General features: G+C 57.4%; 83 protein-coding genes and 2 tRNA genes. 46 read left to right on the top strand and 39 right to left on the bottom strand.

From position 1 onward, the window contains the following. A partial coding sequence (locus FKM97_RS17480; RefSeq protein ID WP_170240975.1) for an EamA family transporter occupies positions 1 to 433 on the bottom strand: 433 nt, incomplete at its 3' end. A gap of 565 nt (positions 434 to 998) precedes the next feature. After that, entirely contained in the window at positions 999 to 1220 is a 222-nt protein-coding gene (locus FKM97_RS17470) for a DUF1488 family protein (RefSeq protein ID WP_170240973.1), read from the bottom strand. 201 nt (positions 1221 to 1421) lie between these two features. On the opposite strand from FKM97_RS17470, the gene FKM97_RS17465 reads away from it, so the two are divergent. After that, positions 1422 to 3452, top strand: coding sequence for a hybrid sensor histidine kinase/response regulator (locus tag FKM97_RS17465; RefSeq protein WP_281290115.1), 2031 nt, complete (start codon positions 1422 to 1424; stop codon positions 3450 to 3452). Positions 3453 to 3468: 16 nt separating this feature from the next. Here the strand turns inward: FKM97_RS17465 and FKM97_RS17460 are convergent, their stop codons facing one another. From FKM97_RS17460 to FKM97_RS17455, 3 genes are all read right to left on the bottom strand, one after another. Then, complete coding sequence (locus FKM97_RS17460; protein ID WP_246105128.1) at positions 3469 to 4563, bottom strand: NAD(P)/FAD-dependent oxidoreductase; 1095 nt, start codon at positions 4561 to 4563, stop codon at positions 3469 to 3471. A gap of 100 nt (positions 4564 to 4663) precedes the next feature. Next, entirely contained in the window at positions 4664 to 4864 is a 201-nt protein-coding gene (locus FKM97_RS26570; protein WP_205015130.1) for a hypothetical protein, read from the bottom strand. Between the two features lie 314 nt (positions 4865 to 5178). After that, a complete protein-coding gene (locus tag FKM97_RS17455) occupies positions 5179 to 6351 on the bottom strand; it encodes a histidine kinase dimerization/phosphoacceptor domain -containing protein (protein ID WP_144293703.1) in 1173 nt (390 codons plus the stop codon). A gap of 379 nt (positions 6352 to 6730) precedes the next feature. Here FKM97_RS17455 and FKM97_RS17450 point away from each other — a divergent pair, with 379 nt between their 5' ends. The 5 genes from FKM97_RS17450 (at position 6731) to glf (ending at position 12827) form a co-directional block, all read left to right on the top strand. Then, positions 6731 to 7249, top strand: a complete 519-nt coding sequence (locus FKM97_RS17450; RefSeq protein ID WP_144293702.1) for a ferritin-like domain-containing protein — start codon at positions 6731 to 6733, stop codon at positions 7247 to 7249. Between the two features lie 118 nt (positions 7250 to 7367). Further along, on the top strand, positions 7368 to 8531 hold the full coding sequence (locus FKM97_RS17445; protein WP_246105127.1) for a beta-glucosidase: 1164 nt from the start codon (positions 7368 to 7370) through the stop codon (positions 8529 to 8531). A 69-nt stretch (positions 8532 to 8600) separates the two neighbouring features. After that, a complete protein-coding gene (locus FKM97_RS17440) occupies positions 8601 to 10364 on the top strand; it encodes an ABC transporter ATP-binding protein (RefSeq protein WP_144293701.1) in 1764 nt (587 codons plus the stop codon). Positions 10365 to 10486: 122 nt separating this feature from the next. After that, positions 10487 to 11698 (top strand): glycosyltransferase family 1 protein, encoded by a 1212-nt coding sequence (locus FKM97_RS17435; RefSeq protein ID WP_144293700.1) that lies wholly within the window; start codon positions 10487 to 10489, stop codon positions 11696 to 11698. Then, on the top strand, positions 11691 to 12827 hold the full coding sequence (glf, locus tag FKM97_RS17430; RefSeq protein ID WP_144293699.1) for a UDP-galactopyranose mutase: 1137 nt from the start codon (positions 11691 to 11693) through the stop codon (positions 12825 to 12827). The genes FKM97_RS17435 and glf overlap by 8 nt, the downstream gene beginning before the upstream one ends. Positions 12828 to 13049: 222 nt before the next feature. Here the strand turns inward: glf and FKM97_RS17425 are convergent, their stop codons facing one another. The 4 genes from FKM97_RS17425 to FKM97_RS17410 all read right to left on the bottom strand — a co-directional run bounded on the left by FKM97_RS17425 (position 13050) and on the right by FKM97_RS17410 (position 15325). Then, positions 13050 to 14294 carry a tyrosine-type recombinase/integrase gene (locus FKM97_RS17425; RefSeq protein WP_144293698.1) on the bottom strand — a complete coding sequence of 415 codons (1245 nt, stop codon included), beginning with the start codon at positions 14292 to 14294 and terminating at the stop codon, positions 13050 to 13052. Between the two features lie 143 nt (positions 14295 to 14437). Continuing rightward, positions 14438 to 14527, bottom strand: a tRNA-Ser gene (locus FKM97_RS17420). Between the two features lie 67 nt (positions 14528 to 14594). Further along, positions 14595 to 14960, bottom strand: coding sequence for a hypothetical protein (locus tag FKM97_RS17415; RefSeq protein WP_144293697.1), 366 nt, complete (start codon positions 14958 to 14960; stop codon positions 14595 to 14597). Between the two features lie 113 nt (positions 14961 to 15073). Next, positions 15074 to 15325 carry a chemotaxis protein gene (locus tag FKM97_RS17410; RefSeq protein ID WP_144293696.1) on the bottom strand — a complete coding sequence of 84 codons (252 nt, stop codon included), beginning with the start codon at positions 15323 to 15325 and terminating at the stop codon, positions 15074 to 15076. A gap of 239 nt (positions 15326 to 15564) precedes the next feature. On the opposite strand from FKM97_RS17410, the gene FKM97_RS17405 reads away from it, so the two are divergent. From FKM97_RS17405 to FKM97_RS17390, 4 genes are all read left to right on the top strand, one after another. Next, positions 15565 to 16989: a circularly permuted type 2 ATP-grasp protein gene (locus FKM97_RS17405; protein ID WP_144293695.1), complete on the top strand. Its 1425-nt coding sequence runs from the start codon at positions 15565 to 15567 to the stop codon at positions 16987 to 16989. Between the two features lie 18 nt (positions 16990 to 17007). Further along, a complete protein-coding gene (locus FKM97_RS17400) occupies positions 17008 to 17949 on the top strand; it encodes an alpha-E domain-containing protein (protein ID WP_144293694.1) in 942 nt (313 codons plus the stop codon). Positions 17950 to 17979: 30 nt separating this feature from the next. Beyond that, positions 17980 to 18807 carry a transglutaminase family protein gene (locus FKM97_RS17395; protein ID WP_144293693.1) on the top strand — a complete coding sequence of 276 codons (828 nt, stop codon included), beginning with the start codon at positions 17980 to 17982 and terminating at the stop codon, positions 18805 to 18807. A gap of 99 nt (positions 18808 to 18906) precedes the next feature. After that, the gene (locus FKM97_RS17390) at positions 18907 to 19671 is read left to right on the top strand and encodes a proteasome-type protease (protein ID WP_144293734.1); all 765 of its coding nucleotides are present in this window, start codon (positions 18907 to 18909) and stop codon (positions 19669 to 19671) included. A 33-nt stretch (positions 19672 to 19704) separates the two neighbouring features. On the opposite strand, the gene FKM97_RS17385 is transcribed toward FKM97_RS17390, so the two are convergent. From FKM97_RS17385 to FKM97_RS17375, 3 genes are all read right to left on the bottom strand, one after another. After that, positions 19705 to 22095, bottom strand: a complete 2391-nt coding sequence (locus tag FKM97_RS17385) for a phosphoketolase family protein (RefSeq protein ID WP_144293692.1) — start codon at positions 22093 to 22095, stop codon at positions 19705 to 19707. Positions 22096 to 22165: 70 nt separating this feature from the next. Further along, positions 22166 to 23335 carry an acetate/propionate family kinase gene (locus FKM97_RS17380; RefSeq protein WP_144293691.1) on the bottom strand — a complete coding sequence of 390 codons (1170 nt, stop codon included), beginning with the start codon at positions 23333 to 23335 and terminating at the stop codon, positions 22166 to 22168. Between the two features lie 209 nt (positions 23336 to 23544). After that, entirely contained in the window at positions 23545 to 23799 is a 255-nt protein-coding gene (locus tag FKM97_RS17375; protein ID WP_144293690.1) for a GlsB/YeaQ/YmgE family stress response membrane protein, read from the bottom strand. Positions 23800 to 23947: 148 nt separating this feature from the next. Here FKM97_RS17375 and FKM97_RS17370 point away from each other — a divergent pair, with 148 nt between their 5' ends. The 3 genes from FKM97_RS17370 (at position 23948) to FKM97_RS17360 (ending at position 27681) form a co-directional block, all read left to right on the top strand. Then, positions 23948 to 24415, top strand: a complete 468-nt coding sequence (locus tag FKM97_RS17370; RefSeq protein WP_144293689.1) for a YidB family protein — start codon at positions 23948 to 23950, stop codon at positions 24413 to 24415. Between the two features lie 92 nt (positions 24416 to 24507). Then, positions 24508 to 25539 carry an LLM class flavin-dependent oxidoreductase gene (locus FKM97_RS17365; RefSeq protein ID WP_144293688.1) on the top strand — a complete coding sequence of 344 codons (1032 nt, stop codon included), beginning with the start codon at positions 24508 to 24510 and terminating at the stop codon, positions 25537 to 25539. An 84-nt stretch (positions 25540 to 25623) separates the two neighbouring features. After that, complete coding sequence (locus tag FKM97_RS17360) at positions 25624 to 27681, top strand: oxidoreductase (RefSeq protein WP_144293687.1); 2058 nt, start codon at positions 25624 to 25626, stop codon at positions 27679 to 27681. A gap of 13 nt (positions 27682 to 27694) precedes the next feature. On the opposite strand, the gene FKM97_RS17355 is transcribed toward FKM97_RS17360, so the two are convergent. Next, positions 27695 to 28087 (bottom strand): hypothetical protein, encoded by a 393-nt coding sequence (locus tag FKM97_RS17355; RefSeq protein WP_144293686.1) that lies wholly within the window; start codon positions 28085 to 28087, stop codon positions 27695 to 27697. 341 nt (positions 28088 to 28428) lie between these two features. Here FKM97_RS17355 and FKM97_RS17350 point away from each other — a divergent pair, with 341 nt between their 5' ends. Both FKM97_RS17350 and FKM97_RS17345 read left to right on the top strand, forming a co-directional pair. Further along, positions 28429 to 28638, top strand: a complete 210-nt coding sequence (locus tag FKM97_RS17350) for a cold-shock protein (RefSeq protein WP_144293685.1) — start codon at positions 28429 to 28431, stop codon at positions 28636 to 28638. Between the two features lie 178 nt (positions 28639 to 28816). Beyond that, positions 28817 to 29023, top strand: coding sequence for a hypothetical protein (locus tag FKM97_RS17345; RefSeq protein ID WP_144293684.1), 207 nt, complete (start codon positions 28817 to 28819; stop codon positions 29021 to 29023). An 80-nt stretch (positions 29024 to 29103) separates the two neighbouring features. Here the strand turns inward: FKM97_RS17345 and FKM97_RS17340 are convergent, their stop codons facing one another. The 4 genes from FKM97_RS17340 to FKM97_RS17330 all read right to left on the bottom strand — a co-directional run bounded on the left by FKM97_RS17340 (position 29104) and on the right by FKM97_RS17330 (position 31311). After that, positions 29104 to 29292: a hypothetical protein gene (locus FKM97_RS17340; RefSeq protein WP_144293683.1), complete on the bottom strand. Its 189-nt coding sequence runs from the start codon at positions 29290 to 29292 to the stop codon at positions 29104 to 29106. A 105-nt stretch (positions 29293 to 29397) separates the two neighbouring features. Next, positions 29398 to 29532 carry a hypothetical protein gene (locus FKM97_RS26975; protein WP_281290114.1) on the bottom strand — a complete coding sequence of 45 codons (135 nt, stop codon included), beginning with the start codon at positions 29530 to 29532 and terminating at the stop codon, positions 29398 to 29400. Positions 29533 to 29567: 35 nt separating this feature from the next. After that, entirely contained in the window at positions 29568 to 29756 is a 189-nt protein-coding gene (locus FKM97_RS17335; protein WP_144293682.1) for a hypothetical protein, read from the bottom strand. Positions 29757 to 30054: 298 nt separating this feature from the next. Beyond that, positions 30055 to 31311 carry a DUF2254 domain-containing protein gene (locus tag FKM97_RS17330; RefSeq protein WP_144293681.1) on the bottom strand — a complete coding sequence of 419 codons (1257 nt, stop codon included), beginning with the start codon at positions 31309 to 31311 and terminating at the stop codon, positions 30055 to 30057. Positions 31312 to 31540: 229 nt separating this feature from the next. On the opposite strand from FKM97_RS17330, the gene FKM97_RS17325 reads away from it, so the two are divergent. The 7 genes from FKM97_RS17325 to FKM97_RS17300 all read left to right on the top strand — a co-directional run bounded on the left by FKM97_RS17325 (position 31541) and on the right by FKM97_RS17300 (position 37112). Continuing rightward, positions 31541 to 31936 (top strand): rhodanese-like domain-containing protein, encoded by a 396-nt coding sequence (locus FKM97_RS17325; protein WP_144293680.1) that lies wholly within the window; start codon positions 31541 to 31543, stop codon positions 31934 to 31936. A 378-nt stretch (positions 31937 to 32314) separates the two neighbouring features. Continuing rightward, complete coding sequence (locus FKM97_RS17320; protein ID WP_144293679.1) at positions 32315 to 33601, top strand: site-specific integrase; 1287 nt, start codon at positions 32315 to 32317, stop codon at positions 33599 to 33601. Beyond that, the gene (locus FKM97_RS17315) at positions 33598 to 34080 is read left to right on the top strand and encodes a hypothetical protein (protein ID WP_144293678.1); all 483 of its coding nucleotides are present in this window, start codon (positions 33598 to 33600) and stop codon (positions 34078 to 34080) included. The genes FKM97_RS17320 and FKM97_RS17315 overlap by 4 nt, the downstream gene beginning before the upstream one ends. Before the next feature lie 93 nt (positions 34081 to 34173). After that, the gene (locus FKM97_RS17310) at positions 34174 to 34380 is read left to right on the top strand and encodes a helix-turn-helix domain-containing protein (protein WP_144293677.1); all 207 of its coding nucleotides are present in this window, start codon (positions 34174 to 34176) and stop codon (positions 34378 to 34380) included. 3 nt (positions 34381 to 34383) lie between these two features. Beyond that, positions 34384 to 34854, top strand: coding sequence for a hypothetical protein (locus FKM97_RS17305; protein WP_144293676.1), 471 nt, complete (start codon positions 34384 to 34386; stop codon positions 34852 to 34854). Between the two features lie 15 nt (positions 34855 to 34869). Beyond that, the gene (locus FKM97_RS26370) at positions 34870 to 35676 is read left to right on the top strand and encodes a hypothetical protein (RefSeq protein WP_170240972.1); all 807 of its coding nucleotides are present in this window, start codon (positions 34870 to 34872) and stop codon (positions 35674 to 35676) included. Positions 35677 to 35693: 17 nt separating this feature from the next. Beyond that, positions 35694 to 37112, top strand: a complete 1419-nt coding sequence (locus FKM97_RS17300) for a virulence-associated E family protein (RefSeq protein ID WP_170240971.1) — start codon at positions 35694 to 35696, stop codon at positions 37110 to 37112. A gap of 219 nt (positions 37113 to 37331) precedes the next feature. On the opposite strand, the gene FKM97_RS17295 is transcribed toward FKM97_RS17300, so the two are convergent. Then, a complete protein-coding gene (locus FKM97_RS17295; protein ID WP_144293674.1) occupies positions 37332 to 37928 on the bottom strand; it encodes a hypothetical protein in 597 nt (198 codons plus the stop codon). Positions 37929 to 38175: 247 nt separating this feature from the next. Here FKM97_RS17295 and FKM97_RS17290 point away from each other — a divergent pair, with 247 nt between their 5' ends. From FKM97_RS17290 to FKM97_RS27070, 4 genes are all read left to right on the top strand, one after another. Next, a complete protein-coding gene (locus FKM97_RS17290; protein ID WP_144293673.1) occupies positions 38176 to 38667 on the top strand; it encodes a hypothetical protein in 492 nt (163 codons plus the stop codon). Between the two features lie 115 nt (positions 38668 to 38782). Continuing rightward, positions 38783 to 39298: a hypothetical protein gene (locus FKM97_RS17285; RefSeq protein WP_144293672.1), complete on the top strand. Its 516-nt coding sequence runs from the start codon at positions 38783 to 38785 to the stop codon at positions 39296 to 39298. After that, entirely contained in the window at positions 39295 to 39558 is a 264-nt protein-coding gene (locus FKM97_RS17280; RefSeq protein ID WP_144293671.1) for a hypothetical protein, read from the top strand. The genes FKM97_RS17285 and FKM97_RS17280 overlap by 4 nt, the downstream gene beginning before the upstream one ends. Further along, positions 39558 to 39884 carry a hypothetical protein gene (locus FKM97_RS27070; protein WP_144293670.1) on the top strand — a complete coding sequence of 109 codons (327 nt, stop codon included), beginning with the start codon at positions 39558 to 39560 and terminating at the stop codon, positions 39882 to 39884. The genes FKM97_RS17280 and FKM97_RS27070 overlap by 1 nt, the downstream gene beginning before the upstream one ends. On the opposite strand, the gene FKM97_RS26565 is transcribed toward FKM97_RS27070, so the two are convergent. Beyond that, positions 39803 to 40114 carry a hypothetical protein gene (locus FKM97_RS26565; RefSeq protein WP_205015128.1) on the bottom strand — a complete coding sequence of 104 codons (312 nt, stop codon included), beginning with the start codon at positions 40112 to 40114 and terminating at the stop codon, positions 39803 to 39805. The genes FKM97_RS27070 and FKM97_RS26565 overlap by 82 nt on opposite strands. Here FKM97_RS26565 and FKM97_RS17270 point away from each other — a divergent pair. The 5 genes from FKM97_RS17270 (at position 39995) to FKM97_RS27240 (ending at position 44495) form a co-directional block, all read left to right on the top strand. Further along, complete coding sequence (locus FKM97_RS17270; RefSeq protein WP_342783562.1) at positions 39995 to 41803, top strand: prohead protease/major capsid protein fusion protein; 1809 nt, start codon at positions 39995 to 39997, stop codon at positions 41801 to 41803. The two genes, FKM97_RS26565 and FKM97_RS17270, sit on opposite strands and share 120 nt — an antisense overlap. A gap of 36 nt (positions 41804 to 41839) precedes the next feature. Next, positions 41840 to 42169 (top strand): DUF2190 family protein, encoded by a 330-nt coding sequence (locus tag FKM97_RS17265; RefSeq protein WP_144293668.1) that lies wholly within the window; start codon positions 41840 to 41842, stop codon positions 42167 to 42169. Positions 42170 to 42180: 11 nt separating this feature from the next. Beyond that, positions 42181 to 43869 (top strand): tape measure protein, encoded by a 1689-nt coding sequence (locus FKM97_RS17260; RefSeq protein ID WP_144293667.1) that lies wholly within the window; start codon positions 42181 to 42183, stop codon positions 43867 to 43869. A gap of 78 nt (positions 43870 to 43947) precedes the next feature. Next, positions 43948 to 44301 (top strand): hypothetical protein, encoded by a 354-nt coding sequence (locus FKM97_RS17255; protein ID WP_144293666.1) that lies wholly within the window; start codon positions 43948 to 43950, stop codon positions 44299 to 44301. A 23-nt stretch (positions 44302 to 44324) separates the two neighbouring features. Next, a complete protein-coding gene (locus tag FKM97_RS27240; RefSeq protein WP_144293665.1) occupies positions 44325 to 44495 on the top strand; it encodes a GcrA family cell cycle regulator in 171 nt (56 codons plus the stop codon). A gap of 88 nt (positions 44496 to 44583) precedes the next feature. Here FKM97_RS27240 and FKM97_RS17245 read toward each other — a convergent pair. Both FKM97_RS17245 and FKM97_RS17240 read right to left on the bottom strand, forming a co-directional pair. Beyond that, positions 44584 to 44659: transfer RNA gene (locus tag FKM97_RS17245), tRNA-Lys, on the bottom strand. 93 nt (positions 44660 to 44752) lie between these two features. Then, positions 44753 to 45304 carry an SPOR domain-containing protein gene (locus FKM97_RS17240; protein ID WP_170240969.1) on the bottom strand — a complete coding sequence of 184 codons (552 nt, stop codon included), beginning with the start codon at positions 45302 to 45304 and terminating at the stop codon, positions 44753 to 44755. Between the two features lie 240 nt (positions 45305 to 45544). Here FKM97_RS17240 and glmU point away from each other — a divergent pair, with 240 nt between their 5' ends. Together glmU and glmS are read left to right on the top strand one after the other, a co-directional pair. Continuing rightward, positions 45545 to 46918 (top strand): bifunctional UDP-N-acetylglucosamine diphosphorylase/glucosamine-1-phosphate N-acetyltransferase GlmU, encoded by a 1374-nt coding sequence (gene glmU, locus FKM97_RS17235; RefSeq protein WP_144293663.1) that lies wholly within the window; start codon positions 45545 to 45547, stop codon positions 46916 to 46918. 11 nt (positions 46919 to 46929) lie between these two features. Beyond that, a complete protein-coding gene (gene glmS, locus FKM97_RS17230; RefSeq protein ID WP_144293662.1) occupies positions 46930 to 48756 on the top strand; it encodes a glutamine--fructose-6-phosphate transaminase (isomerizing) in 1827 nt (608 codons plus the stop codon). Between the two features lie 39 nt (positions 48757 to 48795). Here glmS and FKM97_RS17225 read toward each other — a convergent pair whose 3' ends face one another. The 4 genes from FKM97_RS17225 to FKM97_RS17210 are packed head-to-tail and all read right to left on the bottom strand — an operon-like array spanning position 48796 to position 52604. Continuing rightward, entirely contained in the window at positions 48796 to 50070 is a 1275-nt protein-coding gene (locus FKM97_RS17225; protein WP_144293661.1) for a branched-chain amino acid ABC transporter permease, read from the bottom strand. Then, on the bottom strand, positions 50067 to 51068 hold the full coding sequence (locus FKM97_RS17220) for a branched-chain amino acid ABC transporter permease (RefSeq protein WP_144293660.1): 1002 nt from the start codon (positions 51066 to 51068) through the stop codon (positions 50067 to 50069). Before FKM97_RS17220 ends, FKM97_RS17225 begins: the two co-directional genes overlap by 4 nt. Positions 51069 to 51114: 46 nt before the next feature. Continuing rightward, complete coding sequence (locus FKM97_RS17215; protein ID WP_144293659.1) at positions 51115 to 51819, bottom strand: ABC transporter ATP-binding protein; 705 nt, start codon at positions 51817 to 51819, stop codon at positions 51115 to 51117. Beyond that, positions 51816 to 52604: an ABC transporter ATP-binding protein gene (locus FKM97_RS17210; protein WP_144293658.1), complete on the bottom strand. Its 789-nt coding sequence runs from the start codon at positions 52602 to 52604 to the stop codon at positions 51816 to 51818. The genes FKM97_RS17215 and FKM97_RS17210 overlap by 4 nt, the downstream gene beginning before the upstream one ends. A gap of 324 nt (positions 52605 to 52928) precedes the next feature. Between FKM97_RS17210 and FKM97_RS17205 the strand changes: the two genes are divergently transcribed. From FKM97_RS17205 to FKM97_RS17195, 3 genes are all read left to right on the top strand, one after another. After that, positions 52929 to 54140 carry an efflux RND transporter periplasmic adaptor subunit gene (locus FKM97_RS17205; RefSeq protein WP_144293657.1) on the top strand — a complete coding sequence of 404 codons (1212 nt, stop codon included), beginning with the start codon at positions 52929 to 52931 and terminating at the stop codon, positions 54138 to 54140. A gap of 1 nt (position 54141) precedes the next feature. Further along, on the top strand, positions 54142 to 57249 hold the full coding sequence (locus tag FKM97_RS17200; protein ID WP_144293656.1) for a multidrug efflux RND transporter permease subunit: 3108 nt from the start codon (positions 54142 to 54144) through the stop codon (positions 57247 to 57249). 93 nt (positions 57250 to 57342) lie between these two features. Next, the gene (locus FKM97_RS17195) at positions 57343 to 57723 is read left to right on the top strand and encodes a hypothetical protein (protein ID WP_144293655.1); all 381 of its coding nucleotides are present in this window, start codon (positions 57343 to 57345) and stop codon (positions 57721 to 57723) included. A gap of 53 nt (positions 57724 to 57776) precedes the next feature. Here FKM97_RS17195 and FKM97_RS17190 read toward each other — a convergent pair whose 3' ends face one another. From FKM97_RS17190 to FKM97_RS17175, 4 genes are all read right to left on the bottom strand, one after another. Then, positions 57777 to 58421, bottom strand: a complete 645-nt coding sequence (locus FKM97_RS17190; RefSeq protein WP_170240968.1) for a TetR family transcriptional regulator C-terminal domain-containing protein — start codon at positions 58419 to 58421, stop codon at positions 57777 to 57779. A 220-nt stretch (positions 58422 to 58641) separates the two neighbouring features. Next, entirely contained in the window at positions 58642 to 61665 is a 3024-nt protein-coding gene (locus FKM97_RS17185) for a peptidoglycan-binding domain-containing protein (protein ID WP_144293653.1), read from the bottom strand. Between the two features lie 155 nt (positions 61666 to 61820). After that, entirely contained in the window at positions 61821 to 62330 is a 510-nt protein-coding gene (locus FKM97_RS17180) for a CinA family protein (RefSeq protein WP_144293652.1), read from the bottom strand. A gap of 8 nt (positions 62331 to 62338) precedes the next feature. Beyond that, positions 62339 to 63457, bottom strand: coding sequence for a bifunctional 2-C-methyl-D-erythritol 4-phosphate cytidylyltransferase/2-C-methyl-D-erythritol 2,4-cyclodiphosphate synthase (locus FKM97_RS17175; protein ID WP_246105137.1), 1119 nt, complete (start codon positions 63455 to 63457; stop codon positions 62339 to 62341). On the opposite strand from FKM97_RS17175, the gene FKM97_RS26750 reads away from it, so the two are divergent. The 9 genes from FKM97_RS26750 to hflX all read left to right on the top strand — a co-directional run bounded on the left by FKM97_RS26750 (position 63386) and on the right by hflX (position 74550). Next, entirely contained in the window at positions 63386 to 63550 is a 165-nt protein-coding gene (locus FKM97_RS26750; RefSeq protein WP_246105139.1) for a hypothetical protein, read from the top strand. The two genes, FKM97_RS17175 and FKM97_RS26750, sit on opposite strands and share 72 nt — an antisense overlap. 97 nt (positions 63551 to 63647) lie before the next feature. Beyond that, a complete protein-coding gene (gene dusB / locus FKM97_RS17170; protein WP_144293650.1) occupies positions 63648 to 64658 on the top strand; it encodes a tRNA dihydrouridine synthase DusB in 1011 nt (336 codons plus the stop codon). Next, entirely contained in the window at positions 64658 to 65782 is a 1125-nt protein-coding gene (locus FKM97_RS17165; protein ID WP_144293649.1) for a two-component system sensor histidine kinase NtrB, read from the top strand. The genes dusB and FKM97_RS17165 overlap by 1 nt, the downstream gene beginning before the upstream one ends. A gap of 4 nt (positions 65783 to 65786) precedes the next feature. Further along, positions 65787 to 67235, top strand: a complete 1449-nt coding sequence (gene ntrC, locus FKM97_RS17160; protein WP_144293648.1) for a nitrogen regulation protein NR(I) — start codon at positions 65787 to 65789, stop codon at positions 67233 to 67235. A gap of 358 nt (positions 67236 to 67593) precedes the next feature. Beyond that, positions 67594 to 69891: a sensor histidine kinase NtrY-like gene (locus FKM97_RS17155; protein WP_170240967.1), complete on the top strand. Its 2298-nt coding sequence runs from the start codon at positions 67594 to 67596 to the stop codon at positions 69889 to 69891. Continuing rightward, on the top strand, positions 69892 to 71280 hold the full coding sequence (gene ntrX, locus FKM97_RS17150) for a nitrogen assimilation response regulator NtrX (protein ID WP_144293646.1): 1389 nt from the start codon (positions 69892 to 69894) through the stop codon (positions 71278 to 71280). Between the two features lie 68 nt (positions 71281 to 71348). After that, positions 71349 to 72728, top strand: coding sequence for a Trk system potassium transporter TrkA (trkA, locus tag FKM97_RS17145; RefSeq protein WP_144293645.1), 1380 nt, complete (start codon positions 71349 to 71351; stop codon positions 72726 to 72728). 177 nt (positions 72729 to 72905) lie between these two features. Further along, the gene (gene hfq, locus FKM97_RS17140; RefSeq protein WP_144293644.1) at positions 72906 to 73154 is read left to right on the top strand and encodes an RNA chaperone Hfq; all 249 of its coding nucleotides are present in this window, start codon (positions 72906 to 72908) and stop codon (positions 73152 to 73154) included. Positions 73155 to 73161: 7 nt separating this feature from the next. Then, the gene (gene hflX, locus FKM97_RS17135) at positions 73162 to 74550 is read left to right on the top strand and encodes a GTPase HflX (protein ID WP_144293733.1); all 1389 of its coding nucleotides are present in this window, start codon (positions 73162 to 73164) and stop codon (positions 74548 to 74550) included. Here the strand turns inward: hflX and mazG are convergent, their stop codons facing one another. From mazG to FKM97_RS17090, 9 genes are all read right to left on the bottom strand, one after another. Beyond that, entirely contained in the window at positions 74551 to 75360 is an 810-nt protein-coding gene (gene mazG, locus FKM97_RS17130; RefSeq protein ID WP_144293732.1) for a nucleoside triphosphate pyrophosphohydrolase, read from the bottom strand. It lies immediately after the preceding gene. 44 nt (positions 75361 to 75404) lie between these two features. After that, positions 75405 to 76217, bottom strand: a complete 813-nt coding sequence (locus FKM97_RS17125; RefSeq protein ID WP_144293643.1) for an MBL fold metallo-hydrolase — start codon at positions 76215 to 76217, stop codon at positions 75405 to 75407. Continuing rightward, on the bottom strand, positions 76214 to 77008 hold the full coding sequence (locus FKM97_RS17120) for a TatD family hydrolase (RefSeq protein WP_144293642.1): 795 nt from the start codon (positions 77006 to 77008) through the stop codon (positions 76214 to 76216). Before FKM97_RS17120 ends, FKM97_RS17125 begins: the two co-directional genes overlap by 4 nt. After that, positions 77005 to 78558 (bottom strand): methionine--tRNA ligase, encoded by a 1554-nt coding sequence (gene metG, locus FKM97_RS17115; RefSeq protein ID WP_144293641.1) that lies wholly within the window; start codon positions 78556 to 78558, stop codon positions 77005 to 77007. The genes FKM97_RS17120 and metG overlap by 4 nt, the downstream gene beginning before the upstream one ends. A gap of 9 nt (positions 78559 to 78567) precedes the next feature. Further along, positions 78568 to 79650: a DNA polymerase III subunit delta' gene (locus tag FKM97_RS17110; RefSeq protein WP_144293640.1), complete on the bottom strand. Its 1083-nt coding sequence runs from the start codon at positions 79648 to 79650 to the stop codon at positions 78568 to 78570. 12 nt (positions 79651 to 79662) lie between these two features. After that, positions 79663 to 80295, bottom strand: coding sequence for a dTMP kinase (gene tmk, locus FKM97_RS17105; protein WP_144293639.1), 633 nt, complete (start codon positions 80293 to 80295; stop codon positions 79663 to 79665). A gap of 10 nt (positions 80296 to 80305) precedes the next feature. Beyond that, complete coding sequence (locus tag FKM97_RS17100; protein ID WP_144293638.1) at positions 80306 to 81505, bottom strand: D-alanyl-D-alanine carboxypeptidase family protein; 1200 nt, start codon at positions 81503 to 81505, stop codon at positions 80306 to 80308. A gap of 147 nt (positions 81506 to 81652) precedes the next feature. Beyond that, positions 81653 to 82729, bottom strand: coding sequence for a septal ring lytic transglycosylase RlpA family protein (locus FKM97_RS17095; protein ID WP_144293637.1), 1077 nt, complete (start codon positions 82727 to 82729; stop codon positions 81653 to 81655). A 137-nt stretch (positions 82730 to 82866) separates the two neighbouring features. After that, positions 82867 to 83685: a tetratricopeptide repeat protein gene (locus FKM97_RS17090; RefSeq protein ID WP_144293636.1), complete on the bottom strand. Its 819-nt coding sequence runs from the start codon at positions 83683 to 83685 to the stop codon at positions 82867 to 82869. 118 nt (positions 83686 to 83803) lie between these two features. On the opposite strand from FKM97_RS17090, the gene FKM97_RS17085 reads away from it, so the two are divergent. Next, on the top strand, positions 83804 to 85477 hold the full coding sequence (locus FKM97_RS17085) for a long-chain-fatty-acid--CoA ligase (RefSeq protein ID WP_246105126.1): 1674 nt from the start codon (positions 83804 to 83806) through the stop codon (positions 85475 to 85477). 79 nt (positions 85478 to 85556) lie between these two features. Here the strand turns inward: FKM97_RS17085 and FKM97_RS17080 are convergent, their stop codons facing one another. Continuing rightward, positions 85557 to 86240: a Crp/Fnr family transcriptional regulator gene (locus FKM97_RS17080; protein ID WP_144293635.1), complete on the bottom strand. Its 684-nt coding sequence runs from the start codon at positions 86238 to 86240 to the stop codon at positions 85557 to 85559. Positions 86241 to 86248: the final 8 nt, after the last annotated feature.

The following is an 86248-nucleotide window of genomic DNA, read 5'->3' as shown; positions in this document are numbered from 1 at the left end:
CTGGCGTCATCCGCACGCTGGAAAACCGCCGCGTGATCACTGTTGCGGAGGAAAAGGCGACGGCAATCAGGAGAGCCAGCCCGTCGCCGGCCTGCATCAGGAGAATGTTGGCGACGCTGGTGTAACCGAGCGCCACCACAAAGGAGATAGAGGCGATGGCGAAGCAAAGCGCCACACCGACCCCTGGAAAGCCCATGGTGCGAAACAGCCGCATGGTCCCGGCGGCGCCGTCGCGCCACAGCATGAATCCCAGCAGGAAAACTGAGGCAAAGAAGGATCGCCAAGCCACAGTCGTCCAAGGGTCTGAGATCTCAAGCCCGCGCGCGATGGCTCCCCCAAAACTCCAGACCAGTGCTGCGCCGAAGACCAGCAGCAGCCCCTGCCTGGCCGCAGCAGCCCGTTGCGGGTCGGAGGCAGGTATTGCGGCTTGGATTGCGGTTTCCGTTGGGATGGGAGATCCATACTCAGGGCAGATGATTTCGCTCAAACTAGGGGCTATTCGCCCCTAAAAGCTAGGCCTTTAACCTCACCGCTCGAAGTATCGGACCTCGTAGGCTTCTTCACCAGCCACCCTGCTACGGTCCTGCTGTCCTCGCTTGCTCTTGTCGTCGTCAGCCATGCACATAGAGCACCACCTTGTCCGAGGGCTTCCGACCCCGCGCGAATAGCGGCAGGAGGAGAAGTGCCCCAGTTGCAAACCACATGATCACCTGCCGCACGTGTTCAGGAGACCCGCTGTGTCACATCGTCCTTCCCCGCTATCTGGAGCGGTACCAAGTCAGCATGCCGTAAGCTTATCAGCGCCTCGATCAGCCTAGAAGGGGTTTTAACAGGATGCCTGGCAGCAGAATCGCGAAGTGCAGCGGGCGCTGCTTCTACCGATAGGAATACAGATGCTAAGCAACTCGACTCTCTGGCCTCCTGCTCTGCACCTCAAATTCTCGCGAATTCGGACGCGTGAAGGAGACCTGAGGAGTAGGCAGGAATCCTGCTAAGTCTTAGTGATCCCAGCCTAGTGACACATCATCGGCATCCACGACGATCGTGCCGCCTGACTGCTGCAGCCCTGACCGGAACTTTGCAACGGCAGCAGCTTCGATCGCCGCCCGATGCTGCGCGAAGGCGGTAAGCCAATCGAGAAGCGCATGGGGACTCTGAAGCTTTGACAACGCTTCGGCTGTGACCGAACAGGTTACATTGCCCTTTGAACTCAGCATCATGAATCTTACTCCGAACGGATTTGTGACGCCCGGCAGCCCTGATGATCGCAACGGCATTGTCTCCCCCCTCAGTCTAGGAAGAGATTGCTAGATTTCTTCATCTCCGCGCAACATCTTCAGATGTGGTGGCACAGGGGATGCTTCATGCCGATAGCGACTACGAGGTTCGGCAACTTCGGATCCTCTAATGGAGTTTCCCTCATGGCTTATTCAGTTGCCTGCGGTAAAGCTCAGATGAGGTTGCCTGAATTGCGGGGATGCATGCCTACCAAGAGAATTGAAGATTTGGACACCGCTCGTCGGCTCCAGCTCCTCGTCGACAGCGTCGTCGACTACGCCATCTATATGATTTCACTCGATGGCAACGTCGTGAGTTGGAACTCCGGTGCGATGCGGCTGAAAGGCTATCAGGCGGCAGAGATCATCGGTCGACCCTATTCCAGTTTCTTCACCCCAGAAGATCAAGAACAGCAGGTGCCTCAGCGAGCCTTAGAGGCTGCAAGAAAGGTCGGGAGGTTCGAAGCCGAGGGATGGCGGATCCGGAAGGATGGAGCTCGGTTCTGGGCGCTGGCGGTGATTGACGCCGTGCGTGATGAAAGTGGCGAGCTCATTGGCTTCGCCAAGGTCACACGCGACATGACGGAGCGGGAAGAGGCGCGGCGGCGGCTGGTCGATAGTGAGGCGCAATACAGGCAGCTTGTCGGAGCCGTAATCGATTACGCGATTTTCCAAATTGATCCTTCTGGGCAGATCGTCACCTGGAACCAAGGCGCCCAGAGGATCAAGGGCTATTCCCCTGAGGAAATCATTGGCCAGCACTTCAGCTGCTTTTACAGCGATGACGACCAAGCTGCTGGGCTTCCAACTAAAGCCCTTGAGAGTGCCTCCCGAGAGGGGCGTTACGAGGCTGAAGGCTGGAGAGTTCGCAAGGACGGCACCAAGTTCTGGGCCCTCGTCGTCCTGGACCGCATCACCAGTGAGGCTGGCGAGCTCATCGGGTTTGCCAAAATTACCCGCGATATAACCGAGCGAATGGAAGCACAGAAGTTGCTGAGGGCGACAGAGGAACGGCTCGCCGTCTCTCAGAAGATGGAGGCCGTCGGTCAGCTCAGCGGGGGCATTGCACACGACTTCAACAATCTGTTGATGATTGTTTTTGGCAACCTCGAGACAGCGCAGCGAAAAGCACGCGGTGTCTCGGATTCGAACCTCGATAGAGCCATCAGTAATGCGATGCGCGGTGCTCAGCGCGCGGCAGCCTTAACAAGCAGGCTTCTTGCCTTCTCCCGCCGTCAAGCGCTTGATCCAAAGCCACTCGATGTAAATCGCTTCCTCACAGGCACGGCTGACTTTCTTCAGCGTTCCTTGGGGGAAATGATAGACATGGAGGTCGTTGGTTCCGCTGGGCTGTGGCGCATCGAGGCGGATGTCAGCCATCTGGAATCAGCGTTGGTAAACCTTGCAATCAACGCCCGTGACGCAATGCCTGGCGGCGGAAAGATCACAATCGAAGCCACCAACGTCTTTGCTGATGAAAGCTATTGTCGTGCCAATCCGGAAGTCTCTCCGGGTCAGTTTGTCCTCATCTGCGTAAGTGATACAGGCTCCGGCATGACACCAGAGGTCGCCGACCGCGTCTTCGAACCCTTCTTCACGACCAAGGAAGTGGGTCAGGGAACAGGATTAGGGCTCAGCCAAGTCTATGGGTTCGTGAAGCAGTCGGGTGGGCACGTAAAAATCTACAGCGAGGTGGATCAGGGAACGACAGTTAAGATCTATTTTCCGAGATACTCTCCCGCAGCGGAAATGGAAGAGGAAGTCCCCGCCGAGGCCGTTGCTGACGCGGAGAAGGGAGAAGTCATTCTTTTGGTGGAAGATGATCCAGACTTACGTTCTTATCTCATGGAGGTGCTGCTCACCCTCGGCTACCAGGTGATCGCAAAACCAGATGGCCAGAGCGCGCTCGCAGTCCTGGAACAGACCTCTCGGCGTATTGATCTCTTGCTGACCGACGTGGTGATGCCCGGCATGAACGGGCGTGAGCTTGCCAAACGAGCTGCAGAACTCCGGCCAGCGCTGCGAATCCTCTACATGACGGGTTATTCCCGGAACGCAGTCGTCCACCACGGTCGACTTGATGAGGGAGTTCATCTCCTGCAGAAGCCGGTTACCCAAAGTCAATTAGCTACGAAAATCCGCACGTTGCTCGATCAGCAAGCTGGAACGGGTTGAGGGGCACCGATCACGTTCAAATTTCCGCATCGGAAGCGCGTAAGAGTTGGCGCTCATGGCAGAGATCATTGCGGATCGAGGTGGCAGCCATGGCGGCCTGACCTGTCGCGCCGCAGATTTGGTCAAGGCCGTAGACCACATCCCCAGCTGCATAGAGACCCGGTAGCGAACTCCGTTGTTGCTTATCCACCAAGATGCATCCGTCAGCAGACATGTTGACCCCAAGCTCCCTCGCGAGCGAAGACCTGATCTTGGTGCCGAGTGCAGGGTAAAGGCTGTCGAATGTGGCGGTGCCGGTCGGGACAGTTAATTCGATCTCGCGACCGAGCAGATGTATGGTTAGACAAGGCCCAGGGACCAAAGCAATGGAGCAAAGGTTTAAACGCTCTTGCTGGTCTGCAGAGATCTCATGATCTCGTTGGGCACTGATCAAGGTTACAGAGCTGGTGTAGCTCCGCAAAAACATAGCTTCGCTGAAGGCGCGCTCTCCGGTTCCGAGGACCGCGACCCGCTTATCCGTTATCTCAAACCCGTCGCAGACTGGGCAGTAGCGGAGTAGTCCGCGGGCGAGACCCTGTGCATGAACCTCCTCGCTAAGGGCCGGTCGGACATTCTCTACCCCCGTCGCCAAAAGCACGGTGCGGCTCCGCAAAAGCGTCGAGCTGCTGCATTCCGCGTCGAAGCATCCATTTTGTCGCGCCAGGCCCACCACCTCGTCCTGTCTTATTACCGCACCATATTTTCGCGCTTGCTGCCTTAGTCGGTTAAGCAACTCTTTTCCGGAGACACCGTCGGGAAATCCCGGATAATTGTGTGTGATGGGAATCCAGCTGGCACGACTTTCGCCGTGATCCAGGACAAGTGCAGACAGATGATACCGCGCCAGATAGAGCGCTGCGGTTAGCCCTGCGGGGCCTCCGCCAATGACCAAACAGTCCAAGAGATCCTCTCGCATTGAATGGGACCTGTAGATGATGATGAGACCGAACCGTGAAGGCGGCGAACTGTTCCGAAAAAGGGGTGCGGGAGAGAGGATCATATAAACGGAGCCGAAGGTGGTGGTCGAGGTCGAGTATCGATTGTGACCACATCCCACCAGCGCCTGCGGCATCCGGCTTCAAGAGCGTGCGGGAGGATATAGAGTTTCGCGCTTATCGACAGTTCACGTTTTGGCCTGCGGCCACCTGAAGGCGCGGCGACCAATCAAAAGATTAGAAACCGACAGCGTATGCTGACAAAGGCCCGAGAGCCATGATGGTTGCGACGGCAAAGCCAGCATAGTCAATCGGGACCAGAACAGGGGAACCTGGCTTGAACACGTATTCGCTGTGGACACCGGCGGACGTTTCCGCAAATTCATTCTCGGACAAAGCGGCTGCGCGGCGAGACACATGGACGGCTGGTCGGTTCACGAGATTGCTCCTCTTGCATGCTTTCCAAATTCGAGAAATGCGTGCCGGCAAGACCCCATGGACAATGATGGAGACGGCCTTGCCGGCCGGCGCCGATGCGGGTGAGCGCCACTGGAGAATTCGCCATGAGCCGGCAAGGTTTCAAAATCGACTCGAGTCGAGACTAAGTTAAGCTGCACTTCATTTGCATGCATCTCTTAAGGTGTTGGCACTGGAGGGCTGAGGGTTTGGTCGATCCGGAGAAAGTGGGGCTTGAGCCCACCCGATCATTCGTTAGCCAGCATCAACGTGCGGACTTAGTCTAATGAAGGGGGTTACAAAGCTACTGGGAAGCTCACCTTGCAGCCAGTGCCCTTCGACAGGTCCAATCGCTCTACCACGCCCGAGAGTTGGCGAGCGAATGCTTCTATAAGGGTGAGCCCTAAGCCCCCCTCTCGAGGGTCCTTCATCCCTTTGCCGTTGTCTTCCACAGTCACGACAGCATCACCAGTCCGCTGGTCTAGGAGGAATGACACTCGAATGACGCCGGCCTCTCCTTCATCAAAGGCGTACTTGAATGCGTTGGTTACCAGTTCATTTACGATGAGGCCGGCAGGTACGGCCTTGTCTAACGGCATAGGCGCAGGGTCAGCAGACACCTCCAGAACCACATTATCAAGGCGGGGATCAATGTTTGCGCAGAGGGAGCGAAGATAACTGCCAAAATCGACATGGCTCATTTCCTTCCCAAAGGAGAGCTGATCATGAGCGATTGCAATTGCATGAACTCGATGCATCACGCTTGAGAAGTCGTCCCGGCTCTTCTGCGAGTCAGCATTCCGTCTCAGGAGGGAGAGGAAGGCGATAATCGTCTGTAGATTGTTCTTCGTTCGGTGCTGCAACTCCGTCACGAGCGTTTTGGACAACTCTCGTTCCTTGGACCGCTCCTGGGAGAGAATGACCAATCTTTGTTCCGACTCGTAACGAGCGAGAGCCGCCCCAATCATGTTAGCGAAAGTGGTCATGAAGGTTACGTCAGCCTCATCGAAGGCTCGTGGCTCTTCCGCATCGACCTCCAGCAAACCCCAGTTGTTGCCATCGATCATGACGGGAACATTGAGGAGCGAGACGATGCCGTGCTCCACCAAGAGTTTCGAACTGCGGAACTCTTGGTCATTAGGAAGATCCCTCACTTCAACAGGAGCTGCAGTCTGAATAGAACGCCCGGCAGGTGTCGCGCTGTCCGTTGAGAGAGTTGCGGTTCCTACTACACCGGGCTTCCATCCCACGCCTGCAACCAACAACAGGTCACCTTGATCGCGACGATATTGCAGGACCTTCGTGTGTTTTATATGAGTGACCCGAGAGATCTGACCGCAGGCGTGTTGAAGGAAGCGACTTGGCTCCATTGCTGTTGATGCGACCTTGCTGAAGGACGCCAAGGCCCTTTGAAATTCCAACAGGCGCGACAGTGATCCGTTTGAAGGCCGTTTGCTTTTCTCTGGCATCACACGTCACCTCCACCATCTCAAGTTCCTGCACTTAAACCTTGGCGGGCGTGAAAGGTTCTGCCCTGCTGATCGGGAACAGGCAGAAAAAGCAACCTGTTGCAGGCAGAATTGTTGGTGCGGAACCGGACCAATGTGAGGGTCCTTCGATTGCCGGTTTCGCGGACGGCGTTTGCCCCGGGGGATAAGGAGACGGCTATTATTATGTTAAAATGGCTGTTGTGCTCAAGGCGGTCTCCTTCCTTGAGAACGGAACGAATAAACCTTCTCCACCGTGGTTTTCAGCTGCGCCAATTTACGTGAAGAGGTCAGGTGACCCCGATCTGGAACGGGACACATGGAGTCTTGTTTGCCTGGAAACAGACCAAAGGAGAATTCCATGCCCAATGCTAGTGACACGACACGCGACATATTTCTGATCGGCCTTCACAACGCTCATGCCCTTGAGAGCGAAGCGATTTCCCTGATGAGCCGGCAGATCGAGCGATTGGAAAACTATCCGGAAATGTCCCAGAGGCTCCAGCAACATTTGCAGGAGACAGAAATCCAACTTCAGCGCCTCGACGAGATCCTGAACAGCCTCGGCGACAGTGCCTCGACACTGAAGGACACGACCTCGAAGATCATGGCCAATGTGAGCGCGATCGGCCACAGCCTGGCTGGTGATGAGATCCTCAAGAACACCTTTGCCAACTACGCCTTCGAGAATTTTGAGGCAGCGAGCTACAAATCTTTGATCACCATGGCAGAAGCCGGTGGGTTCCAGAAGGCCATTCCTGCCCTCAAGGAAACGCTGGAGGAGGAACTTGCCATGGCCGCGTGGATCGATGCCCATATCGCCGACACCACCAACCGTTTCCTCACGCTCAAACAAGGAGGTGAGCAGGCCAAGCGGTGATCGTGCACTCTGCACTGCCGCACCATTTTCCGTCGACCTTCCTCGGCATCAACAGTCGAGGAAGGGACGCAGCCTGACTTCGGGCATCTTCAGCGAGGTCTTGCTTAAGGAACGGATCGTGGACGATATACACAAATGCGACCGCCGACTCGGGCCCTTCAAGAGCTTTTTCTGGGGCGGGTTCGAATGCTCCTCTCATCGGCGGTCAAACCGCCGGCGACTCGATCTCCTCGCGTCTACGGGACATGATCAGCACGTGTTGCAGGACTATCTTCAACTGCGCTCAATCGGCATCGTTACTGTGCGAGACGGGCTGCGGTGGCATCTGATCGAGAGGCGGCCTGGACGCTACGACTGGTCGAGTGCCTTGCCAATGCTCAGAGCTGCGTCAAGCAGCGGAATGCAAGTCATTTGGGATCTCTGCCACTATGGATGGCCCGACCACATCGACATCTGGTCGGAAGAATTCGTCGAACGCTTTGCTGCTTTTTGTGGCGCCAGTGCAAAGATCGTGGCCGACAGCGGCGAGGCATCGCCGTTTTATTGCCCGGTGAACGAGATTTCGTTCTGGTCGTGGGCTGGCGGCGACAAGGCGCAGATGAACCCGTCGACGCGGGGCCGCGGAGGGGAACTTAAGAGACAGTTGGTTCGCGCAACGATTGCAGCCATCAAGGCGATCAGAAACGTTGAACCGCGGGCCCGCTTCATAACGGCCGAACCTTTGATCCACGTGGCCCCCCGGAGCCTTCGGCCGAAGGATGTTACCGAGGCTAAGACCTATCGAGACTATCAGTTCGAAGCCACCGACCTCATCGCCGGCTTAAAAGAGACCGATCTGGGCGGATCGGGCGACTGTCTCGATATCATTGGCTTGAATTATTACCCGCACAATCAATGGACTCTGGACGGATCGACGATACCCCTGGGACACCACGCCTATATTCCACTCCATGAATTGTTATTGGAGGCACATGAGCGCTACGGTCGGCCTCTGGTGATCGCGGAAACCGGGGCAGAAGGTTCGGCGCGCGCTGCTTGGCTCCATTATGTCTGTGGGGAGGTGGAACTGGCCTTGGCAGGCGGCGCTGAGATTTGGGGGGTTTGCCTGTATCCGGTGCTGGATTACCCGGGTTGGGAGAATGACAGGATCTGTAAGGTCGGCCTGCTGTCGGCTCTTGATGTGAGCGGCGAAAGGCTGGTTTACGACGCTCTCGCCCGTGAGTTGCAGCGTCAAAGGCAGATCTTCGAGCCTGGGCGATTGTTGGGATCGAGGCACGGTTAGACCATGTCGTCGCAGGACGGATCCCTTGCGCGATCAGGGGGCGCAAAGCACACCAAGCCCGGGAAAGACATGGATCATCGTCTTGCCGGGGTACGAGCCTTCATCCTCAGCTATATCCGCGCCCACTCCTTCATGTTCGGCATTCTGTTCGCGGGTGTTCTTGCGGCAGCCTCATGTGCCGTCGCTGTGCAGTATGTCATGAAATTGATGGTCGATGCCATGGCGGGGACGTCAAACACCCCCAGTGTCTGGGCCGCCCTGTCGTTCTTCCTCGTGCTCATTGCCAGCGAAAGCATCCTCTGGCGGGTCGTCGGCTGGCTGGGATGTCGGACCACCGTCGCCGTAGGGGTCGACGTGAGGCTAGACCTATTCGATTACCTGAACGGCCAACCCATGCGATACTTTGCCGAGAACCTGGCAGGATCGTTGGGTCAGCGCATCACCATGACGGCCGGTAACATGGGTGCGCTGATCAACACAATCGTCTGGCGCATCCTTCCGCCATGCATCGACTTCTTCGGTGCTCTCATTCTTTTTTCAACGGTGAGTCTTGCCATGATGGTCGTACTCGCCGTCATGGTCGTCGCAATTACAACTGGCCTGATCTTATTCGGAGAGCGTGGCCGCCCGCTGCATCGGCGCTATGCAGAGCGGGCCAATCGTGTTGGCGGCGACCTCGTGGACGTAATCTCCAATATGTGGGCCGTTAAAGCATTCTCAGCGCGTCAACGAGAATGGGACAGACTGGCCCGAGAATTCGACCAGGAGGCAGACGCCCAGCGGTCGAGTTGGATGTATACCGAAAAAGCACGGCTGCTGCATGACGTCGCCCTTTGGATCATGGCTGGGACAATGCTTTCCTGGGCCGTCTGGTTATGGAGCACTCAGCAGATTACGCCTGGCGACGTGGTTCTCGTCAGCGCCTTGACCTTTCGCATCCTGCACGGATCGCGGGACATTGCCTTGTCTCTGGTCGATACCGTCCAGCACGCCGGCTTTATCGAAGAGACGCTCAAGGTGATCGGACAGGCTCAGACAGTGGTGGACGAACCCGATGCGCCGCCTCTAATCCCGAGAGGTGGCTCCATTGAGTTTCGAAATGTCTGCTTCGGATATGGCGAGGGGAGCGACGCCATACATGATCTAAATCTCTTCATTCCCAGCGGTCAAAAAGTAGGCATCGTCGGTCCTTCTGGTGCTGGCAAGTCAACTTGCATCCATCTCATCCAGCGTCTGTACGACGTGCACAAAGGAGAGATCCTCATCGACCGGCAGCCGGTCACAAAGGTGAACCAGGACAGTTTACGTGCATGCCTGGCAGTAGTGCCTCAGGAGATCACCCTCCTGCATCGAACAGTGCTGGAGAATATTCGCCTTGCCTGGCCTGATGCGAGCGACGAGAACGTCCTCAAGGCTGCCAAGGCGGCGCACTGCCATGGCTTCATCATGCGGCTTCCGATGGGTTACGATACGATCGTAGGGGAACGCGGCAGCAAGCTGTCGGGCGGACAGCGCCAGCGCATCGGAATTGCGCGCGCCTTCTTAAAGAAGTCGGAGATCATCATTTTCGATGAAGCCACCTCGGCACTGGATACGGAATCCGAGATGCAGATCCAGAACGCGTTGGTCCACGGTATGCGCAACCGTACAGTAGTCGCAGTCGCTCACCGTCTCTCCACATTGATTCATTTCGATCGGATCCTTGTCATAAAGGATGGAGTGATCGCGGAGGACGGGACAGCCGCCGAGCTTCGGGCAAGACGCGGAGTCTTTGATAAGATGTGGCGTCTCCAGGCAGAGGGATCAGATCACCCGACAAGTCGGATCGAGTAGGATGTCTGGCCGGTTGAACCATGTACGAAACCGTACGCGTCAAATGTGAAACGAACAGCAAACACCCCAGTTCTTAGATTTGCGTCCAAGATATCGACGTGCAGTCTGAGTTGGGGTTTATAATGTTGCAGATTTCTTCAGGCGAATACCGCAAAGATGGAAGTACATATAAAGAAGAGCAAACTATTATATGCTTCTCACATCTCAGGTGGGATTTCGTATATCAAAGACCTCAGCATTTGCTGAGCAGAGCCTCTCTCGGCAGGCGGATTTATTACATCGAAGAACCGATCTATGAGGACGGCGCCGCAGGCCGGCTCGAACTGAGACACCAACCAAATGGGATCATTATCGCGGTGCCGGTACTTCCGATCGGCATTGGGGAGAAAGAGGCCATTGAAGAGCAGCGCCGATTCCTCGACTGCCTGGTCTCAAACCGCCAGAACGGGTTCCTGATCTTCTGGTACTACACGCCAATGGCGCTCCGCTTCAGCGCTCACGTGACGCCGGATCTGTATGTCTATGATTGCATGGATGAGTTGTCTGCGTTCCGTGGTGCGCCGAAGATCATGCGTGATTTGGAGAGCGCGCTCCTGTCCTTAGCGCATGTGGTCTTCACAGGAGGCCATAGCCTCTATGAAGCGAAAAAAAAATCGCACCATAACATTCACGCTTTTCCCAGCAGCATAGACAAAGAACATTTTTCAAAAGCGCGGTCCGGCACGCTGCCTGATCCTGAGGATCAGAGAGCGTTACCGCGGCCGCGGATTGGGTTTTTCGGGGTCATTGACGAACGCATGGATGTCGATCTCGTCAGTGCGGTTGCAGATGCACGGCCGGACTGGCAAATCGTCATGATCGGCCCCGTTGTTAAGATCGATCCCGCGCTTTTGCCTCGAAGAGAAAATTTACACTGGCTGGGGGGGAAGAGCTACGCCGAACTTCCCGCATATATTTCGGGGTGGAATGCCGGATTCATGCCGTTTGCCCGCAACGAGGCAACCCGCTTCATCAGTCCGACCAAGACGCCTGAATTTCTATCCGCCGGGCTTCCCCTGGTTTCGACCGCGATCGCCGACGTAGTGGAGCCCTACGGCACCTCTGGCTTGGTGGAGATTGCAGAGGATGCGGCCGCCATGGTGACCAAGGTCGAGATGGTCATGCAGCGGCCCATGAAGCCGTGGCTGGACCGAGTGGATCGCCGGCTCAAGAGTATGTCCTGGGACGGCACCTGGGCCTCCATGGAGTCCTTGTTAAAGCGGGCGCTCTGCCGAACGGATCCTCATACCACTCAAAAGGTTCGCCAGGTAGAGGGGGAACAGGCACATGTATGACTGGTTGATCGTCGGTGCCGGTTTTGCCGGCAGCGTGATGGCGGAACGCCTTGCTAGCGTTCGCGGAGGACGCGTTCTGGTGATCGACCGCCGTGAGCACGTCGGCGGAAATGCGTTTGACTGCTACGATGCATCCGGCGTGCTCATGCACCGATATGGCCCGCACATCTTTCACACCAACTCAGAGATGATTTTCGAGTATCTGTCGCGCTTCACCGATTGGCGGCCTTATGAGCACCGAGTTCTCGCTCACGTGGACGGTCAACTGGTCCCCATTCCTATAAATCGCACGACAATCAACGTCCTCTATGGCTTGCAGCTCAAGACCGACGAAGAGGTCGAGACATTCCTGCGAGCGCGGGCGGAACCCATCAGCGAAATCAGAACATCAGAAGATGTGGTGCTCGCACGGGTGGGAAGAGATCTCTATGAAAAGTTCTTTCGTAGCTATACGCGAAAACAATGGGGCCTGGAGCCTGCGGAACTCGATAAATCGGTGACGTCGCGGGTGCCCACACGGGCCAATGAGGATGACCGATATTTCTCTGATACCTACCAGTACATGCCAGCTGAAGGGTATACAAGAATGTTTAAAAGAATGTTGGACCTTCCCAATATCGATATACAGACGGGTGTCGACTATGCTGAAATCAAAGGCCAAGTTGCACATAAGCGGGTGATTTTCACCGGACCAATCGATCAGTATTTTGACTATTGCTATGGTAAACTTCCGTATCGTTGTCTTGAGTTCAAGCACGTCACTTTGGATGTAGAGCATCACCAGCCGGTTGCAGTGATCAATTATCCCCAGGGTGAGCCCTACACGCGGGTTACTGAATACAAACACCTCACGGGGCAAACTCATCCGCGAACAACAATAACCTATGAGTATCCGTGCGCGGAGGGAGACCCTTACTATCCCATACCGCGACCAGAGAATTCCGCCCTCTATAAGAGGTATGAAGCTTTGGCCAAAGCCGAGAAGGGTGTTTGGTTTGTGGGCCGTCTGGCCACCTATCGCTATTATAATATGGATCAGGTCGTCGGCCAGGCGCTGGCAACCTTCAAACGGATTGATGCAAGCCTTGCTGGGTCAACCTCAGAAGATCGGCTCAAGGAGCTCGCTTGACCGGCACACCGGCTGAGCCCGGTGCATCTGAAACTTAGTCGAGCCAGTACTGAGCCTCAGGCATCAGCAGCACGGCACAGGCGGCGACGATGGTGGCAAGAACCGCAGAGGCGCTTCCGCGATCAATAAACGGCTGCCGGAGCATTCGAAGAGACGTCCGCGCTCCTCGGCGGCAAGAGAACAAGTGCCTCCCGTGCGAGGCCACACTGCTTTCGCTTTGCGTCAGACAGATGCTCCGGTGCGCATCGGTGTGACATTGTTTCTATGGTCGCGATGTTCTGAGCAGCAATAATTTGCCCAGGCGACCATCAGCCTTCGCCGTTTCTCGAACATCTCACCACGCCGATAGGCAGCTTCCACTGCATCACCGACCGCATGAGCCAGAGCCATCTCTGCAACGTCTCGAGGAAAATTGGTTTGATCGGCGACCCAGTCCCTGAATGAGCTCCGAAACCCATGCACGGTGATGTCCGGTCTTCCCAGCCTACGAAGCATCATGAGCAAAGCCATGTTCGACAGAGGCTTCAGGAAACGTTGGCCAGGAAAGACGAAGTCGTTCTGGCGAAGACTAGCCAGCCTGTGGAGGAGGGCGATTAATTCGGGGGAGAGAGGAACACGGTGTTGTTTGCCAGCCTTCATGCGTGAGGCCGGAACTGTCCAGATTCCTTGCTCGAGATCGAACTCCTCCCACCGTGCACCCAGCGCCTCTCCTGTGCGGCTCGCGGTAAGAATGGTGAAGCGCATCGCTTCGGCTGAGATGCTGGTGTCCTCCGCGAACGACATAAGGAAGTCGGCAACTTCAGTGTAGGGGAGGGCCTCATGATGCTTGACCGCACGGACCTTGCCCTTCGCCGGGAGGAGGTTCTCAAGATGGGCGCGCCAGCGGGCGGGATTCTCGCCGCTGCGATACCCCATGGTCGCGGCCCATCCCAGAATGCTCTCGATCCGGCCCCGCAAGCGGCTCGCGGTCTCAGGCTTGGAGAGCCAGATCGGCTTCAGCACCTGAAGAACGAGGCCCGTGTCCACATCTGCAACGGGAAAGCTCCCGAAGACAGGGGACGCATAGGTCTGCAATGTGTTCTCCCACTGCTGAACGTGCTTTGGATTCCGCCACGCCACCTTGTGGTCAGCAATGTATTGAGACGCGCAGTCGTCAAAGGTCTTGGCGCGAGAGGCGCTCAGAAGCTCTTGAGCGCGATCAGATTTTCGAGCCTGAATGGGATCGATGCCGAGACGCAGGAGGGCTCTTGCCTTCTCAGCCTCTCTGCGTACATCGGCGAGTGAGATCAGCGATGCGGAGCCCAGTCCCATGTCCCGGCTGCGTTTGTGAAGTTTGAAGCGGAAGATCCAACTTTTTGCACCGGTGCCAGTGATTTGCAGATAGAGACCGGCCCCATCCGGGTGCATGCCCTTTGCCGAGGTTGAAGCGACTTTGAGCGCGCTCAGCCGATTGATGGTCCGCGGCATGCCAAATCCTACCCATGCTCCTACCCATATCATCGAGCTGGATGGTAGCAGACGTTGGCGGACAACAGCAAACGTCAAAAGGGCTTAAACCTGGAAATCTCAAGGTCGAAATGGACGACAGTGGACATGGGTAGACGAAGATCTGGCGGAGGGGGTGGGATTCGAACCCACGGTGCGCTTGCACGCACGGCGGTTTTCAAGACCGCTGCCTTAAACCACTCGGCCACCCCTCCAGAGCCCGCGCTAATAGCATTTGATCCAGCCTTTGCAAAGCAACGACCGAAACCTCTTGCCTAAACCTCACAAGCAGCGGCGCAACGCGGCCTTAACGGGATTCATCCAGGCGGGGAGGGCGTAGAGGTCTATGACTGTTTCTCTGTCGGTGAGCATCATGAGCCGAACCTTGTAGAGTTGCCCCCAGACTCGGTCGAGTTCCGGACGGACCACATAGATCTGGCCCTTTTCGATTGTGCTCACGCGATGGACGATAGGCCGGTCAATCGGCGAACTTTGCCTGAACGCATCGTCCAGCGCCCCCGCAACGCAAGCCGTGCTGCGATCGAGGCCGCGCTTCGCCACCCAGCTGTAATGGGGCGCCTCGTCGCGCAAAGTGAGATTGGTGCACCCCGCCACCAGGAACAGCAGGAACAGAACGCCGTATTTCATCCCCGAAACCTCACATCGACGTCAGTTCGACGACGATCTTCCCCATCATCGCATCCCCGATTCACTCATATCGGAAGCTATAGCGCTTCTTCGCAGAGTACAATCGGCCTTCTTCAGTTGGCCAGGACTCCTGGTGGAGCCGGCCGTTCGATTTGCTCCGCCATGCGCAGAAGGGCTCCCGCCAACGTCTTTGCCTGGGCTGAAGTCAGAATCAGCTGCAGGGCATCCCGAGGCCCTGCAGGATCCGGGGTCGTGCTGTGTTCAATACGAAGGGCGCCAGCACTCTCTGCGACCACCGCCGTCTCGTACCCCGCCAACGGACGAAGCATGATAAGCCCGCCTTCATCACGATCCCAAACGGCCATCTCACCCTCCATACGATTGCTTTGGAGGGACCATAGTGCAGGTTTTGGATCTTTGTCAGGCTAAGCGAGTTTCCGCCGAGACCAGACATGTAAGGGTGCTCAGTTTGTAGCCAGTTGCTTTCACTAAGGGCATTCTCCGTCACTGCTCCCGCGGAAAATCGAGGTGTGGGGGCTGGCATAGACATTGCTGACTAAACGTTGCACGTTTGCATCGCGCGCCGGATGAGATGGGGAGGGTCATGGCTACGTTCGACGAGATGCACGGCATGTCCGATGGAGACCCATTGGCTGTTCGCGCTGCTTACGAAAAGGTCAAGACTTGGCTTGATGAGGCACCGCGCGACCTCCTCGCGACACGCCGAAGTCAAGCCGAACTCTTTTTCAGAAGGATCGGGATCACCTTCGCCGTCTATGGCGAAGCCGAGGCAGCTGAAAGACTGATCCCTTTCGACATCATTCCTCGCGTGCTTACGAAGGAGGAGTGGGCGGTTCTTGAAAAGGGATTGAAGCAGCGGGTAACGGCGCTGAACGCGTTCCTGACCGACGTCTACGGTAAGCGTGAGATTCTCAAAGCCGGAATTATTCCTGCCGACCTGGTGTTGGGAAACCAGCATTTCTGCCTGGAGATGGTGGGACGACCGGTGCCGCACGGCATCTATGTTCACTTGGCGGGAATTGATCTCGTCCGGGTCGACGACAGTACCTTCTATGTGCTTGAGGACAATGTCAGAACGCCATCCGGCGTCAGCTACATGCTGCAGAACCGAGAGGTGATGATCCGCCTCTTTCCGGAGTTGTTCGAAGAGATCAAGGTTGCGCCCGTGGAGACCTACACGGACGGTCTGCTTGCCACTTTGCATTCTGTGGCACCTCTGAGGACCCGCGATCCCAATGTGGTGCTTCTGACTCCCGGATCGTACAACTCAGCCTTCTATGAGCACTCTTTTCTGGCGGATAAGCTCGGCGTGGAACTGGTGGAAGGACCCGATCTTTTCGTGCAGGACGAGGTCGTCTACATGCGCACGACCGATGGCCCCAAGCGGGTCGACGTGATTTACCGGCGCATCGACGACGATTTTCTGGATCCGCTGGTTTTTCGCGGCGATTCAGTGCTTGGAGTTCCCGGCCTGATGAGTGCCTATGAGGCGGGGAACGTTACACTCGCCAATGCAGTAGGGACCGGCGTGGCCGATGATAAGGCGGTCTATAGTTACATGCCCGAGATCGTGAAGTTCTTCACCGGAGAGGAGCCGATCCTGAAGAACGTGCCCACTCTCCGCTGCCGCGAGAAGGAGTCGCTGAGCCATGTTCTGGACAAGCTCCCAGAACTTGTGGTGAAGGAAGTCAATGGATCCGGCGGTTATGGTATGCTGGTTGGGCCTGGTGCGAGCCGCGCCGAGATCGAGCAGTTTCGGCGAAAGCTCAAAGCGACGCCCCACCACTTCATCGCTCAACCCACTTTGGCGCTGTCGACCTGTCCGACATTTGTAACGTCGGGCATTGCGCCTCGACATGTGGATTTGCGGCCCTTTGTCTTGACCGGGGCGGATGGCATCAGGGTCGTGCCAGGAGGACTGACGCGCGTGGCATTGAAGGAGGGGTCTTTGGTCGTGAATTCGAGCCAGGGCGGCGGCACAAAGGACACGTGGGTGCTCGATGCCTGAACTGCAGATCTGCTGACCATGCTGTCACGAACCGCTAGCAACCTCTATTGGACTGCACGCTATATCGAGCGCGCCGACTATTTGGCCCGTATCTTGGACGCGACCATGCGGCTGGCATCTCTTCCCAAGAGCTATGGCGGGGATAGCCGAGAATGGGATAGCGCCGTCGCCTCGGCAGGGGCCGTGGGCATCTTCAATTCGATCTACACGACGGCCAATGAGCGGACGGTCCGTGAGTTCCTGGCATTCAGCCCGCAGAACCCATCATCGATCCGCCAATGTCTTTCCATCGCCAGGACCAATGCGCGTGCTGTGCGGACGGCTTTGACGGTCGAGATGTGGGAGACGATTAACGACGCTTGGCACGAGATGAAGCGATTGGAGAACCCCTCCATGGGCCGGGAGGAGTTCACTCGGTTCCTTGAATTTGTGAAGGGCGTCTCGCTGAGCTTTGATGGCTCGGCTCATCGAACCATGCTGCGCAACGATGGCTACTGGTTCATGAGGCTGGGCTCTGCCGTCGAACGCGCGGACAACACGGCTCGGATTTTGGACGTGAAGTATCACGTTCTGCTTCCGGAAAGTGAACAAGTCGGCGGCAGTCTGGACTATTTTCATTGGACGACGATATTGCGCGAAGTCTCGGCCCTGACGGCCTACCGCTGGGTCTACCGGGAAAGCGTAAAACCATGGCTGGTCGCCGACCTGCTGATCCTCAACCGGCAGATGCCGCGGTCCCTGATGGCCTGCTATGATGTGATTGTCCGATATGCCGATATGATTTCTGAAAGTTATGGTCGGCGCGGTTTGACTCAGCGCTTGGCGAGCGGCACGTTGGCGCGTCTTTCGAGCACGCGCATCGAGGATGTCTTTCAGCAGGGACTGCATGAATTCATCCTTGGCTTTATCGCCGAAAACGACAAATTGGGCTCGGCCATCGCCGAACAATATCTGTCCTGACGAACCCGACATAACAACACGGAAGCCGCCATGCGAATCCACATCGCTTTTAGCACCGTGTATGCCTATGACCGCCCGTCAAAGGCAATCGTCCAGCGCTTGCGACTGACGCCACGAGCTCATGAGGGTCAGCATGTCAGCGCCTGGAGAATCGAGACGGACACAGACAGCAGATTGAAATCCGGAGAGGACGCTTTCGGCAACATCATCCATATGCTTTCCGTTGCCGGTCCCATCGAAAGCCTCGCAGTCAATGTCATTGGCGACGTGGAGACGACGAACACCAACGGGATCGTTCGGGGAACTGTGGAGCGTCTGCCGGAGGAAGTCTATCTGCGAGAGACGCCACTTACCGCTTGCGACGATGCCTTAGGAATTTTTGCGCGACGCGCGGCACGCGGGTCTGAACGCGACGAGCTATCGGTGCTGCATCGGCTGTTGGCGGCCATTCACGATGAGCTCACCTTTGATACTCAGCCCACCACCTCGCTGACGACGGCGGCAGAGGCATTCGCCATGCGAAGCGGTGTGTGCCAGGATCTCACCCATATTTTTCTCGCTTGCGCTCGCCATCTAAGAATTCCGGCTCGTTACGTTTCCGGGCATTTTCTCCGCGCCGACGGGCTGACGGAGCAGGAGGCGTCGCATGCTTGGGCTGAAGCGAAGATCCCAGGGTTGGGCTGGGTGGGCTTCGATCCTGCCAACGGCATTTGCCCAACTGATGCCCATGTGCGTGTGGCAACGGCGCTTGATTATCTCGGCGCAGCGCCCGTGCGGGGCAGTCGCCTCGGCGGAGGCGAAGAGAAGTTGACGGTGGGTGTCCACGTCTCCGATGGATCAAGGCAGGCACAATCTTGAAATGAGTCCGACACTTTCACTGGCCCGCGTGCCATAACCCCGGTGGCAGGTGTGAAGACGTCTCGCCGCGCGTGAATGGCCAAATCGGAAGTGGATCACATGACGTATTGCACTGGAATTCTGGTACGGGAAGGGTTGGTGATGATTGCCGACACCCGCACCAATGCGGGCATCGACAACGTCTCCACCTTCCGCAAGCTGCATGTGTGGGACCGACCAGGAGAGCGGGTCGTCTCCGTGGCCTCTGCTGGTAACTTGTCGCTGTCGCAATCGGTCATGGGGCTGCTGGCTGAAGGGATGAAGGATCCACACAGCGGGCGCATTGAAACCCTCGAAACCGTGCCCAGCATGTTCAGGGCAGCGCAGCTTGTGGGGCTGGGACTTCGGCAAATCCGCCACGAATTGGGCGAGGCATTGGAAGAGGCCGGCGTATCCTTCGAAGTATCTTTCCTGCTCGGCGGTCAGATCAAGGGCAAACCGCCAAAGCTCTACATGATCTACTCGGCCGGTAACTTCATCGAGTGTGGAATGGACGCGCCCTTTCTGCAGATCGGCGAACACAAATACGGCAAACCAATCCTGGACCGGGCGGTGACCTATGACATCGATATCTACGACGCTCTGAAAATCGGCCTGATTTCTGTGGATTCGACGATGCGATCGAATTTGGGAGTCGGACTGCCGATCGATATCATCGTCATCAGGCGTGACGCGCTCGCCACCCAAGTTTCGGCCCGGATCGAAGTCGGAGATCCTTATTTCCAGGATCTACGGAACAGTTGGTCGGAAGCACTAAGAGCTGCACATATGAACATCCCCCGGCCCCCCTACACGAGCGATAGCGCCGCGACTAAGGAAGATTGATCTCCTTCGTCTCGCCTTCTGCGGGATCTCGAATTACGCCGGCCAACGCCAATTACGGATCTCGGGCATGTCGATGCCATGCTCGCAGATAAAGCGCTTATGCTCACTGAGCGTGTCCTGGAGATACTGCTTCAGATAAGCCGCCTTGACACCGAGCTGGGGAACCCGCTCGATTACGTCAGACACGAGATGATAGCGGTCTAGCTTGTTCCGAACGACCATATCGAAAGGAGTGGTTGTCGAACCCTCTTCCACATACCCGCGCACATGCATGTTGTCGTGATTCGTGCGCTTGTACGACAGTCGGTGGATCAGCCAGGGATAGCCGTGATAGGCGAAGATCACCGGCTTGTCCTTGGTGAACAGCGCGTCGAAATCTCCATCCGTCAAGCCATGAGGATGTTGCGATCGAGGCTGCAGGGTCATGAGATCGACGACGTTGATGACTCGCACCTTTAGCTCGGGAAGCCGGTGGCGCATCAAGTCAACTGCTGCCAGAGTCTCAAGCGTTGGTACGTCTCCGGCACAGGCCATGACGACATCGGGCTCCATACCTTGGTCATTGCTAGCCCATTCCCAGATACCAATACCGCGCTCGCAATGGTTGATCGCGCTGTCCATGTCCAGCCACTGAGGAGCGGGCTGCTTTCCGGCTACGATGACATTGACGCGATCCCAACTGCGCAGGCAGTGGTCGGTCACATGGAGGAGTGTGTTCGCATCCGGCGGCAGATAGACCCGCACGATATCGGCCTTTTTGTTCACAACGTGGTCGATGAAGCCAGGATCCTGATGGCTGAAGCCATTATGGTCCTGCCGCCAAACATGCGATGTCAGCAGATAGTTTAGCGATGAGATCGGACGGCGCCAGGGCACGTCTCGAGCGGTCTTGAGCCATTTCGCATGCTGATTGAACATGGAATCCACGATGTGGATGAATGCCTCGTAGCAGGAGAGAAGGCCGTGCCGGCCCGTCAGAAGGTAGCCTTCCAGCCAGCCCTGACAAAGATGCTCGCTCAGGATCTCCATCACCCGGCCATCCGGTGCCAGATGATCGTCTTCGACAATTGTTTCCGCGTCCCATGCCCGATCGGTGACCTCGAAGAGCGCCTGAAGGCGATTTGAGGCGGTCTCGTCGGGACCGAACACTCGAAAATTTCTCGTCGCTTCATTGGCGGTCATGACATCGCGTAGGAAGGCACCCATCACCCGTGTGGCCTCTGCATCGGTGGCTCCCGGCCGGGGAACAGCGACGGCATAGCGGGTAAAGTCCGGCAACCTCAGAGGTTTTCTCAGAATGCCCCCATTGGCATGAGGGTTCGCGCTCATCCGCTTTGCGCCGATCGGTGCCAGACTGGCGATCTCCTCGCGCAGGCGCCCGTTGTCGTCAAAAAGCTCCTCGGGTCTGTAGCTGTGCATCCACTCTTCAAGCAGAGTGAGATGCTCGGCCTTCTTCATGTCCGAGAAGGGAACCTGATGGGAACGCCAGAAGCCTTCGCTCTTCAGCCCGTCCACTTTTTTAGGACCCGTCCAACCCTTTGGGCTACGGAGGATGATCATTGGCCAGCCTGGCCGCTCAACCACGCCTTCCTGACGAGCTGCTTGCTGGATCGAACGGATGTCCGCCATGGCCTGATCCATGGCAACGGCCATCTTCTGGTGCATCTCCACCGGGTCCTCTCCCTCGACAAGGAGCGGAGAATAGCCGTAGCCGCGAAAGAGTGAATCCAACTCTTCTGACGAGATCCGGGCCAGCACCGTTGGATTGGCGATCTTGTAGCCGTTCAGATGGAGGATCGGGAGGACAGCCCCATCGGCAGCTGGATTAAGAAATTTGTTCGCATGCCAAGACGTAGCCAAGGGACCAGTTTCGGCTTCGCCATCACCCACCACACAGGCGGCGATGAGCTCAGGATTGTCCAAGACCGCGCCAAAGGCGTGAGCCAGAGAATAGCCGAGTTCACCGCCTTCATGGATTGACCCCGGTGTCTCCGGTGCGGCATGGCTGGGAATGCCCCCGGGGAACGAAAATTGGCGAAACAGTCGCCGGAGCCCTTCCTCGTCTTCCGAAACGTCCGGATAGACTTCGCTGTAGGTGCCTTCCAGGTAGGTGCTCGCCACAACTCCCGGCGCACCATGACCAGGACCCGCGATGAAGAGAACGTTCAAATCCTGTTCTTTGATCACCCGATTGAGATGCACATAGATAAAATTCAAACCGGGTGTGGTGCCCCAATGGCCCAGCAACCGGGGTTTGACATGATCGAGCGTCAAGGGCTCGCGTAAGAGGGGATTGTCCAGCAAATAGATCTGACCGACCGACAAGTAATTGGCGGCGCGCCACCAGCCGTTCATACGATGGAGGAGATCCGAAGACAGCCGCGGCCTCCTCGAGGCGGTGTCGGGATGTGTCGGGTCGACCATAAAAATGCTCCGCTAAAATTGTTTGGGCGATGATGCCTAGCTGTAAAGCAAATGTCTTTGATCGAGATCATCAACCCAGCACGTCCAAGGCCTCCTCGGCAATCACCTGCTCTTCGTCAGTGGCCAGCACTGCCAAGGCAACGCGGCTGGCTGGGGCATCGATCCGAAACATCCCTTCTTCGTTGGCTCGAGCGTCAAGACGCGTTCCAAGCCACGTCAGCTGGGCGCAAACCGCAGCCCTGATTTGCGGTTGATGCTCTCCGATTCCTCCGGTGAACACGATGCCGTCCAAGCCGCCCATTGTCGTGGCAATGCCCGCCGCTTCTCGTGCAGTAGCCAATGTGAAGAGTTCAAGTGCCTGACGTGCTTCTGGCAGGGAGCTAGAGAGAAGATCGCGCGTATCGGCACTGACGCCGGAGATGCCGAGAAGCCCAGAGCGATGATAGAGCAGGTCTTCCAGGGCTTCCGCTGACCAGCCCCGCTGCTGAAGCAGGTAAAGCAGAACACCGGCGTCAAGCGAACCCGGCCGCGTCGCCATGGGAATGCCATCAAGGGTGGAAAAACTCATGCTGGTGTCACGGCTGACTCCATTGACAAGCCCGCAAAGGCTTGCACCGCTGCCGAGGTGAGCGACCACAACTCGCCCAGCCGCAAATGCGGGGTCACGCTTCCGCAGGGCAGCAGCGATAAACTTGTAGGAAAGACCATGAAAGCCGTAGCGCTTTATGCCTTGGTCTTCAAATTCGCGGGGCAGGGCAAAGCGGCGCCGCCTCTCATCCTGGGTACGATGAAAAACCGTGTCGAAAGAAGCCGATTGTGGAAGTTCTGGTCTCAAGCTGCGCATCGCCTCGATAAGGTGCAGGCCTTGAGGCTGATGCAACGGAGCTAGGGGAATGAGTGAACGGATCATCTCGAGGCTTTTTTCGTTGACCGCCGTGGCATCTGTGAAGAGATTGCCTCCGTGGACGATGCGGTGGCCCACCCCGAGCAGATCGCCCAGCCCGCATTCCTCGCACAGCACTCCGACCAGTTCCTCAACAAGAGGCAACAGATCGGAAACATCTTTGCCCAGTGTCAGATCTCTGGTCGTGCTCTCCGTGGTAAGCTTCAGGACTGTGGGTTTGTGGCGAAGATCTATGGAGGCGGTGGCAACCCGTTGTAGTGCCGCCTCCACGCGAAAAATGCCGACCTTGATGCTGGAAGACCCTGCATTGAACGCAAACAGACCAGAAGATGTCATGGAAGAAAATCCATGCCGATCAAGGTAACGGACCGCCGTGTCATTTCCAAGTCGCGGTTGGGCGCGATCCGCTAATCCGCATTCAGGAAGCTACGCCCTTTCTTAAGAGAGTCCCTTTCGCGGCGAAAAGCGATCCGGCAAGGCGGATCAACTTTTCGCTCGCGAGACTGTTCCGTCAGCCGGTCTCGCTGATCCTCGATGACGCGAGGTTAGCCTCGCCGCTTAGCAATAGCTCCCCAGATGAGGAGGAGGATGATCGCCCCCACCACGGCTCCGATGAGTCCGGCGCCCTCTCCTGGCGAGTACCATCCCAGCGCTTGTCCGAGAAATGTCGCAACGATAGCACCGACGATTCCTAGAATCGTGGTCAGAATGAAGCCGGACGGTTCATTCGGACCTGGCATGATGAACTTGGCGATGACACCGGCGACGAACCCAATAATGATGGTCCAGATGAAACCCATAGGCTGTCCTTTCTTCAGGCGATCAAGCAAAGATTTACGCAAAGCGCGGTAAGTTGTCGAACTGGACCCACGTGACCGCAGCAAAGATTTTACGGAACGCAAATCAGGCAAGCGCGATTTTTTCTGCGTTAGACAAGGAGAACTAAACATGAGTCGCGGATTACCGTCTATGACGGCCCTTCTCGGGCTGTTGGCAGTCGCTGGCTATCAGAACAGGGACAAGATTGCCGAAATGCTCGGTGGACTGGGAAAGGCTGGAGCTCAGGGGCAGGGAGCGGGTCAGGCAGAAGGTGGATCTGGCCTTGGAGGAATCCTTGGCGGACTGGGAGGGATGCTCGGCGGCTCCAGCGCCGGTAGCGTGCTCAGCGGTGGCCTTGGCGACCTGATCGACCAGTTCAAGAAAAACGGTCAGGGCGATGTTGCTGACAGCTGGGTGGGAACAGGGCCGAACAAGGAACTACCGCCCTCAGAGCTCGAGAAAGCAATCGGTCCTGAGGTTCTGGATACCCTGTCCGCCCAGACGGGTCTCTCCCGAGAGGAACTGCTGGCCAGACTCTCGCGCGATCTGCCCGATGCGGTTGACAAGTACACACCGGACGGTCGCCTGCCGGGGTGACGTAGATCGGGTTCTGCATTAACTAATCAAGATTAGCCCGGCTCGCCGTCACGGCGGGCTGGGCTTTTCTCGTGTACTGAGGCCGGATCAACATGGCAGATCACCTGGAGATGGGACTCGACACTTTCGGAGACGTGACATCAGGACCAGACGGAGGAGCGCTGCCTCACGCTCAGGTTATCCGGGATGTGATTGCCGAAGGTGCGTTCGCTGATGAACTGGCCCTCGATTTCTTTGGAGTCGGCGAGCACCATCGGGCAGACTTTGCCATCTCCTCGCCGGAGACCGTGCTCGCCGCTTTGGCAAGCAAGACCACGAAGATACATTTGGGCTCAGCTGTTACCGTTCTCAGTTCCGACGATCCTGTTCGGCTCTTTCAGCGGTTTTCGACCTTGGACGCAATTTCAAACGGTCGCGCCGAGGTCATGCTGGGGCGTGGATCCTTCACCGAATCCTTCCCCCTGTTTGGCTTTGAACTGGATCAGTACGAGAAACTTTTCGAGGAGAGGCTCGAACTGTTCTCACTCCTGATCACGCGAACCTCTGTCACCTGGAGCGGAGCGACGCGAGCAGCCCTTCAGGACCAGCAGGTGTTTCCACCCGTGGAAACGGGACGACTCAAGACCTGGATCGGCGTCGGGGGAAGCCCCAAGTCCGTCGTTCGGGCTGCGAGCTACGATCTACCCCTTATGCTTGCAATTATAGGTGGCGATCCCGGTCGCTTCCGGGGCTACGTCGACCTCTATCATCGTGCCTTCGCGGAGTTGGGCAAAACCCCGAAGCCGATCGGCGTCCATTCTCCAGGTTACGTGGCGACAACAGACGAGCAGGCGCGGGACGAATTCTGGCCAAGTTACAAGATTATGCGGGACAGAATCGGCGCCGAGCGGGGATGGCCGCCCATGGCGCGGGAGGAATTTGATCGCGAAGCTGATCGAGGATCCTTGTATGTAGGCTCACCCGAGACGGTTGCCCGGAAGATCGCCAAGACCGTGGAAGCACTGGGTCTGTCTCGCTTCGACCTGAAATATAGCGCAGGTCCCCTGTCCCATAACAAGCTCATGCACTGCATTGAGCTATATGCCCGCCGCGTCGTCCCCCTGGTGCGCGACATGCTGGCCTGAACTTCATCATTTGTCTCATTCCAAATTGAAGAAGGGCACGCGATACACTGCGCGCTGGGCCAGCGGTTCCAGCGGGGATGAGGGATGCGTGATCAGCGCTATGACATATTATTCGAGCCTATCCGAATAGGTCCGGTGACGGCTCGAAACAGGTTCTATCAGACCCCGCATTGCAACGGGATGGGCAATCTTCGTCCCATGGCGCATGCCGCCATGCGCGGCGTAAAGGCGGAGGGGGGATGGGCGGTGGTGAATACGGAACACTGCTCCGTGCACCCATCCGGTGACCTCATGCCCGAAGTCTTGCATATGCTGTGGGATGACGGAGACATTCCGCCGCTGGCACTGATGGTTGAAGCAGTTCACGAGCACGGTTCGCTCGCCGGCGTGCAATTAGCCTATCCCGCCAATTACAACGCCAATCGGATGACCCGCGAGGTGCCGCTCGGTCCTATGGATCGGCCCGTCAGCGGCTACCACCCCGTCCAGGTGCGAGCGATGGACAAAACCGACATCAGGGCGCTGCTGGGTTGGTGGAAGGCAGCAGCAAAGAGGGCGCGCACGGCCGGCTTCGATATCATCAACGTCGATGGGAACTTCTCAACAATCGCGTTTCAGTTTTTGTCGCCACGCAATCAGCGGTCGGATGAGTATGGTGGGCCTCTGAAGAACCGCATTCGACTGCTCAGGGAGTTGATCGAGGTGACGCGGGAGGGGGGAGGCGACGGCATGGCGGTGAGCGTCAGGCTCATCGTCGACGAGCTGTTCGGCACAGAGGGGTTGCGAGTCGCTGACGAGGGAATTGAGGCGATCGGATTGCTTGCGGAAGTGCCCGATCTCTGGGACCTCGTCGTAGGCACCTGGGCCGACGATTCGCCCACCTCACGTTTCGCACCTGAAAATGATCATGAGCCCTTTATGACAGGGCTCAAATCCGTGACGTCAAAACCGGTGGTCGGTGTCGGTCGCTTCACGTCTCCCGACACGATGGCAAGTCTTCTTCGTCGTGGCGTGCTCGACATGATCGGCGCGGCCCGTCCTTCCATCGCCGACCCCTTCCTGCCCAGAAAGATCGAGGAGGGCCGCATCGATGATATCCGCGAATGCATTGGCTGCAACATCTGCGTGTCCAGCCACTTTGCCATGACGCATCTTCGCTGCACTCAAAATCCCACCATGGGCGAGGAGTGGCGCAGGGGATGGCATCCTGAGAGAATTGCCGCCAAGAAGAGCGACCAGTCGATCTTAGTTGTCGGGGGAGGGCCAGCAGGTCTCGAATGCGCCCGAGCCTTGGGCCAACGCGGTTATGCGGTGACTCTTGCCGAAAAGAAGAACCATCTCGGTGGACGCGTGACTTTGGAGGGAGAACTACCCGGGCTTCGCGAATGGCTCCGCGTTCGTGATTGGAGGGTATCTCAGATCACTCGAATGCTGAATGTCGAGGTTTTTCTCGGCAGCGACCTGACACCCGCCGACATTATGGAATTTGGCGCCGGGCATGTCGTTCTGGCGACAGGGGCCACATGGCGCAACGATGGTATTGGTCGCTTTGCCCATCGCCCATTGCCTCTATCGCCAGAGATGCCGCTGTTTACCCCGGATGATGTCATGACCGGGAACAATCCTGTCGGCAACATCATCATCTATGATGATGATCATTACTACATGGCCGCCGTGATTGCCGAAAAGCTGGCACTTGCAGGTAATGAGGTGACGATCGTGACCCCGGCTGCCGACATCTCGTCTTTCACCGTCAACACTCTTGAGCATACTCGAACAGCCCAGCGGCTCCATCAGCTCGGCGTGACCATGGTGACGCATTGGATGCTTGTGGGAAGCAGCCCCGGTGAGGTTCGCTTTGCCGACGCACGGACCGGCGCGGGATATATGCACAAAGCGGATTGTCTCGTGCTGGTCACCGCGCGCCTGCCAAATAATGCTCTACTCGATGCCTTAGGAGGAGGTGGCGATACCAGAAGTGAACATACAAAGGTGACCAGGATCGGTGACTGCGAGGCTCCTGCAGCGATCGTTTCGGCTGTCTATTCCGGTCATCGCTTTGCCCAGGAATTCGAGGATGATGAACGCATGTTCCGACGTGAGCGGATTGATCTGTCTTCCCCTCTCCTCAGAACGAATTGAGTTTAGGCAGGCCTTACATCGCTGCGCCGGCCCCATCAGGATGTCGAAAGCGTTGGGTGTTAATGGAATTATCGAGGTCCACGGCTGAGACGCCAATCGCTTTGCCTGTGAAATAGATGCGCTCGACGATGCTGCCGCGAGAGGGGTCCGATCGAACAGCCTGCCGGCGCTGATCGACGTCTCCAAGCGGTAGTGATGCAGATCCGAAGGGCTCCCATACGGTGGCTCCCTTTGCCTTGTAAGCGCGAAGCGTCAGGACGCCTTCAGCCTCTTGAGCGCTTATAATGTACCGGTTGCCGTTGAACTGAAATAAAGGGTTCTGTTCATCGGACGAGGCCATGTCACCAGGACCGACGAGCATTGCCACGCCGGACATCACCATAAATCCCCTCACGATTTTCCTCATATTCCGCTTCCTCACCCCCGTGTTGCGGCGAGCCCCCGATGAAATTGTGATGAGCTTGCCGTCAGAATGTCGTTTCCTGGCAGGAATTCAACCGGATCCGGGTAGATTGACAGCTCCGATGAGAGATCATGACCGCACCTGAATCTGGGAAATTTCTTCAACCGAGTTGACTTTAATCTAGCTGGGCCCTATATCTGACCTGTCGGTCTTGTTGCTGAAATTGTTTGACTAAGCGCGGCGTAAGTCGCGATTGATAATACTTCCGGTCCAAAATCGATCTACTTGCAGGTGAACTATATTCACCTGATCTAAAACTTGTGAGCGATTGAAAGGAAGTTATCATGGCAACAGGTACCGTGAAATGGTTTAATCCGACCAAAGGTTATGGATTTATTCAGCCGGATGCCGGCGGACAGGACGTTTTCGTCCATGTATCCGCTCTTGAGCGCGCCGGTTTGTCTGGTCTGCTTGAAGGCCAGAAGGTGGATTACGAGGTCGAGCAAGATCGCCGGACCGGAAAGACGTCGGCCGTTTTGAACGCCTCGTCCTAAGACTTAAATCTCTGGGCAACCACGGATGTACTGGGCCCAGACGATTTTATCGATGTTCCGTGTTATCGATTTTCAGATCGACTGATCGTTGAACATCGGACTAGCAATGTTAGGCGGGGCATCCGGTGTCCCGCCTTTTTCATCTGTGATTTCTGTAAAGCTATTCTGGAGGATCGTCGTGGCGGAAAGCACTCTAGCGAAGAGAGCCGCTAAGGCTGGGCAGACGAATGAAGCGGCCTGGTCGATCATCGAGGCCGACCGTAAGTCGGCTGAGGCCAAGACCCAGAGACTGCGCGTGTTGCGTCTGGCTCGGGAAGAAGCCGAGGCCGCAGCTAAGCCACCGACAGAGAAGAAAACTAAGACGCGCAAGACCGCGAAGCAGTAAGCGCCGGTTCCCTATTCGTTCCGCTTTACACGGACGAAACACCGCGCCTCCACTCACATGCTCAAGTTGGCATTGTGCCGTCAGGCAAGCCCGGCCTGCAATTCATAAACGGCTGCTTCAAGATCGGCCCGAGTGCCGCCGACCAGAATAACGAGCCGCTGTGCCTCCTCGGGTTGGATGTTATATTTGTCGGCCAGAAACTTCGCCTCGATACCGATCTCAAGCTGTGAACTCGGAAGCAGCTTCGTCAAAGCTCGTTTGCGCGTCATAACTTCCACCTCTTGAGAATTCTCACCGATGAACCCTCAGTGAGGTTGAAAGTTCCTGATGCTGCAGCAGTCAGGAAGAGGTCAACTGTGATTTCGATCTTGTTGTCACACACCCTTCTTTTTCCCGGTTGTCGCCGAGGCCAGTATGCCCTTGCTCATCCCAACAGCCGGAGCTACAGGCTCTTTTTTCTTTTTCGGTTTCTTCAATTCGCGGTTTCCCCGCATCTGCCCTTTGGCCATGCCAAGCTCCATATAATGAGACTAAATCCTCCCCTCTAAAGGGACAGATCGGTTTCTTTTGCCATTCTTTGATGAGAATCGAGAGAACTCTGGATTCTATATTGATAGATATCCTGCTGATCCGCAGGCATCAATAATACGATCTTGAAGTTTTCTTTCGGTGTTTGAGCGGAAGATTTCTGAATACGTACAAGCTGGCCTACTTTGAATTTTCTCGTTGCCATGACTTCCCTCTGAGGACTTCCATCCCGCTGAAGCGTTTTAATCAGAAGCAGAATCTCAATCCATGATAGCCTATCGAGATTATTCTTACGGCTTCTCGCTATTTTCATATTATTTGGCGAGGGATTTTACGTCGTTTTCAATCGATACAAGATTTTCTCTTGCTCTTTTTAATATCTGCCTCCGACACGTGATTTACAAGCGTAAACTTCATTACTGTAAGGCTGATCCAATTTCCGATGACCTAGAACGGGCAGCGGCATTACAGAGAAGGATCCTGTCCCAGGCCGAGCAGATCGGCTAGGGAGCAGCGGCTATGGATTCAACTGTAGTCCTGTCGCTTTCTGTGCAGCCGCTGAGCCGAACCCTGTCGACGAGGTCTGCCAACCTGACACGTGCGGCGAGGCTGAGATCTGCATCAGGCAAGTCTTCCAGACTGCGCAGAGCCTTGGCAAGGCGACTTGCCACTTCGACCGTTCCTGCACCATCTCTTGCAATAGCCCGAAAAGAATCTTCGAGGATATCGCTTGGATCCAGACGTGGAACAGAGAGACAGGTGTTGTCCTCCTCGTCGGCGGCATTTTGATGGGTGGCCTGCCAGGTCCAAAGGATCCGAACGAGAGTTCCGATCACATCGATTGCAGTGCCAGGATCATTGATGCCAGGCGATAGTGCTCGGGACGCGATCTCCGAGAGAACCACCAGACCGAATCGAGGGTCCTGATCGAAGCTCCTGGCATCGCCGACGGTAATGGCTGCCCGAACGTGATCGGGGAGATCTCCCAATGTTTCAACATCGATCACCGCGACCCGGCGCGTGGGATCGACGAAGGCCCCGGGCCGTACGGTGAGATGGATCTTCGCGCGCGCTTTTTGCGCTGCGACCACCAGAGGATCGAGATCCAGGTGCTGAACATAGCCAACCTTTGTCACGAAAACGGGAATGCCGGAATACTCAAGATGGGCATCAGCAAGTTGCACCGCGTGATTCGTTGTTGCCGGGAGACCTGAATAGGTGGCGAATGCCCTGCTTGTTGCTTCCTCGACTGTGTCGATGGTCGAACCGACCCGCCCGAGCCGGGTGATCCTATCGATCCACCGGACGAGCGTCACCACAACGACTGCGATAACGACGGCAGTAGCGGCGAACAGGAGGAAGCGACCGCTATTGCTGTAGATTCCTCCTGAGATGCCGATGATGCCGACCACGCCGAAGAGAAATGCTCCAACGAAGGTCGAAAGGGCGTTCTGAACACCGCCATCTTCCATGAGCAGCGTCGCAGCTCGAGGGGTTGCCGATTGGGCGGCAGCCGAAAGCGCGGTGACGAGGGCTGACAAGGAGAAGGTCACGACGGCCAGCATGCTGGATGCGAGCACAGTGAGGACCTTCTCGACGGCTTCGGGATCGAATTGTGTCGGCGCTGAGAATGACAGGACGGGTGGCAGGAGAATGGCGAGCGAAACGGTGGCCACGGCGCCGAGACTGAATAAGGCGGGCCTGAACCAGAGCTTTCGCTTGAGCTTGCCCATTTCGAAGGCGAGTTTTCGTGAGATCACCAATGTCTCGCCCCTGTTGCTGCGACAAAGCTCAGAAAGACAACGAGCATGCAGCACTTTGGTTCACCAGAGCAGTCACTCACGTTCGCACACCTGGTCGCAACCAATTGGGCATAGACTTCGATGCGGGTCTCGCTGATGCTCAAGGTTCCGTTGTTCAAGCGCTCGGGAACGCCGCGGACTCCGGGCGACGCTGGCGATCATAATGATGACTGATGAGGAGTTGACCATGCCCGGACCCCTAGAGCGCGGATACAAGGTTCTTCTGGCCGAGGCAGACGCGGAAGTTGAAAGCATAGAGGCTGCGGATGCAATCGCCCTGGCGGCACGGGGCGATGTCGTGGTCGTGGATATCCGTGACCCTCGCGAGTTGGAGCGCGAAGGCCGCATACCCGGTTCTTTTCACGCACCCCGCGGTATGTTGGAATTCTGGGTCGACCCGGAAAGCCCTTACTTCAAGCCCATTTTTGGCGAAGACAGGACCTTTATCCTCCATTGCGCCAGTGGCTGGAGATCCCTGCTTGCATCCCAGCAGCTCAACCGCATGGGCATGGCGAAGATTATCAATATGAAGGGCGGATTCAGCGCCTGGAAAGAGGCCGGCGGTCCGGTGGAGACCCGATGAGACTGTCCCCGGGAGGGAGTTGGGACGAACAATGGATCGCCGTTTTGGGATCCGAGCGGCCGTAACGCCCGGACCCGCGACCGATCGGATTAGGCTTCGATCGGACGCAGAGAGCCTGTCGCGATGATTTGCCAATGGTGAGCCCGTTGGGATTCGAACCCAAGACCTACTGATTAAAAGTCCCTCCGACGCGTCTTAATGGACATTAACGGAGATCAGTGGACATTAATAGATCAACATATTTTCCTTGTAATTCCGCCGTTTTTTGACGAATCTGCGTTAATGTGGGTTTACGGATCATAATGGCACTTAACCCTGTAAATGTGACAAAGGGTGTGACAACGGCTCCGGAAGACCTGTGACAACGGAGTCCGATCGGTGCCAAAAATCCATTTCACCAAGTCCGCCGTCGAGAGCCTGCCAGTTCCTGAAACCCGTATGGCTTACACCGACGACAGAGCCGCCGGCCTTGAACTGCTCATTACAGCGGGAGGCACAAAGACGTTCTATCTGCGCCGGCGCGTAAGAGGCACCGGGCGAATGGAGCGGATCAAGCTCGGGCGGTTCCCCGCATTGTCAGTCGAGGCTGCCCGGAGATCGGCGACGAAATATGCCGGGTCGATGGAGGAAGGGAAATCAGTCGTTGCTGAGATCCGCGGCAAGCGCGCCACGGCGCAGACCCTGCGCGAGACCCTTCACGCCTACATCACTCACCGCCAGCGCAACCATGGCATGCGGCAGAGCACGGCAGACGGCTATAGGAAGGCAATAGAGCTTCACGCCAGCGATTGGCTCGACCGGCCGCTCTCCGCCCTCACGAGAGACGAGTTCGAAAGGAGATACAATTCCATCCGCCAGCGCACAACAGGCGAGAAGACGAGCGGCGATGTCACCTGGCAGATACGTCGAGGCGGGGAGGGTGTAGCACGCGCATGGGCCCGAGCGATGCGTGCCGTGATGAACTATGCGGTCGACCACCTGACTGATCCGGATGGCCGGCCGCTGCTACCTTCTAACCCCGTAGGAGCCGCGTGCCGGGCGTTGGCGGTGAGTCGGATCGTAAGGCGCGAAACCTTTATCACCGAAGATCAATTCGGCGCATGGCTCGACGCGATCGAGACGGATCGAGTGCTGAATCCTGTGGTCGCAGATTACCTCGAGGTGCTGACGTTCACGGGACTGCGCCGCAGTGAGGCCGCCGGGCTGCGCGTCAAAGACGTAAATATGGAGACGTCGACACTCACGGTCAGCGTGACGAAGAACGGGCGCCCACATGTATTGCCGTTCGGTCCGCACCTCAAATCGATTTTCACTAGACGCAGAGCGGCGGCGCATGCGTTCAGATCCGAATGGCTGTTCCCCGCAACGACCGGCGACAGGCACTTCAGCGCCCCGGATAAGGCCGTGCGTCGAGTTGGCGCTCGAGCAGGCGTGCCTACCCTCCGATGCCACGATCTTCGACGGACGTTTGCTACTGTGGCCGATGCGGTCGGTGTCGGCATGTTCACGCTCAAGCGCTTGATGAATCATATCAGTGGCGACGTGACCTTTGGCTATGTCGGCGCAGACGTGGAGCGCATGCGCGAGCCGATGATCAAGATAGAAGAGAGGATATTAGAGAAGGCCGGCCGCGCCCCACGCCATGCCGCGGAGGCTGCGGAATGAAAGAGAATCCCTTTGGCGATTTCCAAGACTGGATGATTGATCGGGATTTTTCGGATTGGATCAAAGCGGCCCGTAGTAATCCGAATTTTGCGTCGTGGCTGTTGCAACTCGGATCATCAGGTCTGCGAAAAGGATACACTTTGCCATCTTCCCTGCGAGATTGGCTGTGTGACCGACTGATCGCTGCGACATTGGCGCCAGACAAGGCAGCTAAAGCGCTGTGGCTCGTTCCAGACGGACCTGGCCGGCCTGTTTCTATGAAACACGAGGATGTTTCGCACTTTCTGGCGATGGACGTGAACTCGCTGGTGCAACAAGGGCTGACAGTCAAGGCAGCGGTCAATCAAGTCCTTTGCGACGAACAGGGTCGTGGGCAATGCCCTTTTTCGGCTGCCACCATTGAAAAATGGTACGGGCAGTGGAAGCGCAAAACCGGAGGTTTTTCGGAGAATCCCGACGACTGGATAGAAAGGAAATAAAGATCGACGCTAATTGGGGCGAATTTCCGTCCGACGACAAACGCCGACGATTAAGGCAGCTTAACTTCACCGAACAAGGATGGAGGTAAGCAAATGAATATTAATTCTGAACCACTACTCAGCCCCGAGGAAGCCGCCCGACTCCTCAAAACTACCGCGGGAACATTGGCTGCGTGGCGCTGTACCGGACACATGCGAATTCCCTTTGTGAAGTTCGGCCGCAAGGTGCTCTACCGCCGCTCCGATCTCGAAAGGTATCTCGATCAGCACACGGTCAACGCCAGCGCTGCAGCGGAGTGAATCATGGGCCGCTTAATGTCACGCGAGGATGCGGCAGACTTTCTCCCATCACACCTCAAGAAGCTGCCGATTCCCGTCCGGGATCTGCACCTGCAAGGCTACAGCTCATGGCTCTCCCTGATCCTCTTGCGACTTACAAACGTATTCGCGAGCACCCCGACGGGGGAGGACAACAAGGGGCAGCTAAGGGGATCGAACTGCTTCGGGAATTTTTCCATCTTTTTTCACGGAAAGCACACCGGCATTCATTACACCATCTATTTTAACAGCCCCGATAGTCAGAACGGGAAGCCTGTCCGGCCCTGGGAAAACGTCATGGAAGGCTGCATCAATCCGACCAAGCCGGGCAAGTATTTGGGCGGTGCTCTCAATATGCGTTCGTGCATACCGGGTGAGTGGATAGGGGAATTCATCGACCCTCTGCCTGCGACCAGATCTGCGCTCAGAGAGCATATGCAATTCCACGAAGCTTGACCGCGGGGAAATCGGGTGAATTTCGAGGCGATAGGGGCTGCTGCGCTCGCAGCTTATCCGGGACTGTTGAGGCAATGGTTCCCGGGCGGCCGAGTCTACGGCCATGAATTCAAGGTTGGAAGTTTGCAGGGAGAGAAGGGCGAGAGCCTTAGCATCAACATCACGACAGGCGCTTGGGCCGACTTCGCGGCAAACCATCAGGGCGGCGATCCGATCAGCCTCTACGCCGCGATGACTGGCGTCAAGCAGGGAGAGGCTGCTGTCGCGCTCGCCGAGATCCTAGGCGGCAGTCTGTTGCCCGAACCTCGGCAGGCCGAGGCTCGGGAGAAGGCGCCGAAGCGGCAGACATGGACACCCGTGCACCCCGTGCCAGACGGTGCGGGCGAGCCCCTGAAGAGCCATCGCGACTTCGGGCGGCACACCACGTCATGGGCGTATCGCGACGCCGAGGGCCGCCTGCTCGGCTACATCTGCCGGTTCGATATGCCCGATGGTGGCAAGGAAGTGCTGCCGCAGTCATACTGCACCGGTCCGGACGGCAAACGCGCCTGGCGCTGGATGTCATTCGCAAAGCCCCGCCCGCTCTACGGACTCGAGCGCCTGGCCGAACAGCCCCGGGCCAACGTCGTCATTGTCGAGGGCGAGAAGTGCGCCGACCGCGCTCGGCAGCTGTTTCCGCAGCACGTTGTTGTGACCTGGCCGAGCGGTGGCAAGGCCGTCCGACATGCCGACTGGACCCCGCTCAAGGGTCGGAAATCGTCATTTGGCCGGACGCCGACGAACCCGGTCACGTCGCTGCGCTTGCCATCGCCAAAATACTGACGCCGTGGGCAGCGGGTGTGCGGCTCCTGTTGCCGCCGGCGGGTCAGAAAGATGGATGGGACGCGGCCGACGCCGTTGACGAAGGATGGACCCCGGAAAGCACTCTGGCCTGGCTGAAAACAGCGATGGTCACGCCTGACGAGTTTGAGCAGGCAGCCAAGGAAGAGCAGGTACCGCCGACGATCCCGCAAGAATACACCGATCTAAACGATTGGCGCTCAGTCCTTCGGTACAAGGATGGCAGCCGGCGAGTACTAATTAATGATGTTCTGAATGCGAAACTTCTCATCGAGCATCATCCGCTCATGCGGGAAACTCTGGCCTATAATGAGGTGACGAGGCGCTCCATGATCATGAAGCAGCCTCCATGGGTGCCAAGCAGCTCGGAAAAATGGAAGCCGCGAGAGATCGAAGAGGCCGACACCGTGGACGCTCGCGCGTGGCTTTGCGGTCAAGGTGTTGATCAGTCTCGCTCAGACACATATGCCTTGCTCAAAGCGGCCGCTTCACGCAACCGTCTAAATCCCCTCCGCGACTGGTTGCTTGCGCTGAAATGGGACAGACAATCCCGCTTAGAAAAGTGGCTATCTTACTACCTTGGAGTCGATGACAGTCCGTATTCCCGGGCAGTTGGTCAGTGTTGGATGATTTCTGCCGTCGCCCGGGTGATGAAGCCCGGCTGCAAATGCGACACCATGTTAATCCTGCAGGGCGACCAGGGAATATTTAAGTCGACCGCAATCCGAGTGCTCACTGGAGAAGAGTACTTCACCGACGATCCTGGGGAAGCTGGCACAAAATCAGCCATCGAGAACATGGCCGGAAAGTGGATCATCGAGTATTCCGAGCTCGACTCCATGAGTAAGGCTACCGCCGATAGGGTGAGAGCGTGGCTCAGCCGAAAGGAAGATCGCTTTCGCCCTCCATATGAAGTGGCCGCCCGCGATTTCCCGCGAACATGCGTTTTCGTCGGCACAACAAACAGAGACACATTTCTGAAGGATGAGACTGGCGGAAGGCGCTTTTGGCCGGTCCGCTGCATCTCGATTGATGTCGATGGTCTCCAAACAGATCGCGACCAATTGTGGGCAGAAGCCGTGCACGTGTTTAATGCTGGCACCAAGTGGTGGTTGACCAGCCCCGATGTAATCGCCGCCGCCAAGGAAGCCCAGGAAGGTGCCTATGAGATGGATACGTGGGAATCCAGAATAGCGCGCTGGCTTATAGGCAAGGGCGAAACCAAGATTGGCGAAATCCTGGAGGGCCCGTTAGACGTGGCAGTTGGGAAGCATGATCAGGTTGCACAAAACCGAGTGGCGCGAGTCTTAAAGCGCCTCGGCTGGGAGCGGGCCCGAAGGCGAGTTCATGGCGGTATGGAATGGTACTATCGCGCACCAAGTCGCAGTGCACATCTGGGGCTAGTTCAGGACGGATAGTTTAGTATTTTCAATTACTTAGTCTCGATCTAGCGTCGTCCTGAGTGGGATCAAGTGGGAACATAGTAAGTCATTGAAATCCAATAATAATTTAAGAGTTCCTACTGTTCCTAATAGTCAAGAAATATATACAGAATAGTGTTAGTCCATATTATGGATACACATGCCCTCTTATATATATGTTTAACCGCCAACTAGGATCGGGGATCAGTGGGAACACTAAGCCTCGCGCTTGCTGCGCTCCATCTCCGTCACTTCGTCGACAATCGTCCTCCGCAGCGTCAGGACGTCCTTAAAACGAGATTCGATGATTTTAAGCGCACTCCTGCACTCTTCGGCGGTCACCGACTTGATGCCATAGCGCCAGTCATTGCGGGACATGCTCTTAAATTGTGCCGTCTCATCAGAGGTCGGATCGACGTACCAAGGATCATGGATGATCCGGTTTCGCTTGTTTGAAGCGTCGTGTGTACTGTTTAGGAAATGGTCGACTTTTTTTATAGTTACCTCGCTGAGTCCCCTGACTTTGCCCAAAGCTTTAATAGCCTGACACCTCGGAGCGACACCCATCAATTGTGCGGTAACGCAAGCCCCTAGCGCAGGTTTTGTGTCGGCCAAAAACCAGATCACTAAATCCAGGACATGTTCGAGGTGAGCCCATGTCGATGAGATAGCACCCACCAAATTAAACATAGGATGTTCGCTAGGCATTGGATTGAGTACTCGGCCCACGGCGTGGGCAGTGAACACAATTCCTGCTTCGCCTGTTGCGCTCCCGGTGGACAGTTCTGGATCGGATTTGGTCTTGTCTGACATCTCAGATCCTATTTTTGATGGTCTCTGATCTCACTGTTTATCATGTTAGCCCCCGCGCCCCCATAGGCTTGGGTCCTTCGACAGGCACACGCCACACGGGTAATTCGAAGCGCGATTGCTCTCCTGTTCCAGGCATTTTTTTGGGTCGTCAGTAGTCAATTTTCGGTGGGAGGAAACGGCAGTGGGCGGATCAGAACAGACGTCTTTGCGTGCCTATTCTCGCCATAGAGGGTGCTCCTTAAAGGCAGTGCAGAACGCCATCGAAAGCGGACGGCTCAGAGCCAGCGTGGTGCGGAATTCTAAGGGTCACCTCAAAATTGGTGACGTCCGAACCGCTGATCGGGAGTGGGCTGCCAACACCCGCCGTACCAAAAGACGTGGCTTGCGGAGAAGGTTTACCGAAGCGCTTGCCAGCGAAAATGGAGTCGACGACTTCGCTGACAATGAGGTTCCCGAGATACGCGGCGACATGAGTTCGGCCGAACTCGATGCGATCATAGCGATATGGAAGGCAAAGATGAGCCGGCTTCAGTATCGCGTGAAAACTGGCGAGCTCGTCGAGGGTGAGGCCGTGCGGCGCTCGGCATTCAACACCGCCCGGGTGATACGCGACAATCTTTTGAACATCGCGGACCGCGTAGCCGCACGACTTGCCGCTGAAAAGGACCCGATGGTCTGCCACGCGGTGCTGGATGCGGAACTTCGTCAGTCACTCGAAACTCTGGAAACTCCGCAATAATAATTATCTGATAGGATCAAATAAATTATTGCATAATTGCAATATAGAATGATTGCAAAATTGCAATAATAGTTGGGTATTGCGGAAATAGATTCCGTGCCGTAGAATTATCGGCATGATGATCTCACCTCAGATGCTCAACGCCCACGCAACGCTCACCAAGACGGCTGAAATAGCTGGCGCGCCGCTGGGCACTATTTCGCAGTGGGTCAACAAGGGATTGCTGGGTGGGCCTCGGGCCCTTGTCGGCACAGAGCATCGCTTCGATCTGGGCGACGTGATGATGATCACGCTCTTCGCCGCGATGAACCGCAACGAGCGGCCCCGCAAAGAACTGATGGAAGCGGCAGCCGGGTTGATCCCGACGGCGATCGAGATCATTCGGGCGGCCGGGCCCGATCAGGCGAACGTCTATGCGGTCGAGCTCAGCGGCCGGTCCGAGCCTGACAAAGCCAGATATGCGCGGCACGTGGTGCACGGCGAGCCCGGGCTTTCAAGTCTCGTCAACGAGGCGGCCCAGAAGGGCTGGCCGGAGATCCGCGTGCTGAACCTATCGGCCATCGTGGCGACCGTGCTGCAGGGCTGGATCGCTGCGACGGCAGATACCGCCGCATTGGAGCAGGCGTTATGAGCGAGATGCGCGGCACACCGGTCATGCGCGACGTGAATTCGAACGCCGATCGCAGCGGTCTATTCGTCGATGGCAGCAGCATTCTTATGCTGCATCGCGGGCGTGGTTTTGCGATCGAGGGACTTGGCCCTGCTGATCTTTTCGCCGTGGCCCAAACATGCATCGAGGCCGCAAACGAGCTTGAGAAAGACTGGCGCCGCGCTGGCGTCGATGTGGCGAACGCACTCGCCAAGATCGGCGCGACGGTGGGGAGCGCATAGTGATCACCACCGTAAAAAAATCCAAACTGCCGCTCAAACTGGCCCTTCACGCGGAACCTCTGCCGCCCTTGCGGATCACTGATCTCCGACGCGGTCCGTCCGGCCAAGAGGTGTTTGTATCACTCAGGGCTGATGATGGACGAACTGGCGTGTTCGTCGATCAAAAGGCTGCAGCAGTCGCGATCTTCGTCGATGGGTATGGCACTGCCGTTCTTCCGGTGTTGGATCGCGCGTGGATGTTGCTTCAGAGCAGCATCCTGGATGCAACCCGCTTCGAGATGCCGGCCAGCCCGAAGGATCTGCTGCGATCTTCGGAGGGCAAATGAGCGTTTCCAGAACAGAGATCGCTCCGCTCACGCTTCGCGCGGACGTTGCGCAGTCGAGTATTGATGTCGAGAAGCGCACGGCTCAGCTGGTATGGACTACGGGCGCGCGGGTGCTGCGCCGGTCCTGGCTGGATGGGCCGTTCTGGGAAGAGCTCAGCCTTGACCCGAAGCATGTTCGGATGGGTCGCCTCGAGGGCGGCGCGCCGCTGCTGAACTCTCACCGCTCTCATGATCTGAACTCGGTGATAGGCGTGGTCGAGCGCGCCAGTCTCAGAGGCAAGAAGGGCACGGCGACTGTTCGGTTCAGCGCACGCGACGATGTCGCTCCGATCTTTCGCGATGTTCAGGATGGGATCATCCGGCAGGTGAGCGTCGGCTACCGCGTCTACAAGTTTGAGAAGACGGAGGGCGGCGCCGACAAGATCCCGGTGATGCGGGCAATCGATTGGGAGCCGTTCGAAATCTCACTCGTGCCGGTCGGAGCGGACGCGGACACGGGTATTCGGGGCGACCAGAAAGTTGAGCGGAACGCGGTTGAGATCGTCACCCGCAATCAAGGGAACAGGACCATGAACGACGTTGTAGACGACTTGGCCGTCGGCCCAGGCGCGGGTGCAGAGACGCTGGCCGAGCGCGAGCGCTACACAGGCATCACGACGGCGTGCCGCGCGGCCGGAATGACCGATGCCTTTGCCAACGATCTGATCGGCCGCGGCATTCCGATCGATCAGGCTCGCGAGATGATCCTCAACGAGCTTGCCGAGCGTAGCCAAGGTCAGACGGTTTCGGGGCTGCATGCGGAGGTCGGCGGTGTGCCTGTCCGCGGCGGCCGTGGCTATGCCCACGTGATCAGGGACGGTCAAGAAACCACGCTGAACGGCTTGCAGAACGCGTTCGCCCATCGATTGTCTCTGGGGCTTGTGCCAGTTGAAGGGCCTGGCGAGCAGTTTCGGGGCGCTTCTGACGTTGACCTTACTCGGTCATTTCTGTTGGAGCGCGGCGAGCGACTAGGGTGGATGTCTCCATCAAAAGTCGTCGCGCGTGCGATGTCGACCAGCGATTTCTCGATCCTTCTGGAAGGAGCAATTGGCAGCTCCGTTGCTAAACAGTGGCCGGTGATGCGTTCCCCGCTCGTAGTGCTGGCATATCCTGACAAGGCGGCAGATTTCCGTGTTCAAAAGCGAAAGCGTCCGGGCGAGTTTCCTCAGCTGCTTAAGGTCGGCGAGCTGGAGGAATACCGGGACGGAGCGTTCGGCGAAGCCGAAGAAAAATGGCAGATTGAGAAGTGGGGGACAATCGTATCCATTTCAGAAGAGACGTTGGTAAACGACAACCTCGACGCCGTCGGTCAAAGCATTCGAGGTGCACTTCAAGCAGCCTCAATGGTCGAGGCTAAATTGTTGTCGGCTGCGATCACAAGCAACCCCACCATGGTTGATACCGTGCCCGTGTTTCACGCGGACCATGGAAATCTGATCACAGATGCCGACTTCGGTGCTGAAGGCCTGTCAAAAGCTCGAACCGCAATGCGTCGCCAGAAAGGACTTGATGGGATCACCCCCCTCAACATCGCGCCTCAGTTTATTGTCGTTCCGGCGACCCGCGAAACGGCCGCAGAGCAGATCGTCTCGGAAATCTACCCGGCCGAGGTGGAAGCCTCCAACGCACCTTTCCGGCGCCTCACCATAGTGGCCGATGCCATGCTGGACGAAGTCTCAGAGGTCGACACTTATATTTTTGCCTCGCCGTCGCTCGTTCCGTCGCTCGTGCTCGGCTATCGTGACGGGAACACCTCCCCTGAGGTGAGATCCGAGGAAGGCTTCCGGGTCGATGCTCTCAAATACAAGGTTCGCCACGACGTGGGTGTTGGTTGGATTGACTACCGCGGCGCCTGCAAAATCGAAGAATCCGAGAGCTGATAGCGCCTCCTTTAATCTCTTTCCCGGGAGCCCAAAATGGCTAAGAATTTCGTTCAGCCTGGCGACACTCTGACCCTTACAGCGCCATCAGGAGGGGTTGTTTCCGGCGTCGCGTATTTGATCGGATCACTCCTGGTGGTTGCCCAGGTCAGCAAGGCCCAGGGCCTCCCGTTTGCCGGCAAACCCCGCGGCGTGTGGGTTCTGCCAAAGACCAGTGCTCAGGCATGGACCGAGGGCGTGAAGGTCTATTGGGACAACACGAACAAGGTGGTCACCACCACGGCGACCGATAACACGCTTGTCGGCTTCGCGGTGGAAGCGGCTGCCAATCCGAGCGCGACCGGTGTGGTCTGGCTCAACAACTAAGGCTTCGTGTCATGGCCGCTGAGTTTCCCCTTAACATCATCATTCGCGCCGTCGACAAACTGACGGCCCCGTTACGTGCGATCACCGCCCGGATGGAAAGGCTTACCGCGCCGGCTCGTCGCGTCGCGGCGGCGTTCAGGGCATTCTCTCAGGCTTCTGGGGTGGACCGCCTGTCGAGGTCGCTCGGTGGCGTGGTCGGGGGCTTCCGGAATCTCGGGGGCGCAGTTGCAAATGTTGTCGGGAGGATAGGGATCGCGCTCGGTGCCATGGGCTACCTGTTCAAAAATCAGTTCGTCGACACCGCGGCCGAGTTTGAAACGTTTCGAACTGTCCTCGAGACGATAGAGGGCAGTAGCTCAGCCGCGAGCAAATCGATGGCCTGGATTTCCGATTTCGCGGCAAAGACGCCTTATGAACTCGCCCAGGTGACCGAAGCGTTCGTGAAGCTCCGCGCCTACGGGATGGACCCAACCGACGGTCTGCTCACTACGCTGGGCGATACCGCTTCGGCGATGGGAAAGCCTCTCATGTCTGCAGTTGAGGCGATCGCCGACGCCATGACCGGTGAGAACGAACGGCTGAAGGAATTCGGGATTCGCGCGACCAAATCGGGCGACAAGATCACTTACGAGTACATGCAGAACGGCAAAACCATGACTGCCTCCGCCAAGGCGAGCAGTCGTGAACAGATCCTTGCCGTGCTCTCGGCAATCCTGAACCCGAAATACGCTGGCGCCATGGATAAGCAGTCGCGGACCTGGAAAGGGATGATCTCCAACCTTTCAGATCAATGGGCTCGTTTCACCAACATGACCATGGATGCCGGGCTCTTCGACTTTCTCCGAAAAAAGCTCGAGGGGTTGCTGGCCGCCGTCAACCGGATGGCTGACAATGGCAGCTTGCAGGAATGGGCTGAGAGGCTTGGCGGTGCGTTCACGCGCGCGTTCACGACGATTGCCGATGCGGTGCCGAGAATAGCGACTGTGGTGCAGGATGTCGCGAAGCGCATGCAGCCACTGGCGGACATGGTCGGGGGATGGCCGATGTTGCTCGGAGGTATCGCCGCAGCGATCGTCGGCGGGCCCATTCTTGCGGCCCTGGCCACGCTAACAGGCGCGGTGATCACCCTCGGCGCAGCGCTCCTGGCGACGCCGGTCGGGTGGGTCATCGGCGCCGTCGCCATCATCGCGGGGGCCGTGTTCCTCATTTATCGAAACTGGGAGAAGCTTCCGGATTTCTTCCTGGGCATTTGGGACCGCGTCGCCGGAGTGTTCAAAAAGTACCAATGGGCTGCGCTGCTCGTGCCGTTCATCGGACCCATCGCGACCATCTATAATAATTGGGGCGGGATCACCGGGTTTTTTCGAGGCCTTTGGGACGGGGTGAAAACCATCTTCACCGACTCCATAGGTTGGATCGCCGAGAAAATCGATTGGCTACTGAAACTGCCTGGCAAGATCGGCGCGGCGTTCCGCAGCATCAATGCGCCGGTGCCTGCGGGTGAGACGGTGGTGGGCGAGTCTGCCCGGCCTCTGCTTGGAGCTCGTAGCCCCGGCAACGTCGTGACGAAGAACTCTCAGGCGAAGGTGACAGTCGATTTTCAGAACGTGCCGAAGGGCACCCGCGTCGTGAAAGATCCGCGCAGTACGGCACCCCTTGACCTCTCCATGGGCTACAGCATGGCGGACGGTATCCCATGAGCTGGCGGAACCAACTGAGGCGCGCGAGCTTTCGCGGCATCCCATGATCTGGCGCGATCAAATTTGAAGGGCAAACTTGTGACAACGAGCGACGGCGCTACATCGCGGATCAGGGTCCAGATCGCAAGCGGCGCATCACTCAGTGATGCCGTCGACTTCGGGCCGGTCCGCCCCATGGGAGTTATGATGCCGGCCGCGTGGACCGCTGCCGAGCTCACGTTTCAGGTTTCGGCGGATGGGATCACCTATGGCGATCTTTACGAAGCTGACGCCACAGAAGTTTCGGTGATGGCAGCTGCCTCTCGGTACATCCGTCTCGAGCCTTCGGCTTGGGCGGTCATTCGTTATCTTAAAGTGCGTTCGGGAACGTCCGCTGCGCCCGTCAATCAGGCTGCACAGCGCACGTTCACTTTTCTTTCTCGGATCATCTGAGCAGCTGCGGGCGAGCCTGACCGATGCCCTTCACGCTCCTGACACTTCCCGACAACGGCTGCCGCTGGCCCGTGATCGACGACCTGGAAGGAGTGAAAGGCCGCCATGGCTTCTGCGGACATCCCCGCGTTTCACCGAATCCCTACTGCGAAGCGCATCGCGCCCTCGCTTGCGAAAGCCTCAGCAGGTTTTAAAGCAGCGTGACAAATGCGCGACAATTCCGCCGCTTTGCCGCCGACTGTGACAAACGTCCAGCATAAGTGACTGTTTTCGCTGGAAGTTTGGTGAGCCCGTTGGGATTCGAACCCAAGACCTACTGATTAAAAGTCAGTTGCTCTACCGGCTGAGCTACGGGCTCGTTGCCATGGCGGGTTGGGCACTTGCATCATTTTACGACGATGATTGTCAAGTATAAACACAGGAGCGGACCCAACTCGCCTCACGTCTTGCGTCATCGACCACCCGGACCCGCTCCTATTGGTGGTCCAATCGCAGCTCGAGGTGTGAAGCCTCTGAATTCCGACACACCGCATTTGATCTCTCTCAGCGAAAGACTTGCGCAAAGTCGCTCGGCCAGAGAGGCCGAATCAAAGGGACCGACGACCACACCGAGCACGGTTCGGTCGCCGGCTCTGGCAACTTCGTAGAGCCGTAGCCGCAAGGCCGATCGAAACCCATCGACGCGGTCCAGCGACCGTCGCCATAGTTCGATGCCGTCCTGTTCCGAGTTCACGAGGCCTAATGTGACACCGAAAGAGGGAATCAGCAGATCCGATTTGGCCGCCTCCATCGTCTTGTGCGAAGCGGGCGGCAGATTTGTTTCAGTCTTCAGCCGCTTCGATGCGCCAAGAAATGACTGCTTCTTTAGGCGAGGATCTGCCATAATCTGACGGGTTTCCGTTTGAGTGGCCGACGCGTTGTCAATGCTCAGGGGATCAAAGCCAGCAAGAATCTGCCCGAGCACAGCTATCAATCCAATCGTGCCAATGAGCTTGAGATGCATGGCGGTCGGCTGTGATTTGTTCTTGGCTTCGGTGATCTTCGTCTGCCTGTTCCACATCAACTTGGCTGTAATTTTGCGTGTTCAGAATGCCTTCCATGACTTAATACACGTAAAAGTTGTATAAATGTGGAAAACTCGCAGCGCTCCCGAAAAAATCTCGTGACGCGCGATCCGGAGCATCTGGGCATGGGTGCTTTCCCGAGATGGGGCGAGGATGGTATAGGGAGCAAATTCTCCAGAATGGATCACATTATGCTCCCCATCACCTGTATCGTTCTCGCCGCCGGCAAGGGTACGCGAATGCGGTCAGGCCTGCCGAAGGTCATGCACCGAATTGCTGGTCGCCCCCTGGTGGGGCACGTCTTGGCGAGTGTGGCTGCGGCCGGGGCGACACAGGCCGCGCTGGTGGTCGGACCAGAGATGGATGACGTTGCTGTAGAAGCTGGATTGGCGGGCGTCCCGTGTCGGGTTGCAGTCCAGTGCGATCGGTTGGGAACGGCTCATGCGGCTTCTATCGGACTAAGCGCTTTGAGTGACGGGCAGGGCACGGTTATCGTCCTGTTTGGTGACACTCCCCTGGTCCGCGCCAAGACGATCAACGAGTTGGCTATGTCCATCAGGGAGGGAGCCAAACTCGTCGTTCTCGGCTTTGAGGCGATCGATCCGGCCGGCTATGGTCGCATCCTCCAAGGCAGCGATGGCCGTGTGCTGGCGATTCGTGAAGACAAGGATGCGAGTCCGGAGGAAAAACAGATCTCCCTTTGCAATTCCGGAGTGATGGCTTTCGACTCTGATGCGCTACGGACTCTGTTGCCGCAGATAGGCACGAATAATGCAAAAGGTGAGTATTATCTGACCGATGCTGTGGGACTCGCCGTCTCGCTGGGCTGGTCTGTGGAGGCAAAAATCTGTGCTGAAGAGGAGGTGCTGGGGATTAACAACCGCGTTGAACTTTCGCGCGCGGAAGCAATCCTCCAGGCTCGTCTTCGGGAAGCAGCCATGATTGCGGGAGCAACCCTGGTGGCACCGGAAACAGTTTTTTTTAGCACGGACACCAAGCTCGGCCAGGATGTCTTGGTTGAGCCCCATGTGGTTTTCGGGCCCGGCGTCACAGTGCGGGATCGAGCTGTCATTCATTCCTTTTCTCACATCGAGGGTGCGGTGGTCGGGGAGGGGGCCGCCATTGGCCCGTTCGCTCGGCTTCGTCCAGGCACGGATCTTGGAGAAAAGGCCCGTGTCGGAAACTTCGTCGAGATCAAAAATTCACGCGTCGCCCAAGGGGCCAAGATCAATCATCTGACCTATGTGGGAGATACCCGCATCGGTGCGGGATCGAACATCGGCGCTGGCACGATTACCTGCAATTATGACGGGTTCGATAAATTCACCACCGAGATCGGCGCCGGCGTGTTTATCGGCTCAAACTCGGCTTTGGTGGCGCCGGTGAGCATTGGCGATGGCGCCTATGTGGGAACTGGAAGCGTCATTACCGAGGATGTCCCGGCGAATGCTCTCGCGCTTGGCCGCGGCCGGCAGGTTTCGAAACTCGGCTGGGCCACTGCATTCCGTGACAAGAAGAAATCGGCGAAGACGGCGAAACCAGCAGCGAAGTGAGGCTTTTGAAGATGTGCGGAATCGTCGGAATTCTCGGTAGTGATCCGGTCAATCAGCTGCTGGTCGATGCGCTGAAGCGTCTCGAATATCGAGGCTATGATTCCGCCGGCATCGCCGTGCTCGAAAACGGTGGCATTTTTCGCCAGCGCGCGGAGGGCAAGCTACGCAATTTGCAGGCTAAGGTTTCCGCTGAGCCCCTGTTCGGCACGACAGGTATGGGCCACACCCGCTGGGCAACCCATGGCGCCCCCAATGAGACCAATGCGCATCCCCATACCGTCGGGCGTGTCGCCATTGTTCACAACGGCATCATCGAGAATTTCCGGGAGTTGAAGGCTGAGCTCGAGGCGGAAGGAGTCGTCTTCTCAACTCAAACCGACACGGAAGTCGTCGCGCACATGATTTCGCGCGCTCTCGATCGGGGGGTGAAACCGGCAGAGGCGGTCTACGAGACATTGAAGAGACTCCGTGGTGCCTTCGCTTTCGTTATCTTATTTGCGGGCGAACAGGATCTGATGATCGGAGCTCGTCGCGGCAGTCCCCTTGCCATCGGCTATGGTAAGGGAGAGATGTATCTTGGCTCCGACGCCCTGGCGCTCGCCCCTTTCACCAACCGCGTGACCTATTTGGAGGACGGCGACTGGGCTGTGCTGACGCGGGCATCTGTGCAGATCTTCGATGAACATGGCGTCGGCGTCACTCGGGACATCAAGCAGACCCAGAGCACGGGCCTCTTGGTTGACAAGGGCAATCATCGCCATTTCATGGCGAAAGAAATTGCCGAGCAGCCCGAGGTGATCGGGCATACGCTGGCTGAGTACATCGATCTCGCGCAGCAGCGGGTGGCTCTTCCTGAAGCCATAAAGCTGGACTTTGCCAAACTCGATCGCGTTACCATTTCTGCTTGCGGCACCGCCTATTATGCGGGGCTTGCGGCGAAATACTGGTTCGAGAAAATCGCACGCTTGCCGGTGGAAGTCGACGTCGCCTCGGAGTTTCGCTATCGGGAGGCTCCCCTTCCTAAGAACGGGTTGTCCATCGTCATCTCCCAGTCCGGCGAAACGGCCGACACGCTGGCCGCACTGCGTTATTGTAAGCAGAACGGCCAACATACTGCCGCCGTGGTCAATGTGCTTGAATCAACGATCGCTCGAGAGGCCGATTTCGTTATCCCGACTTTTGCTGGTCCCGAGATCGGCGTCGCCTCGACGAAAGCCTTTACCTGCCAGCTGACTGTGCTTGCCTGTCTCGCCATTGCCGCGGCACGCGCTCGCGGCACGATCTCGGAGGAGCGCGAACAGGAGCTTGTGGGCGCCCTGATCGAGGTACCGCGACATATGGCGGAGATCCTGAAAGCGGAGGACCAGATCGAGGCGCTTGCGCGGACTATCGTCACCGCTCGCGATGTGCTTTTTCTCGGTCGAGGCATCAACTTTCCCATTGCGATGGAAGGCGCGTTGAAGCTGAAGGAGATTTCCTACATCCATGCCGAGGGCTATGCAGCGGGTGAGCTGAAACATGGGCCAATTGCACTGATCGACGAACAGGTTCCGGTGATTGTCATTGCGCCGAATGACGAGCTGTTCGACAAGACCGTTTCCAACATGGAGGAGGTCGCGGCTAGGGGAGGCCGGATCGTTTTGATCACCGATGCCGACGGGCACCAGTCGAACGGCCATGCTGCCTTCCAAACCCTGACGATCCCGAAGGCCAATCCTTTTATCAATCCTTTGCTCTACACACTGCCTGTACAGCTCCTTGCCTATCATACCGCTGTGCAAAGGGGCACTGATGTGGATCAGCCGCGGAACCTTGCCAAATCTGTTACCGTGGAGTAGCGGCCGGATATTGGGACCGGCGGACGTACCTTGCCTCGCTTAGCTTTCGTGGCGCACCGGTTCCGGCATGAGTCCTCTCGGGGCAAAGCGCAGGACCAGCGTGATGGTTAGGCCAATCACGAAGACGCGCATTTGCAGCGCTCGTGAATCGAGATCTGAAGGCGCAACCCACCCAAACCAGTCATGGCCCAGATCTCTGGCGAGACCGAAAAGAAACAGCGCCAACGGCTCCGACATCATCCAGATCACGTAAACGAACAAGGCACCGAAGATCGCTCCGAAATTGTTACCGGCGCCGCCCAAAATGACCATCACCCAGATCAGGAAAGTGTGGTTCAAGGGAACGAAGCCCCCGGGATCGAAGATGCCGACAAAGCTTGCCATGGCCGCTCCCCCCACTCCCATGATGATGCAACCGAGCGTGAAGATCTGGAGACGGCGTCGGTCTACGTCCTTACCCATCGCCGAGGCCGCCTTTTCATTATCCCGGATGGCCCGCATCATCCGTCCCCAGGGCGCGTGATAGGCGCGCTGCAGCAAGGCGAATACCACCACGAGGATGGCCGCGGTCACGCAGAGATAGGCTGCTCGAGCGCTGACGAAGCCGATTTCATTGGGGGTCGGAACTGGCCACGGAAGCGGCGAGACGGTGAGCGTGCCTCGGGTCAGCCAATCCGAATTTTTCAGCAGGGACTTGATGATTTCGGCAATCCCGAGGGTTGCGATAGCGAGATAGTCTGTCCGTAGCCCCAGACAGATCCTGCCGATCCAGTAGCCCACGAGCCCTGCTGCTGCCCCACCCCCGATCCAGCCGACAGCGACCGGAAGTCCGAAGCCGCCGATCCACCCAGGTCCCGCTTCGATGTCGGCGATGACTGGCTCCAAGCCCCGCATCACAGCGAGATAGGCAAGGGCAAGGACCACCAGCGTCACGAAGGTGCGAAAGCCTTTCGAGGCGCCGATCCGATGCAGCTTGCTCGCGGCAAAGACGAGGACGACACCCGCTATGGCCGTGAGCAATACCGTGCCGAGCTTGCCCGCGAGAACGCTGTTCCAAAAGACCTCGTTGCGCGGAAAGGATAGGAACACGGTCATAAAACCACCGAGCGCGACGAAACCCATCACACCCGCATTGAAGAGTCCTGCATAGCCCCACTGAATGGTGAGGCCTAATGCCAACAGCGCATAGCAACTGGCCTCGACCAACATGCGAAGCGTGAAGGCGACGCCCAGCGCCATCCAGACCCCCGCCAGCATCAATCCCAGCAGAGACAACAGAATGATATTTCGCGAGGCGCTGGGGATAATTCTCATAGCACTCTCCCCTTCATGATTCCCGTAGGCCTTGAGATCAGAATCATGACGAGGATGACGAACGGCACGATCAATTTGTACTCCGTGGGCACCAACGCGATCTGCGTCGGCAGGTCCAGAGCGCCAATCCAGGTCTCCCGGAACGGTCTCAGCAGGATTGCCCAGTTGAAGACTGCAAGGGTCTCTGCAAAGCCGACGACGAAGCCTCCGAGGATTGCGCCATAGGGTTGACCAATGCCCCCAACGATCGCTGCTGCGAAAATCGGCAGGAGAATGTTGAAGGACAAATCCGGTTTGAGCGTCACGTCCAGGGCCAGCATGGTGCCGGCAAGAGCGGCAAGGCCGCCGCCGATCGCCCATGTGGCCCAGACCACGCGCTCCGTGTCGATGCCGGAAACCTTAGCCAACATGAGATTATCGGACATCGCACGCATGGCTTTGCCGAGCCGCGCACGGGTCAGAAACAGATGCAATGCGATCACGGCGATAATGGTGAACAGGATCAGGAAGAGCTGAGGCTCGGTAATGATGAGGTTGCGGCCGGGGCCCAGGGGGAGGGGAATCTGATAGACCTCCTTTCGACCGGTAATGTACATGTCGCGCGACTGGGTGCCACCGAAGACGCGGATGAGGCCCTGCATCATCAGCATTACACCGATGGACGCCATCACCAATACCACGGGCTTGGCACCCGCATCTCGTAGCGGTTTATAGAAACCGCGATCAAGTAGGATAGCCAACACCGCCGTGGCCACCATGGCGATCGGCAGCGCAAGATAGACTGCGAGCACTGGTGGATTAAAGCCGACCGTGGCGAGGAACAGAGAGACCAGGAAACTGATAAAGGCCCCCGCGGTCATCATGTCGCCATGCGCGAAATGCGCAAAGCGTAAAATTGAATAGACCAGGGTGACGCCAATCGCTCCCAGTGCGTAAATCGACCCGATGATCGTGCCCGCGACCAGCACCTTGTTGATGAAGAATGCGAGTTCGTTCACGGCTGCCGCCACTTGTGTTGTGGGAAAAGTCGACGCAATTTCATCATCAACCTCCGAGAAAACTTTTGGCGACGTCGGGATCGGAAAGCAGGTTTGGCCCCGTATCCGTGAAACGGTTCTGGCCGCCCGCCAGCACGAACCCTTTATGCGCCAATGCGAGGGCTTGCTTGGCGTTCTGCTCCACCATGAGCACGCCTACCCCCTGACCATTGATCGCAATGATCCGATCAAAGATCTCGGACATGTAGAGGGGCGACAAGCCAGCCGTCGGCTCATCAAGGAGCAGCAGCTTGGGCTCCGTCATTAACGCCCTACCGATCGCCACCATCTGACGCTGACCGCCAGACAACTCCCCAGCCGGCTGACGGCGTTTAGCCTTCAACGGCTCGAAGATCTCATACACATAGTCGATGAGGTGTCGGAACTTATCGCGCCTGATGAACGCGCCCATTTCGAGATTCTCCTCGACGGTGAGGGTCACGAAAACGTTGTTCTCCTGCGGCACGTAAGACATTCCCAAGGGCACCAGACGATCTGCCTGGGCATTCGTGATGTCGCGCCCGTTGAACCGCACTGTCCCTTCGGTGACGGAAAGCAGTCCGAACAGGGCCTTCAATGTCGTCGACTTTCCAGCACCGTTGGGGCCGACGATGACTCCAATCTCATGGGCTTCGATATCGATCGACACGCCGTTGAGGATGTTCATGCCGCCATACCCGGCATGCAGACCGGTCGCCTCAATCAGGCTCATGCCACATGTCTCTCGCGCTTCGGTGCGCCGCCGAAATAGGCTTCGATGACACGCGGATCGGCCTGGATTTGTTCGATGGGGCCTTCGGTCATTACGCTTCCCTGCGCCATCACAATCACCGGATTGCATAGGCGAGCGATCAGGTCCATGTCGTGCTCTATGACAAGAAAGGTGTAGCCGAGCTCCCGATTAAGTCTCTGAATATTGGCGGCAAGATCCTGGAGCAGCGTTCGATTGACACCTGCGGCGATTTCGTCCAGCAGGACGACGCGGGCCTCAGTCATCATGGTCCGGCCAAGCTCGAGCAGCTTTTTTTGACCACCGGAGAGGTTTCCCGCCAGCTCGTTTTTCACATGTGCGAGCTTGAGAAAGGCGAGCACCTCCTCCACGCGCTTCCGGCTCTGCATCTCCTGGTAACGAACTGTTCCGGGCCGAAACCAAGCCGACCACAGGTTTTCCCCCGCTTGGCCGGAGGGCACCATCATCAGGTTTTCGAAGGTCGTCATATGTGAGAATTCGTGAGGGATTTGAAACGTCCGAACCAGACCGGCAGTGAACAAATCATGCGGCGACCAGCCCGTCACATCACGTCCGGCGAGCTTGACGGTACCGCTTTCGGGTGCAAGAGCGCCCGCGATAATATTGAACAGTGTGGACTTTCCTGCACCGTTGGGACCGATGAGACCCGTAATGGACCCTTGCTCCACCCGCAATGTGCAGTGATCCACGGCGACCAAACTCGCAAAGCGCTTCGTGACGTCAGTCACTTCGATAATTGCGTTCATTCTTGCCCTGTACTCGCGCTCTAGCTCTTGTCCGCGAGACGCACCTCCCACGGTCCTTAAGACATATGGCCCCATACGACTTTGGCTTGCCCTAATTAAATTGTCTGCCATTTTTCTGCTTCAGCTATGCCTCATAAGCCCTGACGAGACATATTCGTTGGGCTAGCGGCGCCGCCTGCGCTTTAATATGTGCAAGCAAAAATTGCAATCCTGGGTGGCTTGACCTTCCTCCCGGCGCTGGTAGAGGTGGCGCGGCAATCCGAGACCGCTCCGCTCCTGTCGAGAGTCTTCTGGCGCGTCAATAGGGCCATTGCGGAACAGAACATGATCAAACGCTTTCTGATCGTCAGCGTCCTTGTCGTCGCTGTAGTGGGCGGCATTGGATACTACAAGCTGGTATTCGAGCCCAATTTGGTGAAGCAGTTCATCGCTGCGGCACCGAGGCCGACCGTCACGGTTTCAGCGGAGGCGGCCCGTTCCGAAAATTGGCGCTCTCGGGTTCAGGCGATAGGATCTACGCGCGCAGCCAAGGGCATTGAGGTTGCCTCCGAGGTTAGCGGCCGGATCACCTCAATCAATTTCAACTCAGGCGAGGATGTCGCGGAGGGAGTACCGCTTGTGCAGCTCGACGATTCCCTGGAGCGCGCGGATCTGAAGAACAACCTGGCCAGCCTTAAAGGGGCGCAATTTGCTTTTGACCGCCAGAACGAGCTGTTCCTGAACCGCACTGCATCCAAGGCAGCCTTCGATGATGCTCTGGCGGCCCGCGATTCTGCCGCTGCCAATGTCGAACATACCCAGGCCGCAATCGACAAGAAGCTGATCAAAGCTCCTTTTTCGGGGCGCCTTGGCCTTCGGCTGGTCGACGTTGGTCAATATGTGAGCCCTGGAACGCCCTTTGTCGCTTTGCATGCCCTTGACCCGATTTACGTCGACTTCCCCATTCCTGAGCAAGACATTGCCGCCATTAAGCCTGGTCAAGAAGTCGAGGTGACCTTCGATGCATTTCCGAGCCGAACGTTCTCGGGTCAGATTGAATCGATTGATAGCCGGGTAAGTGCTGAGACGCGCACCATGTTGATTAGGGCGAGCCTACCCAATCCCGAAAAGATTCTTGTGCCCGGAATGTTTGCCAATGTTTCGGTGCTCGCAGGCGACGAGCAGACCATTGTGACAGTACCCCGGACGGCTGTGAATTACAGTCTCTATGGCGACACCATCTATGTCCTGGTTCCTGAAAGTGCAGCCAAAGAGAAGAACGGCGAACCCATCTCCGAGAAAAAATCAGGCGTTGTCGATAGCGCCCAAGCGCAGGAAGCAGTCGCGCCTGCTCCGACATCACCCAATGTGTATTTGGTCGAGAGACGTACAGTGAAAACGGGTGCCACGATTGGGGATCGAATCCAGGTCGTGGAAGGCATCAAAGAAGGCGAACTTGTCGCCACATCGGGTCAGAACAAGCTGCAAAATGGGATAAAGGCCGCAGTCAACAACGATAATCCCTTATCGCCGCAGGCTGAGCGGCCGAGGGGCTGACATGGCGTTCACCGACATCTTCATCAAAAGGCCTGTCCTGGCCACTGTCGTCAGCCTGATGATCCTCCTCGTTGGGCTCGGCGCGATGTTCAGCCTGCAGATCCGTCAATATCCGGAACTGACCAACACCACGATCACGATCACCACGACCTATCCTGGCGCGAACGCGGACCTGATCAAGGGGTTCATCACCACCCCCATTCAGCAGGCGGTGGCCAGCACCGAGGGCATCGACACTTTGGTCTCGTCGTCGAGCCAGAACATTTCGACTGTCACGCTGAATTTGCTTTTGAACGCTGACCCTGACCGCGCGGCAACAGACGTCTTGTCGAAGGTCAATCAGGTGAAAGGTCAGCTCCCGGCGGAATCGAACGATCCAATCGTGGTGAAGCAAACCGGCGACGCCTTTGCCCTGATGTATATCGGCTTCAATAGCGAGGCGATGACTGGGTCACAGATCACCGACTATCTCACACGCGTTGTGCAACCGAAACTGCAGACCATCAACGGAGTGTCCAATGCGGAGATTCTCGGTGGCCAGACCTTTGCGATGCGAGCGTGGCTGAAGCCGGACCGGATGGCCGCTCTTGGTGTGACTCCTATCGACGTCGCCACGGCACTAGCTGCCAACAACTTCACCAGCGCCGCGGGTCAGGTGAAAGGCGATTTCGTCCAAACAACGATTAACGCCGACACCTCCCTCGCAAGTGCCAGCGCCTTCTCCCAGTTGATTATCAAGCAGAAGGGCGACGCCCTGGTGCGTCTCGGAACCATCGCGGATATCGAGCTCGGGCCGCAGAATTCGGATACGAGTTCTGTGTTTGGAGGGCTGAAGGCCGTCTTTATGGGCGTCAAGGCAGCGCCGACTGCGAATCCTTTGACTGTAATCCAGGCGGTAAGGGAAGCTTTGCCTGGGATACAGGCCGAGCTGCCACAAGGAATGAAAGCATCGATCGCCTACGATGCGACGACGTTCATTGATGCTTCCATCGAGGAGGTGATTAAAACCCTCGTCGAAGCGGCGGTCATCGTCGTCGTGGTGATCTTTCTGTTTCTGGGCAATCTACGTTCCACACTGATCCCGATCGTCACCATTCCGCTCTCCCTGATCGGGGTGATGGTGATCCTCCTCGCGCTTGGTTATTCCATCAACCTCCTCACTTTGCTAGCCCTGGTGCTGGCGATCGGCCTTGTCGTGGACGACGCGATTGTCGTGGTGGAGAATATCTATCGGCACATCGAAGCTGGCATGACGCCTTACGACGCCTCAATCAAAGGTGCGCGGGAGATTGCGTTGCCGGTCGTCGCGATGACCGTAACTCTCGCGGCGGTCTATGCGCCGATCGGCTTCACGACTGGGCTAACAGGAGCCCTGTTCCGAGAATTCGCGTTTGCCCTTGCCGGGTCGGTGATCGTCTCGGGGATTGTGGCCCTGACCCTTTCGCCCATGCTTTGTTCAAAGCTGCTCAATGCGAAGACCGGTGAAACACGGTTCACCAAGTTTCTTGATCGATTTTTCGAAGGACTCAAAGTGCGCTATCAGCGCCGCCTTGAAGGTGCTTTGAACGCCAGGGCTGCGGTGGTCGTGGTGCTGGTCGGTGTCGTGATCGCGAGCGGTATCCTCTATTCCACGTCGCAGAAGGAACTCGCCCCTGATGAGGATCAGGGGTTTATCTTCGGCATTATCTCAGCGCCTCAATACGCCAACCTCGACTATCTCGAACATTACACGGAGCAGATGGGCAAGGCGTTTCAATCGGTTCCGGAATATGCAAACTACTTTATGATCAATGGTTCGGCGGGCGTCCAGCAGGCCATAGGGGGATTGCTGCTCAAGCCCTGGAGCGAGCGCACGCGCTCCGTCGCACAGATCCTGCAGGAGTTGCAGGGGAAGATCGCCGCCATCCCGGGGGTTCAGGCCCTGGCCATTTCCCCGCCGGCCTTGCCAGGTTCCACTGGCGGCGCGCCGCTGCAATTCGTCATCACCACGACCGGCGATTATCAGCAATTGGCAGAAGTTGCCCAGCAATTGCAAACCGCCGCCAACGAAAGCGGCTTATTTCTGTTTACGGACATCGATCTACGCTTCGCCCTGCCGCAGGTCGAGCTTCAGATCGACCACGATAAGGCCAATCGGCTGGGCATCAACATGCGCGAGATCGGAGCGGGTCTCGCGACGATGCTGGGGGGGAATTACGTAAATCGCTTCAATTTGAGCGGCCGTTCATACGAGGTGATCCCTCAGGTTCCCCGTGAGTTCCGGCTGACTGCCGATTGGCTCAAGCGCTACGAAGTGCGCACGGCGTCTGGCACCATGGTCCCCCTGTCGACCATAGCGACTATCACCAAGTCGGTGCAGCCAAATGCCTTGACGACGTTCCAACAGCTCAATTCAGCGACCTTGTCCGGAGTGCCGTTTCCCGGGCAGACCCAGGGTGACGTTTTGGCATTCCTGCAAGACAGGGCTGAGGAGATTTTTCCCGAAGGATACACTTACGACTACGCGGGCGAGAGCCGACAATACATTCAAGAGGGCAACACCCTCGTCTACACCTTTATCTTTGCGCTGATCGTGATCTTCTTGGTATTGGCCGCGCAATTTGAGAGCTTTCGTGACCCGCTGATCATCCTGATCGCCCTGCCCACCTCAATGTTCGGTGCTTTGCTGCCAATCGCCATGATACCGCAGCTGACCAGCATCAATATCTATACGCAGATAGGCTTGGTGACCCTTATTGGCCTGATCTCGAAACACGGCATCTTGATGGTGGAGTTTGCCAATCGGCTGCAGGAGGAGGAGGGGTTGTCCAAGCGTGAGGCCATACTGCACGCTGCCGCTGTACGTTTGCGACCCATCCTCATGACGACCGCCGCCATGGTGGTCGCCATGGTGCCATTGCTGATCGCCGAGGGTGCAGGTGCCCGCAGCCGCTTCGATATCGGCCTTGTCATCGCTGCCGGCATGACCATTGGCACTCTCTTCACGTTATTTGTAACTCCGGCGATCTACACTTATATCGCTCGCGATCATCGGGCTGCACGTGACCTTGCTCGCCAGCGGGAAGGATTCTCCAGCCCAGTTCCTGACTCACCTCCTTCTCATGCCTAAGCCTCGAGACCGTTCACCCTTCAGCTTGCGTTTACCTGCAATGGCCTATGAAACAGAAGCAGGCTGAAGAGTCGGGGCGGTAAGGGGATAATCATGAGTTTCCGCGTTGTCGTGGGCCTCGTTGTGGGAGCGATCTGTCTCGCGCCTGCCTGTTCGAAGAAACCGGAGGTGACGGTTGTCGCGCCGCAACCCGTGCTCATTGCAAAAAATCGAAACGAGCCGGTCATCTTCAATGATGAAAAATTCTTTGTGACCTTCGACTATCGCTCCAGTGAGCAAGCCTATGACGTGGCCGTGCGGCGTGCCTCAAGGCCCTTGCGGAAGCGGCCCGCAGACCTCGAGGACGCGGCACGGGTAGCGAGTTCCACTCTTACGCATTACGCTTGTTATGGTTCGACCAAGGCCAAGACTGTGGGGACCGAGGGAACCCTCAATGGGAGAGGGACTTGGACCGGTCGCCTTCGCTGTACTTGATGCCCTGGAAAACCCTGGACACCACGACGCTTCACGCTACGCAACAAACCCGCCTAATGAGCAACCGTCACATGCTGTCGCACGAGTTGCAACGCGGTCTCTCGGAGATCGGCGGGAGTCGCCTGCCGCGGATTGAGGCACCAGTCCAGCCAGAGTCCGTTTTGCAATGCTGCGAGGGCGGCCGTGACGTTCTTGACCTCTTGGTCCGTCATACGGGGTCCCACGACATCCGTAAGGAGACGTGACATGAGCCGCCTGTATCTCTGATTGACCTCGCTGTGGACCTGGCGAATGACGGCATCTGTCATGGCCACCCCCCACAGGACGAACCGGACCGTGATATAGTCCTTGCTGAGGATCGGTGGGGTGAAACCGGCCTCGATGAACGTGGTGAGTTTTGCCCAATCGTCACCATCGACTGCGTCAACCGCATTCTTGATGTGATTGAATAGCAGGTCCGAAGCATACCGATAGGTTGCGGAGATCAGCTGCTTCTTCTCACCAAAATGATGGCGGATCAGCCCCGGCGAAACGCCTGCCTCGGCCGCAATGACTCTCACGCTCGTCCGAGCATGGCCATGTTTCCCCAAACAACGGAAGGTCGCTTCGATTAATTCCTGCCGCCGCACCTGCGGATCTTCCCGCGAATAGGTGCGACGTGTGCTGGGCCCCCCCGGCCCCGCGCCGATATAGCGCATCTGCAATCTCCGGTTCAATGAATCATCAATGCACGCAGCATCAATGACTCGCCCGAAGAATGCAACCATTGGTGTAGTTTAAGTTGAATATCAATCTAAGATTATAATGAGGACGGCGTCAGGACTTGTTTCCGGTAGCTTCTCGCCTATCCAGAACGGTCGGCCTTCGATACGAAGCGGGAGCGCGTCAACGCCCGATCGCGTGCTTCGGCAAAGCAAATTAAGAGCAGCTTTGGTCGGCCGCGTTCCAGGAAGGTTTATCGGGCGGGCATACGCAGGTGGTTTTCTCATCGCTCCAGACCCGATTCCCGCTGCAGACTTGTATTTGCGGCTTGGGTGGCTCAACTCCGGCGGACACACATCGCGTAAGCGTCTTATCCCAGATCGGCTTGTCCTGGGGACATGTGCATTGCTTCGCCGTTACATTCCAGCCTTGGTCCCCGGGGCAGGGGATCTGCTCGCCGTCCCCCGGGGCTACGGCGGTATCTGGGAGTGTCACCTCAGCCGGATGATTCTCCGCTGGTAAGACCTCATCTTTGGAGGTCGGCGCAACCCGGGGGCGAGCCACGTTTCGAGGGGTTGTCTGCGGTGCATCCTTACCGGCCTGATCGGCTGCATCGTCTTCGCGTCTCAGGTCGGTAGCATCGGCAGGGTCTGTCTCAGCCGGCTCTCCAATAGCGATCGATGTGCGTTTAGGTGATTCATACGAAATGCATTGTCCGTTCCGGACATCCCAAAGCGGACTTTGGCTCGGACAGGAGCAGAGATTGCCTGCAGCCTGGAAGTTCCGTCCTCCGCCGCATAGGGCCTGTTGGCTGACACACCGACCCTTGATGAGGACGGATGTTTCGTCGCACCGAGGGGCAACTGAAACGTTACGATTTTGCCGGCGTAGATCCACGCTGGCGCAGTCCCGGTCGCCGGCTCCATTGAGGTCTCCGGTGCCCCAGCGCCCATACATCTCCTTCAACAGATCGGGTCCGATTGAACCCGTGCCGGACATCTTTCTGTCTGCGCGATAGGCTCCGACCGCCTGTTGGGTGCGGGATCCATCTAGACCATCTGCCGCCCCCGGCTCATACCCGAGCATTGTAAGATTCTGCTGCACAAGTGTGGTCCGGCCATGGAACATTCCATCTTCCCAGGCCAAGCGAGCACAATTCTGAAGAAGCCTGGCGGGTACCCGCCAGGGCACGAATTCGAGCCGCAGTGTTACCATGCCGCCGGGTTCGATTGTGATCTCCGGATGTGTGCAGAGGAATGTCGTTTCTCGGCGATTACAGGACCACTTTCGGGGTGACCAGTCGGCAAGCGTGGCCACTGCCGTATCGACCTCTTCGGCAATCGCGAGCGGCCCCCGATAGGGCCCGGGACCATTATTGGCAATAATGATGCTGAATGGGCAGCCAAACTCACTTGCACAGCGCTCAAGGCCGGCGCGCACGGAGAGGCTGAGATCGAAAGGGGGCGCCAACTCAACAGAGCGCGGTGTCGGAGGTGGCGACGTTAGAGCGCGTTGCGGAGGCGCATTTGGCGTCTGGCCGGGGCTGGGCTCAGCCTTGCTGGCGACTGCCGGTGCCGCGCTTTGCGCAGGCTCTTGAGTCGTTGGTTTGCCGACTGGATTGCCGTATTGATCCACCAGGGGGGCGGATGCCCTCCTCGAAGCCTCAGGATCCGTCGGGCCACTGACGGGAGCCGCGGGCGTTTCCGGAGATTCGCCGTTGTCAGAGACGACCAGACCATCCTCGGTGCTGCCGCACAATTGGACTGCCGCCACGTCACCGACGTGGCCCGCCCTGTTGGGATCATCGAACCGACCATCAAAATCAAGAAAATAGCTTTTGAAGGGAGGGACGCTTTCATTGCCTTCTAGTGACGCGGAGAAGCCCTGTGCACCGTGAACGACCGCCGGACCATTCTTGGCTAGCCGTTCTTGCTCACTTCCACTTTGCCGCAAACTGTCGCCCGTGGCCCAAATTGTCCCCCAGCACTCCTTGGTGTTGAGTTTTCCCTGATCGTCATATCCATAGCCGAGGCTAATGCCGCCGGCGGCATTCTGATGAGTTGCGGGAAAACCGATGGCGAATGCTTCTGGCTCTGTCCTCCAAGGACCCTCGGCGCCATCGCGGCTGAAGCGAAGAACTTGGGACTTTCGCGGTAAGGCGAACGTTCCATAATCATATCGAGAGCGAATCTCTCCTCTCTGCGCCACGTACAGCCGGCCTTCCCCGTCAAAGGCGAGGTCGGAAATAGGGTAGGTCTTGGGAGTGGATTTAACGTCGAACTCGTGCCTGATGTCCTGGGTGAAGTCGCCATTCTCGTCAATACCGACGGACCAGACCTGAGGCCCCTCCCAGACGGCATAATAGAGCCGTTTCTGGTGGTAGGTCAGCCCCCAAACTCGACGTCCCGGTGCTGTGAATCCCCAACTGTCGGGATCCTCTGCATCGAAGGTCGCAGCGGCAATATCTGCCGCAACGCTATCATCGACGACGGGAGCCAGCCTTGCTGCCTCTCTCCCCTTCGTCCCGTGATCGAAGCTGCCGAGATCTTTTCCAGAGATGTCCAGGCGGTGAATCAGACCCGTATCGAGGTCTGAGACAAAGAACTGCTGGTGCGTCTTGTCGAAAGAAATGTTCCCGAGCCCTGGCCCGCTATTGCCTCGGTCGCTCTGGCCGATCGTTGTGAACAGTGTCACCTGTCCCGTTCGGCCATCGATGCGCCAAACGCTTCCGGGCCCGCCCCCTTGGCCGAACTGCCCGGGCATCCAGATGGCACCCGGCTCGCCCGTCTTGATGCGTGCAATTTTGCCGCCCTTGTCCGGATGCACAATTTGGAGCCCAAACGCCGACGTCGCAGTTGCATAGATGTTAGGGGCCTCAGCATCATCAAGTGCCAATCCGAAGACCTGCCCGATGTCTCTGGCCGAAATCGACAGCAGTGGAGGACGATCGAACATTTGCGCATCGGGTTTCCCCTGCGCTGCAGAAATATCGAAAACCTTAAGCGATCCACCATTGAGATCGATCATTGTCTCGTCGAGACCGGGTGCGTCGCTTAAGAAGCCACCTCGTTCCGCCGATGTCCCCGAGAACCCGGTGATCGCCAGGGTTCCCGCCGAAGTCAACGGTGCTCGACCATCCTGAGCGAGGCTGGGAAAAGAGAGGGAAATCGCGAGAAAAAAGCAGGCGGTGCGGATGAGCTGATGCAGCCAACCGACTCCGGCACGGTCAGGTGCAGACATTGATGCCACGTCCTCAAGCAACAAACACGATACAATCACCGGAACTGTTCCAGCGATCTCCTATCTAACTGTTAAGCACACAGAGCAAGGCCAAATTCAGGCGCGCACGGAGCCCTCAAGAAGTCGTCATTCACAAGAGAGGCCGGCGTCTTTGTTCACGCTCTTAGGATACCGCTTTGCAGCTGCTCTTCGATAAGCGTCAACGCTGCCTGCACACTGAGCATACGGATCCGTTGCCGCCCTTGGGGGCCAAAGAGCATGCGGCGATGCAAAGTCGGATTATCGCGTCGGGCACAGGCCAGATGGACGAGCCCCACAGGCTTGTCCTCACTCCCCCCTTCGGGTCCTGCAACGCCGGTTACACTGACTGCAATATCCGCCAGCGAGTGACTTAAGGCTCCCTCCGCCATGCTCCGTGCAACCGGCTCGCTAACCGCCCCGTGAAGGACGATGAGGTCGAACGGCACTCCCAACAGAGAAGATTTCGCGTCGTTGGAATATGTGACGAACCCACGTTCAAAGGTGCGGGATGAACCAGGAATTTCAGTCAGGCATGCCGCGATCAAACCACCGGTGCAAGATTCTGCCGTCGCGATCTTGCACCGTGCACCTTCGCAGGCTTCTAGCAGCACCCGTGCTTGCCTGAGGATTGAGTCTTCGAACATGTCACGTCTCAGCGGAAGGGCAGCCGAAGCGTAGCCGTTGCGTAAGCAACCATACCCTCTCGACGGCCGATAAATCCCATTTCCTCATTGGTGGTCGCTTTAATTGCAAGTCGATCGTGGGTCAGGCCGAGCAGTTCTCCCAGCCTCTCCTTCATCGCATGGACATAGGGTTTGATGCGCGGGGCTTCGGCGACCATCGTGATATCGCAATGAGCAATGACACCGCCACGCTCTGCGACCTTGCCGGCCGCCGCCTGCAGGAATAGGGCGGAAGACGCACCTTTCCATTGTGGATCGCTCGGAGGGAAATGCACCCCGATGTCGCCTTCGCCCAATGCTCCGAAAATGGCATCCGTTAGGGCATGCAGTGCGACGTCGGCATCGGAATGGCCCACGAGACCGCTATCGTGCGGAATCCGAACGCCGCACAGCGTAACGTGATTGCCTGCGCCGAACTGGTGCACGTCAAAGCCTTGCCCGACCCGTATGTCTCCCTGTGCGAGCCAACTCTCCATCCGCAGGCGGCGATCGGCGTCTGCCAAATCTTCCGCCGTCGTCAGCTTCACATTGGTCCGTTCACCATCGACGACCATCACACTAAGTCCCGCCCACTCCGCCATTGATGCATCGTCCGTAAAATCATTTCTGCCCGATGTGGTGGTTTTCTGATGAACATCCAGGATCGCCTCGAAACGAAATCCCTGAGGCGTCTGGGCGGTCCATAGGGCCGTTCGGTCAATGGTGTCGGCAACACGCCCATCATGCACCAATTTCACAGTCTCTGCGATTCGCATGGCCGGGATGGCGGCGTCGTTGTGCTCGAGAGCGTCAATGACTTTGGAAATCAGGTCGGCGCTGACAAAGGGACGAGCCCCATCATGGATGAGGACATTGCGAGGCTGCAACTCCCGGATAGCCTGCAAACCATTATGAACAGATCTCTGACGGGTGACTGATCCTATAATGAAGGGCTGGACATCAAGGGACCGAAGAATTTCTGAACAGACTGCGCCGTGATCTGGTCCGATTACGATATGTACCTTGTCGATTTGAGGATGATCGAGAAAGACGCGAACTGTCCGGTGCAGCACCGCGAGGTCGCCGATCTGCTGAAACTGTTTGGGCAACGGACCTCCGGCGCGAAGACCCGCGCCTGCGGCGACAATGAGGGCGTGATTGAGCATGAGATCGGATGCCTTGTTCGTTTGGTAGCGGCTTAGCGGGCGCGGGCCGTCGCCGCAAGGCTGACCCTTGCTCTTTGCGCACCGCTAAGGCAAATTGCTCAACAGTTAATCGACAATCTGGAATGCACAATTTATGAGCATTAAAATTGGGCCGGTGATGTCGCAGAATCGCGTCTTCCTGGCACCGATGTCTGGCGTCACCGACCTGCCGTTTCGTTTCATAGCGGCACGCTGCGGCGCTGGCTTGGTCGTTTCAGAGATGGTCGCATCCGAGGCCTTGGCCACCAGTAATGCGGAAACGCTCCGCCGCGCGTCCGGGTCAGGCATGATTTCACCACTGGTGGTGCAACTCGCCGGTCGTGAAACGCGATGGATGGGGGAGGGGGCCCGAATCGCGCGGGACCTGGGCGCGGATATCATCGATATCAATATGGGCTGCCCGGCCCGCAAGGTGACGAACGGTTTGTCCGGTTCTGCGCTTATGCGAGATCTCGATCATGCAACGTCCTTGATCCGCGCCACGGTGGCGGCGGTTGATGTACCGGTCACCTTGAAGATGCGACTTGGCTGGGATGAAACCTCCATAAATGCACCCGAGCTAGCGCGTCGCGCGGAGGCCGAAGGTGTAGCGCTACTGGTCGTACACGGTAGGACGCGGTGTCAATTTTACGAGGGTTCAGCCGACTGGGCTGCCGTTAGGGCCGTAAAGGCAGCAGTTACAATTCCCGTGATCGTCAATGGTGACGGGAGAACCATTGGCGATGTTCGCGAAATGCTGGAAAGATCAAGAGCCGACGGGGTCATGATCGGCCGCGGTGCCTATGGCCGACCCTGGGCCCCGGGAGTGCTCGCGGAAGATCTTGATCCGGGAAGCGGTATTGCTTTGCCTTCAATCGCCATGCAGGGCGAACTGGTAGCTGAGCAGTACGCCATGATGATTGATCATTATGGCGACAGGCTTGGTCTTCGCTCTGCGCGAAAGCATCTGGGCTGGACGGTGGATGTCTTGCGCGAGGATGGTCGATTATCGTCCCAGCAAGCGGCCTCCTGGCGACGTATCCTTTGCCAGTCGGAGGATGCATCTGCTGTCCTCAATCACCTTCGTGTTCTGTATTCAAATATCAATGAAAAGATGGCTGCGTAATGGTCCGCCTAGCGAAATTTCGCGCCCCCCGCGACCTGTTTGATGTCGAAGCACTAGTCAGCGCTCTTCCCGATCCTTTACTGGCGATCGACGATATGGGCACCATCATCTTCGCCAATGTTGCAGCCGAAGGCTTCTTTCAAACCAGCGCCACCCTGTTGAAGCGCTTCAGATTGAGCGAAGTCGTCCCGTTCGCCAGTCCGCTGCTTTCGTTGGTAGATCAGGTTAGGCAAACGGGGTCGACGATCCATGAATATGCCGTCGATGTAGGCACGCCCCGAACTGGCGGTGAGCGCGTCGTCGACCTCCAAGTAGCCATGCTGACGGAAGATCCCCCTTCTGTGTTGATCGTGCTGCAACCGCGCTCCATGGCTCACAAGATCGACCGGCAGCTGACCCATCGCAACGCCGCGCGTTCGGTCACAGGCATGGCCTCAATGCTTGCCCATGAGATTAAAAACCCCTTGTCGGGCATCCGCGGCGCAGCTCAGCTCCTGGAGCCTGCTTTGTCCGGCGAGGATAGAGCGCTCACCCGGCTCATCTGTGAGGAAACGGATCGGATCTGCACCCTGGTGGACCAGATGGAGGTTTTTTCGGATGAACGTCCCGTCGATCTGTCTCCGGTGAACATCCACTCGGTGCTGGATCATGTGAAGGCGATTGCCGCGAGCGGCTTTGGCCGCGGTGTGAAGATCAGCGAGGAATACGACCCCTCGCTCCCTCCCGTGATGGCCAATCGGGACCAGCTGATTCAGGTGTTCGTGAACCTGCTCAAGAACGCAGCCGAAGCGATCCAGGATGACGGCGGCAGAGGCGAGATCATTCTGTCGACAGCGTTCCGTCCAGGCATGCGGCTCAAGATGCCCGGTTCAACCGAGCGGGTCACCCTGCCGCTCGAATATTGCGTTCATGACACCGGCCCCGGCATTCCTGATGAGCTGATCCCGCATCTGTTCGACCCCTTCGTCACCACCAAGCCTTCGGGCAAGGGCCTAGGTCTCGCTTTGGTGGCCAAGATCATTCGTGATCACGGCGGGATCGTGGAATGCAACTCCCAGGAGGGCCGCACGACCTTCCGCATCTTGATGCCGATGCACGCCCAACCGATCATTGAGGAGATTTGAGGGGATGGCCGTCAAGACCGTGCTGCTTGCCGACGACGACACGGCAATCCGGACAGTGCTGAACCAAGCTCTTGGACGTGCTGGCTACATTGTGCGCTCGACGGGCAACGTGGCGACCCTCTGGCGGTGGGTCGCCGAGGGGCAGGGCGACATGGTGGTGTCTGATGTCATGCTTCCCGACGGAAATGCCTTCGACCTCCTGCCACGGATCAAAAAGCTCCGACCGGAAATGCCGGTCGTCATGATGAGCGCCAAGAACACCATCATGACCGCCATCACTGCCGCCGAGCGGGGTGCCTACGAGTACCTGCCTAAACCATTTGACCTCAACGAGCTCTTGAGCGTGGTTGGGAGGGCCTTAGACCAGTCCAAGCGCAAGACTGTGATGATCGATCCTGGTGCGGCGGCGGAAAAGTTGCCGATCATAGGCCGCTCGCAAGCCATGCAGGAGATCTATCGGATCATCGCGCGACTGACCCAGACGGACCTTACGGTCATGATCATGGGTGAATCAGGTACGGGCAAGGAGCTTGTGGCGCGCGCGCTCCATGATTACGGCCGTCGGCGCAAGGGTCCCTTCGTCGCGGTGAATATGGCCGCGATCCCCCGCGAGCTGATCGAGAGTGATTTATTTGGTCATGAAAAGGGTGCGTTCACCGGTGCGATGACCCGCTATGCCGGTCGCTTTGAGCAGGCGCAGGGCGGCACATTATTTCTCGATGAGATCGGCGACATGCCGATGGAAGCTCAGACTCGGCTTCTCCGTGTCCTGCAACAAGGCGAGTTCACCACCGTCGGCGGAACGACTGCGATCAAGGTCAATGTGCGAATCATCGCGGCCACGCATCGTGACCTTCGTAATCAGATCGCTCAGGGACTCTTTCGGGAAGATCTCTATTTCCGCTTGAACGTCGTGCCAGTGCGCTTGCCGCCGCTGCGCGAGAGGCTTGAGGATATACCGGATCTTGTCCAACACTTCCTGACGACCGCCGAGCAGCAGGGACTTCCGGCCAAGCAGATTGAGCCTGAGGCCGTGGAACGGCTGAAAGCCCATCGCTGGCCGGGGAATATCCGGGAACTCGAGAATTTGATGCGTCGCATTTCCGCGATCTATGTCGATGAGGAGATCACGGCACGAATAGTCAATCAGGAGCTGCTCGATGGCGCGGAGCCTCAAACTGCCTCCCATATGCGCGATGCCGCGAGCCTGCCTGAATATGTCGAGAACCATTTGTCGGGATATTTTGCGGGCTTCGGCAATGCGCTCCCTCCGCCGGGCCTATACAATCGCTTTCTGGCAGAGGTTGAGACGCCCCTTATCAGTGCCTCGCTGGCAGCAACGAACGGCAACCAGATTCGAGCGGCCGAACTTTTGGGCATAAATCGCAACACGCTGCGAAAGAAGATCAGGGATTATGGGATTACGGTCATTCGCGCCCCTTCGGTCAGATAGAAATCTGTTTCGTATTCGGTGATGTGCTGATTTCGCCACAATACTGTTGGATTTTCGCAACAGAATGGATTATCAGCCTTGTCATAGGGATGGGGCCGGTTCAAGAGTGCGGGCATACAGAGGCAGAGTCGGTAGGGATTTGGCCCCTCGCATATCGCGGGGGGAGACGTATTAGTCCCCGACTTTTAAGCGGCGCTCGTCGCGCGCTGATTGATGCCTTCGCATCTGAGCGAGGTTCATGGTCGTTAGTTTAGATTCAACGAGACTCCCCACATCGGCAAGCGAGCCGCGCCGTAGGGTAAAGGTTGATCGCCCCCCTTCGGAACGTCGTCTCCCCACTTTGCTCGGCGTTTTCCTTGTGGTCACGTCGATCATCACCGGGCTTGCGACATATTCTGTATTGACCGGCCTGACGCCTCTTGAGCCCACTCGCGAGCTGATCATTTCCCTTCTCGCCATCAACTTGGTGTTGGTGTTGTCGATGGCGGCGATGATTGCATGGCAGGCCTATGTGCTGTGGCAAGCGCGTCGATTGGGAATTGCGGGTGCAAGCCTCCATATCCGAATCGTTTCGCTGTTCTCAATCATCGCCGCTTTGCCAGCGATCATCGTCGCCCTTTTCGCGACTGTGACCCTCAACCGGGGCCTCGACACATGGTTTTCCGAGCGGACCCGAGGCATCGTCGATACTGCGGTTAGCGTCGCTGAGACATACATTGCTGAGCATGGCGAAGTAATCCGCGGGGACGTTGCAGCAATTGCATCCGACATGGGGCGCCGAAAGTCAGAGTTTGATACCGATCGGCAGCAGTTTACACGCCGACTTGCAACCCACGTGGCGATCCGTGGTCTCGCGGCGGCCTACGTCATCGACAGCAGCAAGCGCCGCATTGAGTCGAGTGTTACGATCAATGATCAGATTCAGTTTCAGCCCCCCTCTGATGCCGAACTTGCGACGGCCTCTAAAGGTGATCTGGTGGTGGACGGGCCTGGCACCAGCAATGTCATCCGGGCGCTCCTGAAGCTGGATGGCTTCGAGAATTCCTACCTCTACGTGTTGCGTCTCGTGAATCCGAAGGTGATGGAGCATCTTCAGCGCACGCGCGAAGGGGTGATTGCCTACGAGGCCATGCAGAGCCAGCGATCAGGCGTTCAGGTGACGTTCGCGCTCATGTATATTGGCGTGTCCTTTATCTTCTTGCTCGCGGCGATTTGGTCAGGTCTGTGGCTGTCGGACCGCTTGGTGCAACCCATCGTCCGTCTCGTCGACGCTGCCCGCCGTGTCTCCCTCGGCGATCTCAACGTAAAAGTGCCAGTTCGCCGAGCGGAAGGCGACTTGGCGACTTTGGGTCGAACCTTTAATCGGATGACCCGGCAGCTTGAATCGCAGCGCAGCGAATTGATCAATGCAAATGTTCAGGTCGATCTCCGCCGGAGATTCACCGAGGCGGTTCTGGCTGGTGTCAGTGCAGGGGTGATTGGTCTCGACAGCACCGGCAAGGTGACCCTTGTTAACAGTTCAGCCCTGGCGCTTCTCCACAAGCAGGATGCGGATTTAAGCGGCACGATGATCACGGATCTCATGCCCGAACTCGACGACCTCTTCCAAAAGGCGCTCAAGAAGCGCTCCGGTTCTGCCGAGGGTCATATCAATACGCGTGTCGATGGGGAGGAGCGGAATCTTTTCGTCCGGATCACGACGGAACGCGCGCGCGAGGACGAGCAGGGCTACGTGGTGACGATCGACGACGTCACTGAACTGGTCTCCGCCCAGCGCAATACTGCGTGGTCTGATATCGCCAGGAGAATCGCGCACGAAATCAAGAATCCACTGACGCCGATCCAGCTCTCTGCTGAGCGTCTGCGCCGCAAATACAGCAAGGAAATCCGCACCGACCCGCAAGTCTTTGAGCAGTGCACCGAGACGATCATTCGACAGGTGGGCGACATCGGTCGTATGATCGATGAGTTCTCCTCCTTCGCTCGGATGCCGAAAGCAGAGCTGGAAACGGGAGACCTCGTGACCGTCGTCAAGGAGGCGATGGTGCTGCAAAGAGTGTCCAGCGGCGACCTTGATATTAATGTGCAGACACCCAATCAGGCGATCCCGGTGGCCTTCGACCGTCGGCTAATAACGCAGGCTGTGACCAATCTGGTGAAGAATGCCAGAGAAGCGGTTGAGGCGCGTATTCAGCAGGATCCTCGCCACAAGGGCCGGATCGAAGTCTCAGTCGAGAGCTGTGGCGAGAATGTGATTATCAACGTGGCGGACAATGGCATCGGATTGCCCAAGGACAATCGTCAGCGGCTTCTGGAGCCATATATGACGACCAGGGCAAAAGGCACCGGCCTTGGCTTGGCCATTGTTAAGCGCATTATGGAAGAGCATGCCGGACAGGTGTCTCTTTCGGACGCATCAGCAGAATTCGATGGTGGCGCCTTGGTGCGTTTGATTCTGCCTGCCCTGGGAACGCCCTCGGCTCAGGCAGGCGAACAAACCGGTGATGGCCCACCGGCAGCGAATAAATATGAGCAGACGCCTGTCGCGCCGCAAGCGCCGACGGCAGATCTGCGAGCCTCGGAGGTCGAGGCGCATGAGCGGAGAGAGGGCGTAGGGGTGGTCAACAATGAAATTGAAAACAAGAGGGAACCGTAGATGGCTTCGGATATTCTCATCGTCGACGACGAGGCCGACATCCGCAATCTCATTGCCGGCATTCTTGAAGATGAAGGGTATGAAGCGCGTTTGGCGCATGACAGTGATAGCGCTCTGGCTGCCATTCAGAGCCGTCGCCCGTCTCTGATCGTACTGGATATCTGGTTACAAGGATCAAAGCTGGACGGTCTCGATCTTCTGATCGTGATCAAGAAAAATCATCCAGAAGTGCCCGTTGTCATCATTTCCGGTCACGGCAATATTGAGACAGCCGTTTCCGCCATTAAGCGCGGTGCTTATGAATACATCGAAAAGCCGTTCAAGGCGGACCGCCTGATTCTGGTCGTGGGAAGGGCGCTTGAGGCCTCGCGCTTGCGCCGCGAGAATGAGGAGCTGAAGGAGCGGGCAGGGGCCCTGGCGGAATTGATCGGCGAATCCGCTGTGATGCGCCAGTTGCGCCAGTTGGTGAAGAAAGTGGCGCCGACCAATAGTAGAGTCCTTATCGCGGGCCCCCTTGGCTCAGGCAAGGAACTTACGGCGCGTGTACTGCACACTTGGTCCCACCGCACAGACGGGCCTTTTGTCATCTTGTCCGCAGCAACAATGGCGCCGGAGCGAATGGAGGAAGAGCTTTTCGGGGTGGAGAACACAGATGGCTCCCTCGCCCGTATAGGGGCATTCGAAGAGGCTCATGGCGGCACGCTCTTCATCGACGAGGTCGCCGATATGCCCATAGAGACTCAGGGCAAGATACTGCGGGTTCTGGTCGACCAGACGTTTCTGCGCGTCGGCGGCTCGAACCGCGTTAAAGTCGATGTCCGTATCGTTTCCTCCACCTGCAGGGATCTGCCCCGCATGATTGAGCAGGGATTGCTCCGCGAGGATCTCTATCATCGTCTAAATGTGGTGCCGATACGCCTGCCTGCGCTCGGGGAAAGGCGCGATGATATTCCAGCTCTGATTTCACACTTCATTCGCCAGTATTCATCGATATCAGGGCAACCGATGCGCGATGTTTCTGATGACGCGCTGGCTATTTTGCAGACGCTTGACTGGCCGGGAAACGTCCGGCAGCTAAGGAACAATGTCGAACGGCTCATGATATTGGCGGGCGGCGAGCCAGGAACCGAGATCACTGCCTCGATGCTGCCGAGCGAGCTTGGCGGGTTCATGCCGCCGTTGGCCAATGGCAATGGTGCCGAACAACTGATGTCCTTGCCGCTTCGTGAAGCGCGCGAAATATTTGAACGCGAGTATCTAGCTGCGCAAATCGCTCGCTTTGGCGGCAACATCTCAAAGACGGCAGCCTTTGTCGGAATGGAGCGCTCAGCTCTTCATCGGAAGCTCAAGCTTTTGGGGGTAGGGGAAAAGGCGATGGAGCTCCATTAGCTTTGGACCGTATGTAATTTGAACGGGACAGTTGCCCGGGCGTCATCGCACAAGGCCAGCAGAAATCTATGAAGATCATTATCTGCGGGGCAGGGCAGGTGGGTCGTGGCATCGCCGAGCGGCTGGCCCGGGAGGACAACGATGTCACCATTATCGATGTCTCCCCTAAACTGATCCAGGCGGTAACGGACGCGCTAGACGTGCGTGGCTTCGTTGGCCACGGCTCCCATCCTGACATTCTTGAGCAGGCGGGAGCGCGTGATGCGGACATGATCATTGCCGTGACCATGGTCGATGAAGTCAACATGATGGCGTGCCAGATCGCGCATTCACTGTTTGATATTCCAACCAAGATCGCTCGAGTGAGAGCACAAACGTACCTTGATCCGAAATGGCGGACGCTCTACTCCCGTTCGAACCTTCCGATCGACGTGATCATCTCTCCGGAAACAGCCGTGGGCGAGATGGTTCTACGCCGGCTTAACTTGCCAGGCGCCTTCGAAGCCGTTCACTTCGTCGAAGAACAGGTCATCGCGATGGCGATCCGGCTGCGTGACAATTGTCCCGTGGTTGACACACCTTTGCGTCAGCTAACCGAGCTTTTTCCAGACCTCCAAGCCACAGTGGTCAGCATTGTTCGGAACGGTAAGCTTTTTGTTCCCCACGGCACCGACCAGATGCTTATCGGAGATGACATTTATGTAATTGCCGACCGCAGCCAAGCTGAACGTGTTCTGGGCCTGTTCGGGCATGAGGAAAAGCCAGCCCGCCGCGTTGTCATCGCCGGCGGAGGAAATATTGGCCTCTATGTTGCGACCAAGCTCGAAGAGCGCCAGGGGCGGGGCGTTCATGTGAAAATCATCGAGATCAACAGAGAGCGAGCAAGCTTGATCGCAGAAGACCTGCAGCGAACACTGGTCCTGCATGGAAGTTCTATGGAGCAGGAATTGCTGCGTGAAGCTGGAGCCCAAGAGGCTGACGCTTTTGTCGCGCTCACCAATGACGACAAGGTCAATATCTTGTCGGCGGTATTGGCAAAGCATGAAGGCGCCCAGCAAAGCTTCTGTCTGGTCTCCAGCCCAGATTTCAATCCCGTACTCAACACATTCGGCATCGATGCCTATATCAGTCCGCGGGCAGTGACCGTCTCAAGCATACTGCGCCACGTTCGTAGGGGGCGCATCCGTGGCGTCCATCCGGTCCAAAACGGGGAGGGCGAGGTGCTTGAGGTGGAGGCCCTCGAGACCTCTCCAGTGGTGGGCAAGCCCCTACGCGAGGCGGATCTGCCCGACGGTGTTCGGATCGGCGCAATCGTGCGGAACGGGAAGGTTTCGATTCCAAACGGCGCGACCGAAATCAAGCCTCGCGACCGCATTGTTATATTCGCTCTGGCCGGCATGGTGAGGGACGTTGAACATCTTTTCCGCGTGAGCCTCGAATATTTCTGATGCAGCACTCCTGTGGCTTCACAGACACTGTTGCTCGTCGTCGACCCGTCCTATGTATGTTAGCGTCTTGATGGGGCTTTGCCCCAATGCCGACAGGCTTTTGGCCTAAGGCTCGAGACTAGGACGAGCCGCGTGTGTGTGTGCGGCATCCGTCTTCAACATTATGCGGGAACGACAATGGCCTCAGAAAAACAGCAAAACCTGCAAGATATCTTCCTGAACAAAGTTCGGAAAGAACATGTCCCTTTGACCATTTTCCTGGTCAACGGGGTGAAGCTTCAAGGGGTGATCGTTTGGTTCGATAATTTCTGCGTCTTGCTGCGGCGGGACGGGCTTTCCCAGCTCGTTTACAAGCATGCAATTTCAACCATCATGCCCAGTGCTCCGATCAAACTTTACGAGGAAAACGGCGGTAGTGACGATTAAGGGCGAAATGCGAGAAACTGGAGATAGGCGGATTGCGCCCATCTCCTTTCAGGTCGAAGAAAGTTCGGCGACCCGTGCCTATCTGGTGCATGTGGGATTTCGCCGCCGTCCAGGTGCCGTCCTCGGTAGCGAGTCACTGATTCTGCGGGAGGAGGACGAGCGCCTGGAAGAAGCGCATGGGTTGGCGCTGGCCATCGACCTCGAAGTCCAGGGCATGATCTCCGTGATCCTGACAAAGGCGACGCCGGCCACTTTGATTGGCGGTGGTAAAGTCGAGGAGATCGCCGCTGAGCTGAAAGAGCTTGAAGTCGAGCTGGTTGTGGTGAACGCCTCCCTCACGCCTGTGCAACAACGAAATCTCGAACGCGCCTGGAACGCCAAGGTGCTCGATCGCACAGGCCTTATCCTCGAGATTTTCGGCCGCCGGGCGAGGACCCGGGAAGGGCGGATGCAGGTGGAGCTTGCCCATCTCACCTATCAAAAGAGCCGCCTAGTCCGGTCATGGACCCATCTGGAACGGCAACGTGGTGGCTTCGGCTTTCTCGGTGGTCCGGGTGAAACTCAAATCGAAGCCGATCGTCGGGTGATCCAGGACCGCATCGTCAAGATTAAGGTTGAACTGGAAAAGGTGAAGCGTCGCCGTGAGTTGCATCGTGAGAACAGACGCCGGGTCCCTTATCCGATTGTCGCCCTGGTCGGCTATACTAATGCGGGCAAATCCACCCTGTTCAATCAGTTGACCAAGGCTGGAGTTCTGGCTGAAAATATGCTCTTCGCCACGTTGGATCCGACGATGCGACAGCTGAAGCTGCCGCATGGCCGTATGGTGATCCTGTCTGACACGGTTGGTTTTATTTCTGAGTTGCCGACAGATCTGGTAGCGGCATTTCGAGCGACTCTTGAAGAAGTCCTGGAAGCAACATTCATCCTTCACGTCCGTGACATCAGCCATCCGGAAAGCGATGCGCAGGCGGCGGATGTCCTGCAGGTTCTGACCACCCTAGGGCTTGGTGAAGAACGCCGGTCTCATATCACTGAAATTTGGAACAAGATCGACCTGCTGACCCCAGAAGACCGGGCTGCCGTGCAAAATCAGGCGGAGCGCCGTGACGATGTCATTCTTGTTTCTGCCGTAACCGGGGAGGGGGTGCCCAGTCTCCTTGCCGCTGTGGAGCACCGGCTGGCGGAAGCGGCCAAAACCTATTCCTTGTCACTGAAGGGAGAGGATGGTGCTGCGTTGTCCTGGCTTTACGAGACGGGAGAGGTGCTGGAGCGCCGAGAAGCTGAGGATGGCAGCATTGCCTTGATCGTGCGCGTGCCCGCAGAAAAGTCAGAGGTTTTGCGCAGCCGTTACGCGGATGCTTTGTCGGCGCCTGTCGAAATGCCCATGAGCTGACTACAAACCCTTGCTCTTTGCCTCGTCCCACAATCGATCCAGGCCATCGAGCCCCACAGTTTCGAGCTCTTGTCCACTGGCCTTCACACTCTGCTCTATGTGATTGAAGCGCCTAATGAACTTAGCGTTTGCCGACCGCAGAGCGCCCTCAGGATTGATCTCGAGGTGTCGAGCGATATTGGCGATCACGAACAAAAGATCACCTAGCTCCTCGGCAATGTGGGCTTTATCGGTCCCCTCGGCTACAGCGTCCTTGAGTTCCACGATCTCTTCTTCGACTTTCGCAAACACCGGCTCGAGATTGGGCCAATCGAACCCGACCCGTGCCGCGCGCGACTGCAGCTTCACGGCGCGTGTCAAACCGGGGAGGGCCACAGGGATGTCGGCCAAAAGGCTGCTAGAGGTGTCTCCGCCGCCTTCCGTCCTTGCCGACCGTTCGGATGCCTTGATGCCTTCCCACATTCCCTTCACGGCTACGGATTTGACGCCTTCCGCATCGCCAAAAACATGCGGGTGCCGCCGGATCATCTTGGTGACGATCGCTTCGATCACATCACCGAAAGAGAAACTGCCGGCTTCATCTGCCAACCGGGCGTGATAGACGACCTGCAGCTGGAGGTCGCCGAGCTCGTCGCACAAATCCTCCATGTTCAGCCGCTCGATCGCATCAGCCACCTCATAGGCTTCTTCGATTGTGTAAGGAGCGATACTCGAAAAATCTTGTTCGAGGTCCCACGGACAACCGGTCTCGGGCGTACGCAGTGCATTCATCACCGCCAGCAAGGTCTCAATGGATCGGGGATCTCCCAAAGGGTCTGTCATCTCAGAGTGTCGCATAATCTATATTATGGAAACTAAATTGGCTGTGGAGAGGTGAGGTCGAGCTGCATCCCGTCAAAGGCTGGCTCGATATGAGCTGGAAGCGACCTTCTCAGCTGCGCATAGTCCAGGTCGATATGCATATTCGTCAGCACAGCTCTTCGGGGGTGCATGCGCTCGATCCAGAGCAAGGCAGTCTCAAGATCGAAATGGGTGGGATGAGGCATCGGCCGTAAGGCATCGATGACCCAGATATCGAGATTCTCCAACGTTGCGAGGGCTGCATCCGGAATGCCATTGACGTCGGGCGTGTAAGCAAGATTTCCGATCCTTAGCCCCAGCGCCATGATATCGCCATGCTCCAGGTCGAACGGGAGAATCTGGATGGTGCCTCCGGGCCCATCGATCTCTACGGGTTCACCTGCCACAATGGGATGTGCTGTCAGGATAGGCGGATAGCTCGAGCCTGGCGGTGTTTCGAAGCAATAGCCGAAGCGGGCGTGCAGCTCACCCATCGTTCGCTCGTCGGCCCACACCCGCACACGACGCCTTCCATTGATCGCTACGGCTCGCAACTCGTCGATGCCGTGGCAATGATCGGCATGATCATGGGTAAAGATCACCCCATCGAGAATGCCGACATCCGCCATTAGCAGCTGTTCGCGGACATCCGGCGTTGTGTCGACCAGGATCCGCGTTACTCCTGAGTCTCCGGTCTTCTCGATGAGAATCGAGCATCGCCGCCTGCGGTTCTTGGGATTTTCAGGATCGCAAACACCCCAGTGGTTGCCGATGCGCGGCACCCCGGCGGAGGACCCGCAGCCGAGAATAGTAACGCGCAGGCTCATAAACGCGGCACCTTCGTAAACAGACGATGGAAATTGTCTGTGGTGATGTTGGCCATCTCCTGTGCATCCAGTCCTTTTACCTCAGCCAGCGCTTTGAGCGTATGGACCACATAGGCTGGCTCGTTGCGTTTGCCTCGCTTAGGAACGGGCGCGAGATAAGGCGCATCCGTCTCGACTAAGAGGCGCTCCAACGGCACTTCAGCAGCCACGTCCCGTAAAGCTTGCGCCGTCTTGAAGGTCATGATGCCGGAAAACGAGATATAGGCACCGATCTTCAAGCCCCGACGGGCAAGTCGCATATCCGAGCTGAAGCAATGGAGGAGGGGCGTAAAGGCCCCCTTCCCCATCTCCTCCTCTAAGACGACGGCCGTATCGTCTTCCGCCTCACGGCTATGGATGACGAGGGGCAAGCCGGTCTCTCGCGCTGCCGCGATATGGGTGCGAAAGCCTGCCATCTGGGCCTCTCGCGGTGCCAAGTCATAGTGATAATCGAGACCAGCCTCGCCGATCCCAACAACCTTTGGATCCCTTGCGATTTCGATCAGTTCCGCTGCCGTCACGTCCATCTCTTCGCCGGCATTATGAGGGTGGGTGCCAATTGTGGCGAACACATCTTCATAAGTCTCTATTAATGCTCGTATTTTATCGAACTGTCGGACGCGCGTGGAGATTGTCACCATCAGCTTGACGCCGGCAGCACGCGCGCGTTCAATAACGGCATCCCGATCATCAAAATCAGCAAAATCCAGATGGCAGTGGCTGTCCACAACGCCGCTTAAGGGTGAGGTCATGGCAGGATCTTGTCATCCTCATCGACGTAACGTGGGAAAATTGCTCGCGGCTCCGGCATAGCCGAACCGGGCGTTAGTGAGTTGGAAAGATCGTCGAACTGACGCCGTCCCTCTTCTACACCAACGAGGTCCAGCAGCTTTGCACCCGAGCCCGGGATAAAGGGTTGGATGAGGATGCCGAACCTGCGCAATACCTCTGCCGTCACATAGAGCACAGTGTTCATACGCTCGGGATCGCTCTTCCGTAATGCCCAAGGCTCTTGCTTGGCGAAGTATCGGTTTGCGTCCGCCACCACCCGCCAGACCGCGTCGAGGGCCTTGTGGACAGCCTGCTCTTCGATGAAGGGTCGGATTTCTTTGATCAGACCGGCACTTGCGAGGAGAATCTCTTCGTCATCCGCAGCAAAAATGTCATGCGTCGGCACCCTGCCCCCGCAATTCTTCGCGATCATCGAAAGAGACCGTTGCGCGAGATTGCCCAGATCATTGGCGAGGTCGGCATTGATGCGGTTGACGATCGCGTCATGGCTGTAATGACCGTCCTGCCCGAAGGGGACCTCTCGCATATAGAAATACCGAACCGGATCAAGACCATACTGATCAATCATGGCCAGTGGATCGACAACATTGCCGACCGACTTGGACATCTTCTCACCCTTGTTGAAGAGGAAGCCATGGCCGAAAATTCGCTTCGGCAGAGGCACGCCGGCCGACATGAGAAAAGCAGGCCAATAGACGGCATGGAATCGGACGATATCCTTGCCGATGACATGAACATCCGCAGGCCAGAACGCTTGAAACTGGGCTGATCCTTCATGGGGAAAGCCGACGCCGGTGATGTAATTGGTCAATGCGTCGACCCACACATACATGACATGCTTCGGATCTCCAGGGACGGGAATGCCCCAGTCGAAGGTGGTCCTCGAAATGGAGAGGTCGCGCAGCCCGCCCCTGACGAAGCTCACGACCTCGTTGCGGCGCGTATCGGGTCCAATGAAATTCGGCTGTTCCTCATACAGGGCGAGCAGCTTCTCCTGATAGGCTGAGAGGCGGAAGAAATAGCTCTCCTCCTCGACCCACTCAACCGGCGTTCCCTGTGGGGAAAGCCGAGTTCCATCAGCATCTTCGCTCAGTTCGCTCGCATCGTAATACGCCTCGTCCCGTACCGAGTACCAGCCCGAATATGTTGACAAATAGATATCACCATTCGCATCCATGCGGCGCCAGATTTCCTGAACCGACTCGAAGTGGCGCTGCTCCGTCGTCCGGATAAAATCATCATTCGAGCAGCCAAGCGTTCTCACCATGTGCTCAAACAAGGGTGAGTTGCGATCCGCCAACGCACGGGGGCTGATCCCCTCCTTGTTGGCCGTCTGTAACATTTTGATGCCATGTTCATCCGTGCCGGTCAGGAAATATACCTCATAACCGTCGAGACGTTTGAACCGTGCCAGCGCATCCGTGACCATGGCTTCATAGGCATGGCCTATATGCGGGGCTCCGTTGGGATAGGAAATGGCAGTGGTAATGTAGAAGCGCTTTTCAGCCATGGATGTTCTCTACTGGAGCGATGTTCCGCGCGCTGTCTCCTCGATTAGGCGCAGGGCCTGAACGACAACTTCGCGGCGGTCGAGGTTTAGGGCATTTGCGGTGTGGATGGAACGCATGATCGACTCATGCTTTTCGGCCCATACCCCGACGCGCTCCAAAGGAATGCGTCCATTCCAGTCACTCTCCCCCTTCCCTGCGGCACGAATCTGCCGTGACAACCATTGATCTAGGATTTCCGTAAACAGGCGGTAGTCGTCGAGCATCTGTGCGCCGCGCAGTTTTTCCGCAAATTCGAACGCCCGTCCATACTCAAGATTTGGCGCTTTTTCCACGATTGCTACAAACTCCCTGAAGAGCTTCAGGCCCCCTCCTTCGAGCAATCGAATGGCGCGGCCGGGACTGCCATCGGCAAGGTTGATAGCCAATGTTCTCGCCTCAGCGTTGGTTTTGGCGTCGGGGAGGACGTCACCGAGCACGCGCTCCACTTCCGGCTCCCGAAGCGGACCTAATTCCAATCGGACGCAACGCGAACGGATGGTTGGCAACACTCTTCCCGCAATGTGCGTGACCAGAAGGAAAAGAGTTCTTGGTGGGGGCTCCTCTAGGCTCTTGAGAATGGCATTTGCCGCGTTGCCATTCATCTCATCTGCAGCATCGATGATCGCAATCCGCCAACCACCCTCGCCTGCTGTCCGCGATAGAAACTGGCTTGCATGCCGCGCCTCATCGACTCCGATTTCCGTCTTGAGACGTTTTGCGCGCGGATCATAGGCGCGCGTGATCGTCAGCAGATCGGAATGCCCCTGCGCAGCGATCCTGCGGAATACTGGATCACTCTCCGCAACATTCATGCTGAGGAGTTGAGGATCCAGGGCGGTGACATCTGGATGTCGCAGGATGAAGCGGGCAAATCGATAAGCAAGGGTTGCTTTGCCAATGCCGCGAGGCCCTGACAGCATCCATGCGTGGTGCAGTTTTCGAGACCGGTACGCCTGGAGCAATTGCCGCTCGATCTGCTCGTGGCCGATCAGATCGGGGCGCTCGCGCGGATGCAACCGTTCTACAATGTCCGCTTCGGTGTCTTGGCCCATAAACTCGCCGTATCAGTCGAGCAGCCGAGAGGCAACAGCCTCCCATATCTTCGTCGCGACGATGTCTTGGTCTTCTTGCGCGTCGATGACGAGGCAACGCTGCGGATCAGCCGCAGCGTGCGAAAGAAAGGCTTGCCGGAGCTGCTGATGATAAGCGAGTCCCTTCGCTTCGAACCGCCCTTCCCCACCGCCGCGTGCAGCAGCGCGATCGAGGCCCGCCTGCGGTGCCAGATCAAGAACCAAAGTGAGCGCCGGCCACGTCTCGCCGATGACCGCTTGTTCAAGCGCACTGATCAAATCAGCGTCCACGCCCCCTGCAATACCCTGATAAGCTCGGGTTGAGTCGGCGAATCGATCGGTGATGACGTAGGCGCCCCTCGCCAGAGCGGGCAGGATGGTGTGGCGCAGATGCTCGTCGCGCGCAGCGTAATTCAGCAGCGCTTCTGCCCGCGGTGACCAACGATCGGCGGCGCCCTCGACCAGCAGCCTGCGGATTGCCTCGGCCCCTGGTGCCCCGCCAGGCTCCCTCGTCAGCACCACCTCCTTGCCTGTGGTGGTGCGGAGTCTTGCTGCGAGCAGGCGAGCCTGGGTTGACTTGCCTGCCCCCTCGCCTCCTTCGAGACTGATGAAATGTCGCTTGGCCACGTCCGACGATTCAGCTGCCGAACATCATTAAGCTCAACGTATCTACAGCTTTGCGCAGCATGCCATCGGCGGGCGTGATCTCGTTCCCGGCATAAAGCGGCACTTGGCTCACCGATTTGCCGTCCAAGGTGAACCGCAGCGTTCCGATCGCATCTCCGACGCTGACCGGGGCATACAATGGGCCCTTATAGACGATTTCGGCGCTCATGCGTCGACGCTCATCATCGGAGATCATGAGCTTGACAGGCTCATGAGCGACAAGACCCACCCAGCTGCGATCTCCGCCCCAGACGCGTGCCTTACCGACCTGCTGGTCCTTGGCAAACAGCGTGATCGTTTTATAGCGTCGAAAGCCCCAGGACAGCAGCTTTGCTGCCTCGTCCTCGCGCTGGCGGGCAGACGGAAGACCTGAGACTACGAGAATCAGCCTCCTTCCATTACGTTCCGCGGACGCCACCAATCCATACATGGCTTCCTTGGTGTAGCCGGTCTTCATGCCGTCCACCCCCTGAACGACTCCCAAAAGCGGATTCCGGTTTCGCTGCTTGATATTGTTCCAAGTGAACTCTGGATTGCCAAAATAGGTCTTGTACTGTTCCGGATAGGCACGGACGATGTGGCGTGCCATGGCGGCCAGCTCTCGCACAGTCGTATGCATATTGGGATCCGGCAAGCCCGTCGCGTTCGTAAAGACGGATTTATCGAGGCCCAGTTGTCTTGCTTTCTCCGTCATTTGTGCGGCAAACGCAGCCTCAGATCCGGCAAGTCCCTCCGCGATGACGATGCAAGCGTCATTGCCGGAGACGCTCAGAGCCCCCATCAGCAGGTCATGCATCTTGATCCGAGAGTTCACGGAGGCATACATCGTGGATGTGCCCGATGGCGCCCCCCCTGTTCGCCAAGCGTTCGGTGAGACCGTAAACTCGTCGTCAAGTCGCACCTCGCCGCGTTTCAGGGCATCGAAGGCAACGATCGCGGTCATGATCTTCGCCATACTGGCGGGAGCCATCGGGTCGTCCGCATCTTTTTCGTAAATGACCTCCCCCGAACCCGCATCGATGAGAATGGCATGCGGGGCGAGCGAGGTAAAATCTGGAGCTGTTGTCGTTGGTGCGGAATCCGGTGCAGGCGCCCCTGCCCCAGCCAACAGCACGATTGCTGCCAAGCCCATTGCAATGCGTCGGATCCATCGATGTGATGCCGTCGCCATGTCGTAAACGCCGCCTCGTAATCAAACGCTCGGATTGAGCCGTCACACAGGTTTTGGGTTTTCCCGAAATCAGCCTTTAAGGTAAAGCTTTGCTTTACCGAAATCAACAAAGTGACAGCCGAGCCGGCTAGGACTGTCCGGCCGCGATCAGTATGCGGCGGGAACGATCTTGGCGTCGGGGTAACCCGCCGCTATGACGCCACGCAGCGCCGAATCGGCTGTCCCATGATCGGTGAGCGGCCCGACCCTCACGCGAAACAGTGTGCGCGAGCCCGCTTCGAGCGGTGCCACTTCCACTGGTCCTATTCCGGACAACTGAGCTCTCACCCGGTAAGCATTGTCCGGGTTAGAGAGTGCCGCGGCCTGGACGTAATAGCCGCCAGAAGCGCTCTCGCTGCCTTTGATTGAACTCGCGGCCTGGCTGGCGGCGGCCATCTGAAAGGGTGCCGGTGGCGCGGATGGCTCCCGTTTTTCGGGGGCAGCGGCCGCGATTCTCGGAGCATCCGTTTGAAAGGCTTGCGCCACCTGAACTGGCGCCGAACCGCCAGCCGCACCGGTGCGCGAGTTGGCGGAAGCGACCATGTATTTCAGAGGCGTCCCACGTTTGAGCTCGTTGTTCATTGCCATGAGATGCGCGCCCTTATCATTGAGGGGCGCGGGACCAATATACTGCACGCGCAACTGGCCCGTTCCGCGCGTCTTGAGTTCGAGCACCTCGGCACTGCGTTTGGAAAGATCGATGACGCGATTATTGACGAACGGGCCGCGGTCATTCACCCGGACGATGATCGACTTGCCCGTAGACACATTCGTGACTTTCGCGTAGCTGGGCAGGGGCAAAGTCGGATGGGCGGCGCTCAGATACTCCATGTCGAACCATTCGCCATTGGAGGTCATGCGGCGGTTGAACTTTGGCCCGTACCAAGATCCCGTGCCGGTCTCGTCGTAGTTGGGTTGCTCGCGAGGGTAATACTTTTCACCGGCGATATCATATGGTTTACCGACATGATATCGCCCTCCGCCCTTTGGCAATGGACCATTGCCTGGATAGACGGGACTCCCCTTTCCCGCGAAAGGGTCACGCTTTCCGGCTACCTTGCTGCTGGAGCAACCGCTCAGCCCTGCACCCGCGAAAATGATGGCCAGAGCCGCTAAAGGGGCCAGAAGTCGGGTCCTACGGAGTTTGCGATCTAGCGGGCTGGAGGGTCGGTCGAAACTCATCATCTGCAGGATTTCCCGTCTGCCATCCGAGCGAATGGCTCGCGCATGGAGCGGTTAGAGTCACTTTGAGTTCAATCTGCACGAGTTTGGGTAAAGAGTGCGTTTAGCCACATGGTTAAGAAAGAATGTAACCGGGGTGATCAATTCCGCGGGATGAAATCCATTGGCACTTCATCCGCCGCAATGGGCGAATTCTTCTTCGGTCCGGCTGGATCACCCATCGCCGATGGCATAGGAGTTCCGGCATCCGCGATGCGGTCCAGCCGTTCCAGGTTCTGCTTCGCTGCCGGGTTGTCCTTGCTTGCTGCGGCGCTGTAATACCGTTTGGCTAGGGTAAGATCCGTGTTCGTTCCCCAACCCAGCTCATACAGGCCGGCAAGATTATTTTGAGCCCAACCGTAGCCCTGGTCCGCTGCCTGTTTGAAATACTTCGCCGCTTGCTTATAATTTCGCTTCACGCCTGTACCGGACAGATACATCAGCCCGAGACTGTTCTGTGCCTCTGCAAGGCCCTGCTCTGCCGCCCGCCGATACCAGATGACGGCTTGTTCCGCATTCTTATCGATGCCGGTTCCATATTGCAGCGCAAATCCAAGACGGTACTGCGCACCGGCTTGACCGTAGCGGGCGGCGGTCTGATACATGCTGACTGCAAAGGCTGGATCCGCAGGCAGCTTGTCCCCCCCCTTCTCCAGCAGCAGCCCCAGTCGATACTGGGCTTCTACATTCCCCTTGTTTGCAGAAGACTGATACAGCGCCGCTGCACGGCGCAAGTCGAGCTTGACCCCTGCACCCGTCTCATAGGCACGGCCCATGGCACACTGAGCGACGTCGTTTCCTTTTTGCGCCAGAACGGAGTTGGCTCCCAGCGATTCACCGGTATCGCATTTGTCTGCTGCCGCAACAGGGAGTACCTGGTTCACGAGCATCAGCGCGCCCAGAAAATATGCCAACCTCATAAGTCGCCTCGTCCGCTTCCTAGGTCCCTACTGGTCTATCACGCGGGATTATGCTGTGTCGGACCCTGCATTGTTTATTATGCCTCATCTGCAGCGTGAGCGCACCGGGAGATAGCCATTGAATACGCTCGATATCGCCGATGGCGCGAATTCCTATCCCTGGCTTAAGGCCTATCCCCCAGGAATCGACTGGCACCATCCGCTGACGCCGCAGACATTGCCCGACATGTTCGACCTGGCTGTTCAACGATATGGATCAAAGCCTTGCACAAATTTTCTAGGCGAGGTGATGAGCTATGCCGAGATGGGAGCAATGACAGACGAGCTAGCCTGCGGTTTGTCTCGATTGGGCGTTGGGCCCGACAAGCGCGTGGGATTGGTCCTCCCTAATACCCCCTACTTTATTGCGGCCTTCTTCGCCGTCCTGAAGCTCGGTGGCACCATCGTGAATTTCAATCCTCTTTACACTGTGGAAGAGCTTCGCCATCAGGCGCAGGATGCCGGGGTGTCCACCATCATAACCGTCGACCTCGCCGCAGTTTTCGAGAAGGTCCGCGGCCTGGCAGAGGCGGGAGTCTTGCAGCATGTGGTTGTTTGTCCTTTTCGTGCGATCCTCCCTCCGATCAAGGGGCTGCTCTTTTCACTGCTCAAGCGCAAGCAACTCGCTTCCGTCCCCTCGACGGACCCTTATGTGGAGTTGTCGGCGCTGACATCGCGCTCCGAGTATCCGAAACCCATCATTGATCCCATGAATGATGTGGCGGTGTTTCAGTATACTGGCGGAACGACGGGTACGCCCAAAGGGGCCATGCTGACCCACGCCAATCTCTCGATCAACGTCCAGCAGGTGCGATTATGGTTTTCTGGCGCCAAAGAAGGCGAGGAGCGCATGATGGCAATCCTGCCCTTCTTTCATGTCTTCGCACTGACTGGAGTCATGAACTTCTCAATTGCTCATGGCTTTGAGATGATCCTCATGCCTCGATTTAATCTTGTTGAGGCCATCACTCTTATCTCAAAGCGAAAGCCAACGATCCTCCCCGGGGTGCCGACGATCTTTAACGCACTGGTCAATCATCCCGGGATCGACCGCAACATCTTTGGCTCGCTCAAATACTGCATATCGGGTGGCGCACCACTGCCTCTAGAGGTTCGTCGGAAGTTCGAGGCTCTGGCCGGCTGCCGGTTGGTGGAGGGCTATGGTCTCAGCGAGACATCGCCGGTAACCCATATCAACCCCTTCGACGTCGCACCCAAAGATGGCTCCATCGGTCTCCCGGTTCCGGGCACGGTGGCGGAAATTCGCTCCTTGGACGATCCCTCGGCCCCTTTGCCCTGCGGAGAGAAAGGCGAACTTTGCATCAGCGGGCCGCAGGTCATGAAGGGCTATTGGAATCAGCCTGAGGAAACCGCAAAAATCTTCCTCCCGCCTTTTTTGCGGACCGGCGATGTGGGTTACATGGACGAGGAGGGTTATGTCTATCTCGTCGATCGTATCAAGGACATCATCATTGCCTCGGGCTTCAACGTCTATCCTCGCCGAATTGAAGAAGCCATACACGAACATCCTGATGTAGCTGAGGTAACGGTCATCGGAGTTCCCGACGAGTATCGCGGTGAAGCACCGAAAGCTTTTATTCGGCTTCGTGATGGAGCCCATTTGACAGAGCAGGAACTTCTGACATTTCTTAAACCGAAGCTCTCCGTCATTGAAATGCCTAGAGAGGTGGAATTTCGTAGCGAGTTGCCAAAGACGATGATCGGCAAACTGTCGAAAAAGGAGCTGAGATAGGGTCGTCTCGCGATAGACGATCTAGACTCGATTTGCATGACCCTGCAATAAAAGGTCGACGTTCCTGCGATCACTCAGATCAAAGGCGGAGCGCCGACGGCACCGGCTTTATGGCCTCGCCCAGTGTCTGTGGCTTGGCTGCTGAGGCAGACCTTTCGGACACTTTTGCCTCCAGAGCCTCCATATTGGCGACCAACCGCTTGGTGATCAAGCTGATGAGATAGAACCCGGCTTCACGATTGTCGTGGTAAAGCTCCCGAACCCTGAATTCGGCAATCGCCATGGCCTTCAAATCAGTTTGCGCCACGATTGTCCCTGTTCGCGTCTTATGGGGAGAGAAGATCCCAATCTCCCCCACTAAGGAACCCGGAACGAGGTCGATCCCCAGTTCGACATGCCGTGCTGTGCCCTCGACAATAGTGAACATCTTATTGGCAGGGTCACCCTTGCGAAAGAGCGGCTCGCCCGCCTTGAATTCGCATTTTGTCATGTAGGGCAGCAGCCAATCGAAGTTCAGATCGGTCGTCGCAGCCCCGCGAATGGCGGCAAGCAACTGCCATGTTTGGAAGAGACGCCACGAGTTAAGAGGCAACAAGGCCGCATGAAGCAGAAAGATCGGCTCCATGCCCCCAAAATAACCATAGCTCAGGAACGCCATATTGCTAGCAATGGCTAAAATGCGAAGCGGAATGATCGTTTTCATGGCGAAGGTCAAGAACACCAGCGCCGATGCCAAGTAACCGATCGGCTCGACATAATCCATTGCGCCCC

Source organism: Rhodoligotrophos appendicifer (assembly GCF_007474605.1).
Classification (GTDB): domain Bacteria; phylum Pseudomonadota; class Alphaproteobacteria; order Rhizobiales; family Im1; genus Rhodoligotrophos; species Rhodoligotrophos appendicifer.
Note: the sequence above shows the minus strand (reverse complement) of the source record. Positions and strands in the feature narration are given on the sequence as shown.

Bases quoted from the DNA above. Each gene is read 5' to 3' on its own strand.
- FKM97_RS17470 (WP_170240973.1), bottom strand. From the start codon at position 1,220: ATGATGCTGAGTTCAAAGGGCAATGTAACCTGTTCGGTCACAGCCGAA.
- FKM97_RS17465 (WP_281290115.1), top strand. From the start codon at position 1,422: ATGGCTTATTCAGTTGCCTGCGGTAAAGCTCAGATGAGGTTGCCTGAA.
- FKM97_RS17460 (WP_246105128.1), bottom strand. From the start codon at position 4,563: ATGCCGCAGGCGCTGGTGGGATGTGGTCACAATCGATACTCGACCTCG.
- FKM97_RS17455 (WP_144293703.1), bottom strand. From the start codon at position 6,351: ATGCCAGAGAAAAGCAAACGGCCTTCAAACGGATCACTGTCGCGCCTG.
- FKM97_RS17450 (WP_144293702.1), top strand. From the start codon at position 6,731: ATGCCCAATGCTAGTGACACGACACGCGACATATTTCTGATCGGCCTT.
- FKM97_RS17440 (WP_144293701.1), top strand. From the start codon at position 8,601: ATGGATCATCGTCTTGCCGGGGTACGAGCCTTCATCCTCAGCTATATC.
- FKM97_RS17435 (WP_144293700.1), top strand. From the start codon at position 10,487: ATGTTGCAGATTTCTTCAGGCGAATACCGCAAAGATGGAAGTACATAT.
- glf (WP_144293699.1), top strand. From the start codon at position 11,691: ATGTATGACTGGTTGATCGTCGGTGCCGGTTTTGCCGGCAGCGTGATG.
- FKM97_RS17425 (WP_144293698.1), bottom strand. From the start codon at position 14,294: ATGCCGCGGACCATCAATCGGCTGAGCGCGCTCAAAGTCGCTTCAACC.
- FKM97_RS17415 (WP_144293697.1), bottom strand. From the start codon at position 14,960: ATGAAATACGGCGTTCTGTTCCTGCTGTTCCTGGTGGCGGGGTGCACC.
- FKM97_RS17410 (WP_144293696.1), bottom strand. From the start codon at position 15,325: ATGGCCGTTTGGGATCGTGATGAAGGCGGGCTTATCATGCTTCGTCCG.
- FKM97_RS17405 (WP_144293695.1), top strand. From the start codon at position 15,565: ATGGCTACGTTCGACGAGATGCACGGCATGTCCGATGGAGACCCATTG.
- FKM97_RS17400 (WP_144293694.1), top strand. From the start codon at position 17,008: ATGCTGTCACGAACCGCTAGCAACCTCTATTGGACTGCACGCTATATC.
- FKM97_RS17395 (WP_144293693.1), top strand. From the start codon at position 17,980: ATGCGAATCCACATCGCTTTTAGCACCGTGTATGCCTATGACCGCCCG.
- FKM97_RS17390 (WP_144293734.1), top strand. From the start codon at position 18,907: ATGACGTATTGCACTGGAATTCTGGTACGGGAAGGGTTGGTGATGATT.
- FKM97_RS17385 (WP_144293692.1), bottom strand. From the start codon at position 22,095: ATGGTCGACCCGACACATCCCGACACCGCCTCGAGGAGGCCGCGGCTG.
- FKM97_RS17380 (WP_144293691.1), bottom strand. From the start codon at position 23,335: ATGACATCTTCTGGTCTGTTTGCGTTCAATGCAGGGTCTTCCAGCATC.
- FKM97_RS17375 (WP_144293690.1), bottom strand. From the start codon at position 23,799: ATGGGTTTCATCTGGACCATCATTATTGGGTTCGTCGCCGGTGTCATC.
- FKM97_RS17370 (WP_144293689.1), top strand. From the start codon at position 23,948: ATGAGTCGCGGATTACCGTCTATGACGGCCCTTCTCGGGCTGTTGGCA.
- FKM97_RS17365 (WP_144293688.1), top strand. From the start codon at position 24,508: ATGGCAGATCACCTGGAGATGGGACTCGACACTTTCGGAGACGTGACA.
- FKM97_RS17360 (WP_144293687.1), top strand. From the start codon at position 25,624: ATGCGTGATCAGCGCTATGACATATTATTCGAGCCTATCCGAATAGGT.
- FKM97_RS17355 (WP_144293686.1), bottom strand. From the start codon at position 28,087: ATGAGGAAAATCGTGAGGGGATTTATGGTGATGTCCGGCGTGGCAATG.
- FKM97_RS17350 (WP_144293685.1), top strand. From the start codon at position 28,429: ATGGCAACAGGTACCGTGAAATGGTTTAATCCGACCAAAGGTTATGGA.
- FKM97_RS17340 (WP_144293683.1), bottom strand. From the start codon at position 29,292: ATGACGCGCAAACGAGCTTTGACGAAGCTGCTTCCGAGTTCACAGCTT.
- FKM97_RS26975 (WP_281290114.1), bottom strand. From the start codon at position 29,532: ATGGCCAAAGGGCAGATGCGGGGAAACCGCGAATTGAAGAAACCGAAA.
- FKM97_RS17335 (WP_144293682.1), bottom strand. From the start codon at position 29,756: ATGGCAACGAGAAAATTCAAAGTAGGCCAGCTTGTACGTATTCAGAAA.
- FKM97_RS17325 (WP_144293680.1), top strand. From the start codon at position 31,541: ATGCCCGGACCCCTAGAGCGCGGATACAAGGTTCTTCTGGCCGAGGCA.
- FKM97_RS17315 (WP_144293678.1), top strand. From the start codon at position 33,598: ATGAAAGAGAATCCCTTTGGCGATTTCCAAGACTGGATGATTGATCGG.
- FKM97_RS17310 (WP_144293677.1), top strand. From the start codon at position 34,174: ATGAATATTAATTCTGAACCACTACTCAGCCCCGAGGAAGCCGCCCGA.
- FKM97_RS17305 (WP_144293676.1), top strand. From the start codon at position 34,384: ATGGGCCGCTTAATGTCACGCGAGGATGCGGCAGACTTTCTCCCATCA.
- FKM97_RS17295 (WP_144293674.1), bottom strand. From the start codon at position 37,928: ATGTCAGACAAGACCAAATCCGATCCAGAACTGTCCACCGGGAGCGCA.
- FKM97_RS17285 (WP_144293672.1), top strand. From the start codon at position 38,783: ATGATGATCTCACCTCAGATGCTCAACGCCCACGCAACGCTCACCAAG.
- FKM97_RS17280 (WP_144293671.1), top strand. From the start codon at position 39,295: ATGAGCGAGATGCGCGGCACACCGGTCATGCGCGACGTGAATTCGAAC.
- FKM97_RS26565 (WP_205015128.1), bottom strand. From the start codon at position 40,114: ATGAGAGCGGTGAGAGTTCAGCAGCGGCGCGCCGCCCTCGAGGCGACC.
- FKM97_RS17265 (WP_144293668.1), top strand. From the start codon at position 41,840: ATGGCTAAGAATTTCGTTCAGCCTGGCGACACTCTGACCCTTACAGCG.
- FKM97_RS17260 (WP_144293667.1), top strand. From the start codon at position 42,181: ATGGCCGCTGAGTTTCCCCTTAACATCATCATTCGCGCCGTCGACAAA.
- FKM97_RS27240 (WP_144293665.1), top strand. From the start codon at position 44,325: ATGCCCTTCACGCTCCTGACACTTCCCGACAACGGCTGCCGCTGGCCC.
- FKM97_RS17240 (WP_170240969.1), bottom strand. From the start codon at position 45,304: ATGCATCTCAAGCTCATTGGCACGATTGGATTGATAGCTGTGCTCGGG.
- glmU (WP_144293663.1), top strand. From the start codon at position 45,545: ATGGATCACATTATGCTCCCCATCACCTGTATCGTTCTCGCCGCCGGC.
- glmS (WP_144293662.1), top strand. From the start codon at position 46,930: ATGTGCGGAATCGTCGGAATTCTCGGTAGTGATCCGGTCAATCAGCTG.
- FKM97_RS17225 (WP_144293661.1), bottom strand. From the start codon at position 50,070: ATGAGAATTATCCCCAGCGCCTCGCGAAATATCATTCTGTTGTCTCTG.
- FKM97_RS17215 (WP_144293659.1), bottom strand. From the start codon at position 51,819: ATGAGCCTGATTGAGGCGACCGGTCTGCATGCCGGGTATGGCGGCATG.
- FKM97_RS17210 (WP_144293658.1), bottom strand. From the start codon at position 52,604: ATGAACGCAATTATCGAAGTGACTGACGTCACGAAGCGCTTTGCGAGT.
- FKM97_RS17205 (WP_144293657.1), top strand. From the start codon at position 52,929: ATGATCAAACGCTTTCTGATCGTCAGCGTCCTTGTCGTCGCTGTAGTG.
- FKM97_RS17200 (WP_144293656.1), top strand. From the start codon at position 54,142: ATGGCGTTCACCGACATCTTCATCAAAAGGCCTGTCCTGGCCACTGTC.
- FKM97_RS17195 (WP_144293655.1), top strand. From the start codon at position 57,343: ATGAGTTTCCGCGTTGTCGTGGGCCTCGTTGTGGGAGCGATCTGTCTC.
- FKM97_RS17190 (WP_170240968.1), bottom strand. From the start codon at position 58,421: ATGCGCTATATCGGCGCGGGGCCGGGGGGGCCCAGCACACGTCGCACC.
- FKM97_RS17185 (WP_144293653.1), bottom strand. From the start codon at position 61,665: ATGTCTGCACCTGACCGTGCCGGAGTCGGTTGGCTGCATCAGCTCATC.
- FKM97_RS17180 (WP_144293652.1), bottom strand. From the start codon at position 62,330: ATGTTCGAAGACTCAATCCTCAGGCAAGCACGGGTGCTGCTAGAAGCC.
- FKM97_RS26750 (WP_246105139.1), top strand. From the start codon at position 63,386: ATGATCGAGAAAGACGCGAACTGTCCGGTGCAGCACCGCGAGGTCGCC.
- dusB (WP_144293650.1), top strand. From the start codon at position 63,648: ATGAGCATTAAAATTGGGCCGGTGATGTCGCAGAATCGCGTCTTCCTG.
- FKM97_RS17165 (WP_144293649.1), top strand. From the start codon at position 64,658: ATGGTCCGCCTAGCGAAATTTCGCGCCCCCCGCGACCTGTTTGATGTC.
- ntrC (WP_144293648.1), top strand. From the start codon at position 65,787: ATGGCCGTCAAGACCGTGCTGCTTGCCGACGACGACACGGCAATCCGG.
- ntrX (WP_144293646.1), top strand. From the start codon at position 69,892: ATGGCTTCGGATATTCTCATCGTCGACGACGAGGCCGACATCCGCAAT.
- trkA (WP_144293645.1), top strand. From the start codon at position 71,349: ATGAAGATCATTATCTGCGGGGCAGGGCAGGTGGGTCGTGGCATCGCC.
- hfq (WP_144293644.1), top strand. From the start codon at position 72,906: ATGGCCTCAGAAAAACAGCAAAACCTGCAAGATATCTTCCTGAACAAA.
- hflX (WP_144293733.1), top strand. From the start codon at position 73,162: ATGCGAGAAACTGGAGATAGGCGGATTGCGCCCATCTCCTTTCAGGTC.
- FKM97_RS17125 (WP_144293643.1), bottom strand. From the start codon at position 76,217: ATGAGCCTGCGCGTTACTATTCTCGGCTGCGGGTCCTCCGCCGGGGTG.
- FKM97_RS17120 (WP_144293642.1), bottom strand. From the start codon at position 77,008: ATGACCTCACCCTTAAGCGGCGTTGTGGACAGCCACTGCCATCTGGAT.
- metG (WP_144293641.1), bottom strand. From the start codon at position 78,558: ATGGCTGAAAAGCGCTTCTACATTACCACTGCCATTTCCTATCCCAAC.
- FKM97_RS17110 (WP_144293640.1), bottom strand. From the start codon at position 79,650: ATGGGCCAAGACACCGAAGCGGACATTGTAGAACGGTTGCATCCGCGC.
- FKM97_RS17100 (WP_144293638.1), bottom strand. From the start codon at position 81,505: ATGGCGACGGCATCACATCGATGGATCCGACGCATTGCAATGGGCTTG.
- FKM97_RS17095 (WP_144293637.1), bottom strand. From the start codon at position 82,729: ATGATGAGTTTCGACCGACCCTCCAGCCCGCTAGATCGCAAACTCCGT.
- FKM97_RS17090 (WP_144293636.1), bottom strand. From the start codon at position 83,685: ATGAGGTTGGCATATTTTCTGGGCGCGCTGATGCTCGTGAACCAGGTA.
- FKM97_RS17080 (WP_144293635.1), bottom strand. From the start codon at position 86,240: ATGGATTATGTCGAGCCGATCGGTTACTTGGCATCGGCGCTGGTGTTC.